General features: G+C 63.2%; 121 protein-coding genes (2 of these 121 running past the window's edge). 80 read left to right on the forward strand and 41 right to left on the reverse strand.

The annotated features are described in order from the left end of the window. Together AOT83_RS15420 and AOT83_RS15425 are read right to left on the reverse strand one after the other, a co-directional pair. On the reverse strand, positions 1-547 hold the start of the coding sequence (locus AOT83_RS15420; protein ID WP_109394684.1) for an RND family transporter. Its footprint begins 2,282 nt before the window's first position; the window shows 547 of its 2,829 coding nt (coding positions 1-547); the start codon lies at positions 545-547; the stop codon falls past the left edge of the window. Beyond that, on the reverse strand, positions 544-975 hold the full coding sequence (locus tag AOT83_RS15425) for an MmpS family protein (protein ID WP_030093963.1): 432 nt from the start codon (positions 973-975) through the stop codon (positions 544-546). The genes AOT83_RS15420 and AOT83_RS15425 overlap by 4 nt, the downstream gene beginning before the upstream one ends. A 779-nt stretch (positions 976-1,754) precedes the next feature. Between AOT83_RS15425 and pks2 the strand changes: the two genes are divergently transcribed. From pks2 to AOT83_RS15445, 4 genes are all read left to right on the forward strand, one after another. Further along, positions 1,755-8,027, forward strand: a complete 6,273-nt coding sequence (pks2, locus tag AOT83_RS15430) for a type I polyketide synthase (protein ID WP_057966166.1) — start codon at positions 1,755-1,757, stop codon at positions 8,025-8,027. Positions 8,028-8,037: 10 nt separating this feature from the next. Next, positions 8,038-9,453 (forward strand): condensation domain-containing protein, encoded by a 1,416-nt coding sequence (locus AOT83_RS15435; RefSeq protein ID WP_030093961.1) that lies wholly within the window; start codon positions 8,038-8,040, stop codon positions 9,451-9,453. Between the two features lie 2 nt (positions 9,454-9,455). Continuing rightward, complete coding sequence (locus AOT83_RS15440; RefSeq protein ID WP_030093960.1) at positions 9,456-10,142, forward strand: GAP family protein; 687 nt, start codon at positions 9,456-9,458, stop codon at positions 10,140-10,142. Between the two features lie 75 nt (positions 10,143-10,217). Continuing rightward, a complete protein-coding gene (locus tag AOT83_RS15445; RefSeq protein ID WP_057966165.1) occupies positions 10,218-11,444 on the forward strand; it encodes an MFS transporter in 1,227 nt (408 codons plus the stop codon). Between the two features lie 127 nt (positions 11,445-11,571). Here AOT83_RS15445 and AOT83_RS15450 read toward each other — a convergent pair whose 3' ends face one another. Together AOT83_RS15450 and AOT83_RS15455 are read right to left on the reverse strand one after the other, a co-directional pair. Then, complete coding sequence (locus AOT83_RS15450; RefSeq protein WP_057966164.1) at positions 11,572-12,348, reverse strand: energy-coupling factor transporter transmembrane protein EcfT; 777 nt, start codon at positions 12,346-12,348, stop codon at positions 11,572-11,574. Beyond that, complete coding sequence (locus AOT83_RS15455; protein WP_057966163.1) at positions 12,345-14,312, reverse strand: DUF2232 domain-containing protein; 1,968 nt, start codon at positions 14,310-14,312, stop codon at positions 12,345-12,347. Before AOT83_RS15455 ends, AOT83_RS15450 begins: the two co-directional genes overlap by 4 nt. 76 nt (positions 14,313-14,388) lie before the next feature. Between AOT83_RS15455 and cobA the strand changes: the two genes are divergently transcribed. Together cobA and AOT83_RS15465 are read left to right on the forward strand one after the other, a co-directional pair. Continuing rightward, complete coding sequence (gene cobA, locus AOT83_RS15460; RefSeq protein WP_030093956.1) at positions 14,389-15,588, forward strand: uroporphyrinogen-III C-methyltransferase; 1,200 nt, start codon at positions 14,389-14,391, stop codon at positions 15,586-15,588. Between the two features lie 37 nt (positions 15,589-15,625). Then, the gene (locus AOT83_RS15465) at positions 15,626-17,143 is read left to right on the forward strand and encodes an MFS transporter (RefSeq protein WP_030093955.1); all 1,518 of its coding nucleotides are present in this window, start codon (positions 15,626-15,628) and stop codon (positions 17,141-17,143) included. Here AOT83_RS15465 and AOT83_RS15470 read toward each other — a convergent pair. Beyond that, on the reverse strand, positions 17,140-17,499 hold the full coding sequence (locus AOT83_RS15470) for a hypothetical protein (RefSeq protein ID WP_057966162.1): 360 nt from the start codon (positions 17,497-17,499) through the stop codon (positions 17,140-17,142). The two genes, AOT83_RS15465 and AOT83_RS15470, sit on opposite strands and share 4 nt — an antisense overlap. A gap of 117 nt (positions 17,500-17,616) precedes the next feature. Between AOT83_RS15470 and AOT83_RS15475 the strand changes: the two genes are divergently transcribed. Both AOT83_RS15475 and AOT83_RS15480 read left to right on the forward strand, forming a co-directional pair. Further along, positions 17,617-19,359: a proline--tRNA ligase gene (locus AOT83_RS15475; protein WP_030093953.1), complete on the forward strand. Its 1,743-nt coding sequence runs from the start codon at positions 17,617-17,619 to the stop codon at positions 19,357-19,359. Between the two features lie 11 nt (positions 19,360-19,370). Beyond that, complete coding sequence (locus tag AOT83_RS15480; RefSeq protein WP_057966204.1) at positions 19,371-19,859, forward strand: SRPBCC family protein; 489 nt, start codon at positions 19,371-19,373, stop codon at positions 19,857-19,859. Here AOT83_RS15480 and AOT83_RS15485 read toward each other — a convergent pair. Next, entirely contained in the window at positions 19,856-20,326 is a 471-nt protein-coding gene (locus AOT83_RS15485; protein ID WP_057966161.1) for a ferritin-like domain-containing protein, read from the reverse strand. The genes AOT83_RS15480 and AOT83_RS15485 overlap by 4 nt on opposite strands. Continuing rightward, on the reverse strand, positions 20,323-20,790 hold the full coding sequence (locus AOT83_RS15490; RefSeq protein WP_057966160.1) for a hypothetical protein: 468 nt from the start codon (positions 20,788-20,790) through the stop codon (positions 20,323-20,325). The genes AOT83_RS15485 and AOT83_RS15490 overlap by 4 nt, the downstream gene beginning before the upstream one ends. A 140-nt stretch (positions 20,791-20,930) precedes the next feature. On the opposite strand from AOT83_RS15490, the gene rimP reads away from it, so the two are divergent. The 10 genes from rimP (at position 20,931) to AOT83_RS15540 (ending at position 30,586) form a co-directional block, all read left to right on the forward strand. Next, positions 20,931-21,458 carry a ribosome maturation factor RimP gene (rimP, locus tag AOT83_RS15495; RefSeq protein WP_057966159.1) on the forward strand — a complete coding sequence of 176 codons (528 nt, stop codon included), beginning with the start codon at positions 20,931-20,933 and terminating at the stop codon, positions 21,456-21,458. Continuing rightward, positions 21,455-22,450, forward strand: coding sequence for a transcription termination factor NusA (gene nusA / locus AOT83_RS15500; protein WP_030093948.1), 996 nt, complete (start codon positions 21,455-21,457; stop codon positions 22,448-22,450). The genes rimP and nusA overlap by 4 nt, the downstream gene beginning before the upstream one ends. A gap of 79 nt (positions 22,451-22,529) precedes the next feature. Continuing rightward, positions 22,530-22,943 (forward strand): Rrf2 family transcriptional regulator, encoded by a 414-nt coding sequence (locus AOT83_RS15505; protein WP_030093947.1) that lies wholly within the window; start codon positions 22,530-22,532, stop codon positions 22,941-22,943. 4 nt (positions 22,944-22,947) lie between these two features. After that, entirely contained in the window at positions 22,948-24,138 is a 1,191-nt protein-coding gene (locus tag AOT83_RS15510; protein WP_057966158.1) for a globin domain-containing protein, read from the forward strand. Continuing rightward, positions 24,135-24,569, forward strand: a complete 435-nt coding sequence (locus AOT83_RS15515; RefSeq protein WP_057966157.1) for a hypothetical protein — start codon at positions 24,135-24,137, stop codon at positions 24,567-24,569. Before AOT83_RS15510 ends, AOT83_RS15515 begins: the two co-directional genes overlap by 4 nt. A 73-nt stretch (positions 24,570-24,642) precedes the next feature. Continuing rightward, positions 24,643-24,960, forward strand: coding sequence for a YlxR family protein (locus tag AOT83_RS26910; RefSeq protein WP_075908667.1), 318 nt, complete (start codon positions 24,643-24,645; stop codon positions 24,958-24,960). Positions 24,961-25,048: 88 nt separating this feature from the next. Further along, positions 25,049-27,805, forward strand: coding sequence for a translation initiation factor IF-2 (infB, locus tag AOT83_RS15525; RefSeq protein ID WP_057966155.1), 2,757 nt, complete (start codon positions 25,049-25,051; stop codon positions 27,803-27,805). Position 27,806: 1 nt separating this feature from the next. Beyond that, complete coding sequence (gene rbfA / locus AOT83_RS15530; RefSeq protein ID WP_030093943.1) at positions 27,807-28,283, forward strand: 30S ribosome-binding factor RbfA; 477 nt, start codon at positions 27,807-27,809, stop codon at positions 28,281-28,283. Beyond that, positions 28,264-29,259 carry a bifunctional oligoribonuclease/PAP phosphatase NrnA gene (locus AOT83_RS15535; protein ID WP_030093942.1) on the forward strand — a complete coding sequence of 332 codons (996 nt, stop codon included), beginning with the start codon at positions 28,264-28,266 and terminating at the stop codon, positions 29,257-29,259. The genes rbfA and AOT83_RS15535 overlap by 20 nt, the downstream gene beginning before the upstream one ends. Beyond that, on the forward strand, positions 29,252-30,586 hold the full coding sequence (locus AOT83_RS15540) for an MATE family efflux transporter (RefSeq protein WP_057966154.1): 1,335 nt from the start codon (positions 29,252-29,254) through the stop codon (positions 30,584-30,586). Before AOT83_RS15535 ends, AOT83_RS15540 begins: the two co-directional genes overlap by 8 nt. Here AOT83_RS15540 and AOT83_RS15545 read toward each other — a convergent pair whose 3' ends face one another. Beyond that, positions 30,587-30,940: a hypothetical protein gene (locus AOT83_RS15545; protein WP_057966153.1), complete on the reverse strand. Its 354-nt coding sequence runs from the start codon at positions 30,938-30,940 to the stop codon at positions 30,587-30,589. Positions 30,941-31,061: 121 nt separating this feature from the next. Between AOT83_RS15545 and AOT83_RS15550 the strand changes: the two genes are divergently transcribed. Continuing rightward, on the forward strand, positions 31,062-31,283 hold the full coding sequence (locus tag AOT83_RS15550) for a hypothetical protein (protein ID WP_057966152.1): 222 nt from the start codon (positions 31,062-31,064) through the stop codon (positions 31,281-31,283). 87 nt (positions 31,284-31,370) lie between these two features. Next, positions 31,371-31,976, forward strand: coding sequence for a GNAT family N-acetyltransferase (locus tag AOT83_RS15555; RefSeq protein WP_057966151.1), 606 nt, complete (start codon positions 31,371-31,373; stop codon positions 31,974-31,976). On the opposite strand, the gene AOT83_RS15560 is transcribed toward AOT83_RS15555, so the two are convergent. The 3 genes from AOT83_RS15560 to AOT83_RS15570 are packed head-to-tail and all read right to left on the reverse strand — an operon-like array spanning position 31,973 to position 35,041. Beyond that, positions 31,973-32,731 carry an enoyl-CoA hydratase gene (locus tag AOT83_RS15560; protein WP_030093938.1) on the reverse strand — a complete coding sequence of 253 codons (759 nt, stop codon included), beginning with the start codon at positions 32,729-32,731 and terminating at the stop codon, positions 31,973-31,975. The two genes, AOT83_RS15555 and AOT83_RS15560, sit on opposite strands and share 4 nt — an antisense overlap. After that, on the reverse strand, positions 32,728-33,840 hold the full coding sequence (locus tag AOT83_RS15565; protein WP_109394686.1) for an acyl-CoA dehydrogenase family protein: 1,113 nt from the start codon (positions 33,838-33,840) through the stop codon (positions 32,728-32,730). Before AOT83_RS15565 ends, AOT83_RS15560 begins: the two co-directional genes overlap by 4 nt. Then, entirely contained in the window at positions 33,833-35,041 is a 1,209-nt protein-coding gene (locus tag AOT83_RS15570; RefSeq protein ID WP_057966149.1) for an acyl-CoA dehydrogenase family protein, read from the reverse strand. Before AOT83_RS15570 ends, AOT83_RS15565 begins: the two co-directional genes overlap by 8 nt. Before the next feature lie 81 nt (positions 35,042-35,122). On the opposite strand from AOT83_RS15570, the gene AOT83_RS15575 reads away from it, so the two are divergent. Continuing rightward, the gene (locus AOT83_RS15575; protein WP_057966148.1) at positions 35,123-35,392 is read left to right on the forward strand and encodes a DUF2277 domain-containing protein; all 270 of its coding nucleotides are present in this window, start codon (positions 35,123-35,125) and stop codon (positions 35,390-35,392) included. 11 nt (positions 35,393-35,403) lie between these two features. Here AOT83_RS15575 and AOT83_RS15580 read toward each other — a convergent pair whose 3' ends face one another. Next, positions 35,404-36,027 (reverse strand): DUF3558 family protein, encoded by a 624-nt coding sequence (locus AOT83_RS15580; protein ID WP_057966147.1) that lies wholly within the window; start codon positions 36,025-36,027, stop codon positions 35,404-35,406. A gap of 115 nt (positions 36,028-36,142) precedes the next feature. Here AOT83_RS15580 and AOT83_RS15585 point away from each other — a divergent pair, with 115 nt between their 5' ends. From AOT83_RS15585 to truB, 4 genes are read left to right on the forward strand one after another with little or no spacing between them, the layout of a single operon-like run. Beyond that, positions 36,143-36,619, forward strand: coding sequence for a hypothetical protein (locus AOT83_RS15585; protein WP_057966146.1), 477 nt, complete (start codon positions 36,143-36,145; stop codon positions 36,617-36,619). 13 nt (positions 36,620-36,632) lie between these two features. Beyond that, positions 36,633-37,586: a metallophosphoesterase gene (locus AOT83_RS15590; RefSeq protein WP_030093932.1), complete on the forward strand. Its 954-nt coding sequence runs from the start codon at positions 36,633-36,635 to the stop codon at positions 37,584-37,586. Positions 37,587-37,590: 4 nt separating this feature from the next. Further along, positions 37,591-38,232 (forward strand): 4'-phosphopantetheinyl transferase, encoded by a 642-nt coding sequence (locus tag AOT83_RS15595; RefSeq protein ID WP_030093931.1) that lies wholly within the window; start codon positions 37,591-37,593, stop codon positions 38,230-38,232. Then, on the forward strand, positions 38,229-39,125 hold the full coding sequence (gene truB, locus AOT83_RS15600) for a tRNA pseudouridine(55) synthase TruB (protein WP_081343755.1): 897 nt from the start codon (positions 38,229-38,231) through the stop codon (positions 39,123-39,125). The genes AOT83_RS15595 and truB overlap by 4 nt, the downstream gene beginning before the upstream one ends. A 3-nt stretch (positions 39,126-39,128) precedes the next feature. On the opposite strand, the gene AOT83_RS15605 is transcribed toward truB, so the two are convergent. The 6 genes from AOT83_RS15605 to mntR all read right to left on the reverse strand — a co-directional run bounded on the left by AOT83_RS15605 (position 39,129) and on the right by mntR (position 43,201). After that, a complete protein-coding gene (locus AOT83_RS15605) occupies positions 39,129-39,857 on the reverse strand; it encodes a hypothetical protein (protein WP_057966145.1) in 729 nt (242 codons plus the stop codon). Next, entirely contained in the window at positions 39,854-41,164 is a 1,311-nt protein-coding gene (locus AOT83_RS15610) for a polymorphic toxin type 37 domain-containing protein (protein WP_057966144.1), read from the reverse strand. The genes AOT83_RS15605 and AOT83_RS15610 overlap by 4 nt, the downstream gene beginning before the upstream one ends. A gap of 1 nt (position 41,165) precedes the next feature. Further along, positions 41,166-41,477, reverse strand: a complete 312-nt coding sequence (locus tag AOT83_RS15615) for a WXG100 family type VII secretion target (protein ID WP_030093927.1) — start codon at positions 41,475-41,477, stop codon at positions 41,166-41,168. A gap of 4 nt (positions 41,478-41,481) precedes the next feature. Beyond that, positions 41,482-41,799: a WXG100 family type VII secretion target gene (locus AOT83_RS15620; protein ID WP_057966143.1), complete on the reverse strand. Its 318-nt coding sequence runs from the start codon at positions 41,797-41,799 to the stop codon at positions 41,482-41,484. A gap of 105 nt (positions 41,800-41,904) precedes the next feature. Beyond that, entirely contained in the window at positions 41,905-42,477 is a 573-nt protein-coding gene (locus AOT83_RS15625) for a DUF4262 domain-containing protein (protein ID WP_030093925.1), read from the reverse strand. A 1-nt stretch (position 42,478) separates the two neighbouring features. Continuing rightward, entirely contained in the window at positions 42,479-43,201 is a 723-nt protein-coding gene (gene mntR, locus AOT83_RS15630) for a manganese-binding transcriptional regulator MntR (RefSeq protein WP_030093924.1), read from the reverse strand. 104 nt (positions 43,202-43,305) lie between these two features. Between mntR and AOT83_RS15635 the strand changes: the two genes are divergently transcribed. The 10 genes from AOT83_RS15635 to AOT83_RS15680 all read left to right on the forward strand — a co-directional run bounded on the left by AOT83_RS15635 (position 43,306) and on the right by AOT83_RS15680 (position 53,709). After that, positions 43,306-44,268 carry a bifunctional riboflavin kinase/FAD synthetase gene (locus tag AOT83_RS15635; protein ID WP_030093923.1) on the forward strand — a complete coding sequence of 321 codons (963 nt, stop codon included), beginning with the start codon at positions 43,306-43,308 and terminating at the stop codon, positions 44,266-44,268. A 93-nt stretch (positions 44,269-44,361) separates the two neighbouring features. After that, positions 44,362-44,631, forward strand: coding sequence for a 30S ribosomal protein S15 (gene rpsO, locus AOT83_RS15640; RefSeq protein WP_030093922.1), 270 nt, complete (start codon positions 44,362-44,364; stop codon positions 44,629-44,631). Positions 44,632-44,726: 95 nt separating this feature from the next. Then, positions 44,727-45,155, forward strand: a complete 429-nt coding sequence (locus AOT83_RS15645) for a hypothetical protein (protein WP_070921541.1) — start codon at positions 44,727-44,729, stop codon at positions 45,153-45,155. A gap of 271 nt (positions 45,156-45,426) precedes the next feature. Next, positions 45,427-47,694, forward strand: a complete 2,268-nt coding sequence (locus AOT83_RS15650) for a polyribonucleotide nucleotidyltransferase (protein ID WP_030093920.1) — start codon at positions 45,427-45,429, stop codon at positions 47,692-47,694. Beyond that, positions 47,678-48,991, forward strand: a complete 1,314-nt coding sequence (locus AOT83_RS15655; RefSeq protein ID WP_044103979.1) for a pitrilysin family protein — start codon at positions 47,678-47,680, stop codon at positions 48,989-48,991. Before AOT83_RS15650 ends, AOT83_RS15655 begins: the two co-directional genes overlap by 17 nt. A gap of 29 nt (positions 48,992-49,020) precedes the next feature. Continuing rightward, positions 49,021-49,794, forward strand: coding sequence for a DUF2182 domain-containing protein (locus AOT83_RS15660; protein ID WP_078285394.1), 774 nt, complete (start codon positions 49,021-49,023; stop codon positions 49,792-49,794). Between the two features lie 9 nt (positions 49,795-49,803). Further along, complete coding sequence (locus AOT83_RS15665) at positions 49,804-50,619, forward strand: SDR family oxidoreductase (RefSeq protein ID WP_057966142.1); 816 nt, start codon at positions 49,804-49,806, stop codon at positions 50,617-50,619. Between the two features lie 132 nt (positions 50,620-50,751). Further along, the gene (locus AOT83_RS15670) at positions 50,752-52,272 is read left to right on the forward strand and encodes an NAD(P)/FAD-dependent oxidoreductase (RefSeq protein WP_057966200.1); all 1,521 of its coding nucleotides are present in this window, start codon (positions 50,752-50,754) and stop codon (positions 52,270-52,272) included. Next, complete coding sequence (locus AOT83_RS15675; RefSeq protein ID WP_030093915.1) at positions 52,269-53,294, forward strand: hypothetical protein; 1,026 nt, start codon at positions 52,269-52,271, stop codon at positions 53,292-53,294. Before AOT83_RS15670 ends, AOT83_RS15675 begins: the two co-directional genes overlap by 4 nt. Before the next feature lie 40 nt (positions 53,295-53,334). Beyond that, on the forward strand, positions 53,335-53,709 hold the full coding sequence (locus AOT83_RS15680; protein WP_057966141.1) for a VOC family protein: 375 nt from the start codon (positions 53,335-53,337) through the stop codon (positions 53,707-53,709). 11 nt (positions 53,710-53,720) lie between these two features. Here the strand turns inward: AOT83_RS15680 and ald are convergent, their stop codons facing one another. Beyond that, a complete protein-coding gene (ald, locus tag AOT83_RS15685; RefSeq protein ID WP_030093913.1) occupies positions 53,721-54,836 on the reverse strand; it encodes an alanine dehydrogenase in 1,116 nt (371 codons plus the stop codon). 98 nt (positions 54,837-54,934) lie between these two features. Here ald and AOT83_RS15690 point away from each other — a divergent pair, with 98 nt between their 5' ends. After that, the gene (locus AOT83_RS15690; protein WP_046254118.1) at positions 54,935-55,450 is read left to right on the forward strand and encodes an Lrp/AsnC family transcriptional regulator; all 516 of its coding nucleotides are present in this window, start codon (positions 54,935-54,937) and stop codon (positions 55,448-55,450) included. A gap of 10 nt (positions 55,451-55,460) precedes the next feature. Here the strand turns inward: AOT83_RS15690 and AOT83_RS15695 are convergent, their stop codons facing one another. After that, positions 55,461-57,710, reverse strand: a complete 2,250-nt coding sequence (locus AOT83_RS15695; protein WP_030093911.1) for a SulP family inorganic anion transporter — start codon at positions 57,708-57,710, stop codon at positions 55,461-55,463. 122 nt (positions 57,711-57,832) lie between these two features. Then, positions 57,833-58,108, reverse strand: coding sequence for a hypothetical protein (locus tag AOT83_RS15700; RefSeq protein WP_044104072.1), 276 nt, complete (start codon positions 58,106-58,108; stop codon positions 57,833-57,835). 476 nt (positions 58,109-58,584) lie between these two features. Here AOT83_RS15700 and dapB point away from each other — a divergent pair, with 476 nt between their 5' ends. From dapB to AOT83_RS15745, 9 genes are all read left to right on the forward strand, one after another. After that, positions 58,585-59,313: a 4-hydroxy-tetrahydrodipicolinate reductase gene (gene dapB, locus AOT83_RS15705; protein WP_164514088.1), complete on the forward strand. Its 729-nt coding sequence runs from the start codon at positions 58,585-58,587 to the stop codon at positions 59,311-59,313. Continuing rightward, positions 59,313-59,774 (forward strand): hypothetical protein, encoded by a 462-nt coding sequence (locus tag AOT83_RS15710; RefSeq protein WP_030093908.1) that lies wholly within the window; start codon positions 59,313-59,315, stop codon positions 59,772-59,774. The genes dapB and AOT83_RS15710 overlap by 1 nt, the downstream gene beginning before the upstream one ends. Beyond that, complete coding sequence (locus AOT83_RS15715; RefSeq protein WP_057966140.1) at positions 59,771-60,223, forward strand: flavodoxin family protein; 453 nt, start codon at positions 59,771-59,773, stop codon at positions 60,221-60,223. Before AOT83_RS15710 ends, AOT83_RS15715 begins: the two co-directional genes overlap by 4 nt. Before the next feature lie 10 nt (positions 60,224-60,233). Continuing rightward, complete coding sequence (locus AOT83_RS15720; RefSeq protein WP_030093887.1) at positions 60,234-60,704, forward strand: hypothetical protein; 471 nt, start codon at positions 60,234-60,236, stop codon at positions 60,702-60,704. 177 nt (positions 60,705-60,881) lie between these two features. Continuing rightward, complete coding sequence (locus tag AOT83_RS15725) at positions 60,882-62,159, forward strand: acyltransferase (RefSeq protein ID WP_057966199.1); 1,278 nt, start codon at positions 60,882-60,884, stop codon at positions 62,157-62,159. Between the two features lie 74 nt (positions 62,160-62,233). Then, positions 62,234-63,034, forward strand: a complete 801-nt coding sequence (locus AOT83_RS15730) for a thymidylate synthase (protein ID WP_030093885.1) — start codon at positions 62,234-62,236, stop codon at positions 63,032-63,034. Beyond that, positions 63,031-63,522 (forward strand): dihydrofolate reductase, encoded by a 492-nt coding sequence (locus AOT83_RS15735; protein WP_030093884.1) that lies wholly within the window; start codon positions 63,031-63,033, stop codon positions 63,520-63,522. Before AOT83_RS15730 ends, AOT83_RS15735 begins: the two co-directional genes overlap by 4 nt. 29 nt (positions 63,523-63,551) lie before the next feature. Then, entirely contained in the window at positions 63,552-64,196 is a 645-nt protein-coding gene (locus tag AOT83_RS15740; protein ID WP_057966198.1) for a thioredoxin domain-containing protein, read from the forward strand. Then, complete coding sequence (locus AOT83_RS15745) at positions 64,193-65,416, forward strand: crosslink repair DNA glycosylase YcaQ family protein (protein ID WP_109394688.1); 1,224 nt, start codon at positions 64,193-64,195, stop codon at positions 65,414-65,416. The genes AOT83_RS15740 and AOT83_RS15745 overlap by 4 nt, the downstream gene beginning before the upstream one ends. Here AOT83_RS15745 and AOT83_RS15750 read toward each other — a convergent pair. Then, on the reverse strand, positions 65,379-65,921 hold the full coding sequence (locus tag AOT83_RS15750; protein WP_057966196.1) for a YceI family protein: 543 nt from the start codon (positions 65,919-65,921) through the stop codon (positions 65,379-65,381). The two genes, AOT83_RS15745 and AOT83_RS15750, sit on opposite strands and share 38 nt — an antisense overlap. Positions 65,922-65,944: 23 nt before the next feature. Next, entirely contained in the window at positions 65,945-66,637 is a 693-nt protein-coding gene (locus tag AOT83_RS15755; RefSeq protein WP_057966139.1) for a hypothetical protein, read from the reverse strand. Between the two features lie 99 nt (positions 66,638-66,736). Here AOT83_RS15755 and thyX point away from each other — a divergent pair, with 99 nt between their 5' ends. The 3 genes from thyX (at position 66,737) to AOT83_RS15770 (ending at position 70,139) form a co-directional block, all read left to right on the forward strand. Next, positions 66,737-67,489: an FAD-dependent thymidylate synthase gene (thyX, locus tag AOT83_RS15760; RefSeq protein WP_030093879.1), complete on the forward strand. Its 753-nt coding sequence runs from the start codon at positions 66,737-66,739 to the stop codon at positions 67,487-67,489. Between the two features lie 82 nt (positions 67,490-67,571). Further along, positions 67,572-68,447, forward strand: coding sequence for a 4-hydroxy-tetrahydrodipicolinate synthase (gene dapA / locus AOT83_RS15765; RefSeq protein WP_075874262.1), 876 nt, complete (start codon positions 67,572-67,574; stop codon positions 68,445-68,447). Then, positions 68,448-70,139 (forward strand): ribonuclease J, encoded by a 1,692-nt coding sequence (locus tag AOT83_RS15770; protein WP_030093877.1) that lies wholly within the window; start codon positions 68,448-68,450, stop codon positions 70,137-70,139. On the opposite strand, the gene AOT83_RS15775 is transcribed toward AOT83_RS15770, so the two are convergent. Genes AOT83_RS15775 through AOT83_RS15785 form a run of 3 tightly spaced genes read right to left on the reverse strand, consistent with a single transcriptional unit; the run spans position 70,136 to position 72,145 of the window. Then, positions 70,136-71,011, reverse strand: a complete 876-nt coding sequence (locus tag AOT83_RS15775) for an SAM-dependent methyltransferase (protein ID WP_057966138.1) — start codon at positions 71,009-71,011, stop codon at positions 70,136-70,138. The two genes, AOT83_RS15770 and AOT83_RS15775, sit on opposite strands and share 4 nt — an antisense overlap. A 2-nt stretch (positions 71,012-71,013) precedes the next feature. Further along, complete coding sequence (locus AOT83_RS15780) at positions 71,014-71,832, reverse strand: mycofactocin-coupled SDR family oxidoreductase (RefSeq protein WP_030093875.1); 819 nt, start codon at positions 71,830-71,832, stop codon at positions 71,014-71,016. Between the two features lies 1 nt (position 71,833). Next, positions 71,834-72,145 (reverse strand): putative quinol monooxygenase, encoded by a 312-nt coding sequence (locus tag AOT83_RS15785; protein WP_030093874.1) that lies wholly within the window; start codon positions 72,143-72,145, stop codon positions 71,834-71,836. 101 nt (positions 72,146-72,246) lie between these two features. Here AOT83_RS15785 and AOT83_RS15790 point away from each other — a divergent pair, with 101 nt between their 5' ends. Further along, entirely contained in the window at positions 72,247-72,828 is a 582-nt protein-coding gene (locus tag AOT83_RS15790; protein WP_030093873.1) for a hypothetical protein, read from the forward strand. Here the strand turns inward: AOT83_RS15790 and AOT83_RS15795 are convergent. After that, positions 72,788-73,354, reverse strand: coding sequence for a TetR/AcrR family transcriptional regulator (locus AOT83_RS15795; RefSeq protein WP_030093872.1), 567 nt, complete (start codon positions 73,352-73,354; stop codon positions 72,788-72,790). The two genes, AOT83_RS15790 and AOT83_RS15795, sit on opposite strands and share 41 nt — an antisense overlap. 166 nt (positions 73,355-73,520) lie before the next feature. Between AOT83_RS15795 and AOT83_RS15800 the strand changes: the two genes are divergently transcribed. Continuing rightward, positions 73,521-74,024 (forward strand): hypothetical protein, encoded by a 504-nt coding sequence (locus tag AOT83_RS15800; protein ID WP_057966137.1) that lies wholly within the window; start codon positions 73,521-73,523, stop codon positions 74,022-74,024. Here AOT83_RS15800 and AOT83_RS15805 read toward each other — a convergent pair. After that, positions 74,021-75,385: an oxygenase MpaB family protein gene (locus AOT83_RS15805; protein ID WP_057966136.1), complete on the reverse strand. Its 1,365-nt coding sequence runs from the start codon at positions 75,383-75,385 to the stop codon at positions 74,021-74,023. The genes AOT83_RS15800 and AOT83_RS15805 overlap by 4 nt on opposite strands. 147 nt (positions 75,386-75,532) lie before the next feature. On the opposite strand from AOT83_RS15805, the gene AOT83_RS15810 reads away from it, so the two are divergent. Both AOT83_RS15810 and AOT83_RS15815 read left to right on the forward strand, forming a co-directional pair. Continuing rightward, complete coding sequence (locus tag AOT83_RS15810) at positions 75,533-76,075, forward strand: hypothetical protein (RefSeq protein ID WP_030093869.1); 543 nt, start codon at positions 75,533-75,535, stop codon at positions 76,073-76,075. A 127-nt stretch (positions 76,076-76,202) separates the two neighbouring features. Further along, positions 76,203-78,692 carry a DNA translocase FtsK gene (locus AOT83_RS15815; RefSeq protein WP_030093868.1) on the forward strand — a complete coding sequence of 830 codons (2,490 nt, stop codon included), beginning with the start codon at positions 76,203-76,205 and terminating at the stop codon, positions 78,690-78,692. On the opposite strand, the gene AOT83_RS15820 is transcribed toward AOT83_RS15815, so the two are convergent. Together AOT83_RS15820 and AOT83_RS15825 are read right to left on the reverse strand one after the other, a co-directional pair. Then, positions 78,689-79,345: a carboxymuconolactone decarboxylase family protein gene (locus AOT83_RS15820; protein WP_030093867.1), complete on the reverse strand. Its 657-nt coding sequence runs from the start codon at positions 79,343-79,345 to the stop codon at positions 78,689-78,691. The genes AOT83_RS15815 and AOT83_RS15820 overlap by 4 nt on opposite strands. 49 nt (positions 79,346-79,394) lie before the next feature. Continuing rightward, complete coding sequence (locus AOT83_RS15825; RefSeq protein ID WP_044103976.1) at positions 79,395-79,931, reverse strand: amino-acid N-acetyltransferase; 537 nt, start codon at positions 79,929-79,931, stop codon at positions 79,395-79,397. Between the two features lie 42 nt (positions 79,932-79,973). On the opposite strand from AOT83_RS15825, the gene pgsA reads away from it, so the two are divergent. Next, entirely contained in the window at positions 79,974-80,579 is a 606-nt protein-coding gene (pgsA, locus tag AOT83_RS15830) for a CDP-diacylglycerol--glycerol-3-phosphate 3-phosphatidyltransferase (RefSeq protein ID WP_030093865.1), read from the forward strand. 176 nt (positions 80,580-80,755) lie between these two features. Here pgsA and AOT83_RS28190 read toward each other — a convergent pair whose 3' ends face one another. After that, the gene (locus AOT83_RS28190) at positions 80,756-80,950 is read right to left on the reverse strand and encodes a hypothetical protein (protein WP_044103974.1); all 195 of its coding nucleotides are present in this window, start codon (positions 80,948-80,950) and stop codon (positions 80,756-80,758) included. A gap of 267 nt (positions 80,951-81,217) precedes the next feature. On the opposite strand from AOT83_RS28190, the gene AOT83_RS28195 reads away from it, so the two are divergent. The 16 genes from AOT83_RS28195 to AOT83_RS15910 all read left to right on the forward strand — a co-directional run bounded on the left by AOT83_RS28195 (position 81,218) and on the right by AOT83_RS15910 (position 95,373). Beyond that, positions 81,218-81,532 (forward strand): hypothetical protein, encoded by a 315-nt coding sequence (locus AOT83_RS28195; RefSeq protein ID WP_227465393.1) that lies wholly within the window; start codon positions 81,218-81,220, stop codon positions 81,530-81,532. A 38-nt stretch (positions 81,533-81,570) separates the two neighbouring features. After that, positions 81,571-82,404: an ABC transporter permease gene (locus tag AOT83_RS15840; RefSeq protein WP_078313544.1), complete on the forward strand. Its 834-nt coding sequence runs from the start codon at positions 81,571-81,573 to the stop codon at positions 82,402-82,404. Between the two features lie 72 nt (positions 82,405-82,476). Continuing rightward, positions 82,477-83,280, forward strand: a complete 804-nt coding sequence (locus tag AOT83_RS15845) for an ABC transporter permease (protein ID WP_044104053.1) — start codon at positions 82,477-82,479, stop codon at positions 83,278-83,280. A 20-nt stretch (positions 83,281-83,300) separates the two neighbouring features. Beyond that, a complete protein-coding gene (locus tag AOT83_RS15850) occupies positions 83,301-84,386 on the forward strand; it encodes a hypothetical protein (RefSeq protein WP_057966135.1) in 1,086 nt (361 codons plus the stop codon). Continuing rightward, positions 84,383-85,390, forward strand: coding sequence for an MlaD family protein (locus AOT83_RS15855; protein WP_057966134.1), 1,008 nt, complete (start codon positions 84,383-84,385; stop codon positions 85,388-85,390). The genes AOT83_RS15850 and AOT83_RS15855 overlap by 4 nt, the downstream gene beginning before the upstream one ends. Before the next feature lie 20 nt (positions 85,391-85,410). Then, on the forward strand, positions 85,411-86,349 hold the full coding sequence (locus AOT83_RS15860) for an MlaD family protein (RefSeq protein WP_109394718.1): 939 nt from the start codon (positions 85,411-85,413) through the stop codon (positions 86,347-86,349). 50 nt (positions 86,350-86,399) lie between these two features. Continuing rightward, the gene (locus AOT83_RS15865) at positions 86,400-87,464 is read left to right on the forward strand and encodes an MlaD family protein (protein ID WP_234797668.1); all 1,065 of its coding nucleotides are present in this window, start codon (positions 86,400-86,402) and stop codon (positions 87,462-87,464) included. Between the two features lie 44 nt (positions 87,465-87,508). Continuing rightward, positions 87,509-88,459, forward strand: coding sequence for an MlaD family protein (locus AOT83_RS15870; RefSeq protein WP_057966133.1), 951 nt, complete (start codon positions 87,509-87,511; stop codon positions 88,457-88,459). Beyond that, positions 88,456-89,412 (forward strand): MlaD family protein, encoded by a 957-nt coding sequence (locus tag AOT83_RS15875; RefSeq protein WP_057966132.1) that lies wholly within the window; start codon positions 88,456-88,458, stop codon positions 89,410-89,412. Before AOT83_RS15870 ends, AOT83_RS15875 begins: the two co-directional genes overlap by 4 nt. Positions 89,413-89,447: 35 nt before the next feature. Next, positions 89,448-90,095 (forward strand): hypothetical protein, encoded by a 648-nt coding sequence (locus AOT83_RS15880; RefSeq protein ID WP_109394690.1) that lies wholly within the window; start codon positions 89,448-89,450, stop codon positions 90,093-90,095. A 40-nt stretch (positions 90,096-90,135) separates the two neighbouring features. Next, positions 90,136-90,732: a hypothetical protein gene (locus AOT83_RS15885; RefSeq protein ID WP_057966131.1), complete on the forward strand. Its 597-nt coding sequence runs from the start codon at positions 90,136-90,138 to the stop codon at positions 90,730-90,732. Between the two features lie 141 nt (positions 90,733-90,873). Continuing rightward, the gene (locus AOT83_RS15890; RefSeq protein WP_227457769.1) at positions 90,874-91,269 is read left to right on the forward strand and encodes a hypothetical protein; all 396 of its coding nucleotides are present in this window, start codon (positions 90,874-90,876) and stop codon (positions 91,267-91,269) included. 59 nt (positions 91,270-91,328) lie between these two features. Beyond that, positions 91,329-91,661 carry a hypothetical protein gene (locus AOT83_RS15895; RefSeq protein ID WP_044104048.1) on the forward strand — a complete coding sequence of 111 codons (333 nt, stop codon included), beginning with the start codon at positions 91,329-91,331 and terminating at the stop codon, positions 91,659-91,661. 74 nt (positions 91,662-91,735) lie between these two features. Continuing rightward, on the forward strand, positions 91,736-92,296 hold the full coding sequence (locus AOT83_RS15900) for a hypothetical protein (protein ID WP_030093851.1): 561 nt from the start codon (positions 91,736-91,738) through the stop codon (positions 92,294-92,296). A 398-nt stretch (positions 92,297-92,694) separates the two neighbouring features. Beyond that, positions 92,695-93,909 carry a helix-turn-helix domain-containing protein gene (locus tag AOT83_RS15905; protein ID WP_057966130.1) on the forward strand — a complete coding sequence of 405 codons (1,215 nt, stop codon included), beginning with the start codon at positions 92,695-92,697 and terminating at the stop codon, positions 93,907-93,909. A 162-nt stretch (positions 93,910-94,071) separates the two neighbouring features. Then, positions 94,072-95,373, forward strand: coding sequence for an FAD-dependent oxidoreductase (locus AOT83_RS15910; RefSeq protein WP_057966129.1), 1,302 nt, complete (start codon positions 94,072-94,074; stop codon positions 95,371-95,373). A gap of 258 nt (positions 95,374-95,631) precedes the next feature. Here the strand turns inward: AOT83_RS15910 and AOT83_RS15915 are convergent, their stop codons facing one another. Genes AOT83_RS15915 through AOT83_RS15935 form a run of 5 tightly spaced genes read right to left on the reverse strand, consistent with a single transcriptional unit; the run spans position 95,632 to position 101,025 of the window. Next, positions 95,632-95,856, reverse strand: coding sequence for a hypothetical protein (locus AOT83_RS15915; RefSeq protein ID WP_131726951.1), 225 nt, complete (start codon positions 95,854-95,856; stop codon positions 95,632-95,634). 4 nt (positions 95,857-95,860) lie between these two features. After that, the gene (locus tag AOT83_RS15920; protein ID WP_057966127.1) at positions 95,861-97,108 is read right to left on the reverse strand and encodes a helix-turn-helix domain-containing protein; all 1,248 of its coding nucleotides are present in this window, start codon (positions 97,106-97,108) and stop codon (positions 95,861-95,863) included. A 39-nt stretch (positions 97,109-97,147) separates the two neighbouring features. Continuing rightward, entirely contained in the window at positions 97,148-98,536 is a 1,389-nt protein-coding gene (locus AOT83_RS15925) for a flavin monoamine oxidase family protein (RefSeq protein ID WP_057966126.1), read from the reverse strand. After that, the gene (locus AOT83_RS15930; RefSeq protein ID WP_057966125.1) at positions 98,520-99,497 is read right to left on the reverse strand and encodes an alpha/beta fold hydrolase; all 978 of its coding nucleotides are present in this window, start codon (positions 99,495-99,497) and stop codon (positions 98,520-98,522) included. Before AOT83_RS15930 ends, AOT83_RS15925 begins: the two co-directional genes overlap by 17 nt. Beyond that, positions 99,490-101,025 (reverse strand): NAD(P)/FAD-dependent oxidoreductase, encoded by a 1,536-nt coding sequence (locus AOT83_RS15935; RefSeq protein ID WP_057966124.1) that lies wholly within the window; start codon positions 101,023-101,025, stop codon positions 99,490-99,492. The genes AOT83_RS15930 and AOT83_RS15935 overlap by 8 nt, the downstream gene beginning before the upstream one ends. Before the next feature lie 475 nt (positions 101,026-101,500). On the opposite strand from AOT83_RS15935, the gene AOT83_RS15940 reads away from it, so the two are divergent. After that, positions 101,501-102,196, forward strand: a complete 696-nt coding sequence (locus tag AOT83_RS15940; RefSeq protein ID WP_057966123.1) for a hypothetical protein — start codon at positions 101,501-101,503, stop codon at positions 102,194-102,196. A 312-nt stretch (positions 102,197-102,508) separates the two neighbouring features. Here AOT83_RS15940 and AOT83_RS27875 read toward each other — a convergent pair whose 3' ends face one another. Together AOT83_RS27875 and AOT83_RS15950 are read right to left on the reverse strand one after the other, a co-directional pair. Beyond that, a complete protein-coding gene (locus AOT83_RS27875) occupies positions 102,509-102,679 on the reverse strand; it encodes a hypothetical protein (RefSeq protein ID WP_157858388.1) in 171 nt (56 codons plus the stop codon). A 110-nt stretch (positions 102,680-102,789) separates the two neighbouring features. Beyond that, positions 102,790-103,014, reverse strand: a complete 225-nt coding sequence (locus AOT83_RS15950) for a hypothetical protein (protein ID WP_057979784.1) — start codon at positions 103,012-103,014, stop codon at positions 102,790-102,792. Positions 103,015-103,539: 525 nt separating this feature from the next. On the opposite strand from AOT83_RS15950, the gene clgR reads away from it, so the two are divergent. The 4 genes from clgR (at position 103,540) to AOT83_RS27410 (ending at position 106,043) form a co-directional block, all read left to right on the forward strand. Further along, the gene (clgR, locus tag AOT83_RS15955) at positions 103,540-103,890 is read left to right on the forward strand and encodes a transcriptional regulator ClgR (RefSeq protein ID WP_030093850.1); all 351 of its coding nucleotides are present in this window, start codon (positions 103,540-103,542) and stop codon (positions 103,888-103,890) included. A 132-nt stretch (positions 103,891-104,022) separates the two neighbouring features. Beyond that, complete coding sequence (gene pspA, locus AOT83_RS15960) at positions 104,023-104,832, forward strand: phage shock protein PspA (RefSeq protein ID WP_030093849.1); 810 nt, start codon at positions 104,023-104,025, stop codon at positions 104,830-104,832. A 117-nt stretch (positions 104,833-104,949) separates the two neighbouring features. Beyond that, entirely contained in the window at positions 104,950-105,777 is an 828-nt protein-coding gene (locus AOT83_RS15965) for a hypothetical protein (protein ID WP_057966120.1), read from the forward strand. A gap of 98 nt (positions 105,778-105,875) precedes the next feature. Further along, entirely contained in the window at positions 105,876-106,043 is a 168-nt protein-coding gene (locus AOT83_RS27410; protein WP_165592883.1) for a hypothetical protein, read from the forward strand. Here AOT83_RS27410 and AOT83_RS15970 read toward each other — a convergent pair. The 3 genes from AOT83_RS15970 to AOT83_RS15980 are packed head-to-tail and all read right to left on the reverse strand — an operon-like array spanning position 106,040 to position 107,440. Continuing rightward, on the reverse strand, positions 106,040-106,480 hold the full coding sequence (locus AOT83_RS15970; protein ID WP_057966119.1) for a limonene-1,2-epoxide hydrolase family protein: 441 nt from the start codon (positions 106,478-106,480) through the stop codon (positions 106,040-106,042). The two genes, AOT83_RS27410 and AOT83_RS15970, sit on opposite strands and share 4 nt — an antisense overlap. Before the next feature lie 23 nt (positions 106,481-106,503). Beyond that, entirely contained in the window at positions 106,504-106,944 is a 441-nt protein-coding gene (locus AOT83_RS15975) for a limonene-1,2-epoxide hydrolase family protein (protein WP_046254092.1), read from the reverse strand. Between the two features lie 52 nt (positions 106,945-106,996). Then, entirely contained in the window at positions 106,997-107,440 is a 444-nt protein-coding gene (locus tag AOT83_RS15980; RefSeq protein ID WP_030093844.1) for a limonene-1,2-epoxide hydrolase family protein, read from the reverse strand. Between the two features lie 41 nt (positions 107,441-107,481). On the opposite strand from AOT83_RS15980, the gene AOT83_RS15985 reads away from it, so the two are divergent. The 6 genes from AOT83_RS15985 to recA all read left to right on the forward strand — a co-directional run. Then, a complete protein-coding gene (locus AOT83_RS15985) occupies positions 107,482-108,639 on the forward strand; it encodes a nucleotide disphospho-sugar-binding domain-containing protein (protein WP_057966118.1) in 1,158 nt (385 codons plus the stop codon). A gap of 4 nt (positions 108,640-108,643) precedes the next feature. After that, positions 108,644-108,838, forward strand: a complete 195-nt coding sequence (locus AOT83_RS15990; protein ID WP_030093842.1) for a DUF3046 domain-containing protein — start codon at positions 108,644-108,646, stop codon at positions 108,836-108,838. 171 nt (positions 108,839-109,009) lie between these two features. Then, positions 109,010-109,882, forward strand: coding sequence for an alpha/beta hydrolase (locus tag AOT83_RS15995; protein ID WP_057966117.1), 873 nt, complete (start codon positions 109,010-109,012; stop codon positions 109,880-109,882). Continuing rightward, positions 109,879-110,586: a haloacid dehalogenase type II gene (locus AOT83_RS16000; RefSeq protein WP_081343754.1), complete on the forward strand. Its 708-nt coding sequence runs from the start codon at positions 109,879-109,881 to the stop codon at positions 110,584-110,586. The genes AOT83_RS15995 and AOT83_RS16000 overlap by 4 nt, the downstream gene beginning before the upstream one ends. 44 nt (positions 110,587-110,630) lie before the next feature. Further along, positions 110,631-111,659 (forward strand): zinc-binding dehydrogenase, encoded by a 1,029-nt coding sequence (locus AOT83_RS16005; protein WP_057966116.1) that lies wholly within the window; start codon positions 110,631-110,633, stop codon positions 111,657-111,659. Positions 111,660-111,868: 209 nt separating this feature from the next. Then, a protein-coding gene (gene recA, locus AOT83_RS16010; RefSeq protein ID WP_030093838.1) for a recombinase RecA crosses the window boundary here: on the forward strand, positions 111,869-112,520 show its 5' portion. 389 nt of this gene lie beyond the right edge of the window; the window shows 652 of its 1,041 coding nt (coding positions 1-652); it begins with the start codon at positions 111,869-111,871; the stop codon falls past the right edge of the window.

The raw sequence follows: 112,520 nt of genomic DNA on the forward strand, positions 1-112,520 counted from the left end.
CGGCGGTTCCTCCGGTGACGTAGGCCTGCACACCGTCGGGGCCGGGGGTCTCGGCGATGATCTTGCGAACGGCATCTACGGATTCATTCGCCAAGGTGGTTCCCTGGTCCCCGGCCAGGTTGACCTGGACATAGGCGGCCTTCCCGTCGGCGCTCTGAGCGCCCGATGCGGTGAGCGGATCTCCCCAGTAGTCGGAGATGTGTTGGACGTGGGTCGGATCGGCCTTGAGTTTCTTGATGATCTCGTCGTAGAAGCGGTGCGCCTCGTCGGCCAGTTCTTGCTTCCCCTCCAACACGATCATGACGGAGCTGTCGGAGTCGAACTCCCCGAAGACTTTTCCGGTGTGCATCATCGCGATCATCGAGGGAGCGTCTTTGGGGGACATCGACACCGAATGTGCCTTGCCCACTTCATCAAGGGAGGGCGTGACGACATTGAGGATGATGGCGATACCCAGCCAGAAGAGGATGATCGGGATCGACAGGACCCGGATGATCCGTGCGATCCGTGGGGGCCGCGCCGCGTGGTCGCCGCTACCGTGCCTCATGCGGACTTCACCAGGCAGTAGATGTAGGCGTTGTGTTCGTTGGAAACTCGCTCCACCTTGACTTCGCCGTTGACGATGATCCGGCAACCGATTGTGTCGCCGTTGCCTTGGGCCACGATGTTCCCACTCAACGACGGCAAGATCGAGACGATCTTGAACGACCATGGCAGCTGCACGGCGTCGACGCGCGTCGGCTGCGCATCCTCGTTGAAGTAGTTCACATCTGCCATGGCCCCGGGTTCTCCAAATACTTCGTATACGAGTGTCTTTGGGTTGTAGGGGACGGCGTCTTTGGCGTTGTTGTCGGCAGAGGAGGCGAAGGAATCCGCACCGAAAATCCCGCGTACCCGTAGCACTGCGAATCCGCCGACCGCGAGTACCGCGGCGATGAGCAGTGGCATCCACACCCGTCTTATGACGCGAAGCATCCCAAACCCCTTTGTGTTCAATGGAATTAGCAGATGACTGGCGGGCTTATGTTACGAAACTGCCGCAGTTGGTCGAGACGGGCATCTTTGCCCTACACGGAACTGGAGTTCCGCATGATGGTCGGGACGGTACCGCAGTTCCGTTCGGGGCGCGACACGAGTGAGCTAACTATGAGGACCTTTGGGGTGCCATGATTTGCCGTTGCCCGCTCGGACCTCGCGTCGCGACCGGGTTGCGCCTTGTCACGAGCGTTTCTGTGCGACGCCGGTGGATGCCCGGCCATCTCACCAGTCACAAAACTAATGGCAAGTATGCACCGATTTCCGTCCAAAGCCCGCCTGGATCTTGATTGATAGGGGAAGCGATGAATTTAGGCTCACGGTGAGTAAATTGCATAAATATTTCATAGAGAAGGTCGGGTTAAATGTTCTCGAAATGCTGGCACATGGCAACACTTGATAGCCTCTATGTTGTGGCATTTAAGCAGCGTGATGGAGTGTTAACCGGCTCCAATGGCAAACAATTATGAGCATGAAAATATTTGTGAATTTCTTGTTTCCCGGCTATCAATGGGCTGTTAATGGGGAACGGGGTAGGGGTCTAAAAGTAGTCAATGTGCGATGCCTTCTCACAGTTTCAGCCGAGGCGCTGTGATCCTGATCTCCCGAGTCGCGAATTCCTTTCGCGCACCCTATCTTTAGCCTTGTCGGGTTCTACTGCTAGTTGTCTCCGGTTCTACCAACAGGCAGATTGTCGTGCGCGAGGAGGACGTAGCAAGATGAAAAACGCGTCTGTGACCCCAGTTGCAGTTATCGGGTTGGGGTGCCGGCTTCCGGGTGGGATCGAGTCGCCCGAACAGTTCTGGGAGGCGCTGCTGCGCGGTGAGGACTTCGTTACTGAGGTGCCCCCTGCGCGCTGGGACTTGAGTGAGTACTACGACCCCGAGTCCGGCGTGCCCGGCAAGTCGCCTTCCAAGTGGGGGGCCTTCCTGGATGACGTTGGCGGCTTCGATGCGGACTTTTTCAGCATCAACGAGCGTGAGGCCGTCTCGATCGATCCTCAGCATCGTGTTTTGCTCGAAACATCTTGGCAGGCAGTGGAACATGCGGGCCTCAATCCGCGGACCCTTGCTGGCTCGCAGACCGGAGTGTTCGTGGGAGTGACCCACAACGACTATCAGTTGGTGGCCGCGGACGCGGCGGATCTCGGAGGTCCCTACGGATTCGCGGGTACAAACTTCTGCATGGCGTCGGGGCGCATCTCTTACGCCCTGGGTGTGCATGGGCCGTCATTGACGGTCGACGCCGGGTGTGCAGCGGGGTTGGCGACTGTGCATATGGGATGTCAGAGCCTGGCGGCAGGCGAAAGTGATCTCGTGCTCGCAGGCGGTGTCAACCTCGTCTTGGAACCCCGCAGGTATGTCGGTGCCTCGCAGCAGCGCATGCTCTCTCCGACCGGGCGCTGCCACACATTCACCGGCGAGGCGGACGGTTTCGTGATGTCTGAGGGCTGCGTCATGATTCTGCTGAAGCGGCTGGACGATGCGGTGCGAGACGGGGACCGGATTCTGGCGATCGTGCGGGGCACGGCGTCGAATCAGGACGGGCGCACAGTGAATCAGTCAACTCCGTCCTCGGACGCGCAGGCGGCCGCATGCCGTACTGCACTGGCGGCTGCCGGTGTGGACGCCAGCACCGTCGGACTCATCGAGGCACACGGTACGGGCACACCGGTGGGTGATCCCATCGAGTACACGGGTCTGGCGCAGGTCTATGGAGTCGAGGGACCCTGCGCCGTGGGGTCGGTGAAGACCAACTTTGGGCACACGATGTCGGCGGCCGGTGCGCTGGGACTGATGAAGATCATTCTCGCGGTGGAGCATGGCGTGATTCCGCCAAACCTGCATTTCACCGGGATTCCCGACAAGCTTGCCGGCGTCACAACGAACCTTTTTGTGCCGCAATCGGTTATCCCATGGCCCGAGAACATCGAGGGCCCGCGGCGCGCCGGGGTATCGGCATACGGAATGTCAGGTTCCAACGTCCACGCGGTGGTGGAACAGGCTCCGCCCGCCGTGTCTGCGGAAAGCAGCGTGGAATCGCCTCTGGGATCGCAGCTGATTTTCCCGGTGTCTTCGACGTCTGCCGACGAGTTGCGCCGGACTGCGGGCAGATTGGCCGACTGGCTCTCTGAAGGTGCCGATGTCCCGGTCGGGGACGTGGGATACACCCTGGCACGTCGCAGGGCGCACCGGCCGGTGCGCACCACCGTGGTGGCCAACGACGTCAACGAACTGGTGGCCGGGCTCCGCGAGGTTGCCGGCGATGAGGCCCCATATCAGGCGGCGGTTGCCGAGGACGACCGCGGCCCGGTCTGGCTCTTCTCCGGTCAAGGTTCGCAATGGGCGGCCATGGGTGCCGAATTGCTTGCTAAGGAACCGGTATTCGCCGCGACCATCGCCCGCCTCGAGCCACTGATCCAGGCGGAGTCCGGATTCTCGGTTAGCGAGGCGATCTCGGCGCCGGAGACGGTCACGGGTATCGACCGGGTTCAGCCGACGTTGTTCGCCATGCAGGTGTCATTAGCTGCCGCCATGGCTTCGTACGGGGTGAAGCCCGGAGCGGTCATCGGGCATTCGATGGGCGAGGCGGCAGCCGCGGTTGTCTCCGAGGCCCTGTCGTTGGAAGACGGCGTCAAGGTGATCTGCCGCCGTTCGAAGTTGATGCTGCGTATCTCGGGAGCTGGCGCCATGGCTTCCGTCGACCTGCCGGCTCAGCAGGTGGTCGCGGAACTGGCCGATCGGGAGATCGACGATGTGGTCCTGGCGGTGGTCGCGTCGCCGCAGTCGACGGTTGTCGGTGGTGCCACCGAGACAGTGCGGCAGCTCATCGCGGAGTGGTCGGACCGCGGATTGATGGCCCGTGAGGTGGCCGTCGACGTTGCGTCGCATTCACCGCAGGTGGACCCGATTCTGGACGATCTTGCCGACGCCCTCGAAGATCTGTCACCGCGGACACCGGTTGTGCCGCTGTACTCTTCGGTCTCGTTCGATCCGCGCGAAAAGCCCGTGATGGATGCCGATTACTGGGTGGACAACCTGCGTCACACGGTACGGTTCGCGGCGGCAGTGCAAGCGGCACTGGACGACGGGTACCGCGTTTTCGGTGAGCTGGCACCACACCCGTTGCTGGTGTACCCCGCAGAACAGACCGCACGCAGCCTCGACATTCCCATGGTGGCCCTCGCCGGTATGCGCCGCGAGCAGGAGCTGCCGCATGGGCTTCGCGATTTTGTGGGAGACGTCTATACGGCCGGTGGTGCGGTGGACTTCTCGGTGCTCTACCCAGCGGGCGCCCTTGTGGATGTGCCGTTGCCGAGCTGGACCCGCCAGTCGTACCTGTTGGATCTGTCCGCGCAGGCGCAGGGCCAGAGCAGCCATACCGTTGCCGTCCACCCGCTGCTCGGCGCATATGTGCGACTGACCGAGGAGCCTGTGCGCCACATCTGGCAGGCCGATGTCGGCACCGAGGCACAGCCCTGGATCGCGGACCATCAGGTTCGTCATGTGGCGGTGTATCCGGGCGCCGCATACTGTGAGATGGCGCTGTCGGCCTCTGCCGCCGTATTCGGTGAAGGCTCAGTGGTACAGGATATTTCGTTCGAACAGCTGCTGACCTTGGGTGAGGCGACGCCGATATCGGCTACGGCCACGGCGAAGTCTGCGGATGTACTCGAGTTTGTGGTGGATACCCACGACGAAGGCGAGACAGTCAAGCGCGCCACAGCGGTCTTGGGTAGTGGTGACGAGGCCGATGTTCCCGTGGCCTACGACCTAGCCGCGCTACGGGCGGAGCACCCGCACAGCGCGACGGGCGACGAGCTACGAGAGTCGTTCGACGAGCGGGGAGTGCAGTACGGCCCGGCCTTCCAGGGCATGGTCTCCGCGTACCACGGCGACGAGTCTGTCAGGTCGGTGCTTGCGGAAGTGGCACTGCCTCGGGATGTTCGGGCGCAGCAGGGCAGTTACATCGTCCACCCCGCGCTCCTGGACGCTTGCTTCCAGTCCGTCATCGCGCTGCCGGATGTTCAGGCGGCCAGCAAGAACGCGCTACCGCTTCCCAAGGGTGTGCGCAGCCTGCACGCCTACGAATCCGCACGTTCCACGCAGTACTGCTACACCCGGGTGACCAAGGTGATTGGCAACGAGGTGGAAGCCGATATCGATCTGCTGGACGAGAACGGCACCGTGTTGGTTGCGGTGCGGGGCTTCCGATTCGGTACCGGCGCCTCGGACGACGAGCAGCGCGATCAGCTGCTCAACAACCGCCTGCTTGCCATCGAATGGCAGCAGCAGCGGTTGCCCGAGGAGGTATCGGGCGGGCCGCGCCGGTGGCTGCTGGTCAGCACGGGTGAGACCGTGGACCCGTGGGCATCGGAGCTGATCGATGCGCTGAAACTGCGCAACAGTGAGGTGGCGCTGATTCAGTGGCGGCCAGACACCGATCGTGTTGCGGCACTGAAGCTTCTGTACGACCAGCTGGAGGCCGGCGGATTTGACGGTGTGCTCGTCGTCACCGCCCCCGGGGCCGCCGCAGGTGCGGACAGGGTGGCCCTGCAGGGGGCCGATCAGGTTCGGCATCTGGTGCGGATCACCCGCGAATTGGTGGACCTGCCGGGCGAGCCGCCGCGGCTGTACGTGGTGACTCGCAACGCTCAGACGGTTGTCGACGGCGACATCACCAATCTGGAACAGGCCGGATTGCGGGGGCTGGTGCGCGTTATCGGCGCCGAATATCCGCACCTGCGTGTCACGCACATCGATGTCGACGGCCACACCGCCGCCCAGAACGTGGCGGGCGAGTTGGCTTCCGGGTCGGAAGAGGACGAGACCGCATGGCGTGACGACCACTGGTACCGGGCACGCCTGAACCTGGGTCCGCTCGGACCCGACGACTGGCGCAGTACCGTTGCGACACCGGACAATGAGGGAGTTCGGTTCGAGGTCCGCACGCCGGGCGACCTGCAGTCACTCGGGTTCGTCGCGTTTGATCGGGTGGCCCCCGGGCCGGGACAGATCGAAGTCTCGGTCACGGCCACCAGCATCAACTTCGCCGACGTGCTGAACGTGTACGGCCGGTACTCGAGTTTCGAAGGCCGGCAGGAGCTCGGCGTCGACTTCGCGGGCGTGGTGACGGCCGTCGGTGAGGGCGTCACCCAGCATCAGGTGGGTGACCGCGTGGGCGGCATGACGCCGACCGGCGCCTGGAGAAGCTTCGTCGTGGTCGATGCCAACCTTGCCGCGACGCTCCCGGCCGAGGTGCCCGATAGAGAGGCAGCAGCCGTCCCGGGCGCTCATGTCACCGCCTGGTACGGGCTCCATGAACTCGCCAGGATCTCCGCGGAGGACAAGGTGTTGATCCATTCCGGTACCGGTGGTGTGGGACAGGCAGCGATTGCCATCGCCCGTGCCGCTGGGGCCGAGATTTACGCCACCGCGGGCAGCGAAGAGCGGCGAGAATTGTTGCGCAGCTGGGGTATCAAGCACGTATACGACTCGCGCAGTACAGAATTCGCAGACCTGATCCGTCGTGACACCGACGGCTACGGCGTGGACATCGTGCTCAACTCGCTCACCGGTGCCGCGCAACGGGCCGGAGTGGAACTGCTGACCTTCGGTGGCCGCTTCATCGAAATCGGCAAGCGTGACATCTACGGCGACACCCGGCTGGGGCTGTTTCCCTTCCGGCGGAACCTGTCGTTCCACGCCGTCGACCTTGTCCTGGTATCGAAGACACGGCCACAAGCGATCTACCGCACCCTGACAGCGCTGTACGGGCAGATGGCAGAGGGCGTGCTGCCGTTGCCGGAGATCTCGTCCTCTCCATTACAAGAGGCGGCGGAGTCGATCCGTGTGATGGGTGCTGCGGGGCATACCGGAAAGCTCGTTCTGGACCTGCCTAAGGCGGGCGAGGTCGACGCGGTGATCCCGGCGTCGCATGCGCCAGCGTTCCGGCGAGAGGGTGCGTACGTGATCACCGGTGGCCTCGGCGGGCTGGGCTTGTTCCTGGCGAAGAAGCTGGCGGCTGCCGGGGTCGGCCGGATCATCCTGAACGGTCGCAGCGCTCCGAAGCCCGAGGCCGTAGAGGCCATTGAGCAGATCCGGCACGCCGGCATCGAAATCGATGTGGTGCTCGGCGATATCGCCGAACCGGAGACGTCACAACGTCTGGTGGCGGCAGCCACGGAGACTGGGAAGCCTGTGCGCGGCGTGCTGCATGCCGCCGCCCTGGTGCACGATGCCACGCTCGCCAACATCACCGACGAACTGATCGACCGTGGAGACTGGCGGCCCAAGGTGCATGGCGCCTGGAATCTGCACGAGGCCACCGCGGAGCAACCGCTGGACTGGTTCTGCTCGTTCTCGTCGATTGCGGCGCTGGTGGGCTCTCCGGGGCAGGGTGCCTACGCGGCGGCCAACAGCTGGCTGGACGGATTCACGCACTGGCGGCGTGCCCAGGGTTTACCGGCAACCGTCATCGCCTGGGGTGCCTGGTCGGAGATCGGGCAGGGCACGCATCTGGCGAACGCGGACGCGGCAATCCTCCCGGACGAGGGTGCCTACGCCTTCGACACCGTGCTTCGGCACAACCGGGCATACACCGCCTATGCGCCGATGGCAGGCATATCGTGGCTGGCCGACTTCGTCGAGCGCAGTCCGTTTGCCCAGGCATTCCGTGATGCGGGTCAATCTCAAACGGAGACAAACAAGTTCCTCGATGAGCTCAACGCGCTGCCGCGTGAGGAGTGGCCGACCCGACTCCGGAAACTGGTCGCCGAGCAGGTAGGCCTGGTGCTCCGGCGATCGATCGATCCCGACCGATCCCTCCCGGATTATGGCCTGGACTCGTTGGGCAACCTCGAAATTCGTACCCGTATCCAAGCGGACACCGGCGTCCGTATCGGTCCGGCTGATGTATCGACAGTGCGGTCTTTGGCGTCGCATCTGTACGACAAGCTGGCCGATCAGGAATCCGAAGTCGCTTCGTCTTAAGGGGATTGAAATGCGTGGTGGACCAGTAACGGTGTCGTTGACCGACAAGTGGGAGCCGTCTGCAGGATCGGTGATCACCTGGCAGCCTTCACCGGCCTCGTACGCGAAGGCCCTTGAAGCGCCGGTGAGTGAGGTTCCCCCGAGCTTCATGCAGGTGCAGCATCTCCGCACATATCTGCGGCAGGCCGCCAAGGGTCTGGACTTCTCGCGCGTGCTCGTCTTCACCTTGGATATGCCGGGGCGGTGCGACAAGCGGGCCATGGGTCATGTGATCAATGCCCACCTGAGGAGACACGACACGTATCGGAGCTGGTTCTCGCTCGACGATGATCAGAACATCGTTCGGCGCACCATCGCCGACCCCGCCGACGTGGAGTTCGTCCAGGTCAAGTTAGGCGAGATGACCTCCGATGAGGTGCGGGAGATGGTGGTCTCGGAGACCCCGGACCCCTTCCGATGGGACTGCTTCCGATTCGGAATCGTCCAGAGCTCGGGGCATTTCACCTTCTATTTCAGTGTCGACCACCTGCACCTGGATGCGACTTTTGCGCGCTTGCTGATCATGGAAATCCTCATGGGATACAAGGCGCTGGTTCAGGGCGGCGCCCCGATCGAGCTTCCGCCGGCGGGCAGTTACGGCGACTACTGCATCAGGCAGCATGAGTTCCTTTCCGGGCTGACCCCTGATTCCGAACCGGTGCGCGAGTGGACTCAGTTCGCCGAGAACAACCGCGGCAGCCTCCCGGATTTCCCGCTGCCGCTGGGCGATCACGGTGTGCCCTGCGGTACCGCGATCGTCACCGAGCAGCTGCTCGATGAGCAGCAGGCACTGAAGTTCGAGTCGCGCTGCATCGATGCGGGGGCGCGATTCATCGGTGGCGTGATGGCCGCTCTCGGATTCGCCGAACGTGAATTGACCGGTACCGACACCTATTACGGCATCACCCCGAGCGACGCCCGCGACGAGGCGGATATGTTCACGACGGGATGGTTCACAGGGCTGGTGCCGATAACAGCCCCCGTTGACGGGACCTTTGGTGCGGCAGCCGTCGCGGCGCAGGAATCGTTTGACCGTGGCAGGCAGCTGGTGAATGTCCCCTTCTACCGGGTCCTGGAATTGGTGCCGGAGCTGAACTGGCCACGGCCGTACCACCCCATGATCAACTTCTTCGACGGTGGTGCTCCGCCACTTTCGCAGTTGTTCACCAACCCGCTGCTGGTGAGCAATCCCATCGGTCTGTATGCCGAAAGCAAGTCGGTGTACCAGCTGACGATCTTCATCTCGCGATTCCCGACGGAGACGACGCTGATGATCGCGTACCCGGACAATCCCATCGCGCGAGAGTCGATCACCCGCTACGTAGACCTCGTGAAGTCCACGTTCGCAGGGGTTTGCGAGCAGAATGACGCTGTGCACGCGCGGTAGTCATGTGGACCATCGTGTTATTGATGGCACTTGGTGTGAGCGTTGAGCCCACCCGACTGGGACTGACAGTCCTGATGTTGAACAGGCCGCGACCGCTGCTGCAGCTGTTCGTGTTCCTGTGCGGTGCATTCGTCATGGGGTTGAGCCTCGGACTGACGCTGTTGTTTGTCCTTCGGGTGTCTCCGATGGGACAGGCCGATGTTTCGGGGCCCTACATCCAAGTCGCGCTTGGCGTTCTGGCCCTGTTGGTAGCGGCGGTGCTGGCCATCACGGCCTCGATCCGTCGACCTGCCGCCGCTCCGCGCGCACCGCGGGCGGGCTTGGCCGACAAGGTCGCGAGGCGAGTGCGAGGGTTCATGCAGAACAACTCGTTGTGGGTGGCGGGGGTCAGTGGACTGGGAATTGCCTTGCCGTCGGCGGACTTCCTTGCGGTTATCGCCCTCATCCACGCCTCAGGTGCCACACAGCCCATTCAGTCCATGGCGCTGCTCTTCTTCAACGCGGTGGCTTTCTCGATGGTGGCGCTGCCGTTGTTGAGTTACGCGGCCATGCCGGCGCGGACGTACGAGATGGTGTCGGCCTTGCACACCTGGGTTCGGTCCCGCCGGCGGATCGATGTCGCGCTGATCGTCGCAATCCTCGGCCTGATCATTCTCAGTCTGGGGACCATCGGCATTCTGCGGGCGTGATGCCGCCGTGGTGGTCCGTGACCTCATTGGCGCGCTTGCGCTACGCCGGAGTGGGCATCGGGGCACAATCGCTGGGTGACTCACAAGTCGGCCGTATCGCCGGGGGACCGTAAGGCTTTGGCGGTGGCCAACTTCTTTGTGGCAGACGTCCAGGCAGGTGTTGGCCCGTTCCTGGGGGTGTTACTGGCCAGCCGTGGCTGGGGAACAGCTGCCATCGGGGCGGTCACCGCACTGGGCAATGCCGTCGGACTGGCATCGACCACACCGGCGGGCGCTCTCATTGATGCCACCCGCCGAAAACGGTTCTGGGTTGCCGCGGCGGCGATATGCACGGTTGCGGCCTCCGCCTTGGTCTTGGTTTCCCGAGATTTCTGGGTGGTTGCCGCTGCCCAAGCAGCCGCCGCAGTCGCTGCCGCTGTCCTTGGTCCCGCAATCATCGGGATCACCCTCGGCGTGGTACGCCAGTCCGGCTTCGTAGCCCAGAACGGCCGTAACCAAGCCTATAACCACGCCGGCAACATGGTGGGTGCTGCTCTCTCAGGTTGTCTTGGTTGGTATTTCGGATTCGCTGCAGTCTTTGTGCTGGCTGCGGCGTTCGCGATCGTCGCGGTAGTGGCCACCCTGTCGATACCTGCTCGCCATATCGACGACCAAGCAGCACGCGGGGCCGCCGATGTGCATGACTGTGTCGCCGCAAGTGGACTGCAGATCCTGGCGCGCTCTCCTGCGCTTCGGGCTCTGGCCGCGGCGGTCCTGCTCTTCCACCTGGGAAACGCGGCAATGCTGCCGCTTTACGGACTGGCCGTAGTCGCCCACAAGGCTGATCCATTCATCACCGTTGCTGCCACTGTCGTCGTTGCCCAAGCGGTGATGGTGATCGCCTCACTGGCCGCCACCCGCATTGCCCGCAGACGCGGCTACTGGACGGTTTTCACCATCGCGTTCATCGCGCTGCCGGTGCGTGGCCTCGTTGCCGCGAGCATCATCACCACATGGGGCATAGTGCCCGTACAGATCCTCGACGGCATAGGTGCAGGCATGCTCTCCGTGGCCGTTCCCGGGCTGGTGGCACAGCTTCTGGAAGGCACCGGGCACATCAATATTGGGCAGGGGGCGCTAATGACCGCCCAAAGTTTGGGGGCATGCCTAAGTCCCCTGCTCGGCGGATACATCGCCCAGGAGTTCGGGTTCCGGGTTGCCTTCGCATGCCTCGGTGCGCTCTCCGTCGGATCGCTTCTCATCTGGCACAAATGCGCATCAGCAATACGCGCCGCAGAAGCCCCTGCAGCACAGGAACATTAGAAAGCACTCAGCGGGCGCTTTCCTAGCTCGGCCTCATTCTCCCTTCGGGCAGCGCAGTGACGACAGCGGCGCAGTAGGTTATCGCCGTGACAGAAGCCACTGTGACAATAGGGTTTTTGAGCCCGTCTCACCCGAACAGCAGTGCGAGCACGACAACGCCGACAAGCACGGCCGCGGCAAGAGCATCACGCCATCCCGGATAGATGGGGTGTGCCGAGATCCGTCCGGCGCCGCCTCGTGCGGTGATGGCATCGCCCATCTCGGTGGCGCGCCGCAGCGAGACGACCATCGCGGCGGTACATAGATCGACGACTTCCGCACGCCGCGAGGGCTTCTCCGGTTGCGGCGGTTGAAGCCTGCGCGCGGCCGCCAACAACCGGAATTCCTCGGAGAGCATGGGAAACATCCGGAACGCCAGCGAGATGGTGATTGCCCAATCGTCGACGGGCGCCCGCAGGATGCGCAGGGGGCGACACAAAAGTGCTACTGCGGGAGCGATATCGGCGACCTGCGTCGTCCATGAGATCACCGCGCCGAGCCCGATCAGAACCAGCCCCAGCGACGTGACGCGCAGGAAATCCAGGAAGCCGCCGACGCCGATGGTGACCGGTCCGAATGTCAGCTCGGGCGCGCCACCATTCACGATGGTGAACAAGCTGCCCGCTACCACAAGCAGCCCCACCCACCGCGGCACGGACGGGATACATCTGGGGGAGATGCCGGCAAGACCCGCGGTCACGAAAATCAACAGAGCGACAAGCCCGATGGCGGTCCACGACGGCATGACGGTCAGCAACACCGATATTGCCAGCGCGGCCAGGAGTTTGGTGCCGGCCCACAGCGCGTGGATGGGTGACGGCCCGGGAACGGGCCGCATCAGCATCAATGGACGTCGTTGACTCATCCGGCGTTCACCAACTCACCCTGTTCCAGACGGATGGTGCGGGGACACAACGGAGCGAGGCTGTCGGTGTCGTGGGAGATCACGACGACGGCTTGACCACCGCCACGGATGCGTACCAGCAGATCGATGAGATCGGTTTGGGCATCAACGTCCAGACCCGCCAGCGGCTCATCAAGAATCAGCAGGCGCGGCGAGCGGGCGAGCAGTCCAGCCAGGGCGACTCGCCGCAGCTGCCCGCCACTGAGCCGATCGATAAGCACCCCACCGATACTCGGGTCCAGGCTGACCGAGGTTAGCGCGCGATCAATACTCTCGGTATCGGCGACCGAGTACCCGGCGAGTGCGGCCACCGCGGCACCGGCGTGCCCCCGCAGCAGCTGTAGTCGCGCGGCCTGGAAGCACAACGCAACCGCGCCAACCTGTTCGGCGGTGGGGCGGCCATCGAGAAGGCATTGGCCCGCTGACGGTTCCAGGAGGCCCGCCATGATCCACGCCAGGGTGGATTTGCCGGAACCGTTGCCGCCGCAGAGCAGTATTCCGTCGCCGGAACGAACCTGCAGTGACACATCACGCAGCACCGGTTGTGACCACGGCGTGCCGACCGCATAGTCGAACGAGACTCCTTGCACGTCGAGAATCGTTTCCCCACCAAGAGATTCGGTAGGGGATGGGCGTTCGGCGCCTTCCCGATCTTCTCGTACCTCAATACCGCCCAACGCCACCACACGATCGGCGGCGTCGGCCTCCTGCGGGTAGTGGGTGATGTGCACCAGCCCTAGACGGTGATGGGTGGTGAGTCCGTCGAGCACGTTGATGAGCGTCTGCCGGCCGTCGTGGTCGACCATGGTGGTCACCTCATCGGCGATGAGCAGCGCGGGTTCGCGCGCGAGCGCCGACGCGACCGCCAGCCGCTGCAGTTCTCCGCCGGACAGACCCGCGGTGTCCCGGTCGCTCATCTCACCCAGACCCACTTCGGCGAGCAGACCGTCGATATCGATCTCGCGGTCGTGCGGCAGCCCCCACACGATGTCGTCGGCCACACGCAAACCCAGCACCTGGCTTTCCGGATGCTGCAAGACCAGCGCGGTCCCACCCACCTGGCCCAGGCCCACGCCGCCGGGGCGCTCGATGGTGCCGGCAGTCGGAGGAACACCCGCGAGAAGACGCATGAGGGTGGACTTGCCGGAGCCGTTGGCGCCGGTCACCGCGATGTGCTCGCCGACGTCGACGCGCATGGTTACCGCGGTCAGGGCATCCCGGTCGGCTCCGGCGTACCGGTAACCGGCGCCGGTGAGAACGGTTGGCAGTGGGCCGGGCGGGGTGGTGTCGTGCCCCGCGGGCAGCGTCCCCACCGAGGACAGGTCGGTGACTTCCTCCAGTCTGCGCAGCACCGGCGTCAGCACCCGCCAACCGAAGGAGGTGCCGAAGATGACGATGAGCCACACCGAGACCCCGAAGAACCAGGGCCAGTGCACGATCCAGCCCTGCACGGCGTGATCCAATCCCGCTGCGGCGCGGCCGAGTAGCGGCACGCCGCTCAACAGCGTCGCGAACCCGCCGACGTTGGCGGACACCGCGCCCAGGACAACCTCGCGCAGATTCCGCAAAGCCGCGAACACCCCGACGCAGAAGGACGAGACCAGCACGCCCCACAGCGCGGCGACAGCCAACATTGTTGCCGCGCCGCGATTCCGGCGCCGCACCTGACCGGCGATCGCACCCATGTACGCACATGTGAGCGCCGAGACCAGCCCCCCGAATCCGGCGATCAGAAAGCTGATGAGGCCGGCGGCGACACAGGCGGCCAACGCCACCCGGATGCGATGCCGGTAACACAGCACTCCCATCGGGACCGCTCCCAACCAGGCGAACACCACTGCGCCGGGCAGCACGATAGAGACCACAGCGATCGCCCCCATGAGGGCAGCAGTCATCGCGGCCTGGGCCAACTCCGCTGGTTGCATACGATTCGGTTGCACTGGGACCGATTAGAGCACGGCTAACCCAGCCGCGTGATTCACGTCCACGTAAACTCGCGCGGTGACTCATGACGCCTACCTCGTCGGCCTCCGCCTCACCGGACGCAAGGTCGTGGTCGTCGGCGCCGGATCCGTCGCGCAGCGGCGTCTCGGGCTGCTGATCGCCAGCGGTGCCGATGTCCACGTGATCGCGCCCAGCGCGACACCGGCCGTTGAAGGCATGGCCTCGATCACCCTCAGTCTGAGGCCGTACCAGGACGGCGACCTCGAAGACGCGTGGTACGCCATCGCCTGCACCGATGACCCAGCCGTCAACGCCGCGGTGGTGTCGGAAGCCGAACGGCGTCACATCTTCTGCGTCCGGGCCGATTCCGCCCGGGAGGGCACCGCGGTCACCCCCGCGTCCTTCAATCACGACGGCATCGCTGTCGGTGTCCTGACCGGTGGACAGCACAAGCGCTCGGCGGCGCTGCGATCAGCCATCCACGAGGCGCTGCAGCGTGGGCTCATCACCGAGACCGCGGAGGTGAAGCCCGAAGGCGTCGCGCTTGTCGGCGGGGGACCGGGTGACCCTGATCTCATTACCGTTCGCGGACGCAGGCTCCTCGCGCAGGCCGATGTGGTCGTCGCCGACCGGCTCGCGCCCGCCGAGCTTCTTGCCGATCTGGGCCCCCATGTCGAGGTCATCGATGCCGCCAAGATCCCGTACGGCCGCGCGATGGCCCAGCAGGAGATCAACCGGGTGCTCATCGAACGGGCGCAGGAAGGCAAGTTCGTCGTCCGCCTCAAGGGCGGTGACCCCTTTGTCTTCGCCCGTGGCTACGAGGAAGTCCTGGCCTGCGCCGAAGCAGGTGTGCAGGTGACCGTCGTACCAGGTGTGACCAGCGCGATCTCCGTTCCTGCGGCGGCCGGAGTGCCGGTCACGCATCGTGCGGTCAACCATGAGTTCGTGGTCGTCAGCGGACACGTCGCACCCGGACATCCGGAATCGTTAGTGAATTGGGACGCGCTTGCCGCCTTGAAGGGGACCATCGTGTTGCTGATGGCCGTCGAGCGCATCGAGCAGTTTGCGAAGGTCCTCATCGAGGGTGGCCGACCTGCGGATACTCCCGTCCTGGTGGTGCAACATGGCACCACTGACGAGCAACGCGTGCTGCGCGCGGACCTTGCTACTGCGCCTGAGCGGATTCGCTCGCAGGGCATCAGGCCGCCCGCGATCATCGTGATCGGCCCCGTTGCTGCGTATGGCGCCTCTTCGTGACCTAAGGGCACGTTAAGAGGACGGTAAGGTGTCCTGCATGCCTGCCCTCAGCGTCGAGCAGCTCACTCAAAAGGCGCGAGAACTCCTGCCGTCCCGGCACTACTTGTATGCCGTCATCGCGATCGCCGGTATGCAGTTTCTGGCCACCATGGACGGCACCATAGCGGTGGTCACGCTGCCCAAGATCCAGGCCGAGCTGCACCTCAACGATGCCACCCGCAGCTGGGTCATCACCGCGTACATGCTGTCCTTCGGTGGACTGATGTTGCTCGGTGGACGCCTCGGTGACACCTTCGGCCGTAAGCGCGTCTTCATCGGCGGCATCGCGTTGTTCACCCTCGCCTCCATCGGGGTGGGCCTCGCGCAAGAGGACATCGGTCTGGCTGTTTTCCGTCTCATCCAGGGAGTCGGCGCGGCTGTCGCCTCGCCGACAGCGCTGGCGTTGGTGGCCACCACCTTCCCCAAGGGGCCGCTGCGTACCGCAGCCGTCGCGGTGTTCGGTGCCATGACCGGGGTGGGCTCCATCGCCGGACTGATTGTCGGCGGTGCCCTGGCCGAGGTGTCCTGGCGTCTGGCCTTCCTTATCAATGTGCCCGCCGGTGCGCTGATGATCTACCTGGCCGTGCGGTCACTGACCGAGACCGAACGCGAACCGATGAAGCTGGACGTCACGGGATCGGTGTTGGCGACCGTCGGCTGTACCGCTGCGGTGTTCGGCTTCACCCAGGGGCCAGACCGCGGATGGGACTCGCCCTACACGATCGTGTCGCTGGTCGTCGCCGCCGTGCTCCTGATCGCCTTCCTGCTCGTGGAACGCACCGCGGAAAACCCGGTGCTGCCGCTCAGCCTGTTTAAGGACCGCAACAGGGTCGCCACCTTCGCGGCGATCTTCCTGGCCGGCGGCGTGCTGTTCACGCTGACCATCACCATCGGCCTGTACATGCAGGATCTGATGAAATACAGCCCGCTGCGAACCGGAATCTCTGCCATTCCATTCGTTGTCGGCATGGGAATCGGCTTGGCTCTGTCGTCCCAACTTGTCACGCGAATGGCGCCCCGGGTGCTGATCCTGTGCGGTGGAGTCGTGGTGTTCGCCGCGATGCTCTACGGCTCAACGATCGACCGGACCATCGCCTACTTCCCGAACTTCTCCATGGCCATCTTCGTGGGCGGACTCGGCATCGGCACCATCGTGGTGCCGGTGATCCTTTCGGCCATCACCGGGGTGGATGCCGACCGCATCGGGCCGCTATCGGCGATCTCCCTCATGCTGCAAAACCTCGGCGGCCCAATCGTTCTGGTGATCATTCAGGCCATCATCACCTCGCGCACGCTGTACCTGGGCGGCGCCAAGGGGCCGGTGCAGAACATGAACCAGGCGCAGCTGCACGCCCTCGATCACGGTTACACCTACGGGCTGCTGTGGATCGCCGGAACCGCTGTGCTGGTCGGGGTGGCGGCGCTGTTCATCAGCTACACCGCCGCCGACGTCGCGCACGCACAGAAGGCGCAGACCGCGCACGACCAGGGTCTGGACGAAGAAGAGCTGGCTTAGCAGTCTTGCGGGGTGTAGTCCCCGGCGCGGAACAGCAGTCCGTTGGTGATGGGGATGCCGTCATTGACGGTGATGTGACACGACATGCGGAAGACACTCGGAGGTCCGGCCGCGGTCACCCGAAGAACCGGGGGTGCCCCGTTGAGATTGACCGTGCGTTCCCAGTAGTACCCGGCGAACGTGTGCCCCGACTCTTCCCGGAGCTGATTGCCGTCTTGATAGGAGACGGTGAAATCGGCATTGCCGATTCCGATCGCCGACAACGAGTACTTGACCGTGGCCGGGGCGGCATCGGCCGGTGCCGCGACTCCCAAACCGAACACCGCCACCGCCGGAATGATCGCCCACGCACGCATGCGCTCGATGCTAGCCGGAGGCCGCAACGGCGCGCCGATATGCTGTGCAACCGTAACTGACGGTCTTCGCCCGAGAGGCTCAACGAAAAACATGGTCTTCGCCCGAGAGGCTCATCAATGATCACCCGGCTCTCCGAGCTATTCGTACGCACCCTGCGCGACGACCCGGCGGATGCCGAGGTCCCCAGCCACAAGCTGCTCATCCGCGCGGGCTATGTGCGCCCTATTGCCCCGGGTGTCTATAGCTGGCTGCCGCTCGGTCTTCGGGTCCTTCGCAAGATCGAGAACATCGTCCGTGAAGAGATGAATGCCATTGGTGGTCAGGAGATCCTGCTGCCCGCTTTGCTTCCGCGCGCACCGTACGAGACCACCAACCGGTGGACCGAGTACGGCGACTCGCTGTTCCGGCTCAAGGACCGCCGCGATAACGACATGATGCTCGGCCCTACCCACGAGGAGTTGTTCGCGCTCACCGTGAAGGGGGAGTACAGCTCCTACAAGGATTTTCCGGTCATCCTCTACCAGGTTCAGACCAAGTATCGCGACGAGGCGCGTCCCCGCGCGGGCATTCTGCGCGGTCGCGAATTCGTCATGAAGGACTCGTACTCCTTTGATACCTCCGACGACGGCCTCAAGACGGCCTACCACGCACACCGCGAGGCTTACCAACGGATCTTCGGCAGGCTGGGCCTGGACTACGTGATTGTCGCGGCCACCTCGGGAGCGATGGGTGGTAGCGCGTCCGAGGAGTTCCTGGCTGAAAGCCCCACCGGGGAAGACACTTTCGTGCGGTGCGTGGAATCCGGCTATGCCGCCAACGTAGAGGCCGTCATCACTCCGGCACCGCCTGCGCGGTCTGTGGACGGACTCCCTGCGGCCGTCGTGCACGAGACGGGCGATACCCCGACCATCGCGACGCTGGTGGACTGGGCGAATTCGGCTGATCTCGGCGCGACCGTCACGGCGGCCGACACCCTCAAGAACATTCTGCTGAAGGTGCGCCAGCCCGGCGGCGAGTGGGAGCTGCTGGCTGTCGGAGTGCCCGGGGACCGCGAGGTCGACGACAAGCGACTCGGTGCCGCGCTGGAGCCTGCCGAATACGAGCTGCTCGGTGATGCGGACTTCGCCAAACACCCGTTCCTGGTGCGCGGCTACATCGGGCCGAAGGGGTTGATCGCCAACGGTGTTCGCTACCTCGTCGATCCACGGGTCGTGGAGGGCACCAGCTGGATCACCGGCGCCGACGAACCCGGAAAACATGTGGTCAACCTCGTCGCGGGGCGTGACTTCACCCCCGACGGCACCATCGAGGCCGCCGAGGTTCGCGATGGCGATCCGTCACCCGATGGCGCAGGTCAGCTGGTGTCGGCACGCGGAATCGAAATCGGCCACATCTTCCAGTTGGGCCGCAAGTACACCGACGCGTTCACCGTGGATGTGCTCGGAGAGAACGGCAAGCCCGTGCGGCTCACCCAGGGTTCCTACGGCATCGGTGTCTCGCGGCTGGTGGCCGTCGTCGCCGAGCAGCAGCACGACGAGCTTGGACTGCGGTGGCCGGCCGCGGTATCGCCATTCGACGTGCACGTGGTTATCGCGAACAAGGACGAGGCCGCGCGAGCCGGTGCCGAAGCGCTGGCCGCCGATCTGGACCGGCTGGGTCACGAGGTGCTGCTCGACGATCGGACGGCCTCGCCGGGCGTGAAATTCAAGGACGCCGAGCTGCTCGGTGTGCCCTGGATTGTGGTGATCGGCCGCGGCTGGGCCGACGGCACCATCGAGCTGCGCAACCGATTCACGGGGGAGGCGCAGTCCATTGCGGTGGCCGATGCAGTGACGTCCGTCACGGCGGCGATTCGGTAGGCGATATTGTAATAGTCATGCCGTCCTTCAAGCTCGCCCCGCTGGTTGAAAGTGATTTCAACACAAGCGATTTCGTGTACACGTTCTCCACGCCCCTGCCCAAGGATGCGGCAACGGTGTGGGCCGAACTCAATGGCGAAAGCCCGCTGCATTGGTGCAAGGCGATCAACAAGATCAGCTGGACTTCACCGGAGCCGCGTGGCGTGGGTTCCACCCGCACCGCCAAGCTCGCGCTTCCCGGTGCGGCAGTGCACGAGCGGTTCATTGTGTGGGAGGAGAGCCCCGAGCGATATCGCAACGCGTTCACGGTCGAGACGGCGACCTTTCCGGGCACCAAGCGTTTCGGCGAGCTTTATGAGGTGGTGGGCACCGCGACGGGATCGTTGTTTACCTGGAGCTTCTTCATCGAGCCCTCGCTCGGGTTCACCCGCTACCTCAAGCCGGTGATCCGTCGTGGGTTGTCCGGACTGATCAGCGACACCCAGAAGCACTTCGCTTAGTTTTCGTTCCCTCCCGGGAACGCCACACTGGCAGGCGTGATGCCGGAAGCCACTCGCCACCGCGCCGCGCGAATCGCGCTCTCGGTGAGCATTCGCACCGCGAATCCACGATCGTCACTGTTGTCGGCCTGCTCGGCGACGGCCCGCCAGCGCGCCGCGGTGTCCGCCTCGAGCTGCAGCGCCAGCTTCGTGGCATCGGCGGGGTTTGTCACCGGGAACGGCACCTTGTAACCGGCGGCAGCTACCGGTGCGGCCACCGAACGGGCGCGCAATTTGGCGATGCACTCCTCACGGCACTGTCGATGCTCGATCAGGCACTCGGTGACCAGCCAATTGTTGTCGGGCACCGAGTGCGCGGACACCAGTCCGTACGCGTAGATGGCCGCGTGCTCGTTGGCCAGGGCGTCGGCCAGCGCAGTGTCGTCGGAGGAGGAGGCCGGCTGCGGGGTGGGCTCGGTCGTGGTCATGGCAGATCGACCTCGGCTGCCGAGGCGCATGCCGCGCTGATCGAGGCCAGCAGGCCGGCGCGGTATCCGCTGTGTTTGGTGGCCAGGTCCATCGCCGATCGCGATGAGTCCTTGAGTTGGGTCTTGACCTGATCGACCTGCGGAGGTGATACCGGTGCGGTGGTGGTGCTGGAAGTCGGTGTGTTCGTGGTCGCGCCTGGGACGCGCGCGAGCTCCTTGGTCAGCGCGACGCCGTGCGCGCGGCGGATTGTCGCCACAGCCATCAATGCGGCTGCCGCATCTGGATTGGCGGTGGCCGCCGCGGACGCCGATGCCGCATCACGCTGCGCAAGGTCGATCTGGGTGAGCAGGTCGTCCACCTCGGGTTTGGTGTCGGGTGCCTGCTGGCACGCGGCGGCCACGACGGCGATGCCGAGTGCGGCCCCCCCGATCAACAGGTCGCGGCGCGACAGGCTTCTGGGCATTCGCCCATCCTGCCAGTGCGCGCGGTTGGCGCATGACAGCCCTCGCCGGGCGTAAGGTGGAGTGCTGGTCAGGACGAGAGTCCGACTAGTGTGTGCAAGCTGAACCGCCCGACAACTCAAGATGAGGAGCCACAATCGCCATGGGGCTGCCATCCGATGACCAGGTGATCGAGCTGCTGGGTCCCGAGTTCTCCCGGTCAGCGGTCGAGATCGAGAGCGTTGTCGTCAACGAAGCCACGGTTCCCGCCCGCATCACGGTGGTGGTCGACTCGGATTCTCCCGTGGACTTGGACGCGGTCGCCGCACTGAGCCGGACCGCATCGGGATTGTTGGACGAGGCGGACACCGGCTGGGAGGCGTACGACCTGGAGATCACTACGCCCGGCGTCGACCGGCCGCTGACCACTCCCACGCATTTTCGGCGTGCACATGGTCGGCTGGCGCAGATTCGCCTCACCGATGGCGAAGACTTACTCGGCCGCATCGGCATCGCGAACGATGACGGGATACAGGTGGTGCTGCGTAAGCCCGTCAAGGGCACCGGCTGGACCGTGCGTGATCTTGCGTTCTCCGACATCGAGAGCGCGGTTGTGCAGGTGGAGTTCACAACACCCAACCCGCAGGAACTCAATCTGGCTGGGGCAGCCGAAACTGGAGGTGGCGCATGAATATCGATCCCGCGGCGGTAAACCTGATGGCTGCCGATAAGGGCATCACGGTTGACGAGGCGATTGACATCATCAAGTCGGCGCTCCTGACGGCCTACCGGCATACCGACGGCCACGAACCCAATGCGCGTATCGAACTCGATCGCAAGACGGGTGTGGTCCGCGTGCTGGCTCGCGAGACCGACGAGGACGGCAATCTCATCACCGAATGGGATGCCACGCCAGAAGGATTCGGCCGCATCGCGGCCACCACCGCCCGGCAGGTGTTCCAGCAGGGTGTGCGCGATGCGGAGAACGAGCACAAGTTCGGCGAGTTCTCCACGCGTGAGGGCGAGATTGTCGGCGGTGTGATCCAGCGCGACGCCCGGGCCAACGCGCGTGGTCTTGTCGTGGTTCGCATGGGCAGTGAGACGAAGGGCTCCGAAGGTGTGATCCCGGCGGCCGAACAAGTGCCGGGCGAGGAGTACCGCCACGGAGATCGGTTGCGCTGCTACGTCGTCGGGGTGTCTCGCGGTGCGCGTGAGCCGTTGATCACCTTGTCCAGGACACACCCGAATCTGGTGCGTAAGCTGTTCTCGCTCGAGGTCCCGGAGATCAGCGACGGTTCCGTGGAGATCGTCGCGGTGGCCCGCGAGGCGGGGCACCGGTCCAAGATCGCGGTGGCTTCGAAGGTATCCGGGCTCAACGCTAAGGGGGCCTGCATCGGCCCCATGGGCCAGCGCGTGCGCAATGTGATGAGCGAGCTTGCTGGCGAGAAGATCGACATCATCGATTACGACCCGGATCCCGCGCGGTTCGTCGCGAATGCGCTCTCGCCCGCCAAGGTGGTGTCGGTCTCGGTCATCGATGAGGCGGGTAAGGCTGCGCGCGTGATCGTCCCCGACTTCCAGCTTTCTTTGGCCATCGGTAAAGAAGGGCAGAACGCAAGGCTCGCTGCGCGTCTGACCGGGTGGCGTATCGACATCAGAAGCGACGCAGACGCCGAAAACTAGCGCCAGTAGTACTCAGTAGCCCGTAGGTACTGACCAAAGTCCCTATCGGCACATAACTTGCATCTCATATACAAGTTATGTGCAACTAACGCGGTTCACCGACCTGGGTCTGCGCATCGTGATGCGGCTGGCCAATGCAGGGCCGGGCGTTCAATTGCGCACCGATGATCTTGCCGCCCAACTCTGTGTGTCCTATACGCACGCCACGAAAGTTGTTGCCCGACTTTCGGAAATGGGCGCGATCGAGTCCACGCGTGGCCGCCATGGGGGAGTCTGCATCACGCAGGGCGGGCTCGACCGTCGAGTCGGATCATTGGCCCGGAAGTTGGAGCGCGAGGGCGAGGTCATCGACTGCGAGGGAGGGGTGCCCTGCCCCCTTCGGCACAACTGTCGCCTGCGCGACGCGCTTCGCTCGGCGCAAGAGGCATTCTTCGCCGAGCTCGATCAGTGGACTGTGGCCGAAATCGCCCGTCCAACAATGGAAAGGAAGTAGTCACGTGCTATCAGCAGAGTCGCTGGCAGTCATCCGTCAAACTCTCCCCGCGGTTGCCGGGGCCATTGACGAGATCACACCGTTGTTCTACTCCAAGATGTTCGCGGCGCACCCCGAATTGCTTCGCGATCTGTTCAACCGCGGCAACCAGGCGGCGGGGGAGCAGCCGAAGGCGCTGGCCGCGTCGATCGCGTCGTTCGCCGGCATGGTATTGGAAGGCAATGGTGCCCAATATGATTCGGTGCTAGACAGGATCGCGCACAAGCATGCCTCGCTGGGAATTGTCGCCGAGCAGTATCCGATCGTCTACGAGCACCTGTTCGCCGCGATAGCCGAAGTGTTGGGGGACGCGGTGACCGCAGAGGTCGCGGCGGCCTGGAGCGAGTTCTACTGGCTCATGGCCAATGAGTTGATCGCGCGGGAGAAGGCCCTGTACGGCGCTGCCGGGGTCGCGCCGGGCGATGTGTGGCGGCAGGTTGTGGTGGTACGCCGCCAGCTGGAATCGGCGGATGTGGCTGGATTCGAGTTACGCGCGGTATTCGGCGAACTGCCGAGCTTCCTGCCAGGGCAGTACATATCGGTGCAAGTTACCTTGCCGGACGGGGCCAGGCAGATTCGTCAATACAGTTTGTCCCGGGGCGCTCATGAGGGTGGCTGGCGTATTGCCGTCAAGCGAATCAGCGCCGGTGGCACCCCTGCTGGTGAGGTGTCGAACTTCATCTACGACAACATCTTCGAGGGGCAACAGCTGCGGGTCTCGGTGCCCATGGGCGAATTCACCCTGGACGATTCGGCCGATCCGCTGGTCCTGGTATCCGCCGGTATCGGCTGCACGCCCATCATGGGGATGCTGCAGGAGCTCGTGGCCACGCAATCGCCGCGAGAGGTTGTGGTCCTGCACGCCGATCAGTCGGCGGCCGCCCACGCCTACCGGCACGAGTTGGCGGATCTAGTCGGCCGACTGCCCGCCGGCCAGCTGCACACGTGGTACGAACGGGCACATGTGGAGCACCCCGAGCACGGTGTCGGCCGCATGAGCCTGCACCGACTGCCACTCAATCGACTGTCCACGGTGTTCGTCTGCGGCCCGCGGCCGTTCATGTCGGCCATCAACGAAGACCTGGTGTCTTTGGGGATTCCGCAGGAGCAGATCAACCACGAATTGTTTGGGCCCTTGGCGTCGGCCATGGCATGACACGCATCGACGTCGCGGTGGCCGCATTGGCCGCATTCTGGTTGGGCTTGGTGGTGGCGATCTCGTTCATCGAGGCGCCACTGAAATTCCGGGCCCCAGGCGTCACCGTTCAGATAGGGCTCGGGATAGGCCGCCTGGTGTTCGGTGCGCTGAACGCGGTGGAGGGTGTGGTGGCCTTGGCCCTGGTGTTACTGGTGGTGGCGGGCGACCTCTCCTCGGCCGCGGTCGCCGCGGTCCTTGCGACATGCGGCTGTCTTCCGGTTCAGCTGGTGGTTGTGCGGCCAGCCATGATGAGGCGAACCAACGCGATTCGCGACGGGGGCGAGTATGCCGGGCGCAGTCGCCTGCACCTGGCATACGTCGCGGTCGAGTGCATCAAGGCGGTGGCGTTAATCGGTGTCGTGATGCTCATCGTGGCAGGGGTTCGGTGACCGGAATACACCCGTGTCATTCGAGGCTGTAGCCCGATTCATAAATAAGGTGTCGCGGACGGTAGACTAAGCCGTGATCCAGCGCGAGACTTCGGCGTTCGCACATGCCCCGACCGGTGAACCGGTACGGACATGCATCGGATGCCGGGGGCGAGAGTTGGCTGCAGATCTGCTTCGTGTGGTTGCTGCGGATGATCGGCATGTTGTTGTCGATACCCGCCGCAGACTGCCCGGCCGAGGTGCGTGGTTGCACAGGTCGGCGCAGTGTTACCACCTGGCGGTGAAGCGGCGGGCTTTCGCTCGAGCGCTCCGGATCGGCGGAACCCCGGATACCTCCGTGGTCTTCGAACATGTTGAGCAATACCAAGAGATTGGCAACGACAAACAATGAGCACACCGTGAAGCGTCGATGATGATCGTCCATCACAGCTAACACGAGGCACGGCGCCTGAAGCCGCTGCCTCGCAGACAGGAGAGCAGTGGCAGGCAAGGCCCGGGTACACGAGTTAGCTAAAGAGCTCGGTGTGACCAGTAAAGAAGTTCTCGCCCGACTGAGTGATCAGGGCGAATTTGTGAAGTCCGCGTCCTCGACGGTGGAGGCCCCCGTCGCGCGGCGTCTTCGTGAGGCATTCGGCGGTGGCGATAAGCCCGCCGCGTCCAATGGCGCGCCCGCTGAGGCGGCGGCTCCACCCAAGAAGGCCGGTCCTAAGCCGGGAGCTCCCAAGCCGGCGCCGAAGAAGGTTGCTGAGCCAGTTGTCGAGGCCCCCCCTGCGCCGCAGCCCGCGGCCGCACCGGTGCCCGCACCCACACCCGCTGCGCCCGCGGCTCCCAAGCCGAACGCTGCGCCGGCGCCCGCTGCGGAAGCAGCCGCACCCGCGCCTGCCACGCCGGCACCCCGTCCGGGCGCCACGCCCGGCCCCAAGCCCGGTGCTCCCCGAGTACCGCGCGTGGGTAACAACCCGTTCTCGTCGGCACAGCCGGTCGAACGTCCCGCTGTGCCGCGGCCGCAAGCGCCGCGTCCCGGAGCTCCTCGCCCCGGGGGAGCTTCCCCGAGCAATATGCCTCCGCGACCGTCGCCCGGATCCATGGGCCCGCGTCCGCCGCGTCCCGGCGGTGGCCCGCGTCCCGGTGGCGGACGTCCCGGTGGTCCCGGTGGCGGACGTCCGGGCGGTCCCGGTGGTGGCGGCGGCGGTAACTACCGCGGTGGCGGTGCCGGTGGCGGCGCTCCCGCTGGTGGTCCCCCCGGCGCTGGTGCCGGCGGTTTCCGCGGTCGCCCCGGTGGCGGCGGCGGAGGTGGCCGTCCCGGTCAGCGCGGTGGCGCGGCCGGTGCCTTCGGCCGTCCCGGCGGTGCCCCGAAGCGCGGTCGCAAGTCGAAGCGGGCAAAACGCGCCGAGTACGAGAACATGCAGGCGCCGGTCGTCGGTGGCGTGCGGTTGCCGCATGGCAACGGTGAGGTCATCCGGCTCGCTCGCGGTGCTTCGCTGAGCGACTTCGCGGAGAAGATCGATGCCAACCCGGCCTCGCTGGTGCAGGCGCTGTTCAACCTCGGCGAGATGGTGACCGCCACCCAGTCTGTGGGTGACGAGACCCTCGAGCTGCTGGGCAGCGAGATGAACTACAACGTTCAGGTCGTCAGCCCCGAGGACGAAGACCGCGAACTGCTGCAGTCCTTCGACCTCACCTACGGCGAGGACGAGGGCGGCGAAGACGATCTGGAGGTCCGCCCGCCGGTCGTCACCGTTATGGGTCACGTCGACCACGGCAAGACCCGCCTGCTCGACACCATCCGGCAGGCCAACGTCCGTGAGGGCGAGGCCGGTGGCATCACCCAGCACATCGGTGCCTACCAGGTCCTCACTCAGCTGGACGGCAACGAGCGACTGGTCACCTTCATCGACACCCCGGGTCACGAGGCGTTCACCGCCATGCGTGCGCGTGGTGCCAAGGCCACCGATATCGCGATCCTGGTGGTCGCCGCCGATGACGGCGTCATGCCGCAGACGGTGGAAGCCATCAACCACGCCCAGGCAGCCGACGTGCCGATCGTGGTCGCGGTCAACAAGATCGACAAGGAAGGTGCCGACCCGGCCAAGATCCGGGCGCAGCTCACCGAGTACAACCTGGTGGCCGAGGACTTCGGTGGCGACACCATGTTCGTCGACATCTCCGCCAAGCAGGGCACCAACATCGACGCGCTGCTGGAGGCGGTCCTGCTGACCGCCGACGCAGCGCTGGACCTGCGGGCCAACCCCGATATGGAGGCCCAGGGTGTGGCTATCGAGGCGCACCTGGACCGCGGTCGCGGTCCGGTGGCCACGGTGCTCATCCAGCGCGGCACCCTGCGGGTCGGCGACTCGATCGTCGCCGGAGACGCATACGGCCGTGTGCGCCGCATGGTGGACGAGCATGGCGAAGACGTCGAAGAGGCACTGCCATCACGTCCGGTTCAGGTCATCGGTTTCACCTCGGTGCCCGGCGCCGGCGACAACCTGCTTGTCGTCGACGAAGACCGCATCGCCCGGCAGATCGCCGACCGTCGCAGCGCGCGCAAGCGCAACGCGCTGGCTGCTCGTAGCCGCAAGCGGATCAGCCTGGACGACCTGGATGCCGCGCTGAAGGAAACCAGCCAGCTGAACCTGATCCTGAAGGGCGACAACGCAGGTACGGTCGAAGCCCTGGAAGAGGCGCTGCTCGGTATCGCGATCGACGACGAGGTGCAGCTGCGGGTCATCGACCGCGGTGTCGGTGGTGTCACCGAAACCAACGTCAACCTGGCGTCGGCCTCGGATGCCATCATCATCGGCTTCAATGTGCGGGCCGAGGGCAAGGCGACAGAGCTGGCCAACCGCGAGGGTGTCGACATTCGGTACTACTCGGTGATCTACCAGGCCATCGACGAGATCGAGAGCGCGCTCAAGGGCATGCTCAAGCCGGTCTACGAAGAGGTCGAGCTGGGTCGCGCCGAGATTCGTGCCATGTTCCGGTCTTCCAAGGTCGGCAATATCGCCGGTTGCCTGGTCACCTCGGGCATCATCCGTCGCAACGCCAAGGCACGACTGTTGCGCGACAACATCGTGGTCGCCGAGACGGTCACCATCTCATCGCTGCGGCGTGAGAAGGATGACGTCGTCGAGGTCCGCGACGGTTACGAGTGCGGTCTGACGCTGACCTATAACGACATCAAGGAAGGCGACGTCATCGAGGCGTACGAACTCCGCGAGAAGGAACGGGTCTAACGTGGCCGATCCGGCTCGCGCGCGGCGACTGGCCAAGAGGATCGGAGCCATCGTCGCCTCGGCGATCGAGTACGAAATCAAGGACCCGAGGCTGACGATGGTCACGGTCACCGATACCCGGGTGACCAACGATCTTCACGATGCGACCGTGTACTACACCGTGATGGGGCAGACTCTGTCCGACGAGCCGGATCTCGCCGGCGCGGCGGCTGCGCTAGAAAAGGCAAAGGGTGTGCTTCGAACCAAGGTGGGTGCCGGGACCGGAGTGAGGTTCACGCCCACCCTGACCTTCGTGCTCGACACGATGGCCGATTCCGCCCGGCACATGGAGGAACTGCTGGACCGGACGCGCGCGGCAGATGCCGCGCTCGCCGAGGTCCGCCAGGGAGCCGTCCATGCCGGTGACGCCGATCCCTACAAGGCGTCTCCCGACGAGGAATCTGCACCCGACGAGGACGATGAGCGCCGTCCCGATTGAGACGGGTGCCGTGGGGGCACGCGTAGACGTAGAGGGTGCGGTGGAGCTCCTGGCCAAGGCCAGGAGAGTGGTGATCATCTGCCATGTGCATCCCGACGCCGACACCGTGGGCAGCGGGTTGGCCCTTGGCCAGGTGCTGGTGGCCAAGGGCGTCGATGTTCAGGTGAGTTTTGGGGCACCGGCAACGCCTCCGGAGTCGGTGGGAACGCTGCCGGGCGCGGAGCTACTGGTCCCACCGCATGAGCTGCGTCGCGACCCCGATCTGGTGGTCACGGTCGACAGCCCGAGCGTGCGGCGGCTTGGTCAACTCGGCGAGCTGGTCGAGGGCTCCGCACCGGTGTTGGTGATCGATCACCACGTGTCCAATGAGCTCTTCGGTACGGCGAATTACGTTGACATCGAAGCTGATTCGACCACGATGATGGTGGCGCGGCTGCTCGACGCGTGGCGGGTGGACATCACCCCCGAGATGGCCCATTGTCTGTACGCCGGTTTGGTCACCGACAGTGGATCGTTCCGTTGGGCCACCGCGCAGGGGCACCGGTTGGCCGCGCGGTTGTTGGACTTGGGTGCCGACGGTGTGAACATCACCCGTACGTTCATGGATTCACATCCGTTTGTGTGGCTGCCGATCTTGTCGCGTGTGCTGGGCACCGCGGAGCTGATTCCCGATGCGGTCGGGGGTGCCGGATTGGTGTATGCCGTTGTCACCCACGATGTCTGGTCTTGCGCGCGCACCGAGGAAGTCGAGTCGATCGTCGATATCGTCCGCACCACCACCGAGGCCGAGGTTGCGGTGGTGTTCAAGGAGATCGAGCCCGACCATTGGTCGATATCGATGCGGGCCCGCTCTGCGGTGGACCTTTCCGCGGTAGCGGGCACCTTCGGCGGCGGTGGACATCGGCTGGCCGCCGGGTTCTCGGCGACCGGCCCGGTCGACGAGGTGGTGGCGGCGCTGGTCCGCGCCCTTGACTGACGCCACCGGCACGACCGGCCTGTCCGGGCTGGCCCGCCGGATCATCGCTTTGGCGGTGCCCGCGCTGGGAGTGCTGGCGGCCGAACCGCTGTATTTGCTGTTCGATATCGCCATGGTGGGTCGGCTGGGCGCGGTGCCGCTGGCGGGCTTGGCCGTCGGGGGACTGGTGCTTTCGCTTGTCGGGACGCAACTGACTTTCCTGTCGTACGGCACCACGGCCCGTGCCGCACGGCGTTTCGGCTCCGGTGATCGTCCTGGGGCGGTTCATGAGGGAGTGCAGGCGACCTGGCTGGCGCTCATCATCGGGGCCGCCGTGGTGCTCGTGGTTAATGTGGTGGCCTCGCCGGTGGTCCGGGTTATCGCTGCATCGCCCGATGTCGCCGCTCAAGGCCTCACGTGGGTGCGTATCGCGATCTTCGCGGCGCCCGCGATCCTGATCTCACTCGCAGGCAATGGGTGGATGCGGGGAGTGCAGAACACAGTCAGGCCGTTGCGGTATGTGATTGTCGGCTTTGCGGTTTCGGCAGTGCTGTGTCCGGTACTGATCTACGGGTTGCTGAGTGCGCCCCGGATGGGTTTGGCGGGGTCCGCCATCGCCAATCTGGTGGGGCAGTGGCTGGCCGCGATCCTCTTCTTACGGGCCCTGCACGCCGAGCAGGTTCGACTTCGGATGGATCCGCCGGTGTTGCGTGCGCAGCTGGTGCTGGCGCGTGATCTGCTGGTGCGCAGTCTGGCGTTTCAGGCCTGCTTCATCAGTGCCGCGGCGGTGGCCGCGCGGTTCGGGGCGGCAGCACTGGCGGCGCACCAGGTGGTCCTGCAGATGTGGAGTTTTCTTGCGCTGGTTCTTGATTCGCTTGCCATCGCGGCGCAAACCCTTGTTGGCGCCGCGCTGGGAGCCGGCCGGGTGCCGCAGGCCAAGTCTGTGGCGCGAAGGGTGACGGTGTTCTCACTGGGCTTCGCGGTGGTGTTGGCGGCGCTTCTGGCGCTCGGTGCGCCGGTGTTGCCTGGGCTGTTCACCTCCGATGTCGCGGTGCTGCATCAGATGCGGGTGCCGTGGTGGTTCCTGGTGTGCCAGTTGCCGATTTCGGGTGTGGTGTTCGCGCTGGACGGAGTGCTGCTGGGTGCCGCCGACGCCCGGTTCATGCGCAACGCCACCATGATCAGCGCATTGTGTGGATTCCTGCCGCTGGTGTGGTTATCGCTGGCGTACGGATGGGGACTGGCCGGAATCTGGTCCGGCCTTACCCTTTTCCTGGTGCTGCGGCTGATGTTGGTTGGTTGGCGCGCGTTGTCCGGACGCTGGGCGGTGCCGGGGTCCGGCTCGTGATCACTGCGCAGGTGGGTACTGCGGATACGGATATCCGGCCGGTGGCGGTGGGTATCCCGACGGCGGGTAGCTCTGGTAGACCGGTGGCTGTGCGGCCAAATGCCGAATCTGCCTGATCTGCCCCATGTTTCCGAAGATCGCGATCCAGTTCATGACCAGGATGGACAGAAAGCTCCACCACCCGGCTGCCAGATTGTGGGTCTGTGCGTCGCGGTAGGCGGCCTCGCACTGCTCAAGTGTGCCGGTGATGGTGTAGGACCGGGTGCTGAACATGATCAGCATCCCGGTGTGTTTGGTGAGCCGCACCTGGAAGTACCTGGGTGCTGCTGTCGGATAGTGCTGCGGGTACGACATGAACTCTCCCCCTGATCGTGTAGCTCACTTGATGATATCGGGGGTTTGCCAGGCTGCACCTATGTGATCCAGGTCACTTGCGGGGTATTCTGGGAAACGCTGGATGAGGAGGTGTTTCGAAATGAACCTTGATCGATTTGCCGTGTGGACCGGCTACTTCCTCGGGCTGGTGTCGGTCACGATCACCGCGCTGGGGCTGGCGGCGTTGGCCTCCGGGCATCACGGCTGGGGAATGGTCGCGGCCATTGCGTTACTGGTCGCCGCAGGGCTCGGATTCGCGGTAGTCGGCGGCACGGTGCACCACGACCACAAAGTCCACAAGGACACGCCGCACCTGATGTAGGGGTTTGAAAGATTGCCTCGATAGATGCTCCTAGAATGTAGCCTTACCTAAGTTAGGTCCATCGATCGAACGGAGCCACTCGCGCCGATGAACAGTTCCACCGGTTATCGAATCGGGCGAGAGATCACCGACGTGGCTACTGAGGTCGTCGATGCGGGTCCTCCGCCATTGCCCTTATTTGAGGGCACCCGCTACGGACTGCGGCCGGTGGATCCGGAAAGTGCGGACCCGGACATGCTCAGCGAGTGGTTTGCTCGTCCACATCTGCTCGAGACGTGGGAGCAGCCCTGGTCGGCTGTGCGATGGCGCGAAGATTCCTCGTATCGACTGGCCGGGCATTACTCGCTGCCTTGCATCCTCTCGGTAGATGGCGTCGAGGCAGGCTATGTGGAGATGTATCGATCTGCCCGGGATGAGATCGCCCGGATCTACGACGTTCATCCGCACGACACGGGGTTTCACATAGCGACTGCTGCCACCGAGCATCTGGGCCGGGGGGTCATTTCCGAGTGGATCCGGTTACTCCCGTTCGCCGTGTTCGAGGCCGACCCTGCATGTCGCCGGATGATGGGTGATCCAGCGGTCGACAATCCGTCGATCCTGAAGGTGCTCGCCCGCCTCGGTTGGACCGCGATGGGTGAGTTCGATGTTCGGCCGGACCGCCGGATTGCCCTGTACCGGTTCGACCGCTAGGAGTTCTGGCTACGCCCGCGCGCCATGATCGCGGCGCGGCGTTCCTCGACACCCTCGGCGATGGAATTCTGCTCGATCCACCGATGCGCGTCGTCCAGGGCCACCTGCAGGCCGTTGCCGACAAGCTCGGACTCGATGCGCCGGTAGGAGGCCAGGAGCTCACGTACCGCGGGCTGGTTGTTCCCGGCGATGGTCGCCGCGAGCCGCTTGGCCGCCGGCAGCAGGTCCTCGTGGGCAACCACCTCGGTGACCAGGCCGGCTCGTAACGCGTCCTCGGCCGAGAGGTAGTCGCCGGTGAGGCTCATGCGCCGCGCCAGGCCACGTCCGACCGACAGCGGCAGCAGCGTGGTCAGCCCCCAGGTGGGCAGGATGCCAACGCGCGCATGGGTATCGGCGAAACGAGCCTTTTCGGAGGCGATCAGGATGTCGCAGGCCAACGCCAGCTCCAGGCCGCCGGTAACGGCGGCGCCGTTGATGGCACCGATGACCGGCTTGGACAGCTCCGGCCACCACGGGTCCAGGGTGTCGGCCCGATCGCCGCTGCCCAACTCCTTGAGGTCGACGCCTGCACAGAACACCGGGTCGGCGGCGGTCAGGATCATCACGTCGACGTTATCGTCAGCGTCGGCAGCGGTGACGGCCTTGACGATCTCGTCGCCGAGCGCCTTGCTCAGCGCATTGCGGGCCTGCGGACGGTTGAGCGTGATGGTGCAGATCCGGTCTTCGGTCTGCGTCAAGAGAATTTGTTCGGTCATGCGTCGATAACCTCCTTGGCGATACGTTCGGCGTGGACGGCGCGGCCTCCGAAGAGTGCCGAATTGCTGACTGCCCGTTTGTAATACAGGTGGGCCGGGTGTTCCCAGGTAAATCCGATGCCGCCATGGCTCTGAATGGCCTTGGCGGTTACCTCTACCGCTCCCGCGGACGCTACCTGCTGGGCGATGCTCGTGGCCAGCGCAGGGTCGTCAAGGCTTGGGTCGTCATGTGACCATGCCGCATGATAGGCGGCGCCACGCACATTCCCGGCGGCCGCGGCCATGTCGGCAAGGCGGTGCTTGACGGCCTGGAACGACCCGATGATCCGTCCGAACTGAATTCGGGACTTGGCGTATTCGGTTGTCACGTCCAGCATGTGGGCAGCGATACCGGCCTGTTCGGCCGCCAGCGCGGTGGCGGCAACGTCCAGCGCATGCGATACGGCCGAGGCGCCGTTTCCGGCTTCGCCGATCACCCGTGCGGGAGTCGAGTCGAAGTGGATGTTGGCCTGGCGCCGGGTCAGATCCAGGGTGGCCAGGGCATGCCGATCAACGCCAGGCGCGTTCCCGTCGACCGCGAAAAGTGTTGGGCCAGAGTCGGCATCGGCCAGCACCAGAATCACGTCCGCGGTGGCGCCGTCTGGAACGTGCTCGGCGTCGCCGGTGAGCTTCCATCCGTCGTCGTCGAATTCAGCGGACACTGTGATGGCGTCGGCGAGCCGGGTTCGCCCTCCGGCCAGCGTGATCGTCTTGGCGCCGGAGGCCAATGCGGGTACCCATTCGGTAAGGGCGTCGCCGTCGCCGCTGGCCACCAGCGCGGCGGCGCCGAGTGCTGCGCTCGATATCCACGGTAGACACGCCAGCGCTCGCCCCAATTCCTCTGCGACGATGGCTAATTCGATTACGCCCAGGCCTCCGCCGCCATATTCTTCGGGCAGGCTCAGTCCCACGACACCCAGCTCGGACCCGAGGGCGTGCCAGGCCTCCAGGTCGATGGTTCCGGCATCGGCGATCTGGCGTACATGCTCGGGTGTCCAGACCCGTTCGCACCAACTACGCACCAGCGAACGCAGGTCGCCGTGCTCTTCGGTGAACTCGAATTCAGCCACGGGGCACCTCTTTCCATGCTTTGTCGGTGTCGACCCGGATATCGCCCGGTAACCCGAGAACGCGCTCCCCGATGATGTTGCGCATCACGTCGGAGGTGCCGCCCTCGATGGTGTTGGCTTTGGACCGCAGGAAGGCCCACATGGTGTCGGCGCGGCGGTCATCCTCGACGACGCGCCGCATATCGTAAGAGGCGTACAGAGTCGCCTCGATGCCTAGCAGTTCGACACAGAAGTCGTAGATCTGCTGGTTGAGCTCCGCGCCCATCAGCTTGCCGATCGACCCCTCCGGACCCATGGGCGCATCGCCCTGGGCGGCGATCCTCATCTGGGTGCCATAGCGGTTTCCCTCTGAGCGCACGAACAGGTTGGTCAGCTTGGCCCGCAGCTCGGGGGTGTGTAGGTCGGGGCGTTGCTTCCACAGATTCAGTGCGTTGCCGATCGATCCGCCGGCGCGACCGTGGTCGAACGCACCGCCCAGCGCGCTGCGCTCGTTCATCAGCGTTGTCATCGAGACTCGCCAGCCGTCGCCCTCATTGCCCAGCCGATGTGCATCCGGGATGCGGACATCGGTGAGGTACACCTCGTTGAACTCGGCATCTCCGGTCATTTGGCGCAGCGGACGGACCTCGACGCCCGGATCGGTCATATCGACCACGAAATAAGTCAGGCCGCGGTGCTTGGGCACGTCGGGATTGCTGCGGGCCACCAACAGTGCCCAGCGTGCCTGATGGGCGCCAGAGGTCCACACCTTCTGGCCGTTGATGACCCATTCGTCGCCGTCGCGTATCGCGCGGGTGGCCAGGCCCGCGAGGTCGGAACCGGCCCCGGGCTCACTGAACAGCTGACACCAGAGCTCCTCACCGGTGAACAGCGGACGCAGAATCCGCTGGGTGAGCTCGGGTTGCCCGTGCGCGAGCACCGTGGGTGCCGCCATGCCGTAGCCGATCACGTTGATAAACAACGGGTCTGGCATGCCCGCCGCGCGCAGGATGGTGTCGGAAACGGACTGGAGCGCAGGAGGCGCGTCGAGGCCGCCGAGGCCGACCGGGAACTGAACCCAGGCCAGGCCCGCGTCATAGACGGCGCCCAGCAGCTCGGTAACAGGGGTGGAAGTGGGGGGATGGCTGGCGAGAACCTCGTGCGCGGCGGCCGCGATGCGTTCGCGTAGCGCGCTAGACGGCTCCGATGACGTCACTGGCATGACTTACGTATACACGCGCATGTGAACTAACCGGTGGGTGGGGCATGGCGTCATCGGAATTGTCTTTCTACTGTCGTAGGTATGTGCAGGAACATCACCGAACTACGCGGGTTGGAACCTGCCGCGACCGACCAGGAGATCGAGGCGGCGGCGCGGCAGTACATCCGCAAGATCAGCGGGATTCAGAAGACCTCCGATGCCAACCGGGAAGCGTTCGAGCATGCGGTGGCGGAGGTGACGGCCACGACGATGCGGCTGCTCGCCGTGCTGCCTGCGCGGCGTCAGCCACCCAAGACGGTGCCCCCGTTGCGGCGACCCGAGGTACAGGCGCGCATCGCGGCTCGCGGCTGACCGATCTGATCTCAGAACTTGTAGGCGGGCGCGAGAATGTTTGCGACCCGGCGATTTTCCACGAGGCAACCGGGGCCGTCGGGGGAGTACTTCTGCGATGCGTAGTACAGCGACTGCTGGACCACGCCATAGCTGGTCTTGAAGGTGATCATGCAGGACACCCACCACTGGTTGTTCCAGTCTGTGGGTTTCATGATGTTGTACTCGGCAGCGCGGTGACCCTGAATGGTTGTCTCCACGCCGTCGGCCGGCAGTGAGTCCTCATATGTGCGCCACACGACCGCCTCGACGGCCAATTGATAGTTGTTGCGCGAGTCGTACCGGCAGCGCAGTCCCTCTTCGGGCGCGGGTGGCGTCTGGTCAAGGCCCGCGGCCGCGATGACCGAGCTGGGGATCTCGTAACAGGGATCAAAGGGGCGCGGATCGGTGACCGGGACAACCGGCCATTTGATCGTGGTGGTAGCGGCCCCCGTGCTCGCGGGTCCGGTCATCGGTGCCGTGGAGAACCGCAGCTGGAAGGGTGCGCTGGTGGTGTGCTCTGACGGTGCGGTACGCCAGACCACGAAGCCGCCCAGCGTCAGCGCCATCAGGGCAACGCAGAATCCAGCTCGGACTACGCCTGCCCGTTGGGCCATGCGAATTCACCTCAATCTGATCGGCCGCGGTGCGCCGAAGTCTAGCCGCGTGTCTATCTCATACGGAACATCGAAAACACTAGAACACGTTCTAGTCCGGGAGTATCGTGACGCCATGGCACGAATTGGGAATTACGCGGACGACGATGTGGCCGGCTGGTTGATGGGTTCGCCCGAGATGGCGCCCGGCTTCGCCGGATTTTCGGATGCGGTCTACAACCGCAGCCGGCTTCCGATCGGGGTACGAGAACTCGCACGTATGGCTGTGGCCTTTGCGAACGAATGCTCCGTCTGCCAGAACACCCGTTTCGTTCAGAGCGGAGAGTTGGACGCCGACTTCTATGCGGACGCCGACCAGTGGCGCACTTCGCCGCGATACAGCGACGCCGAGCGGATCGCGGCCGAATTCGCGCATCGCTTCGCGACCGATCATGTCGGATTACGGGAGGACGACGAGTTCTGGGCGCGAGCCCACGAGCACCTCGATGACGGGCTCTTGACGGACCTGGCGCTGTCCTGCGCATTCTGGGTGGGAAGCGGACGTGCGTTGCGAGTTCTCGACGTGGGACAGAGTTGCAAGATAAACCTGTAGGTACATTGGCCGGATGACGCAGGAACGGGAGCCCAGGCTGTGGGCGATCAGCGACCTGCATGTCGGGCAGTCGGCCAACAAGTCTGTTCTCGAGGAACTGCATCCGGCCTCGCCTGAGGACTGGCTGATCGTCGCCGGTGATGTGGCCGAGCGTAGTGATGACATCCGGGGCGCGCTGGATCTGTTGCGGCGCAGGTTCGCCAAGGTGATCTGGGTGCCGGGTAACCATGAACTATGGACGACTGCGCGTGATCCCATGCAGATCTTCGGGCAGTCTCGCTATGACTATCTGGTCAATATGTGCGATGAGATGGGTGTCGTCACCCCCGAGCATCCGTATCCGGTGTGGGTGGAACAAGGTGGTCCCGCGACCATCGTGCCGATGTTCGTGTTGTACGACTACACGTTTCTGCCGGAGGGGGCCAACTCCAAGGCCGAGGGTCTCAAGATCGCCCGCGATCGCAATGTCGTGGCGACCGACGAGTTCCTGCTCTCCAGTGAGCCTTTCGCGACGCGCGATGCATGGTGCCGGGATCGGTTGCGGTACACCAGGAAGCGACTGGAAGATCTGGACTGGATGACGCCGACAGTCTTGGTGAACCATTTTCCTCTGGTGCGTGAACCCTGTGATGCACTGTTCTATCCGGAGTTTTCGTTGTGGTGCGGAACCACCGAGACCGCGGACTGGCATACCCGCTACAACGCGGTGTGCTCGGTGTACGGACATCTGCACATCCCGCGGACCACCTGGTATGACGATGTCCGGTTCGAGGAGGTATCGGTTGGCTATCCGCGGGAATGGGCGCAGCGCAAACCGTATTCGTGGCTCAGGCAGATTCTTCCCGCCCCGCACTATCCACCCGGATACCTCAACGAGTTCGGCGGTCATTTTGAGATCACCGAACAGATGAGGGTGTCGGCCAAGCGATTCCGTGAACGGCTTGCCAAGGAGCGCGCCAGTGACTGATGAGTTGATCGCCTCGGTGGTTCCCGATGTGCTGTCCTCGGCCGAGTTGTACGAGGATCCACCGGGGTTGACACCGCTGCCGGAGGAGGAACCGCTGATCGCCAAGTCGGTGGCCAAGCGGCGCAATGAATTCATCACCGTGCGGTACTGCGCGCGGCAGGCCCTGTCCGTCCTTGGCGTACCCGAGGTCCCGATCCTCAAGGGGGACAAGGGGCAGCCATTGTGGCCCCACGGTGTGGTGGGCAGCATGACGCACACCGAGGGATTTCGCGGCGCGGTAGTGGGCCGCGTAGGCGAAGTGCGTTCGGTGGGGATCGATGCCGAACCGCATGACGTCTTGCCTAACGGAGTGCTCAAATCGATCACCCTTCCGGTCGAACGCGATGAACTCGCTGCCTTGCCTGGGGGCACGCATTGGGATCGATTGCTGTTCTGCGCCAAGGAGACGACGTATAAGGCGTGGTTCCCGCTGACAACGCGGTGGCTCGGTTTCGAGGACGCCCACATCACGCTCGACCCGGACGGGACCTTCACCTCACGAATCCTGGTGGACGGCAAGGCTAACGACGGCAGCGTGCTCTCGACGTTCGACGGCCGGTGGATCATCGACAAGGGTCTGATCTTGACCGCCATCGTGGTGCCGTGACCGATCCCTTGAGTCGTGCGGGCCTCGTAATTGTCGATAAGCCCGCCGGGATGACGAGCCATGACGTGGTTTCCCGCTGCCGAAGGCTGTTTTCCACGCGCAAGGTCGGGCATGCGGGCACTCTCGATCCGATGGCCACTGGGGTCCTCGTGATCGGTATCGAACGAGCCACCAAGATCATGGGACTGCTGACGCTGACCACCAAGTCGTACGCGGCCACCATCCGTTTTGGGCAGGGCACCAGCACCGATGACGCCGAAGGTGAGGTGCTGCAAACGGTATCGGCTTCTCATCTGACCGATGGGGATATCGAGGCGGCCGTTGCCCGGCTGCGCGGGGATATCGAACAGGTGCCGTCCTCGGTGAGCGCTATCAAAGTGGATGGGCAACGCGCGTACAAGCTCGCGCGGGAGGGGCAGTCGGTCGAGCTGGCGGCGCGTCCCGTGAGCATCTCGCGGTTCGAGGTACTGGCGGTGCGGCGCCCGGGCGATGGCTATGTCGATGTGGACGTGGAAGTCGACTGCTCCTCGGGGACCTACATTCGGGCGCTGGCCCGTGACGCGGGGGCCGCGCTGGGTGTTGGTGGGCATCTGACGGCGTTGCGGCGCACCAGGGTTGGTGATTTCTCGCTCGAGAGGGCGCGCACACTCGACGAACTCGCCGACGATGCGACGTTGACACTGGATCTGGACACCGCTTGCCGGGATGGATTCCCCCGACGTGACTTGGATGCGGCGGAGGTTGATTCGGTGCGCAATGGGCGTCCGTTAGCGGCGGCCGGCATCGAGGGGACCTACGCGGCGGTGGATGCCGATAATCGCGTCATCGCGTTGCTGGCCGATAAGGGTTCTCGCACCACGTCGGTGGTGGTGCTGCGTCCGGCGAATTTGTAACGACTATCCGAAAACCGCCTTGTGCCACCACCATTTGGGATCGCTGAACCACGAGCCGAACCTGACGGCGGTCAACACCCGGAGTTTCGTCATGTCGATGTCGTAACGTGCGTAGAGCGCGGCGAGTTCGGCTAGGTCCCATTCGTCGCCGTCACTGTTGATGTCCACATTGATATAGAGGGTCTCTAGTTGTCCCTGGTATGACGAGACGACGGGAATTTTGTCCAACCTTTCGAAGAAAGCGTTTTCGTCGAAGGTTGAGTAGTAGAGAACACCGGTGGCCTCGAGAACGACGTGATCAGGAGCCTCGATCACGTCGACGTCTGCGGGCCAGACGTTCCTATGTGTGCCGACTGTGGGCTTGATGCTCCAGATGTGCTCGCCCGAGAACAGCGGGCCCTTCCGACGGTCCTCAGCTGGTGGTGGGCGGTCGAAAATTTCCTTATGCCAGAATCGATCTGGGGCGCTGAACCAAGAACCCAGGCGATGGTCTGCGAAGACTTGCAATTCTGCCGGATCCATGTGATATCTGCGATAAAGCGCAACAAATTCAGATAGTGCATCTTCATCAATAGCGGAAGGGGCGATCGCTATCTCCAGAGTTCTGTCGTAGCCACTGTACGACAGGACTGCAGGTATCTTATCGAGCCACTCAAAGAACGCCGCTTCGTCTAAAGGTAGTTGGTACTGAACTCCGGTCGCCTCCAGTATTAGCGCCTTGTCGTCACTCACTCACCTTCTCCTTCGGTACGAGGCGGGAATACATTTTCGTGTCTACCTGTTTTGGGATTCTGAACGTCCCATTGCGGGCCTCCGTGCGCGCCTCCTGGTCGCGCTGGCGAACCGGGCCCAGTAGGAACCCAGACCTTGCCGTCGGCAGCTTCCCAGCCGAATCCTCTACCGTTTGGGTTCGGTACCCATCTGGGGCCGCCCTTTGGTGGCACATATTCTTGTGACAACGATCCCGCTGGATAGTCACCCGGATAACCAGGTGCCTTTGCGCCGGTCTTGTCGAACGCGTCACCAGGTGGTTTGTAGTTCGAGTAGACGACTGTTTCCCCGGTAATCGTTGCGATCGACAACCCTATGATCGCGCCGAGGCCCGCAGCGGTGACCGCTTCTGCGCTAAAAGTGATACCGCCCAACGTCGTAAGGAATGGGCGGATGCATGCCGCAAGCGATGACGCGCAGGCGTCCACCGCCGTGGCTGCAATCTCGGCGCCACCTGCGGTAGCACGGCCACGAGTGATAACAGCGATCGCGGCGATGGCGGCCAGTCCAACACCGAGAGTGGTGGCGATGGCGAACTGCATATCTGAGCGCAGCTGATTGAGCGCCGCGTGGTGGGCGGTTGTCGAGGTCGCGAGATCGCTTGCCGCCAGCTTGATTCTGCCCGCACTTGTCGAGAGCGTCGTGAGGTGCTCGCTGAGGTTCGGGATATCCGGAGCATGAAAATTGCTCAATGCACTAGCCGCGAGCCTCAGATCGGATTCGCCCCGTGAGATCGCGTCATTATCGGCAAAGGTCTTCCACGCCTTGGCCGCACTGTCGAGCTTGTCGGTATCACCGTCCGGGATCTCACCGCCCGCCACCTGAGCAACGACCTTCTTGTACAGGTCGGGCACATCCGACTCGAGACCCGGGCCGTTGTGTTTTGACGATGCCACACCGACGACGACGTCTGCCCCATAAGGCAATTCGGACGGGATCGTCCGGGGGCAAGCCGGGCCCGTTCCCTTGTTGGGATCGCGGTTCGCTCTCCAATCGGCGATGGCCCAGTTGTAGCCCGCCGCTGTCAGGATGTCGCCCAGGCGTTGCAGCGCTCGTGCATATTCGGTGCTCGCCGTGGTGAGAGCAGCGGCACGATTGTCGTACCCCGAAGACCAGGCTTTGACGGCTTGATAGCCGCCGGCCATTCCGCTGGTTTCCAGGGTGAGAGCACGGGAAAGAGGTTTGAACGCGGCTTGGACGTCGCTCGAGAGTTTGTAGCAGGTGTTGGCGGCCGCGTAGTACGCCGCTGATTCGACGACAACGGGCATATCAACCCCGCGTCATTCGAAGATTGGCTTCTTGTGCCTCCGAGTAGGCGCCGTGAGCGGTTCGCGCGGCCTCTTCCATCTGGTTCAGCCCCTCGACAAGCTCACGCGCCGCATCCATCCATTCCTTGTGGGCTTCGGAGTAGGCGGCAGCAGCGGCACCGGTCCACTGCCCGCTTTGCACAAGTGTCTGAGCGCGCGACTCCAGCTGGTCGAGGTTCTCGGTGACAAACTCCTTGAAACCCCGAGCGCGCGACGTCACCTGCTCGATGTGGTCAAGATCGAAGGAGAACTCCGATTCCACGTGAGCGGCCATTCCCTCAGCCCGCCTGTGTCGACGTGATGGACGAGGCGGTGGAGGTCTCCTGCGCGTGGAATGCCGCAGCATTTGAGTCCAGCGTAGAGGCGATATCCGTCAGCGCGTTCCATACTTTCGTTGCGCCCTCCTGCATTTCGTCCCATCCGGACCGGTAGGCATCGGCGGCGCTGCCCTTCCAGACACCGAACAACGACTGGACGTCGCGATCCAGTGAACTTGACCCCGCTCTCATTTGGTCGGCAAGGCCCGCGGCGAACTTACTGAGCGCACCGACCTCGTCGATTACCACCTGCAGCGGCGGATTGCCGGCTGATGTCATTGCCTCGCCCTCCCTGGGTTCGATGCGGTCTTTTATGGGTCTGACGCGGCCGGCGGCGATTCGGTTCCGCCTTTTTCACGGATGTTCATACCCCCAAAAGACAGGTCAGTCGGGCGGGCGGATCCACCGGCTTGGCGGGTGCAACTCCCTGGGCATCCACATCAGCGGCTGCCGGTCGGCGAAATGCGGGTCGAGCTCGGGGTTCCCGGGGAACCGGCCCTCGCCATCGGGCCAGAGGATCTGCAGGTACCGCACGCGGTTCGTCCGGTTGAACCACAGCCCGAACCCGAACTCGTTGTCATACCAACTCGGATCGATGGGCGAGAGCTTGACCTGGTAGTCGTCCACGGCGGGCAGGGCGAGCACATCCTCGAACGTCTCGCCGACCTGCAGCACCCGGCCTTCCTGTGCCTGCTTGGCGACTGCGTTGAGAGCACGCTGCATCATGGTGATGTCGTTGACGCCGTAGATTGCCAGCTCGGGCAGGCGCATGGTGTGCCACAGTCCCACGGTGTAGGCGAACGGTGGGCTTTCCTCCGCCGAGGTGGGGCCGATTCCCAGTGCGCTCCAACCGTATTCGGTGACGCTGCCGATGATGTCGCGATCGCTGTCGTTGTAGTCGTGGCGGTCGCCGTAGTCGACACACAGGAGGCACTCACACGCCGCGTGGTCGGTCATTTCAGTCGAGTACGACCCAAATCGATTGAGCTGCAGGGTTTCCCAGCTCCAGCTTCTTCTCGCCGCTGTCTGGTCCGGCGCTGTCAATCGACACCGAGATGGTTCCGGCGAAGTCCCGTCGTTCGTCGACCGTCACCCGGGCGTCCAATGCCACGCCGACCGTGTCGAAGTAGCGCAGCATTTCAGGATCTGAGTCGGAGATCCGGGCCACTACGCCGGTGTCACCGTTGGCGCAGTCCGACAGCTGGCGAGCCGGGGGAGTGGGCACCTGCCCGTCGGGGCCGGGAATCGGGTCGCCGTGCGGATCGCGCTGCGGGTGACCGAGCTTCGCGTCGATCTTGGCCAGCAGCAGATCCGAGACGGCGTGCTCGAGCACCTCAGCCTCGTCGTGTACCTCGTCCCACCCGTAGCCGAGTTCGTTGACCAGATAGGTCTCCAGCAGCCGATGCCTGCGGACCATGAGTACCGCGGCCTTGCGGCCCTGGCTCGTCAACGTCACGGCGCCGTACTTCTCGTGATCCACCAGACCTTGGTCGGCGAGCTTGCGGATCGACTCGGAGGCGGTGCTCGCCGACACGCCCATGCGTTCGGCCAGCATCTTGGTGCTTACCTTCTCGCGCGACCACTCCTGCGCGGTCCAGATCACCTTGAGGTAATCCTGGGCAACCGTCGTCAGGTCGGTGTCGGCGGATCCGGCGGGTCGGTCGGATCGAGTGGGGCTCACGATGCTTAGCCTAACCAGGCGCCAAGGGATGCTCAGCCTAACCAGCCGCCGCGTCCCGAAAGTCAAGTCGGCCTTCTCGCATCTTCCGAAGTAGGCTTTATGCCGTGCAACGCTGGCGCGGGCAAGACGAAATCCCGTCCGATTGGGGTCGGTGCGTTCTGACGATCGGCGTATTCGATGGTGTACACCGAGGTCACGCCGAGCTGATCGGGCGTGCGGTGAAGGCGGCGCGCGAGCTCAATCTCAAGAGCGTCCTGATGACCTTCGATCCCCACCCGATGGAAGTGGTGTTCCCGGGAACCCATCCGGCCCAGCTCACAACCCTGACCCGGCGCGCCGAACTGGCCGAGGAACTGGGTGTCGATGTCTTCCTGGTGGTGCCGTTCACCCCTGAATTCATGAAGCTCTCGCCCGAGCGATACGTGCACGAGCTGCTGGTCGAGCGTCTGCACGTGGCCGAGGTGGTGGTCGGGGAGAACTTCACCTTCGGCAAGAAGGCCGCCGGGAATGTCCACATGCTCAAGAAGGCGGGCGAGCGATTCGGCTTCAAGGTCGACGCTGTCTCTCTTGTCACCGAGCATGCGGTCACGTTCTCCTCGACGTACATCAGATCCTGCGTCGATGCCGGAGACATGGTGGCGGCCACCGAAGCATTGGGCCGTCCACACCGCGTCGAGGGCGTCGTGGTCCGAGGTGACGGTCGTGGGCGGGAACTGGGCTTCCCGACGGCCAACGTGGCGCCGCCGATGTTCGCCGCCATTCCCGCCGACGGGGTGTATGCGGCCTGGTTCACGCTGCTCGGGCATGGTCCCACCATGGGAACCGTCGTGCCGGGTGAGCGCTATCAGGCGGCCGTCTCGGTGGGCAGCAACCCCACGTTCTCCGGCAAGGCGCGCACCGTCGAGGCGTTCATCATGGACACCGCAGCGGATCTCTATGGCCAGCATGTCGCCGTGGATTTCGTGGCGCGGGTCCGCAGCATGGAGAAGTTCGATTCGGTCGACGCACTCGTGGACGAGATGGGGCGCGATGCCCAGAAAGCTCGCACGATTTTGGCGCGAGGCTAGCCCGCCGGTACACTCCAACACCGGTGTGAGCTGCAGTTCGCGGTGGCCCGCCAGAAACATTCGACGCGAACCCCAGTGATGGAGAAGCTTGCCGTGGCATTGACTACCGAGCAGAAGAAAGAAATCCTCACCCAGTACGGGCTGCACGAGACCGACACCGGTTCTCCCGAGGCCCAGGTCGCGATGCTGACCAAGCGCATCGTCGATCTGACTGAGCACCTCAAGACTCATAAGCACGATCACCACAGCCGTCGTGGTCTGCTGCTGCTGGTCGGCCGTCGCCGCCGGCTGCTCAAGTACATCGCCAAGGTCGATGTCGCGCGTTACCGCTCGCTGATCGAGCGCCTGGGTCTGCGCCGCTGACTTTGTCTTCTCCTCGGCTGGGTCGTTCTGGAATCCGAGGCGCGGTTTCTGTCGCTCTTGTCGTTGCCGGTGCGGTCGTGTTGTCGGCGTGTTCGATGGCATCGGCCACCGATGGCCTGGCCGTTGGTGACTGCGTCAATCTCAGCGGCACCGATCAGCACGCCAAGCTGGTCAAGGAACCGTGCGGTAGTCCTCAGTCCAATTTCAAGGTCTTCGCGAAGGCGGCGACCGATGCGGACTGTCCACGCGACGCCGACTCCTCCTACTACGCCAAGCGCGGATTCGGTCGCAAGAGTCAGGCTCTGTGCCTGGACATCGACTGGGTGGTCGGCAGCTGCATGAGCGTCCCCGACAAATGGGACGGTGACCCGGTGCGGGTCGACTGCAACGACGTCAACGCTCAGAACAAGAAACGCGTCACCCAAGTCCTGCAGGAAGTCTCGACCGCCGACGAATGCATCACCGGGCTCGGCTATCCGTATGTCGATCGCAACTTCACCGTATGCGTGGAGGAACTGCCCTGATCAAGGTGCATGGCCGCAAACGCCGCAGGTGATAGGGTGTCTGGGTTGTCATGCTGGTCCCGCCGGGTAACGGGCGGTCTTCGGTAGTGGCTGCCGGGTTCGACGCTTGTACTCATCGATTCCCCGGCGGCTTCGATCGAACGGCCGTGGCCGATCACCTTCCGGGTCCACTTCGCGCTGGTACGTCCGCGCGCTGACCGCGTGATGGCACGCATGCCCAATGCAGCCACGTGCTGCTCACTTAGAATGTATGAGAGGTATTCCAGAACTTATGTCTGTTACAGAAATTGAAGAAGGCGTTTTCGAGTCCACCGCGACCATCGACAACGGGACCTTCGGCACCCGCACCATCCGGTTCGAGACCGGGCGACTGGCCCAGCAGGCCGCCGGCTCTGTCGTCGCCTACCTGGATGACGAGACCATGCTGCTGTCGGCCACGACCGCCAGCAAGAGCCCCAAGGATCATTTCGATTTCTTCCCGCTGACCATTGACGTCGAGGAGCGGATGTATGCCGCGGGCCGGATTCCCGGATCCTTCTTCCGCCGTGAGGGACGTCCCTCCACCGACGCCATCCTGACCTGTCGTCTCATCGACCGGCCGCTGCGCCCGACCTTCGTCAGCGGGCTGCGCAACGAAATCCAGGTCGTGGTGACGGTGCTGAGCCTGAACCCCGCCGACCTGTACGACGTGCTGGCCATCAACGCCGCGTCGGCGTCCACGCAGATCGCCGGGCTGCCCTTCACCGGCCCCGTCGGCGGTGTCCGGGTGGCCCTGATCGAGGGCCAGTGGGTCGCGTTCCCGACGATCGAGCAGCTGGAGACGGCCGTGTTCGACATGGTCGTCGCCGGCCGCAAGACCGCCGACGATGTGGCCATCATGATGGTCGAGGCCGAGGCCACCGACAACGTCATCGCGCTTGTAGAAGGCGGCGCCGGCGCTCCCACGGAAGCCGTCGTCGCCGAAGGCCTTGAGGCCGCCAAGCCGTTCATCGCCGCGCTGTGCACCGCGCAGCAGGAGCTGGCCGAGAAGGCCGCCAAGCCCGTCGGCGAGTACCCCTTGTTCCCCGACTACCAGGACGACGCATTCGCCGCCGTCGCTGCCGTGGCCACCGAGCCGCTGTCGCAGGCGCTGTCCATCGCGGGCAAGGCCGAGCGCGACGAGAAGACCGATGAAATCAAGGTCGAGGTTCTGGGTCGTCTGCAGGAGGGCTTCGATGGCCGCGAGAAGGAGATCGGCGCGGCATTCCGTTCGCTCACCAAGAAGCTGGTGCGCCAGCGCATCCTGAAGGACCAGTTCCGTATCGACGGCCGCGGTGTCACCGACATCCGCGCACTGTCGGCCGAGGTCGCTGTGATCCCGCGGGCACACGGCAGCGCGCTCTTCGAGCGTGGCGAGACTCAGATCATGGGCGTCACCACCCTCGACATGGTCAAGATGGCGCAGCAGATCGACTCGCTGGGGCCGGAGACCTCGAAGCGCTACATGCACCACTACAACTTCCCGCCGTTCTCGACCGGTGAGACCGGTCGCGTCGGCTCGCCCAAGCGTCGCGAGATCGGTCACGGCGCTCTGGCCGAGCGTGCGCTCATGCCGGTGCTGCCGAGCGTCGAGGAGTTCCCGTACGCCATCCGTCAGGTCTCCGAAGCGTTGGGCTCCAACGGATCCACCTCGATGGGTTCGGTCTGTGCCTCGACACTGTCGCTGCTGAACGCCGGTGTGCCGCTGAAGGCTCCCGTCGCCGGTATCGCCATGGGCCTGGTGTCCGATGACATCGAACTGGCCGACGGCACCACCGAGCGTCGCTTCGTTGCGCTCACCGACATCCTGGGCGCCGAAGATGCCTTCGGTGACATGGACTTCAAGGTCGCCGGCACCAAGGACTTCGTCACGGCGCTGCAGCTCGACACCAAGCTCGACGGCATCCCGTCGCAGGTGCTGGCCGCGGCCCTGTCGCAGGCCAAGGACGCCCGCGCCACCATCCTCGAGGTGATGGCAGAAGCCATCGACGCGCCCGACGAGATGAGCCCGTACGCGCCGCGCATCACGACCATCAAGGTGCCGGTCGACAAGATCGGTGAGGTGATCGGGCCCAAGGGCAAGATGATCAACTCGATCACCGAGGAGACCGGCGCCAGCATCTCCATCGAGGATGACGGCACCGTCTTCGTGGGTGCCTCCAACGGTGAGGCGGCGCAGGCCGCGATCGACAAGATCAACGCCATTGCCAACCCGCAGCTGCCCAAGATCGGTGAGCGTTTCCTCGGAACCGTGGTCAAGACAACTGATTTCGGTGCGTTCGTGTCGCTGCTTCCGGGCCGCGACGGACTGGTGCACATCAGCAAGCTCGGCAAGGGCAAGCGGATCGCCAAGGTCGAGGACGTGGTCAAGGTCGGCGACAAGATTCAGGTCGAGATCGCCGACATCGACAACCGCGGCAAGATCTCGCTGGTCCCCGTCGGCGACGACGAGGCCGCGGATGCTTCCGCCGACAGTAACGGCGCGGCCGAGGCCAAGCCGGCAGATGCCGTCGCGGAGTAGCGTTCCGAGCGCCGTACGTCGCACGGTCCTTCCAGGTGGTCTCCGAGTAGTCACCGAGGCTATGCCCTCGGTGCGCTCGGCGTCCGTCGGCGTGTGGGTCGACGTCGGCTCGCGCGATGAGGGGCGCAGTGTCGCCGGTGCGGCACACTTCCTCGAACACCTGCTGTTCAAGTCGACGCCCACGCGGTCGGCGGCCGATATCGCACAGTCGATTGACGCGGTCGGCGGTGAGCTGAACGCATTCACCGCACGCGAGCAGACCTGCTACTACGCACACGTGCTGGACTCCGATCTGGAGCTGGCGATCGACCTGGTGGCCGATGTGGTGCTGCGCGGACGATGCGCCCGTGAGGATGTCGAGGTCGAGCGCGATGTCGTGCTCGAAGAAATCGCGATGCGTGACGACGACCCCGAGGACCTGTTGGGGGAGGCATTCCTCGGGGCTCTGTTCGGAGATCATCCGATAGGCCGCAGTGTGCTCGGCAGCTCGGAATCCATATCGACGATGACGCGGTCCCAGCTGCATTCGTTTCACGTCCGCCGGTATCGGCCCGAGCGCATGGTGTTGGCCGTGGCCGGGAACATCGAGCACGATCGCGTAGTGCGCTTGGCGCGCAAGTACTTCAAGTCGCATCTGGATTCTTCGGTGAAGACGGTGGCGCCCCGTAAGGGGAGCGGTCGAGTCACCGCGACACCGGGGCTGGAGTTGGTGTCGCGGGACGGCGAGCAGGTACACCTGTCGCTGGGCGTGCGTACCCCCGGACGTGGCTGGCAGTACCGCTGGGCGTTGTCGGTGCTCAACAGTGCGTTGGGTGGCGGGCTCAGTTCCCGCCTGTTCCAAGAGATTCGCGAGCAGCGTGGACTGGTGTACGCGGTCTATTCGACGGTGGACACCTTCTCCGATACCGGAGCGTTGTCGGTGTACGCGGGCTGCTCACCGGAGCGTTTCGACGAGGTGGCCAAGGTGACCTCGCAAGTACTGGGGTCGGTCGTCGAGGGCGGATTCACCGCGGCGGAGATCGAACGGGCCAAGGGTGCGCTCTCTGGCGGACTTGTTCTAGGGCTTGAGGATTCGGCGTCTCGTATGAACAGAATGGGTCGCAGCGAACTGAACAACGGTAAGCACCGCACGATTTCGGCGACCCTGGACAAGATCGAGGCGGTGACGGTCGACGAAGTCAATGGCATCGCCCGGCAGTTGCTCAGCGGTCGAGCCGGTGCGGCCGTAGTCGGTCCGTACCGGTCCAAGCGGACGCTGCCGCGCGCACTGCGAACGATGATCGAATCCCCGAGCTAGGTGCGCGTCGGCAAGATATTCTCTTACTGATGGCCGCCAACGCGATCCAGCGCGTCAGAGAACTGGCGGCTGGCAGATACACCGGGATCGCGACCGCGATAATTCTGTTGTCGTGGTTGGGTTTCGCGTTCCTCCCGCAGCACGCCACCGCCCACGAGCGAGCGCCCATGGCCGAGCATATGCACGGCATGAATCACGCGAACATGGCGCCGATGGCCACGCCGGTGGTGCATCAGCCCGCGTTGTGGATCGCCATCGTCTCCTGGATTGTCATGACCATCGCGATGATGGGACCGGCCACACTTCCCGCGGTCCGGTACGTCGAGCAGAACGTGCCACGGGACCGCGGGCGTGCGCTGATTCTCTATGCGGCGGTCTGGCTCGCAATGTGGACGGTAGTTGGGCTGATCATCACCCTGGCGCTCCCTGCCGCCGGCAACGTCAGCCGGTGGTGGTTGTTCGCGGGCGTGCTCCTGCTGACGGCGATGTGGCAGCTCACTCCGATGAAGTGCCGGGCGCTCGGTGAATGCCACCGCTCGCTACCGCTGCCCCCGGATGGCTGGCCGGCGGCCAAGGGCCTCATGCGATTCGGAGCAATCAGCGGGTGGGCGTGCATCCGCTCCTGCTGGGCGATGATGCTGACGATGGCCGTCGCGCCCTCGGCGCACCTGGCGTGGATGGTGGGATTGACCGCCGCGGTCACCTGGGAGCGATTCACCCGGTATCCGCGCCGAACGGCATGGCTTCTCGCGGGCCTGTTCGTCGTCGCGGCTGCTGCGGTCGGGGTTTTCGCCATCCAATAGGGTTCGGGCATGGACATCAACGGCAGCGTCGCCATCGTCACGGGAGCCGGTTCGGGAATTGGACAGGCTCTCGCCTGGGGTCTGGCGGATGACGGAGCCCGGGTCGTGGCCGCGGACATCGATGCCGATGCTGTGGCGGCCACTGCCGCGGCGCGGGCGGGCCGCATCATCGGACAGCGTGCCGATGCCAGCTCGAGCACCGATATCGAGGCCCTCATCGCCTTGGCGGAGAAGGAATTTGGCCCCGTCGATCTCTACGCGGCCAACGCGGGCATTGGCTGTGGGCTGGGACTGGATATCGGCGAGGCCGCTTGGGACCTCGCCTTCGATGTGAATCTGCGCGCACATATCCGGGCGGCAACCTTGCTGACGCCGAAATGGGTGGAGCGCGGGCGCGGCTATTTTGTGTCGGTCGCTTCTGCTGCCGGGCTGCTCACCCAGCTCGGTTCGCCGGCCTATTCGGTGACCAAGCACGCGGCCGTCGGTTTTGCCGAATGGCTGTCGATCACATATGGCGACAAGGGGATCGGGGTGAGCTGTCTATGCCCGATGGGGGTGAAGACCCCCTTGCTTGACGGTCTCACGCAATCCGATGATCCCGCGACCAAGGTGGCCGGTAGCTCGATCACGGCCGCCGGGGCGGTACTGCAACCCGAGGCCGTCGCGAGGATCACGCTGGATGCGATACGTGCCGAGACCTTCCTGGTGCTACCGCACCCGCAGGTGCTCGACATGTACCGGCAGAAGGGCGCCGATTACGACCGGTGGATTGCCGGTATGCGTCGCTACCAGGGCGTACTCGAAGAGCAGGTCAAGTCCTCGTAGCCGGTGCGCCCACATGAATGTGTGACACAAATCACACATTCACGATTTGTGTGACTAACTCAGCTCTTGTCGTATCGCACCCTCGACCTGCTAGCGTTGACGTAAGTTAGCGATTCGTCAACGAAGATGAGGGTGGTAACCGCGCACATGGCAGTCGATAACCCTGTTGACGTAGTGGTCATCGGAGCCGGCATGGCCGGACTCGGGATGGCGGCTCGATTGCGCCAGGCCCGGGCGGAAAGCCTGCTGGTTCTTGAGCAGGCGTCCGAGGTGGGCGGCTACTGGAGGCGCAACACCTTCGCTTCCGTTGCCGGCGATGAGTTGGCGGTGCAGCAGTCGTATGCGTTTTCGCCCAACACATCCGCTCGTTCGGTGTGGGCCACCCGTGACAATGTCCTGTCCTATCACCGTGACCTCATCGCGCGGCATAACCTCGAGCCGGTGCTGCGACTGCGGCATCGGGTGACGGCGCTTGCGTACGAACCCGCGAAGGCCACCTGGCGGATCACGGTGGCGGGTAAGAAATCGATCTTCGCGCGACGCGTCATCGTGGCGGTTGGCGCTGGAACATCGCCGGTGCCACCACAACTCGACGGTATCGAGCAGTTCGAGGGCCCCGTGCTCAGCACGGCGGACTGGGACCCGGACTTCGATTTCACCGGCCGTAATGTGGCGGTGATCGCGGCGGGCGCCAGCACCGTGCATGTGGTGCCCGAACTGGTCAAGAAGGCGGCACGGGTGCGGGTGTTTCAGCGCACTCCGGACTGGGTGCTGCCACGCTGGGGCGGAGAATCGTCGAGCACGGCCGGGCGGCTGCTTTCGCGTGCATCGGGATCCATTGCGGGACGGGTGGCCGGCCGTTCGCATGAGGCGCTGCGCCGTGGTTTGGTGTGGCGGGGAGTGGGCACCCGGTTCGTCGAGGCGGTGGCCGAGAATAACCTCAACCGTAATGTGAAGGATCCTTGGTTACGTCGCAACCTGCTTCCGGCCTATCGTGCGGGCAGCCGCCGGATTCTGTTCTCCGATGAGTTCTATTCGGCTCTGCAGCAAGACAATTGCAAGCTCGTTCCGTGGCCCGTCACCGGAGTGAGCGCCATTGGAGTGCGATCGGCCGATGCCATGACTCACAAGGCCGACTGTCTGGTCTTCGCGCTCGATACTCCCGAGGTGCTGATCGAAGCGCCGTTCTCCATCAAGGGGGTGGACGGCTCCACGCTGGACGAGCAATGGGGTTCCCAGCCGAAGGCCTTCCGCGGCGTGAACGTGCCCGGGTTCCCCAATCTGTTTCTGCTCACCGGTCCGGGTTCCGGCTCCAACGCGCTGGCGGGCCTGTCGCATATCGAGGCGCAAATCGATTATGTGACAGCGTCACTGGCTCTGGTTGATTCGTTGGCTTTCGTCTCCATCGAGGTGCGCCGCGAGCCCCTGGAGCGTGAGCAGGCGCGCGCGATACGGCGATTCGATCGAACCACCTGGCGCGATGGTGCGTTCCGCTGGTACAAGCCAACTGAGACCGTCGGTAGTGAGCTTTTCCCTGGTACGACAAGCGAATTCCGGCGTGCGCTGGCCGATCTGGATGCCGCCGACTACAAGATTCTTACCCAGCAGGAACTCATTTCCGCCAATTCGACGAAGTTAGGGGTAGCCCAATGACCGCAGTGCTCCCGGACGAGCTGACCAGAGAGAACACCAAGGACATCTCGAAGAACGACGAGTTCTTTGAGAATGTCCTGGTCAAGATCAAGGCCAGGCAGTGGACTCTGGCGGACTTCGACTGGGACAAGCCTGGGGCCGAGACCATCAACCCGGAGCAGTTCGACGACCTCAAGCAGTTCATGTCGGATCTGGTGTGGATCGAGCACATCGGTGGCCGGATGATGGGCACGCTGGGTATTACCGCGCCCAGCGACACGTTGCGGGAGATCTACAGCTACTTTCATGCCGAGGAGCAGCGGCACGCCAATGCCGAGATCGCGCTGATGCGCCGGTGGGGCATGCTCGAGGAGGGCGAAGTTCCGCCGCAGTCCGGCGATATCAAGGCCCTGTTGCAGGCGCTGCGCGGGTTCGACAACCTCGGTGACCGCCGACTGCCATTCGTCTACATGGCCACTGTCATCCCGTTCTTCGAGGTCGGGCTCGACGGCGCCGTCCTGAAATTCTTGTCCGGCGAGGTCGAGGATCCGCTGTTCCATGAGGTGTTCGCCAAGATCAACTCCGACGAATCACGGCATTTGGCAATTGGTTTCGCGGTGATGGACATGCTGGGCACCCGCAAGTTCTCCCGGATGCTGGTGGAGGATGTGGCGCCGCTACTCAAGCCGGTGACGATCGTGCGTGCGGTTGGCTTGGCCAATCCTCACGTCATCCGCTTCGCGGGCTTTCTGACCCGCGTGGGTGACGCGATGCGAAACATGGGTATCGACACGATTCTGATTCAGCGTGCGTTCGATCGCTATGCCGAATCAGGCGGTCGTAAGAGCAGCAATGCCAGCCGGTTGCCTGTCTTCCGGGTGCTGCGTTACCCCATCGTCAACAGCACCTACTTCACCGACTTCGATCATCCTCTGCATAAGGTGGGGCGTGCGGTGAACAAGTTCAACGACAAAGTGCCGTACCGCAAGAAGATCAAGACACCGACGTGGACCAACGACCTCACCGCGGAGACCGCGGTGTAGGACGGACCCGACCGGCAGAGGAGGGGTTCTGAAGGACCAGATGAATCTGAAGTCCTTTGTTCCGGTCTTGTTCGTCCGCGACGTCTCTGCGAGTGCGGAGTACTTCGGAACGGCACTCGGATTCGCCGTCGACTTCCTGCACGGGACGCCGCCGTTCTATGGCGGTGTGTCGCGAGACCAGGTGTGCCTGCACCTACGTTTTGTTCGCCGACCGAACTTCGCCGAGCTTGCGGCCTCGGAAAACTCCTTGATCCTGGGTGGGATCGAAGTGCCAGACGTCTGGCCGCTCTTCGACGAATTCAGCAGCCGTGGTGCGCTGGTCGTCCAGGCCCCGGCCAAACAACCCTGGGGTGGAACGGATTTTCATGTTCGTGACCTGGACGGCAACGTTATCTCGTTTGTCAGCTACGAATAGGGCGAGCTGCGCTAGGCGAGGACCTCTGCGGGATCGGTGAAGGGCAGCTCGAGATCCTCGGCGACGTGGGCGTTGAGCAGGGCACCCTCGTGTGTCGAGAGCCCCTTGGCCAGTGCGGCATCCTGTCGGCAGGCCTGCTGCCAGCCCTTGTCCGCCAACGCCAAGACGTACGGCATGGTGGCGTTGGTCAAGGCGAAGGTGGATGTGCGGGGTACGGCGCCGGGCATGTTCGCCACGCAGTAGAACACGCTGTCATGCACGGAGTAGGTCGGCTCGTCGTGGGTGGTGGGCCGCGAGTCGGCGAAGCAACCGCCCTGGTCGATGGCGATGTCGACGAGTACCGAGCCGGGCTTCATCTGGGCTACAAGTGAATTCGACACGAGCTTGGGCGCCTTGGCGCCGGGGATGAGCACCGCGCCGATCACGAGGTCGGCCCGCTTGACGGCCCCCTCGAGGTCCATGGTGGACGAGTAGCGGGTCCGGATTGTGCCACCGAATTCGGCATCCAGCTCGCGCAGCTTGTTGAGGTTGACATCGAAAACCGTGACATGGGCGCCCATTCCGGCGGCAATCCGCGCGGCGTTGTACCCAGCGACACCTCCACCGATGACGACCACATCGGCGGGGCCGACGCCCGGAACGCCTCCCATCACCACGCCGCGGCCGCCCACCGGGGTCATCAGGTGGTAGGCACCGACCTGTGCGGAGAGCCGCCCCGCCACCTCACTCATCGGGGCCAACAGGGGGAGTGCGCCGTCGGCGGTCTGCACGGTCTCGTAGGCGATCGACGTGGTTTCCGACTTCAGCAGCGCCTCGGTGCAGGGCAGGGATGCGGCCAGGTGCAGGTAGGTGAAGAGAGTCTGGCCGCGACGCATCAGGGCGTACTCGGGCTCGATCGGTTCCTTGACCTTGAGGAGCAGATCGGCTTCGGCCCAGACCTGTTCGGCACCGTTGATAACCTGCGCGCCCGCGGCTTTGAAGTCCACATCGGATATCGAAGAGCCCTCACCCGCGCCGGCCTGGATGATCACCTCGTGGCCACGGCGGGTCAGCTCGGCCACACCGGCAGGGGTGGTGGCTACGCGGTACTCGTTGTTCTTGATCTCGGTAGGGATACCTACACGCATGATGCTTCTCCTGTTTCGGAACTAAGTCTCGTGTTCAAGTGTGAAGAAGCGTCGGGAAAGACGCAATAATTATGTGGAAGATTCGGTACATTCCATCAATGACCGCGAAATCACCGGAATCTCGGTACGACATGCCAACCGCGCCGAATGATGTTCGGCGCGTGGATCTTGATGACGTCGACCGCCGCATTCTGAGGGAACTGCATGACGACGCACGTATACCCAACAGTGCGCTTGCCGAGGCCGTGGGGATCGCGGCGTCGACGTGTCACGGGCGGGTCCGGCGCCTGCAGGAAACCGGGGTGATCCGTGGATTCTTCACCGATGTCGACCCGGCCGCCGTCGGACGGCCTCTGCAAGCGATGATTTCGGTCAGTCTGCAGGCCAACGCGCGCGGAAAGATCCGTACCTTCATCCGGGACATACGTCAGCTGCCACAGGTCATCGACGTGTACTTCCTGGCGGGCGCCGACGACTACATCCTGCACGTGGCGGCCCGCGACACCGAGGACCTCAGGTCCTTCGTGGTTGAGAAACTCAACGCACAGCCCGATGTCGCGGGCACGCAGACGTCATTGATCTTCGAGCACCTACGTGGGGGAGCCCCTTTGTAGGCGTCGCCGCTCAGCTGGTTGCCGGCGCAGGGTCCTCCACGATGTCGTTCGTGTTGCCGTCCTGGCCCACGATCCCGTTCTCGTCCACCTCGTAGACGTGCGCTTCGGCGATGTTGAAGAACGTGCCGACCACGCGAACCCGTCCGGACACCACGGCCCCGGCCAGAATCGGGTGGTGGATAAGGCGTTCCACCTGGATCGCCACATTCACGACACCGAGCTGGTCGACTTCGTTGAACCCGTGTGCCTCCGCGCTGGCGCGCGCGGGGTGGTGTTCTTGGAAGGCGATGAGGCTGTCGCGGGCATAGTCGAGCCAGCGTCCCACCGGAGTGGTCGGCGCATCGGTCGACTCGGACAGCAGTGCCTTCATCGCGCCACATGAGGAATGTCCGCACACCACAACCGAACTCACATTGAGTTGGTTGATAGCGAAGTCCAGCGATGCGTCTACCGAGCCATCGGCGGGATCGGTGGGCACCACATTTCCGACATTGCGGATCGTGAACAGGTCGCCCGGTCCACTGGCCGTAATGACATTGGGCAGGATGCGCGAATCACCGCAGGTGAGGAACAGTGCATCGGGATCCTGGTAGTCGGCCAGTTCCGATACGTGCGGTCGCAGCGCACCCGAGCCGCGGCTGTTGTACTCGTTGATGCCATCGATGATCGATGCGCCCACGCCGTCGTTGTCGCTGCGTCGCCACGACCGCCACGGCACCAGACCGACAGCGCGCGAAACGAAATGCCGCTGCGGCCGGGTGGTGTGGGCGTGGTGCAACTTGGCGTGGGAAGACTCCACGATCATGACGGTGCCGCCGGCAGCCTCATGGGCACGCTTCCAGTCGGAGATGGCCTCCGAGATTGCGTGGTCGACGTAGTCGGCGTTGATCGCGAGCGTGACGTGCGCGCCGGGGGGAACCGTGCTGAGCGTCTTGGTCAGTCGGGGCAGCGACAAGAAGCTCAGGGTGCCGTCGAGCTCGACATGCCACTGTCGCGATCCCTCGGTGCCGAACGGACGTGCGTCCATGTGTGCCCGCATGACCCGGCCCACCAGGATGCCGATGGCCACGACGAGTCCGATGCCCACGCCTTCGAGCAGGTTGAGGAACACGACGGACACGATGGTCACCGCGTAGACCGCCAGATCGCCTGTGCGCCAGGCCAGTTTCATGTGGGCCAACTTGACCAACTGGACGCCGATGATGATCAGCAGACCGGCCAGAGCGGCCTTCGGAATGAGCTGCACCACGCTGCTGAACAGCGAGGCGAACAGCAGTACCCATACGCCGTGCAGGATGGATGAGGCGCGAGTCTTGGCGCCCGCGGCCACGTTGGTCGAGCTGCGCACGATCACACCGGTGACAGGCAGTCCGCCCAGGAAGCCCGAGGCCACGTTGGCGCTGCCCTGGCCGATCATCTCGCGATCGAAGTTGGTGCGCGGACCGGTGTGCAGTTTGTCGACGGCGACCGCGGACAACAGCGACTCGACACTGGCGATCAAGGCGATGGTCAGCACGCCCAAAAGCACTCCGGCCCAGTCTCCGTCGGCCGGACCGATCAGCGTCGGGAAGCTGATCGCGTCAAAGAAGTCGCCCGACAGGGAGATCCGCTCGGCCGGAGAGTTGGTCAGGACCGCGAAGGCGGTCGCGGCCACGATCGCCACCAGGGCGCCGGGGATCATCCGAACCTTGGGCGGCAGCTTGGGCCAGAGCAACAGGATCGCAATGACCATGACGCCGATGATCACATCGGGGAGATGGTGATTGATGATCCCCTGGGGCAGCGCCTTCAGGTTCTGCCACGCGGAGCTGCGCGATGAGCCGCCCATGAGAACGTGGACCTGTTGCAAAGCGATGGTCACACCGATGCCGGCGAGCATGGCGTGCACCACGACCGGCGCGATGGCCAGGGCGGCGCGGGCGATCCGGCTCAGCCCGAACAGGATCTGCAGCAAGCCCGCACCAATGGTGATCAGGCAGGTCATCTGCCAGCCGAACTTGTTGATGATCTCGGCCACCACCACGGTCAGGCCGGCGGCCGGACCGCTGACCTGCAGTGGTGATCCGCCAATGGCACCGGCGACAATGCCACCGACCACGGCAGCGATCAGACCCGCCATCAGCGGGGCACCGGAGGCGATCGCAATGCCCAGAGAAAGTGGCAGCGCGACGAGGAAAACGACGAGGGAGGCGGGGAGGTCGTGCCGCAGATTCTGCAGTAACGACGGCTTCGAAGCCTGCTCGGTGACGGAAGTCGTCATGACAGTAAGCCCTATCGGGAAGAGGGGTCGCTGCAGCTGCGGCTAGATGCGCGTGCGCGACAGAGTGGATAGATGGGTGGGTGAGACGCGTATGGCGGCTTCTTTGCCGTCACGGCGACTGCTCAGCGTCGATCTATTCCAATGGTGATAAGGCGTTGTCGTCCCAAATTGTCGGGTGCGCGTGAGAACACGAAGCCTCGCGACACCAAGAGCGCCAGCAGAGTGGCGCCCAACAGTGCTGTCATCACGAACGCGGCCGGAACGGGTATCGAGCCAGGTTGCTGGCGGATCCGTGTAGCGGTCGCGCTGACAGGACTCTTGACGTGCTCGTGGACTTCCTCGGGCAGCAGGTTCGATGCTGGCGAAGTTCCGATGATGGCTGCTCGCCATCCGAACATCTGCCCGTGTGTGGCAGGGCCAAGGAAGCACAGGGCCGCAAGAAGAGCGATCGCGACGCCCCCTGCGCGCATGTATCGCTTGCGGCCCGACATGGGCTTCAGAGTACCAGTGCGGGCCTCAAACTGGAGGTATCGCAGCTAGAGATATGTTTCTGAGAGGAACCTGAGAGCGTCGCGTGACCCCGGCAAATGGTTGCCAGAGTCGTGACCACCGTCACAGTTGGTTGCTCGACCGAGGAAAATTACAGTCGATTACCCGATCAAAAAAAGGCTCAACCAGGAGTTGACATCATCGCCTGGCAAATCGATCGACTGATAGACGTAGCGTAGCTCGGGTAGACGCCCGGTGTCGTCCTGGTGAACTTTCCTTGGTGCGGCAACATCGCCATTGCCCGGGCGGGTGACTACGCCTCTCTTAGTCGGGCGTCATCTGTGCCCTCTCGGCACCGGGGATTAGGGTGACCGGCGTGACTAATATCGCGACCGGAGTGCTCGGAGCGCAGGGCAAGGTTGGCCAGGCCATGTGTCAGGCCGTTGAGGCCGCCGGGGATCTTGACCTGGTGGCTGCCGTCGACAAAGACGACCCGCTGGAGGCGCTTACCGCGGCCCGCGTCGTCATCGACTTCACCCATCCCGAAGTCGTCATGGACAATCTGAAGTTCTTGATAAGCAACGGTATTCATGCCGTTGTCGGTACCACGGGTTTCACCGACGAACGCTTGGATCAGGTGCGGGCCTGGCTGGCCGACAGCCCGGGCACGGCGGTGCTCATCGCTCCGAACTTCGCGATCGGCGCCGTTCTGTCGATGAAGTTCGCTCAGCAGGCCGCCCGATTCTTCGAGTCGGTCGAGGTCATCGAGCTGCACCACCCCAACAAGGCAGACGCCCCCTCCGGGACAGCCACGCGCACCGCACGACTGATTGCCGAGGCCCGCAAGGGATTGCCGCCGAGCCCCGATGCCACCAGCACGGGGATCGAGGGGGCGCGTGGCGCCGATGTCGATGGGGTGCGGGTGCATGCGGTGCGTGTCGCCGGACTCGTCGCCCATCAGGAAGTGTTGTTCGGAACCACCGGCGAGACGTTGACCATCCGCCACGACAGCATCGACCGGTCGTCGTTCGCGCCGGGTGTGCTGCTGGCCGTGCGCAATGTCGCCGCCCGGCCTGGCCTCACGATCGGCATCGAGCCCCTGCTGGAGCTGTAGTGTCCGCCGCAGCCCGGGTCAAGATCCTCATCGCGTTCATGTGCGCGGCGATGGTCGGGTACTTCCTGATCCTGGGCCGGATGGGCGTCACATTGATCGGCACCGGGAAACCGGCGGCGATCGGCCTGGGTCTTGCCGTGCTCATCCTTCCGTTCATCGGCCTATGGGCGATGGTCGCCACCCTTCGCGCGGGCTTCGCGCATCAACGGCTCGCGGGTCTGGCCTCGGAGTTGGGGCGCGATCTCGATGTGAGTGCCCTGCGTAGGACTCCGTCAGGGCGCGTCAATCGCGAGGACGCCGACGCCCTCTTCGCGACGGTCAAAGCAGAAGTTGAGGCCGAACCCGACGATTGGGTGGGGTGGTATCGGCTGGCGCGCGCATATGACTATGCGGGGGATCGGGGCCGCGCCCGCGAGACGATGCGCACCGCCGTGCAGATACAGCAGGACGGGCCAGTATGAGTCGTCTGCTGATCGTTCATCACACGCCGTCGCCCGCCACGCGAGAACTGCTGGAAGCGGTGTTGGCGGGCGTGAAGGACCCTGACATCTCCGGAGTTGAGGTCGTGATCAGGCCCGCTCTTGCCGCCACGATTACCGACATGTTGGATGCTGACGGTTACCTGTTCGGCACCACCGCGAATTTCGGATACATGTCCGGTGCCCTCAAACATTTCTTCGACACCGTCTACTACCCGAGCCTGGATCATGTCGCTACACGTCCCTACGGACTATGGGTGCACGGCAACAACGACACAGTCGGTGCGGTGTCGGCGGTGGACAAGATCGCGACCGGGCTCGCACTGGAGGAAGCGGCAGATGCGCTTGAGGTGGTCGGGCCGATCGACGCATCCGTGCGCGAGCAGGCCTATAACCTTGGCGGCACGCTCGCCGCGATCTTGATGCATTGAGGAGACTGGCATGCCCGGACTTGCCGAACTTGCCCTGGGAGCCGCGCCTATTGCCGGGGGTGCCCTGCTGGGTGCTGTCGCAGGCAATCTCAAGCCCCCGGATTTCCGCGCGTTGATCGCCAAGGATTTCGATCTACTCGACCGCATCCCGCAAGAGCAGACGGAGCGTCGCGCCGCGTTTCAACGCACGATCGATCAGCGCATCGACGATCTGATCGCCAGCACCGATCGCGGCCGTTCACTGCGTGCCGCGGCGCTCTCCTACGGCGGTGGTTGGCGCGACGTTTTGGTGTTCATCGGTGCTGTTCTGTTCACCGTGATCTGGTGGAACGTCGAACACACCCGGAGCAACTGGCTGGTCATGTTCCTGGTCATGCTGGCGTTGACGCTGGTGGCCGGTTTCTACGCGCTGCGCTCGATATTGCGTTCGCTGCACGGGCTGAGCGGCAGGTTGAGTCTCCGGTCCCGGGGTTCGTCATAACGCGCTCTAATAATTCCGTGGCAAATTCGAATCTGTCATATTCGATATAGTCTGTTATCTCGGGTTTCAGAGATTACGCGATGTTAATCGAATGGAATCTCCGGTGGTGCCGCGCATCCACGCAATGGACATAGATTGTCGCTTATCAATTCAGTCCACATGAAATCGGAAACAGCCTTGAACACCACGATGCGCGCAACCGACACTGTAGATATTCACCGGATGCTCTCGGTGGCGGAATCGGAATTGAACCATCTGCGCAAGTACACGACCATTTGGTATGTGGCCTGGCTGCGGGGCGATCTGGATATATCCGCACTGCGCGCGGCGGCAACGGCTTTGCAGCACAAGCATCCGTTTCTCGCGGCCCGAGTCGACCCGGTCGGCCGCCGTTTTCGGGTAACCACCGAGCCCGTGCGTGATGCCGTGGTGGCCCTGCGGACTGAGCCGCTGGACGATGTCGCGACACTTCCGGTGTTGTCGCTCGACGACGGAACCTTCGCGGTCCTGGTGCATCCCAGGGAAGCGGGTCACGCCGTCGCGGTAGGAGTCGATCATTCGATCGCCGATGCGCGCCTGAGCTATGTCTACTTCTACGAACTGTGGGAGCTCTATACCCAGATCGTCACGACAGGTGAGATTCCACATCCACCGCGCCAACCGATTCCTGTGGCGCCGGAGTCCGCGATGGAGAGTCGGGGGCTCATGCGCACCGCTCTCCCGGACAAACATTGGTTCGGTGCTACGTCCTGGGGTGGCCGGCAGCAAGAATCTTCCGCCGCCTCAGCCCCCGTGCTGGGATGGAAGCAGCGCTTCGATCCGGAGACCTCCGCCGCATTGCGGACCGCGGCGCGGCAACGTCAGACCACCGTGAACACACTGATTACCGGTGTGATCGCGCTCGCGGAGCGCGCGCTGATCTTCGTGGACACCGACGAGCCGGTGAACCTGGGCTTCGAATCGCTCGTCGACTATCGCCGCCATCTGACGCCGCCCGCCGAGCTCGGTGAGATCGCCAACGGAATCATGATCGCGCGAAGCCAAGTCTTGGTCCGCGGGAATGACGATCCCGTGCAGATCGGCGCTGAGGTGGCGCGTCAAATTCATGAGGACATTGACACGGGTTTTCTTGTGCAAAGCGTGCACCACATCGCTGACGGCGTTTTGGCGGGCGGTTTTGGACCGTTCATCCGGATTACCAACCCCGGTGTGCTGCCCATCCCGCCCTTGCCGCAGGACGTGATCCTGGAAGACTTCGACGCCCAGCTGACCACGCCACCGGCCACCATCGCGGGCGGAGTGCTTGCGCCGCAGGCGTCCCGCTATGAGGTCTACTCGATCGGCGATGAGTTCACCATCGTGTGCAAATTTCCCGAGGCGTCGCTCACCGACGACCAGGCGGCCGCGCTGCGCACAGATATCGTCGCACGGGTCCACGGGCTCGCGAACCGGTGAAGGGCGCTACGCAGGCGGCGCTCTCCGTGCGTCGGAGGCCGGGGATCGTCATGGCCGCACCGTAAGCTAGCTCCGTGCCCGTTCCCACTCCTTACGAGGATCTGTTGCGTCTCGTGCTCGACCAGGGCACGCCGAAGTCGGATCGCACCGGCACCGGCACCCGCAGCGTCTTCGGCCACCAGCTGCGCTACCGCCTGGACGAGGGCTTCCCCTTGATCACCACCAAGCGAGTCCATCTGAAGTCGGTGATCTACGAGCTGCTGTGGTTCCTGCGCGGCGAATCCAACGTCCGCTGGCTCCAAGAGCGCGGGGTCACCATCTGGGATGAGTGGGCATCGGAGACGGGGGAGCTGGGTCCGGTGTACGGGGTGCAGTGGCGATCGTGGCCCACCCCCTCGGGTGAGCACATCGACCAGATCAGTGCCGCGCTCGACCTGCTGCGCACTGACCCCGATTCGCGCCGCAACATCGTCTCGGCCTGGAACGTGGGCGAGATCCCGCAGATGGCGTTGCCGCCGTGTCACGCGTTCTTTCAGTTCTATGTTGCCGACGGCAAGCTGAGCTGTCAGCTGTATCAGCGCAGTGCCGACCTGTTTCTCGGCGTTCCGTTCAACATCGCCAGCTATGCACTGCTCACCCATATGATGGCGGCGCAAGCAGGGCTGGGCGTGGGCGATTTCGTGTGGACCGGTGGCGACTGCCATATCTACGACAATCACATCGAGCAGGTCACCGAGCAGCTCAGTCGCGATCCGTATCCGTATCCCCGGCTTGTTCTGGCGCAGCGTGATTCGATATTCGACTACGAATACGAAGATGTCACGGTCGAGAACTATCAGCACCATCCGGCCATCAAGGCGCCTGTCGCGGTATGACGGGGACCATCGGTCTGATCTGGGCACAATCCCGCGACGGCGTCATCGGTGCGGATGGCGCCATCCCGTGGCGGCTGCCGGAGGATCAAGCACGCTTCAAGCGAATCACTATGGGGCACACGGTGATCATGGGCCGCAAGACCTGGGAGTCGCTGCCCTCCAGTGTCCGGCCGTTGCCGGGGCGGCCCAACATCGTGTTGACCCGGGATGCGTTGTTCGAACCGGACGGAGCGTTGGCCGTCGGGTGTGCCGACGCCGCGCTGGCCGCCTCCGATGAGGCGCCGTGGGTCATCGGAGGCGGCGAGATCTACCGGCTGTTCCTGCCCTTGGCGCAGCGATGCGAGGTGACGGTGGTGGACGCCGATGTTCCGGGTGATGCCCTCGCTCCGGAGCTCGACGAGAGCTGGTTGGCAGAGGGAAATGATTGGCAGACAAGTGAATCCGGGTTGCGATACCAGTTCCTGAGTTACCGGAAGGTCGACGTGTGAGGCCTGCGCTCCTCCGAGTGGTCATCGTGATGGCCGCCGCGGTGCTGGCACTTACCGGCTGTACCCGCGTCGTTGACGGAACCGCGTCGGCCCCCGCTGCCGCCGCAGGCTGGGGAAGTAGCCAAGGTGCCGGTGTGACGGTGGGCGGCGCGGGCGATGTCGCAGCCGGGATCACGGTGTTCGTAGACTTCCAATGCCCGTTCTGTCAGCGATTCGAAGCCGAGTACGGCGAGGAGATCACGAAGTACGTCACCGAGGGGCGCTTGCAGGTGACCTATAGGCCGGTGAGCTTTCTGGACCCGATCTCGGCCAGCGGTGACTACTCATCGCGGGCGTCGGCCGCGCTGTTCCTGATCGACAAGGCGGGTGCGGCCGATGCCGTGATCCTGGGCTTCATCGGGGAGATGTTCCGAAGACAACCGGTCGAAGGCGTGGGGAACCTCACCAATCTGCAGATCAGCGAGATCGCCGCCGGTGCCGGAGTGACGGGCGATGTCTTGCACGAGATTTCGTCTCTTCAGGTCACCGATGCCGATCGGCAGCGGACGGCGGGCAATGAGCAGCAGCTGACGGACCACGGCCTGGGCGGTGTCCCCGGCGTCATTGACAGTTCGGGGGAGATGATCGACCCGTCCGACTCCGATTGGTTGGCCCGCCTCGTGGGAGCACGGTGAGCCGGGCGGGGTTGAGCATCGTGCAGGCGCGTCGCATCGCGATTGCGGCGCAGGGCTTCACCGACGCACCCGCGACTTCGGTCACCCGTGCTCACTTGCGTAAACTCATCTCCAGAATTCAGGTACTACAACTGGATTCGGTATCCGTGGCGGTGCGTGCCCACTATGCCCCGGTGTTCAGCAGGCTTGGGCCCTACGACCGCTCACTTCTTGATGACGCCGCCTGGAGCCACAGCACGCGTACGCCTCGGCTGCTCATTGAGTATTGGGCGCACGAGGCGGCGCTGATGTCCATCCAGGACTGGCCACTGATGCGCTGGCGCATGCGCGAGTACCGGCACGGGCGATGGGCGCGAAAGTTCGTCGAGGAGAACCCGGGCCTTGTTGATGAGGTGCTGGCTGCCGTCGCCGAACTCGGGCCGTGCACCGCCGGGCAGATCGAGGCATACCTGGAAAAGGAAGCGCCGGGCCGCAAGGGCCCATGGTGGGATCGCAGTGAGACCAAGTGGATCGCGGAAGCCCTGTTCTCTTCGGGCGAGCTGACCACCGACAAGCGCGTCGGGTTCTCGAGGCATTATCAGCTGGCGCACAAAGTGATTCCTGCCGACATCTACCAACGCGAAATCTCCGATGAGGAGGCCGTACTGGAACTGGCACGCCGCGCGGTGCGTGCGCTGGGCATGGGAACCGAGGCCGATATCCGTGACTACTTCCGGCTCTCGGCGGGGCAGATCAAACCGGCACTGGCCGCGCTCACGGATGCGGGGGAAGTCGAGAGGGTAACCGTCGAGGGCTGGAGCGCACCAGCGTATCTGGCTGCCGGGCAGACGATTCCACGTGCCGACCGGGGCACGGCGTTGTTGTGCCCGTTCGATCCGCTGATCTTCTTCCGTCCCAGGGTCGAGCGGCTCTTCGACTTTCACTATCGCATCGAGATCTACACGCCGGCACCCAAGCGGCAGTACGGCTACTACGTCTGGCCGTTTCTGCTCGACGGGCGTCTGGTCGGCAGGGTCGATCTGAAGGCCGACCGTGCGGCCGGGACACTCAATGTCATCGGTGCGTTTGCCGAGCAGGGACAGGACCCGGCGCGCATCGCGGGGCCGCTTGCCGCACAGCTGACCGGCATGGCGTCGTGGTTGGGTCTGGATTCGGTCGCTGTCGGCAGGCGCGGCGACTTGGTCAGAGCGCTGGGCGGCGCGCTTCGAACGACACGGTGACGAGGTCGGTGACCTTCAGAGATCCCATCGCCATCGAGAACGGTTTCACCTGGTACGCCCGCTGCGATATCTCCGTGGTGAGGTGCAGCAGCTGGTCGTCGCCGTCCTCGGTCACCGCGAGGTCCAGCTCGACACTCTGTGTCACTCCATGGATCGTCAGCGGACCATGCATGCGGTAGTTCGCGGCCTTTTTGGTGATCGTCTCCGCGTGGAACTCGATGAGGGGAAAACGTTTGGCGTTCAGAGTCTTCAGCGCATTGGATCGCACGATGATCTTCTCGGGTGCCGAAAGTGGTGTCAGTCCACCTTCGCCGCTTTCGACCTGCAGTGAGTCCACCTCGACGACGACACTGGCCGACGACGGCTGGTCATCGGGTCCGTCGACCGTGACGGTCCACGTCCTCATGGTGAGCGTCAATCGATGCCCCATCCGTGCCGCGGGTCCGGTGACGCCGGTGCGCAGGATCAGGGTGCCGTTCTCGGGTCCAAGCGTCCAGGAGCTCACCGGGCCGATCGTAAGGGTGTCATCTATCGCGCTGGCTGGGAACCGGTCGGCAACGGTTTGCGCCACTGATCGGCGTGCACCTCGATCCTGGTCTTTCCCGAGCCCGACCACGATGTGTTCAGCCCGAAATGCTCCGCTAGCTGCACAATTCGTCGGCCGACGAACGTGTCGGTGCGTGCGTGTACCTCGGCCTGCGCGTCCGGGTCGTTCCGGTGGTACGCCTCCAGTAGCGCTGCCGGTAACTCGGGGTGAGCACGAAACGCGCTGAACCCCAAGTAAAGAGTCGGATTATCCGAGGCAAGGCGCAGCGCATCTTGTTCGTGGAAGTAGGTGTACGCCCACTGGTGGTAGCGGTACCAATCGGGTGAGTTGGGATTGACGGTGCGCTCGAAGTCGATCTCGGAGGTGGCGCAGGTTGTGCAGCAGGCGAAGCACATACGCGCGAGGATGCCCTCGGATTCCAGCTGAGTGAAGGTGTAGTGAAGTCGGCCATAGTCGCCGGTGTCGGCCCATGCCGTCTGCTCGGCCAGCCGTTCGTTCCACATCCCGTGGACCAGTGCGGCGGCCTCCTCGGGATCGATCTGGCCGGAATCGTCTACCCATTCGGCGACGGATTCTTCGACCTCGTCCCGCGACCAGAACCCGGCTACGAGGTATGGGCGGATGAACGCCCGCAGCTCAGCCCGATCTCCGGTTTGCCATTCAAGGATGCGCACATGTCAAAGGTAGCGGTGGGAGTTGCGGAACGCATGCCGAGATGATGGCGGGAGTGCTCTGGTGACTGACCGGCCGCGACCGCCGATAGGGTGTTGCGCGTGGCTGAGATCGTGCCGCTGCGCGTGCAGCTGATAGCTAAGACCGACTTCATCGCGCCGGAAGACATCGACTGGAGCACCGATGCCGATGGTGGCCCGGCACTCGTCGAATTCGCCGGCCGGGCCTGCTACCAGAGCTGGTCCAAGCCCAATCCACGCACGGCCACCAATGAGAGCTACCTGCGTCACGTCATCGAGGTGGGGCATCTGTCGCTGCTGGAGCACGCGACGGTCACGTTCTACATCACCGGTATCTCCCGGTCCTGCACGCACGAGCTGATCCGGCACCGGCACTTCTCGTACTCGCAGCTTTCCCAGCGTTTCGTGCCCGAAGCGGACTCCAATGTGGTGCTGCCGCCCGCGGTCGCGGACGACCCGGAGCTGGTCGAGCTGGTTCGCAAGGCCACCGACGCGAGCCGTGCTGCCTATGTCGAACTGCTGGACAAGCTGGAATCCAAGCTCGCCGACGTTCCCAATGCCGTGTTGCGGCGTAAGCAGGCGCGACAGGCTGCCCGGTCTGTGCTGCCCAACGCCACCGAGACTCGCATTGTCGTCACCGGCAATTACCGGGCGTGGCGCCACTTCATCGCGATGCGCGCCAGCGAGCATGCCGACGTGGAGATTCGCCGGCTCGCGATTGCTTGTCTGCGCCAGCTCACCGACCTGGCGCCGTCGATCTTTGGTGACTTCGACATCGCGACCCTGGCCGACGGCACGGAGGTCGCGATCTCTCCGCTGGTCTACGAGGGATAGAACCGAGGGATACAACACAGCCGCCGGGGGATAACCGCTTGGTCGCGGCGGGTATTCTCGTGCCGTGACAGCAGGTGAAACAGTGGCGCGGCTCGGCACCGTGCTCACCGCGATGGTGACTCCTTTCGATGCCGATGGCGCCCTTGATGTCGACACCGCGGTCCGGTTGGCCGCGCACCTGGTCGACGCCGGGTGCGATGGCCTCGTGCTCTCCGGTACCACCGGAGAGTCTCCCGTGACGTCCGACGCCGAAAAGCTGACCCTGCTGCGTGAGGTGGTGGCCGCGGTGGGCGACCGCGCGCGCATCATCGCCGGGTCCGGCACCTACGACACCGCGCACAGCATCAAGCTCTCCCGTGAGTGCGAGGCTGCCGGAGCCGATGGCCTGCTCGTCGTCACCCCTTACTACTCGCGGCCCTCGCAGGCAGGGCTGCTTGCCCACTTCACCGCGGTCGCGGATGCGGTGAACGTCCCCGTCATCTTGTACGACATTCCGCCGCGCTCGGTTATCCCCATCGACTTCCACGTCATCCGCGAGCTGGCGGCACACCCGAACATCGTGGCTGTCAAGGATGCCAAGGGGGACCTGCATGGCGGTGCCCAGATCATCGCGGGCACCGATCTCGTCTACTACTCGGGCGACGACCCGCTGAACCTGCCCTGGTTGTCGGTGGGAGCGGTCGGATTCGTCAGCGTCATATCGCATTTCGTCGCCGGACCGTTGCGTGAGCTGCTGGTTGCCTACAACGCCGGCGACGTGGAAACGGCCCGCAAGCTCAATGCGCAGATCGCGCCCGTGACAGAGGCGTGCCGGCGGCTGGGAGCGGTGGGAGCAGTGAAGGCCGGGCTTCGGTTGCAGGGCATCGATGTTGGCGACCCCCGCCTGCCCAACGTTCCGCCGAGCCCGGAGCAGATCGAGGGATTGGCCGCGGATATGCGCGCCGCCGGGGTGCTGTAGGTGCCGATAACGCCACCCGAAGATCTGCGTGCGCCCGGTCCGCTCGCCGATGGCGCATTGCGCGTCACCGCACTCGGCGGTATCAGCGAGATCGGCCGCAACATGACGGTTTTCGAACTGCGTGGGCGCCTCCTGATCATCGACTGCGGAGTGCTCTTCCCTGGTCATGACGAGCCCGGCGTGGACCTGATCCTTCCGGATATCCGCCACATCGAGGATCGTCTCGACGATGTCGAGGCGCTGGTCTTGACGCATGCGCACGAGGATCACATCGGAGCCATCCCCTTCCTGCTCAAGATGCGCCCCGATATCCCAGTGGTGGGTTCGGCTTTCACCCTCGCGTTGGTCGAGGCCAAGTGCCGCGAGCACCGCATCACCCCCCGGTTCATCAAGGTGAAGGAGGGCGAGCGGTCCACTCACGGCGCCTTTGAATGCGAGTACTTCGCGGTCAACCACTCCATTCCCGATGCACTCGCCATCGCCGTACACACCGAGGCCGGGACCATCCTGCATACCGGCGATATCAAGCTTGATCCGCTGCCTCCAGACCGGCGTCCCACCGACTTGCCCGGGCTGTCCGGACTGGGTGATCGGGGTGTCGATCTGTTCCTCGTCGACTCCACGAACTCCGAGGTGCCGGGAGTAGGTCCATCGGAGAGTGAGATCGCTCCCACCCTGAACCGGCTCATCGAGACCGCGCGCGGCCGGGTCATCATTGCGTGTTTCGCCAGCAATGTGGCACGGGTGCAACAGATCATCGATGCCTCGGTCGCGCACGGACGCCGTGTCGCGCTCGTGGGCCGATCGATGGTGCGCAACATGGGTATCGCACGCGATCTGGGCTTTCTCGACGTCGAGGACCGCGACCTGATCAACGTGGAGGCCGCGAACGAGCTGGCACCGCAACGCGTTGTGATGGTTACCACCGGCACACAGGGCGAGCCGATGGCTGCGCTATCACGCATGGCCCGTGGCGATCATCGTCAAATCACCCTGACTCCTGACGATTTGGTCATCTTGTCGTCATCGCTGGTGCCGGGCAATGAGGAAGCCGTCTACGGCATTATCGACTCGCTTGCGAAGGTGGGCACCCGGGTTGTGACAAACACCCATGCGCGGGTGCATGTTTCAGGACATGCCTATGCCGGGGAGCTGCTTTACCTCTACAACGCGGTACGCCCGCGCAATGTCATGCCGGTGCACGGCACCTGGCGGCATCTGCGTGCCAACGCCGAACTTGCGGTCAAGACCGGTGTCGATGAAGACCGGATCGTATTGGCGGAGAACGGCGTGAGTGTCGATCTGCACAACGAGCGGGCGCGCATTGCGGGACGGGTTCCGGTGGGCAAGATGTTTGTCCATGGCCTGGTCGATGGCGACGTATCCGATGCCACCGTCGGCGAGCGCCTGGTCTTGAGCAATGGCGGATTCATCGCGGTCACCGTCGTGGTGCGTAGCAACGGACGCCCGGTCGGCAGGCCGGAGCTGTTCTCGCGCGGCTTCTCCGATGACGCCAAGGCCCTGGACCCGGTCACCGAGATGGTGATTGCCGAGTTGAATTCACTTGCCGAACAGTCGGTCAGCGATACCGGCCGCATCGCGCAGTCGGTGCGGCGCGTGGTGGGCAAATGGGTTGGCGAGACCTACCGCCGCCAGCCCATGATCGTGCCGACCGTGCTGACGGTCGACTAAGACTTCTCCGCGAGCACGGTCCGTTCGAGCTCGGTGGTCGAGAGCCTGCGTTCAGCGGGTGCCAGATAACGCGTCTGGAATTCGGGGCCGCTGACATCCTCGAGCACCCGCCAGCCGTACTCGGCGAGCAGTGGCGCCACCGCGGCAGGGGAGAGACCGAACATCCATACCTGGCGGCGCATCCGAAAACGTTTGTACAGCATGGTGTTCCCGTACAGGTTCGAACCGTCTATGAAATCGCGTTGCACGTAGGTGAAGGCGAGGCGACTGCCTGGTGCAGCGGTGCTCAGATAGTCCAGCGTCGCCCGAACCGCGGGCTCGGAAAGGTACTGCGTGACGCCCTCCCAGATGAAGAAGGTGCGTGAGGTGCGATCGTGCCCGGCCCGCAGCAGTGCGTCGGACAGATTGTCATGCTGGAAGTGGACGGCCACCAGGTGCACCGACGGCGGTAGAACGCCCACCGCCTGGTGGATCGCACGTCGTTTGGCCGAGATGTTCACCGGCTGATCGACTTCGAAGACCGGTATCGATGAGGTTCGGGACAGTCGGCATCCCCGGCTGTCCATTCCCGCACCCAAATTGACGACCGCTTCCGCGATGTCTGCCCACGAGGCCAACTGATCATCGATGTAACGCTTACGGCACACAAAGATGGACCAGGCGCCTTGGCCGCTTCTCTCCGCCAGCGTGATCAACAGGTTCCGCAGCGTCGTCCACGCGGTGAGGCGGACAAACCACCGTGACGCGGTGGGCAGGATTCGGGCCGCCAGGTCGTCGTCGACGATCCGGGACCCGGGCGGCTCATGCTGCTCGATGGCTGCGATGGCCATGGGGCCGTACGCAGTCTGTGCGGCAGGATTTTTCCGTGACATGTCTAGCGCCTGTTGGTGAACCCGGCATCGACGGGGAGTGCGACGCCGGTGACGTACCGCGCATCCTCGGACACCAGCCAGGCCACGGCGTTGGCCATGTCCTCGGCGGGCATGAGAACCACCGGCAAGGCATGGCCGGTATCGGACATGCCTTCGGGCGCGCCGTTGGCGAACAGCTCTTCTGTCACCGGGTTCACCAGCATGGGGGTCGCGACACCGCCCGGGTGAATCGTGTTCACCCGGATACTGTGTGGCGCAAGCATGTTGGCATAGGACCGCATGAGCCCGACCAGCCCGTGTTTAGCGGCGGTATAGGCCAGTCCACCTGGGGTGTTCATCACCATGCCGGTCAGGCCGGCCACCGAGCTGGTCAGCACGATCGATCCGCCCGCGCCGCGCTCGACCATCGACGGCCGGGCCACCTCGATCGTGTGATACACCCCGGTGAGATTGACATCGAGCACATCGGTCCAGCCATCCTCGCCGCTTTCGGGAGTGAGGGTGGCGATACCGGCGTTCGCAATCACGATGTCAACCGGCCCAAGGGCTTGGACACCGGCGTCGAAGGCGCTTTGCAATGCCTGCCGGTCGCGCACATCGGCTTCGTGTGCCGAGATGGCACGCCCCAGGGCATCGACCTCCTTGACCGTGAGATCGAGATCCTCCGCGGTGGCCATCGGGTACTCCACGGAGGGTATCTGTGCGCAGATGTCCACCGCGATGACGTTGGCTCCCTCGGACGCCAGCTTGATGGCGTGGGCACGGCCCTGGCCGCGGGCCGCGCCGGTGATAAACGCGACCTTGCCATCCAGCTTGCCCATGTCAGTGGGTCAGATCGCCCTTGGCCGGATCACCTGCGGGAAGCGCTTCGGCGACAACGATTTCCGGCGCCTGACTGAGTAGCGGTCCTACCTTGCCGAACATCGCGGTGACGGCCGGCGCTTTCCCATGCTCTGCGAGTGCTTCGTTGCTCGCCCACGACTCGACGAAGACGAAGCGATCGTGTGCCTCGTGCAGGGAGTAGAGATTGCAGCCCGCCTCGTCGTGGACCTGGGGGATGGTCTCCAGGAGTGCGGCACGAACCTCGTCGCGCTTGTCGGGCTGGGGATACAGGAACGCCACCACAGTGGGCATGGAACACCTCTCGTCGTTGGGAGTGGATCGAATTCCACCGTACCGAAGCCAGCTGGGGCGCCTTGCGGTCGATACGCTGTGGGGGATATCGAGGGAGGGATATGACCGATCACGACCTGGCGAGCGGGCCGCCCATCCGAACCGAGGTTGTCCTCACCGAAGAGGGACGGGGCAAACTTGCAAAGGGCGCGCTTCAGACGGTTGCACGTTCCCGGGGCGTCTGGATTCTGCTCGTCGGGGCCGTGTTGTACGTCGCGTTCTTCTTCGTGTTTGTGGCGGCTGGCGCCGGTGTGGTGATCCTGATCGTTGTGATTGCGGCGGCGGCGCTGATCGCGTCGAGAATCCGTTCTCGTACCCAGCTGTCCATGCAGGCGATACCTGTCGGGACGGTGCAGCGTGCCGAGTTCGGGGCGTCAGAGTTCACGTTCTGGGTACTGCGCCCAACGACGAATGCCTTACTCGGGCAATCATTTCTGACCACTCGGCTGATGGTTTTGCGGGACTACGCCGAGATTAAGAACGTTGTGGTGAACGACAACGCCGTGGGGATCTTGTTTTCCGCGCGGCCGGGAATGCGTGAAGCCTTCCCCCGTGAACTCTTTCCCGACCAGGCCCTGGCGCTGATGTCTCGCTACACCAAGGTCAGCGGGACGTGGTCGCTTCCGCAGGCACCAGCGAGTTGATCCAGACGGAGTATTCATCGAGTGCGGCATTGAGACGCTTGCGGTCTACCTGGGTGCCGAACTGCTGAGCGCCAATCAAGATGCTGAAACCAATGCGTGCCATCGTGTCCGCCCGATCCGGAGCGAAGCCGGCTTCGATGTAGTGCTTGGTGAGATGTTGATGCCGTACCTGGTCCACGCGGTGCTGCGCCGCCGTCACGTAGCGGTCCGCCATCGCCCAGGCGCGAATGGCCTTCTCCACCTCATGGTCTGCCTCACGCGCTGCTTGCTCCAGCACGACCAGCCGTTCCTGCGGATCGGATACTTCGTCCACGCGGCGGCGCTGCGCGGTAGTGATGTCGTTCTCCCAGTAATCGATGACTGCTCGGTAGAAGCCCGCCCCACTGCCGAAGTGGTGGTACAGCGAGCCCGTGGTCACGCCGATTCGGCGGCATACCGCCGTCGTGGTGAGTGCGGGCTTGCCGCCAGCCGCCAGTAGTTCAAACGCGGCAGTGAAGTAGTCGTGGCGAGAGACCTTCTCGGTCATGCTCTCACCATAGATGAATCTATGTATGAGCGGAAGGGGAAATGCGAAGGTAACTGCATCTGCCCGCATGATCTCTCCAGTTAACAATTTGTGTATGATTTCAAGTGCAGTTCTGCACGCGGGATGCGTAGTGCAGCAATACTGGGAAACAGGGGAGATGCAAGTTATGTCGCAGAAATGGTTTGCGATGATGGGTGCGGTGGCAGGCTTGGCGATGTCGGTGGGTGCAGCGTTGCCCGCTGCGGCGGACCCTCCGAAGAATCCGTACCCGGACACCAGCAAGTACGCCAAGCTGGATTTCGAGGGATTCCGTATCGCCGACAAGCCCGGCCTGTGGTTTTCGACGCCGTTTGGCCTGGACTGCGGGATATGGGAGGACAGCAGCTTCGGATGCACCGGTGTCATTCCGGGTGCGCCCGGCGGCGCCAACCAGGTTGGCTGGTTTAAGGGAGAGTCGGCGGCGCACTTCGATAACACTGGGCAGCCGAGGTTCTCGTCGGGACAGGCGCAGCGAGTGTTGCCGGCCAACAACTACATCGAACTCGGTAGTACCCGCTGTGCCACGACGCCGGAGAACAATGTGTACTGCACCGGCGGAGGCAACTACGCGAGTTACTCCAACCAGTTCATGGTGTCGCCGGGCAAGACCTGGCTGGGGGCCCAGGGCTAGACACCGACGCGCGGGGCGTGCGGCACCGGGCATCCGGCCGGTGTTGCCGCCGTCGCGTCGTGATGGGTGTAGGACGTATCCCGCATTCCGCCGAGCCTGGCCAGTGCCTGATTGATCACCGTCGCGGACCACCACAGCAGTTCACCATTGCGTTGTTGTGCACGGCGTTTGGCGCCCGGCAGCCTGTCCGTGAGCCGCCGCATCTGGACATTGGCGTGCACCGCGACGCCGGTTATCGTGGTCCACGGCTGGAGGCGCACGTCGCGTAGGGGAGTTGCGCGCACAAGTGCGCGGACAAGGTCCTCGCCGCCGTAATAGGCGGCGACACCCAGAACCGGGGTGAACACCAGTCGGCCGATCCGCCCGGCAATTCCCTTGTCCACGAAGCCGAATGCCGCGGTCATCATGACGTCGGTCCATTCCGAGGGGCCGCCGGCGTAGGCGACCATGTAGTCCATCGTCTCCATGCCCTCGGCCACGGATTTCGGGATCAGCTCCTCGGCGACGCCGAATACGTAGGCGATGTATGCCCAGTACATCACTGCTGCTTCAAGATCGGCCATGCTGCGGGTGCGCCCGTGCTGATGGTCGATCAGTGGCGGGATGAGCCCGAAGGTCATCGCTGCACCCATCATCATCGAATTGGAGATCGGGTTGCCGTGGTGAGCGAACTGTTCGTCGCCCCAGGAGCGCCGGAGCCCGGCGCGCACTTGTGCGTGCATCAGCCGAACTAGCACGGTGTCCTTGAAAGGTTGTGAAAAGCGTTCCAGGGCTCCGCGATAGGTCATCTTGCGGAACCACGCGGTGGTCTCCAGATTTCTCCGCAGGGTGTCGTTGACGAATCTTCCGGTGGCCCCGGTTGCATAGGCGACTTCATCGCCCACAAAGGTGCCGAAGGTGTCGCCGAACCCCATGCCGAACTTCGCCGCCAACGACGAGTTGTTCCATAGCTGGCGGCCCCGCTCCCAGAGCGCGGGGTCGTACCACGGGGGCGGATTATCGAGCTGCGCGAACAGCGCGACAAACTCTGCCGGCGGGTTCTCTATCGATTCGATGCCGTGGTCAAGGGCCCGGGTGAGCATCGCCCGTCCCTGGCGCGCAGGCATCTTTCGGATGCGGTCCACGACCGCATCCATCAGCTCGTCGCCCTGCCAGAGGTGATCGGCGAGCAGCTGGGTACGCGCCGTTTCCCTGGGAATCTCCTGGAAGTCCATCCACGGCGCGAGGATGTCCCTGCGGGATTGGGTCCACATCGCGTCGAAGCGCAGCCGGGCAGGTGCGGGGCGCAGGTTCATACCTGCCCGCCAGTAGTAGTCGTTGGGATGCGTGCTGACCGTCGATAGGGCGCCGTTGCCACTCATGGGGAAAGGCTAGCGAGCACACAGGCATGTTGGCAACACTCATTGTCAAGTGTCTGGCCGGTTTTCCCGCGCCGGATCGGCGGCGTCAATACAATCGGCCTCGCTATTTTGCTGACTCAGTAACCACGAATATCGGGAGGGCTTGGAATGCGGCTGCTGGCTCGGATAGTGGCACCTATCGCGCTGATGCTGGGACTAACTGCCGGATCGCTGGCCTTCGCGATGGCGGACCCAGACATTCCCGGGGACCCGAATCCCTATCCCGACGTCAATAACGCCACCAAGTTCAAGCAGGCCGACTTCGAGCAGTTCTTGCGTGACGACACCGATGGGGCATGGTTTTCGACGCCGCGCGGGTTGACCTGTGCGATCTGGATCGACGGAAGCTTCGGCTGTAACGGCTCGTTCCCTGGGGCGCCTGCCGGTACGAACCAAGTAGCCTGGTTCCCGGGTGATTGGCGTGCTCATTTCGACACCACCAATGACGCGCTGTTCACGCCGGCGACGCGTCCGCCGGTGCTCACACCCGGTAACTACTTCAACTACCGCGCCGTCAAATGCGCAGTCACCAAGGATCAGGGCGTCTACTGTTTCCGGGGTCATTCCGCGAGCAGCTTCAACGGCGATCAGTTCTATATCGCGGCGAATCAGTCCTGGCTGGGTGAGACGAAGCCGCGCCCCGAACGCTGAGCCGGGTTTCGCAGGTCACGAGACTGTCTCGGGGCGGCCTCGCGTAGGTGACAAAACATTTGCTTACTAGCGGTTTTAGCCGTGTTGCAGATGGTGCAGATGTGACTGTTGCGACTAGGCTGTCGCCATGGCGAGTAAGACTGTCAGCCGTTCGCGTGGCCGGAACACCAAATCGGGACCCCGGTCGCGCAACACCGCGCCGACCCGTCGTCCGGCACCGCGCCGGCGTAATCAGCGTCGTAACCAGCATTGGACGACGCCGCTGGTGGCATTGGGCCGAGGGGCGCGTAGCGGGTGGCACGCGTGCGCCCACGGCGTGGGGTCGTTGTTCCGGTCGGTGGGCAGGGCTCACGACATCGAGCACGGTCACCGGCGCGACGGTGTAGCGCTGGCGTTGCTGGGCCTGGCCTTCGTGGTTGGCGCGAGCTCATGGTTCCACGCCGCCAAACCGGTAGGCGGCTGGATCGACGATGTCTTCCGCGCGGTCGTGGGATCCGGTGTCGCACTGGTGCCGATCATCGCCGTCGTCATCGCGGTGTTCTTGATGCGCACCGAGCCGAACCCGGAGGAGCGTCCGCGCCTACTGCTCGGCTTCGCCATGGTTGCGCTGCCGATCCTGGGGCTGTGGCATCTGTTCGCGGGTTCCCCCGATTCCCCAGAAGGGCGAGCGGACGCGGGAGGATTCGTCGGCTTCGTGATCGGCGGGCCGCTCGCACAAGGCCTCACCGCGTGGATCGCCGCGCCGCTACTCGTGATGGCGATCGTTTTCGGGGTGCTGCTACTGACCGGCACCACGATCCGAGACATCCCGGACACCCTTCGGAACATGTTCTCGCCCAGGGACTACGACGAATGGGATGAGGAGTGGGACGACGAGGACTACGTAGAGGACTACGAGCCCGAGGACGACTACGAGGCGACGCGTGAATTCACGCGCGGCGCCACTCCGATGGACAACTACCCGCTTGAGGAAGACGCGGCGGCGCCAGAGCCGCCCGCTGCACCGGCTCCCAAGCCGGCGCCCGTGGTCAAGTCGACCAAGAAGTCCAAGCCGAAACCGCAGATGCCCGTTGTCGATCGGGTGGTCGAGGGCCCCTACGTGCTGCCCTCGCTGGATCTGCTCATCGCGGGAGATCCCCCGAAGGAAAGCAGCGCGGCGAACGACGACATGATCGCCGCGATCACCGGAGTGCTCGAACAGTTCAAGGTCGATGCGGCGGTCACCGGCTTCAACCGTGGTCCCACCGTCACCCGCTACGAGGTTGAGCTCGGCCCCGGCGTCAAGGTGGAGAAAATCACCGCCCTGCAACGCAATATCGCGTACGCGGTGGCTACCGACAGCGTGCGTCTGCTCGCGCCGATCCCCGGCAAGTCAGCGGTCGGCATTGAGGTGCCGAACACCGATCGAGAGATGGTGCGGCTGGCCGACGTGCTGACCGCACCCGAAACCCGCACCGATCACCATCCGTTGTTGATCGGCCTGGGCAAGGACATCGAGGGCGACTTCATCTCCGCCAACCTGGCCAAGATGCCGCACTTGCTGGTTGCCGGTTCCACCGGTTCGGGCAAGTCGAGCTTCGTCAACTCGATGCTCGTTTCGCTGCTGGCCCGCGCCACCCCGGAGGAGGTCAGGATGATCCTGATCGACCCCAAGATGGTGGAACTGACACCCTACGAAGGTATTCCGCACCTGATCACCCCGATCATCACCTCGCCGAAGAAGGCTGCGGCCGCCCTGGCCTGGCTGGTGGAAGAGATGGAGCAGCGATACCAGGACATGCAGGCCAGCCGGGTCCGGCACATCAACGACTTCAACGCGAAGGTGCGCTCCGGCGAGATCACCACCCCGCTGGGCAGCCAGCGTGAGTACCGTCCGTACCCCTTCATTCTCGCCGTCGTCGACGAGTTGGCTGACCTCATGATGACCGCGCCTCGTGACGTCGAGGACGCCATCGTGCGCATCACCCAGAAGGCGCGAGCGGCCGGTATCCACCTGGTGCTCGCCACCCAGCGTCCGTCGGTGGACGTGGTCACCGGCCTCATCAAGACGAATGTGCCTTCGCGTCTTGCCTTTGCGACCTCGTCGCTGACCGACAGCCGCGTCATCCTGGACCAACCCGGCGCCGAGAAGCTCATCGGCATGGGTGACGGACTGTTCCTGCCGATGGGCGCCGGGCGGCCGATTCGCATGCAGGGCGCCTTCATCACCGACGAGGAGATCAGCGCCGTGGTGGCGGCGGCCAAGGAACAGGCCGAGCCCGACTACACCGAGGGTGTCACCGCGACCAAGGTCGGCGGCGGTCCCGGTAAAGAAGACGTCGATCCCGACATCGGTGACGACATGGACGCCTTCTTACAGGCCGTCGAGCTCGTGGTGTCGAGTCAATTCGGCTCGACCTCAATGCTGCAGCGCAAGCTGCGGGTCGGTTTCGCCAAGGCGGGTCGCCTCATGGACCTGATGGAGACGCGCGGAATCGTCGGCCCCAGTGAGGGATCCAAGGCGCGCGAGGTCATGGTGAAGCCCGAGGACCTCGGCAGTGTGATGGCATCGATCCGCGGCGGCGGGGGAGCCGACGAGGAAGACGAAGACGACGGCGCAGTGCCCGAAGACTTCTAAGCGTTCTCGTCGCGCCGCAGTGCGATGGCGTCGCCCACATCGAAGGATGTGAATCCCTCGGGCGCGGCGATCTCCACGATCGGCTCGTCGCGGTTGTCCCACTCCAGACGTAAGGCCGTGCTCATCACGGCATGCATTTCATACATCGCGGTGATGTAGGTGAGTTCCAGGATCTCTTCGTCGGAGAGGTGGGCTTTCAACGCGGCGAAGATCCCGTCGGGCACCCGGCCCCCGTCGAGAACCAGGCAGTCCGTGTAGGCGAGTACGGCTCGCTGCGCCGCGGTGAAGCAATCAGCGGTACTCCATGACGGGATCGCGGCGATCATTTCCTCGGACATACCCACCATGCGGCACGACTTGCAATGCTGGGAGAACACGAACTGGCTGCGGCGAGCCCAACCGGCGCGGGTTTGGCCAAGCTCCCGCAGGACGGGGTCCAGCTTGCGATCGGGACTGCGGTAGAACGCGAAACCCTGAACCGAATGCTTCAGCGCCTCGGGTACGAGCGCGAAGACCGTCCACCAGTCACCCGGTGTGCCCGTGGTGGTCCCGGGATCGGAGACCGGATCGCGATCACCGAAGATCTGGTCGTACATGCGATGGACAAGGCGGTCGTCGGTTTCGGCGCGGGACACCTGGCGCAGTCTTGGCATGCCTCGATCATGGCCGACGATCGCGCCCAGAATGCCCGATGCGCAGAAATCAGAGGTGGGCGAGCATGCGGGTGTTGCCCAGGGTGTTCGGCTTCACGTAGCTCAAGTCGAGGAACTCGGCCACGCCGGTGTCGTAGGACCGGCACATCTCCTCGTAGACCTCGGCCGTCACCGGGGTGCCATCGATCTCGCGGAATCCGTGTTTGGTGAAGAAGTCGACCTCGAAGGTCAGTACGAAGACTCTTTTGAGTTCAAGTTCCCTGGCGACATCGAGCAGGCGGCTGACAATCGCGTGCCCAACCCCCGAGCCCTTGAGCCGGGGGTGCACCGCGATGGTGCGTACCTCGCCGAGATCGGACCACAGCACATGCAGGGCGCCGCAGCCCACGACGTCCCCGTCGAGCTCGGCCACCCAGAACTCCTGAACCGCCTCGTACAGCGTCACAAGGTTCTTTTCCAGCAGGATGCGCCCGGCATAGACGTCGACGAGCGCCTTGATAGCGGGCACATCGGAGGTACGGGCACGACGAACGGTCACCGCGGGAGCCGTGTTAGTCGAGATGCCGGATGTACCTTCAGCGCTCATGCGTGAACAGTAGCTAGCTCTAGAACAGATAGGGTGTTTGACGTGCCGATGCCACCGGAAACCCAGCCTGATTCCGAGGCTTCGGCTGCGCCGGTGCCGGTGGTGAACATTGCCAACATCCTGACGGTGCTGCGCATCGTGCTCGTACCGGTGTTCATCGCTGTCCTGTTCACCGCGGGCGGGCACCAATCCTCGTGGCGCATTGCCGCTTTCGGGGTGTTCGCATTAGCCATCGCCACCGACCGCTACGACGGCGTGCTGGCCCGCCGGTATGGCCTGGTCACCCCGTTCGGCCAGCTTGCCGACCCGATTGCCGACAAGGCACTCGTCGGTGCGGCACTGGTGGGGCTCAGCGTGCTCGGAGATCTCGCGTGGTGGGTTACCGCGGTCATCCTCGTGCGCGAGATCGGGATCACCGTGCTGCGTTTCTCGGTGCTCCGCCATGGTGTGATCCCGGCCAATCGTGGCGGCAAGCTCAAGACCATGGTGCAGTCCCTGGCGATCGCTGGGTATCTGCTGCCGCTGACCGGTCATTGGCACACCGCCGCTGCGGTCCTGATGGGGCTCGCGGTGGCTCTCACCCTCATAACCGGCATCGACTACCTGGTGCAGGCGCTGCGGCCTCGGCCCAAATCCGCATCGTCGTAGCCCGCGCGCTGTAAATAGTAGAAATTTTCTGCTATTAACCATCCGGGCAACATTGCAGATCTTGATTGCAGGGTGTGTGGAGAATTGTGTGTCACGATAGATCCTGAGGACAGTTCAGCTCTCTGCAGATCGTGTCTCCATGTCGAGGTACAGACAACCCATCTGGAGGCACCCGGTCAGGCAGCGGGCACACCGATGAGTTTGACTGGTAAATGATGGAATCGGACACTGAGCGCGATATAGAAGAAGTCATCCCGGCCCGGGCTGCTTATGCCGGTGAACATGTCCGACGCAACGTCATCCTTGATGCCCTGCTTGAAGCGCCGGCGCCGATGAGCGTCCAGATGCTTGCCGAGCAGGTAGGCCTGCATGTTACGACCGTGCGTTTTCACCTCGCGAAGCTGATCTCGTCGGGTGCCGTCAATGTCGTACCTGGCAGCAGCTCGGGGCGAGGCCGACCACCGGCACACTACGAGGCGGCCCCCCGCTCGCGGCTTTTCACCTTCCTACCTCTCCTTCTTGATCAGTTCGGTAGTACAGAGGCTGCACGCGAACAACTCGCAGCAAATGCCGGGAGAATCTGGGCGCGGAACCATTCCGCCCACATCCTTCAGATTGACGTACCGGACCCGGCCAGCGTGGCGCTCGAGATCCTCAGCCAGCTCGGATTCCGCGTATCCACGGTCACCAGCATCTTCGGCGAGCACGAGCTAAAGATCTGCTCGTGCCCGCTGCGCGAGATTGCTCTCACACATCCGGAAATTGCCAGCGGAATACAGCGAGGTGCCATCGAGGAGGCACTCGCCCTGACCTCACCGGCGCTCGCGTCCCAGTACTCGGTGTCAATCGTGCCCGATGCGCTTAACGGTGAGTGCGAAGTGATGGTGCGTCTGGTACCCGCATCCCGGAATGGCGGTGGGGGCGCCGGCCCCCATCGACAGAGTGTCAGGTAAGGCTTCCCTTAATTAATTAATAGCATTATATTGCTCCAATGGGCCTCGCCTCGGTGGAGCAATTGGTTAGGAGCGGGGCCGCGAAGGTCGGCTCTGTGCCGATACGTAGCGCCACAACGACCGGTCGCAGTGTGATCCTGGCCGCCCAGGTGCTCAGGTACACCGCGACCGATGCACTGTCAGGGCGGCTGCCGTTCAGCGAACTCATCGTTCAGGCCTGGCTTTTGTTGAAGGTGACGGCCGTGCCGGCGATATTGATGGCGATCCCTTTCGGCGGCATGGTGGCTGTGCAGATCTCCGGCCTCGTCAACCAAGTCGGAGCCAATTCATTGGTGGGGTCGGTCACGGGTGTGGCCGTGCTACGGCAGGGGGCGCCACTGACAGCCGGTCTGCTGATGGGCGGTGCTGCCGCCGCCGCGATCGCCTCTGACTTCGGGGCCAGAGCGATTCGCGAGGAACTCGATGCCTTGCGGTCGCTGGGAATTGACCCTGTGCAACGACTTGTGGTGCCGCGCGTTCTGGCGTTGCTGCTGGTCACGCCGATTCTGGTCGTGATCATCATCGCGATGGGTGTCGGGGCGGCATTCGTGATTGCGACCGCGTTCAATGGCGTGACACCAGGAAGTTTTTGGTTGTCCTTCGGGTCGTTTACCAAGGTGATCGATCTTTGGTTCACCCTCGGCAAGGGCTTCATTTTTGCCGCGATTGTGGGGGTGGTCTCCTGCCAGCGAGGCATGGAGGCCAAGGGCGGTCCGCGGGGTGTTGCCGATGCCGTGAACGCCGCGGTGGTCCTGAATGTGATCTGCATTGTGGCGGTCAATCTTGCGATCACTCAGTTGCAGACGATGTTCTTCCCGATGGTGGTGGCGTAGATGGCCGGCCAGCCGCAGCATCGTCTCGACGCGCTACCCGCGCGACGTGTCGGCATCGGACACAAAATCCCGATGGCGCTGCGCGAGCCTTTCCGCGCCACCGGGCAGTGGGTGACGTTTATTGCACAGACGGTGTGGTTGCTTCCGGTTACGGTGCGTTTGTACCGGCGTGAGACGTTACGGGTGATGAACAACCTGGCGTGGGGCCGGGGTTCGGTCATTGTCGATGGCGGCGTGATCAGTGTGCTTGCGGTACTTGGCATCGCGGTCGGTGGCATGGCAGCGATCGAGGCATTCTCCATCATGAATCTGATGGGGCTTGGGGCACTCGCCGGCATCATCGGCGGGTGGGGGAATGTCCGTGAGATGGCTCCGCTGGTCGCTGGAGTGGCGTTCGCTTCTCAGGCGGGTTGCCGGATGACCGCGGAGATCGGCTCCATGCGGATCGCCGAGGAAATCGACGCCACCGAAGCCATGGGACTGAGGTCGATCCCGTTTGTGGTCGGTACCCGCCTCATTGGTGGATTGATGTGTGTCGTACCGGGATATCTGCTGGCGCTGGTGGTCAGTTTCGTGACGTGTGACACCGTGATTCGCGTTTTCTACGGCCAGCCGGGCGGCACCTACAATCACTACTTCGTCGAGTTTCTCACCCCGCATGATATCGGTGCCTCGCTGATAAAAGCGGCCACCTACTGCACCGCGGTGACGATAATTCATTGCTACTACGGCTATTTCGCCTCCGGAGGGCCCGTAGGTGTCGGGGAGTCATCGGGCCGGGCTATCCGCGCCAGCCTGGTGACCATCTTGGTGTTAGATCTGGCGACCACCATCATGCTGTGGGGCCTGCGACCCGAATTCGTGTTCAAGGCGTAGGGGGCACCGTGTTGTTTCGCATGTCAGCAGAGGCTGAAGCGCGCAGGCTGAGCATCATCGGTCTTGCGGTCGCCTTGTGTATTGCCGCACTGGCGCTGTGTGTTGCCTTCAACCCGTGGGCAGATCGGTCGGCGAACCGCCTATCTATCGTGATTGACCTGCCGTACGTCGGCGAGGGGGTGACGGCGGGGGCCCCCATGATGATGCACGGCGTAACTGTCGGAAATGTCACCGGCGTATCGACTGTCGTCAATGGCAGGGTCCGGCTCGATGTCGACCTGGAGGCCGGCCCCACCGCGGGATTGACGGACACGATGGGCGTGGACTTCCGTCCCGCCAACTACTTTGGCGTAACCGGTATCAATTTGATTGCGGGCCAAGGTGGTAATCCATTGCGCAACGGGGTGCACATCACCGCCACGCCGCAAGGAAACTTCACGCTACAGGCGCTGCTGTACCGAGCGGGCGAGATCACCAACGGTCTGGTGAGCCCGCAGCTTGTTGACGTGATTAACCGGGCCACGCGCTACACCGATGGGCTCAATCCTCTGATCGAGTCTGTGATCACCGCGGCCCGTGCGGTCGCGGCAGTCCAGACAGTCAGCACCGAGCAGCTGCTGAGAAACACCGCGGGAATCAGTGTGGCATTCCCAGGGTTCGTGGACGCGGCAACCGTTGCAGGCTACGGCTTCAATCAGCGCTCGGGTTTTGTGAAGTTCAATGTTTCCGCGGCGAACGCGATGCCCGGGCAAGATGTTGTCCCGGTCGTGGCCGAACCCGGAATGCCTGTCACCGAAGAATTTTGGAATAAACGAGCCCTGCCGTCCATTGATCTACTCGCAAAGGGGTTCTTCGGGGCTGTCGGAAAGCTGTTGTCATCACACACCGGCGAGTTGCTTCCGGTGGTCAACGTGATCCGGACTCTCACTGACACGGTTCCCGGTTTGGTGACACCCGCGGGCCTCAGCGACACCTTGGTGGAACTGCGGACACGTTTCGAGAAGCTGTACGGGGGATCACCGGAACAGCGTGCGTTGCAGGTTCATATCGTGCTCGATCAGATACCTGGTGTGCAGGCTCCGATTAGTGCGATGGGTGGCCCATGATCAAACCCAGGGCTGCACTGTGGCGTTTCATGGTCAGCGGTGCCATTGGGGCCGTGCTGCTGATCTTGATCATCAACGTGCTGCGGCAACCTGTTTCCAGTGAAACACGCTCCTATACAGCAGAATTCACTGATGCGTCCGGCCTGCGTCTGGATGCGGATGTTCGCTTTCGTGGGGTGCGTGTGGGCAAGGTCAAGGACATACGGCTGGCGCGCAAGCAGGGGCAGAGCATTGCTGAGGTAGAGCTGAGCCTGGACAAGCGCTATGCCGTGGTGTCCAAGACTCGGCTGGCGATCAAGTTCCAATCACTCACCGGGCTGCGCTATCTCGATCTCGCTGATCCCGTCGAGGAGGGTCCCGATGAGAGCGTGGTGACGCGAATTCCGTTGAGCATGACTCATTCTTCGTTCGACGTCACCACCTTGTTCAACGGGTTGCAACCGGTATTGGCGACCTTGAGCCCCAGCGATATCGACAACTTTACGGACAATGTCGCTTCGTTTATGGAAGGCAACGGTACTGGTCTTGGACCGATGCTGGACAGCGTCCGAAAACTGACCCAGTTCGTGGCCGATCGACAGCAGGTCATCGCAACTTTGATGCGCAACCTGAGCGCGATCGCGGAAACGTTTGGTGGGCATTCCAGAGATCTGCTACAGATCCTGGACTGGGTAAATCGGCCGGTGGACAACGCACTCGCGGTGATCGACGAGTTCCGAAAGTCGGAGTTGTACGGGCCGGAGTTCACGTCCGTGACCGTTCAGCTGCTGGCCAATGCCGGTTTCACCCCAGGCAAAGCAGACATGGACAAGGGGATTGACCGGGCGATCACGGTGTTTGACGACTACAGCGATGCGTTCAAACGCGTACCGGTGATCTGGGACAACGTCGAGCCGCCCGCGCCTCCCGGGACCCCGGTGCCGTGCTCACATGGACGGGCGCAATTACCTGAATCGATGGACGTACTACTGAACGGTCAACGGGTGGTCCTGTGCAATCGCTGAAGAAGCTCACAAATCCGACGATGGTCGGCCTGCTTGCGCTAGGCATGGTCGCGATGGTGGCACTGGCCGCCGGCATCATCTATGTCAACCCAATCAATCATCGGCCGGTGGTTTTCTACACAGACGACGCCGCATCGGTGCGGCTAGGCGACAGTGTGCGCATCGCCGGCATCACCGTCGGAAAGGTGGACAGCCTCGCGATTGAGCCGAACCAGGTTCAGGTACGCCTGAGCGTGTCGAAGGACGCCTTTGTCGGCGATCAGTCTCAAGTTCAGGTTCGGATGCTTACGGTGATCGGTGGCTACTACGTGAACCTGGTGTCGCTGGGCGACAAACCGCTGGGGCAGAAGGCTATTCCGCTGGAACGGGTGACCATGCCCTACAACCTGATGAAAGCACTGGCCGGTGCCACCAAGATCACCGAAAACGTCAATCCGACGCCGATCCGTGAATCACTGGACAAGATTCAGGCCGGCCTGAACGGAACCAACGTGGAGACGCTAACGGCGGTTGTCAACGCAGGCAATGCTCTGACAGAGACGATCGATAAGCAGCGGGGGCAGATCTCACAGATCCTCGATCTGTCGGACGAATACATCGAGTCACTGTCCGGCTACCGCGACAAGCTCAAGGATCTCATCCTGAAAATTTCGATCATGGAGCAGACACTTGTGCTGTACGGCAAGGGATTCGCTGGCGCCCTGAAAGGCATGGGCGACATCTCGGATGCGATTATGGCTCCCACCGGCAAATTCTGGGTCAACCACCGTGAGGAGTTCATCCAGAAAGTTCGCGAATGGCAGAACCGGGTTCGGCGGTGGGTCGATAACAACAGCAGACTCGTCCCTCGACTGCGCCGGGTGCGTGACAAGCTCGAGCGCGTCCTGGACGCGCAGAACGCTCGTCCAGAGCTGCTTGCCACCGATTTGTGCATACCGATGTCCGGAAGCAGCTGCTGATGAATGCGATCGCGGTTCGTCGAACTCTCCGTTGCGTGGTGGCCACCACGATGGCGGTCGTGGCCATCGGAGCCAACTCGTCATGCGCACCGCTAGCTCGGCATGAAGCCTCCTACTGTGCGTTCATGCCTGACGCGATCGGGCTCTATGTAGGTAACCCCGTCACTCAGATGGGTTACCGCATAGGCAAAATCGTCTCGATCCAGCCAGGTCCCAGCCATGTCCGCGTCGGCTTCTCCGTAACCGGAGAACGCGAATTCCCCGGCGACGTCAAGGCGATCATCCGGTCCACCTCAATCCTCGCGGATCGCTCCCTGGAACTGGTCGGCAACTACGCCGGAGGGTCCCGGCTCAACGCCGCCAGTTGTATCCCGCTCAATCGGTCTGTGTCACCGAAGTCGTTGTCGGAGATCATTGGGTCGGCGGACAGCTTCCTCAGCGCCATCAACTCCAGCGGCTCGGAGAACATCGCAGACACAGTTCGTGGGTTAGATCAATTGGCACACAACAATGGAGCAGAGTTCGGCCACTTGCTGACCGTGTCATCCGAATTGCTCGATGGTCCCGATCGACAGATCAGCAACATTGGCTCAATCGTTCGGAACACTGCGCAGCTGACATCAGCGCTGGAAGACATCACAGGGCCGATGAAGGAGATTCTGCTGGATGCGCCAACCACGACCGTAGACATCGTGACTGCGCTGGACGGCGCGACTCGGCTGGTCGGTGCGGACTCCATCGGAAAGGTTGGTCCACTTATGGAGTTGGTCGCCACACTGGAATCCAGACTCGGGGACGAAACGCAGATCACATTGGACAGAGTGAGCAACGCCCTCCGAAAAATCAGCCCGCATGCCAACGCCCTTGCCGGCTTGTTCAATGGGGTGCCCTGGTGGATCAACACCGCGGCAAATCACTTTAACGCCAAACAGTTCGGCACGTTCAACATCGCTTACCGACCCCCGCTGTTCCGCGTTGCCACCCACGACAAGCTGGCGCTCTGCGGCGCGATGAATGCGTCGATGCCCGGCAGCTGTGCGGACGTCAACGGCCAGCCCTACGCCGTTGACGTTGCGCTGCTGCAGTACGTGCTGCAGCAGGCGAGCCACTCATGAGCCGCCGTCAAATCCGGACAGTGGTTACCGGAGCCGCGACAGCCATGCTGGTCGTTTCTTGTTCGTCGTTATCGGTGAATGCGATACCCCAGCCAGGTGGTAACCATCGCGGCGGCTATGACATCGTTCTGGAATTTGCCAGTGTCCTGAATCTGCCGAATCGTGCGAAAGTGGTCCAAGACGGCGCCACGGTGGGGGTGGTCACCAGGGTCGATCTCAGAAGCAATCACGTTGATGTGACATCGCAGATCGATCCCGGCATCAACATACCGGCGAATGTTAGTGCCACACTGCAGCAATCAACGGTGCTCGGTGATACCTATGTTGCGCTCGAACGTCCCCGGTCAGGTGAGGGGGCGCCACCGGTCACCGCTGGCGGACGAATCCCTTTGGCGCAAACAGTGTCTCCGCCGCAGCTTGAAGACACATTGGCGAACATGGCGAACTTCGTTGGCAGTGGAGCGATCCAGCGGGTGCAGGACACGATCATCGGCATCAACCGTGTGACCCCGTCGAATCGACAAGACCTTCGCAACCTGGTGAGCCGGGTTGCGGTGGACCTGGCGGACCTTTCCAACAACGTGGATATGGTCGACAAATGGCTTGACGGCGTATCGAGAACTACCGATGTGATGAGCCGCAACCTGCCTACATACAGGTACTGGTTCTCGCCGGAAGGCATGCTGGGATTCGACCGGTCGACAGTGGTTGCAAGCTACATCGGCACCGTACTTCCGTCGGTCGGGAGTATTTACAGCGGAGGGTTCTGGCTGGTTCCGTTACTTAGGTCGCTGAGCAATGCGGTTGGGGCGGTTCAACAGAGCAAATGGAGCTTCGAAGACGAAGCGCCTAAATGGCGAAAGTTGTTCATCGAGGACTTCTTTCCCGTCGATAAGTACCCCGCAATCAACATCACCTCGATATCCGGGCCCGACGGGCGCGAAATGATTGGCAACGTACAGGATGTGCTGCGCATACTGGGAGCAGCGCCATGAGAGTCGCCAAGAACATACTGTCCTTCGCAATGTTCGCGATGATTATCGCGGTCGCGCTTACATACATCGGGTCGTTCGGTATCCGGCTGGGGTTACCGAAGAATCGCATCAATCTCACGATGGACGTACCGGATAGCGAAGGTGTGGTGGTTGGCTCCAGCGTGCTGCTGCGCGGTGTGGCCATTGGCAAGGTGACCGGTGTTTCGACCTCGGTGAGCAATGCCACCATCGATTTCTATCTCGACCCCGGGCAGCGCGTTCCCGTCGACAGTGATGTGCGTCTGGATAATTTTTCTGCGCTCGGTGAAGCCTACGTCGGCTTTCGGCCGCGGTCCGATGACGGCCCTGTGCTGACGGACGGTCAGCGCATCGCGGCGCAGGCGGTAACCGTGCCGCCCTCGATCTCACAACTTGCCGCCACGGTGGTCCGCATACTCAACCAGATGGATCCTGTGCAGCTCAAAGGGATCCTGAATGAAGCGGACTCTTCCTTGCCGGATCCAGGCCGCGTGCTACCCAACCTATCGCGCGCGAGTTTGCTTACCCGAAACATGATGATGAGCATGGACGGAAAAGGGCAGGAACTTCTTGGCAATCTTCAAAATCTGCTGCGTAATGCCGACTGGGTTGGCCCCACGTTGGCAGAAATCGGGCCGCCGTTGCGGGCTGTAGGGGATGGAATATCGGGCGCATTTACCGCCATGATGAATGTTGTCGCCTGGAACAATCCGCACAACGTTCAGCTGTTTCAAAAGTTCCTCGCGCGCCTCCAAAACTTTCTGGACACGCGGGCGCCTGATCTCAAAGTTATTGGTAATGCGCTACTTCCGCAGTTCCAGGGAATCGGGGGAGCGTTGATGAACTTCGACACGGCACAAATCCTGAGTAACGCATTATCAGGCATACCCGAAGACGGCGCGATCACCCTTCGTGTATCCATGCCCGACCGCTAGGCCGAGGCCACTCCCATAACCCGAGAGGAAGTTTCATGTCAGTTGTCGATACCGAACCCGAAAGCACACCTGTGACGGAGAGTCATGACCGGGCTCAGCCAGACGATCCGCCTGCCGATGTGACTGTCGCAGACGGTCGTGCGAGTCTGTCGGCTAAGCGGCCACGACAGGTGTCCTTCACACTGCGCAGCGTGATCATCGCGGTCGTGATCTTCCTGCTGACCGGCGTTGCGGTTGCGCTTGGCTGGCTGTATGCCGGTGCGCAGCAGAAGTTGGACGAGCAGGCCGTGGGTGCCGGCAATAGAGTGCGGGCCGAAGAGATCGCTACTGGCTATGCCACGAATGCCGCAGATATGGATTACCAGGACTTCAAGGCGTGGAAAGTCAAGCTGGTCAACGGAACTTCCCCGTATCTGAAGGAGAAGCTGACAAAGGCTGCTGACTCGATGGAGCAGATTCTGGCGCCTTTACATTGGAAGTCGACGGCCAAGCCATTGGCTGCAAAGGTTCGCTCGGACGCCGGTGGCATATTCACCGTCGATGCGTTCGTCAGCGTGCTCACCAAGACGATGCAGGCGCCCGAGGGGCTGCAGTCCACTGCTACGTACAGCATCACGATCGACAGCAACAACGACTGGCAGATCACCGACGTTGGTGGTATCGACTCTGCTCTTGGCAAATAGCCTCGGTAGCATGATGATTCGCATCTGCAGTAGCCGGTTGATGGCCGTTGTGGTCGCGTCACTGATTTGTTCGGGGGAGGTTCTGACGGCGGCAGCCAGTGCTGATCCGGGTGGCGGCTACGACCCAGTTGCCCACTTCGACCAGCCGCAGCGGCTGCCGGTGATCACTCCGGTGGCCAGCAATTGGCAACCGCAGTTTCCGTTTCCGTTCGATCAGACGAGGCGATACGTGACGTCTGTGGATATCAACGCGGTACGAGAGATGTGTCAGTGGTTCGACGCTCAATACGATGCCGTGAAACATCAAATCGAGGGACTCAACGACAGTTTGGTCCGCAACAACGGCCACTACGATGCTCCCGGGGTCCAGGAGCAGGCGGATATCGTCATCGCCAACATCGACCAGTCAGTGGATTTCCTGGCTCCGCGGGCACAGGCACTCACTCAGAGCTATGACCACGCGGGTGATATGTATTTCCCTATATACCAAGGGGATAGCTTCTTCGGTCTGTGGCAGCAATTGTCCAATGTCGGTAACGGTATCAAGGCACGTCAACCGACCTGGTTCACGGGACCGTCGTACCACCGGGTCATGCACTGGGGGAGCAAGATCCATCGTTCCCATGCCTGCAGCTGAGTATCACCATCGCACGCGAACGACGAGGAGATGCGTATGTCGACAGTGGAGCCCGGTAGCGGGCGCCGTGACCCAAGACAGGGGCCCGTCATCGTAGTTGTCGCTTCGTTAATGGTCTGTAGTGCCGTAACTATTTTCGCTGTGCCGGCCATCGCAGAACCCGGAGCCGAAGTGACGCAGGCTGTCGTCGATGCGCGCGGCGGCACCTCGTGTGCACCGCTGCGCCACAACCCGGCCGTAGAGCACGCCGCCGACATCATCAACCGGTCCACCCACTCGTATCTCAACCACACCGCCGAGAATGTTCCGGCCGACGAACCGCACCAGAAGGCGATTGTGAGGGACCTTGGTATCGAGGCGACCAGGACGGCATCGTTTCAGGGCGCGGGTCACAATGTGGCCGATGCCACCAAGGGGATGTTGTTGGAAGGACGTGACGCGTTCCCCGATTGCGCCTACACCGATTTCGGCGTCAGCAGCCTCTATGAAGAACAGTCGGACTTCACCCTTGTCGCGGTTGTTTTGGTAGCGACATGAACCCCGCGAGGACCATGACACGTTTCCTCGTGGCGGCGGTGTGTGGCGTAACAGTGTTCATGCCGATGGCTCCGCCTGAGGCCTGGGCAGATGATCCCGTCGTCTATGAAGTTCTGTCCGACAGCGTTCAGGTTGCGAACATCGAGTATCAGGCCGTAACCGGTCGGGCAGCTGTCGTGAGCGTGGCGCTGCCCTGGCGCACTGACGCAATGGTGCGCTCCGTTCGTGGCGCGCCACCGGACGGCAGCCAGCTACGGGCGGATTGGCGACCCACCGCCGCGGTTGGCCGGTGGGTGACGGTACGGATCGTCTACCAGGGAAAGGTCATCTGCCAGAACACGATGGACGTTGGGAATGCCGCATGTTACGGCATCACTCCGCGGATCACGTAGGACGCCATGATGATTCGGGACCGAGATATTGAGAACGATGTCGTGATAGACGATCCGCGTACGGAGTGTGGGCTATGAGACATCGCCGTGCTGCAGTGGCCGCTCTGAGTTTGATTCTTTTCGCGGCAGGTCCGGTCGCGACGGCTCGCTCCGAGCCACCGCCACCGGAGGCCACCTCAGATCCATTCCCCGATATTCGGTACTACGACGAGCTCAACGCCAACGATTTCGCTCAGCCTGGTGGGGTGTGGTTCATCGGGCCGGCCGGACAGAACTGCGGGATTTGGGGCCGTGGCAGCTTCGGCTGCTCCGGCGTGATTCCGGGAGCCCCTGCGGGGACCAACCACATCGGCTGGATCGATGGTGACCGGGCGGTGCACTACGACGGGTCCATGGCCGTCAGATTCCCTGCTGTGGAGGCAGGACAGCCGCTGCCAGCGCGCAGCAAGATCAGCCATCAGGGCACAACCTGCGCAGCAACCCCGGATAACCGAACCTACTGCGAGCGTGGTCCGATGCGTTTCGTCATAGAGCCCACCAGGACCTGGCTGTCGGCCGCATGGACGGATTTGAGCTGGATGGAACTGGGACCGGCTTCGTGTAGCCCACCCGGTGGTGGGCGCTGTTACCGGTGAATCAGGACCGCATAAAGGGCGGCGTTGTAGGTTCTCATGGCAGTTGTGACTTGCAACCTAGGATTCTCACAAACTTGTTACACAAGGATTCTCAATAACTTGTGACAATCCTCGGCCGTGTAGGTTCTCAATTCTTTCGGCCAGTGCCGATTTCCTGACCTGTTGGTTTGAAAATTTCTCGATCAGTGGCCACTCGCCTTCGTCTCAGTTTCGTGGCTATTTTTCACCGCCCTGAAATCTGCGCAGGGTGATCAGTGACGGGACACGTGTGGTGGCGGATTTCCGCGCCTTATTAATGTCAGGCACATGTTGGCAACGTGTCGAGCGTGAGGCGCGTTTGTACAGCGTGCAAGTGCACAGTCACCGTCGATTCTGGCTTGGCGGGCTAGCATGACAGAGTGGCACGCGACAGTGCGGGAGACACGTCAGTTGATGCCAAAACTTTGCTCGCCGACATCATCTCGGATGGGCAAGCGCAGCGCATTGCCGAAGTTGCCGAGCAGGCACGAAGTTCGATCGGCGGGTTCTCCGAGAAGCCGGAGGGAATGTCGTTTTCGGAGGTTTTGGACTGGATCTCGCAGATAAACGCCGACGCGATTGCCTCCCTGCAGGACGACCGGCCCCCGGACCTCGCACTGGCCCGGGGGCTTGGAGCACGCTGCTGCGAGGCTCAGGTTGCCCTTGCTGACGCGCAAACACTCCAGCGTATGGTCTTCGACTCGGACTGGCGCCACCTGTTCCTTAGCCTGCGACGGCGCGCGGTATCGATGGAGACAGCCGTTGACGTGACCGCCGCGCACTGGGAGCTGATGAGCCAGATCGGCGACGCAATAGTCGAGGTGTATCGGGAGGCGGAGACCAATCGAAAGATGCGCCGGGCGGAGCGCAACGCCGTACTTGTCGATGCGCTCCTGACCGGTGCGATGCCCGATCCAGACACCACTTTTGCCAGGCTCAACGAACTGATGATCGCGCAGGCTCCGTTCTACTGTGTTGTCGTCATACTCGTGGCAAGACTCGGCGAGGCGCCGCTGCCGAATATTGAAAATTCGCTCCGCCGGGAGTCCTTCGATTCGGCGTGGCGGTTGGGTGCCGAATCTCAGGTCGGGATCGTTGCAGTTCAGAGCCACAGCAGTCTGCGGCGATTGAAAGATGTGCTCATCCGTCTGAAAGCTGTCGGCACAGGACTCAGTGGCCCGGTCTCTGCGCTGGAAATTCCGAAGGGATGGCGACTGGCCGAACTTGCATCCGCCACAACGAACGAGTACGAGCAAGTAGTTGTGTTCGGCGACGACGTGACCAACACAATGGTGGCTGCTGCATCTCCAGAGGTACTGCGGCTACTCGGCGATCACGGACTGAGTGAAATCTTGCCGTTGCCCCAGGTAACTCGCGAGCACCTCCTGGAAACATTCGAACGCTGGCTCGATTGCAAGGGGTCAGTACGGCTGACAGCGATCGCGCTCGATCGGCATCCCAACACAGTGCGCCAGAGGCTCAACAAAATTCAGGAACTCACCGGAAAGTCGCTTGAAAATCCCCGGGATCTCGCGGATCTGGTGGTCCTTATACGTTTTGCGCGCTCGAACTTTTCCTCGACGGGTGCGCGCTGAATTTGCTGATGTGCAACATCACGGGGAGAGGTCACCGGGCCTGGCCAGTGTGGCCTAGACACTGTTTTCTTACCTGAAAGATGGTCTCGACGACGGTGACGTGGCTGTCGACCTTCCCTAATCTCGGGGCTTCACGGTGAAGGCTCGCAGAAAGGGACTGGCATGGAATACCTCTTTGATACGGGATGGGTGGCTCGACCGGAAGTAACCGCTCCTGCCCTCCAAGGTGAAATCCGTTGTGATGTAGCGGTTATCGGTGGCGGCGTGGGAGGTATGGCCGCAGGTCTTCGTCTGGCCGAACGCGGCGTGGACGTTGTGGTGCTTGAGGCCGGAATTTGCGGTTGGGGAGCAAGCTCGCGCAACGGTGGGTACTTGTGTGACGCGCTCAGTGGTGATCCGCGAATGCTGTCCGCGCTGCACCGACGTCGGTTGCCGGGAGTCGCCCGATTCGCCAGATCAGCGCTGAGTTTCGTGAATGACCTGATCGAACGCCATCAGATTGAGTGTGACTACAACCGCGTCGGCTGGGTCAGCATGGCCAGCACGACACGCCACCGGGCGAAGAATGCTGAGCGGGCCGCTGAGGTCCTTCGGTCCCTCGGGAGTGAAGCCGAGTATGTGGACGGGCGCGAGTTCGGGTTGCCGCATGCGTATGTCGGCGGGGTCTTTGAACCGGCCGGCGGCCTATGTAATGCGGGCAAGTATGCGCTCGGTTTACGGGATGTGCTCTTGGCTTCCGGTGCAAGGGTTTACGAGCAGACTCCGGTGCAGGATCTGGAATCCAGTGGGTCCTCGGTCGTCATCAGCGTGCCAGGGGGAAAGGTGCGTGCCGACCGGGCGCTGCTGGCCACCAACGGCTACTCGGCCGACCTTCCGTTCGCGCCGCCCCGCCTGGCCGCCCCAGTGTGGGTTTCGTTGCTGGAGACTGAGCCGATTGATCCAGAGCGTTTGGATAGCACCGGCTGGACGAACCCGGCAGGTTTCGTCTCGAATAACCTTATAGTCTCGAATTTTCGGAAGACTCCACATAACACCATCGTCTTCGGCACCCGCAATGTCCAGGCACCACAAGGCCCGCTGGGTGCGAGGACCACCGACCCAGCAGTCGCCAAGGATCTGCTGCGTGGTTTTCGCGAGACGTTCCCGTCATTGCGCGATGTCGCACCGAAAAAGACCTGGGGCGGTTGGATCGGGATGTCACCAACACTGCTTCCCGTCGCCGGTGAATCCAACTCTCGGGTGCTCTACACCAACGGGTGCAACGGATATGGCATGACCCAGGCACCCTATCTCGGCACACTGTTGGCTGATCGGTTGGCGGGCAGCGAGATGCACGAAGACTTGCGAGCCGTCTGGTACGACCGCAGCCACTTCCCGCCCAACCCGCAATTCAGCCCGCTTGGCGCACGCACTCTGTGGGCGGTGGATCGAATCTCGGACGAGATCGACAAATTGCGGTCGTGAGACAGACGGCAGTCTAATGTTGTAATAGGTTCCACCCCAATATGTCTGGGGCGGTTCAGGGTGCAACAACCGAGCCGCCCCAAGGCGTGGGGATTGGGCAACGTGCACCGCGTCCTCGCATGTTGGCTACGTGATGCCCATGGCGCGCACCCGCCGAGGAAGCAATCGGAAGACGCATCGAAGTGTCATCCATGCCGCTTTCCTTCAAAACCCCAACCAGCAGGAAGAAACCACTGTGACAGCCATTGATCCGGCTATTCAAAGGACCAGCAGCACCGTGGATATCGCGACATCCTCGCCATCGTCAATCTCGACGACGGCGTGATCATCTAAGGACTGCTTTCCCCTAACGAGATTGTAAGGTTCAATGCCGACGCCGATACGGCGCCGTTCACGCTCGCGCCTGGTGGCAGGCACGAGTCCGAGGTCGTCAACGAGCTCCACGGTGGGTGAAATTGCAGCGGTCGTTGCACTGAGGCTCACCCTGTTACGGCGCTGTGGCGCTGTTTAGGTGCGCGGCGATGTTGGGCGCAATATCGAGCACCAGCAGCGCGGCGGCGACGTGTGTGGGATTGTCTTCTACTTTCACCACGGAAAGTTCGTTGGCGCGCGAGACTCGGCGCTCAACGGTGTTTCGGTGTGCGTAGAGGCTGTTCGCTGCCCGTGTCGTGTTGAAGCCGCACTGTACATAGGTCAAGAGTGCCTGCCGCAACGTTTCGTCGGCTTCGGCCAGCGGGCCGAGCGTCTTAGTGACGAACCGTCGTGCGCTGGCGCGGTCTTTGGTCAGGCTGTCGATGAGTTCAACGTCCGCGTATGCGGTGAAGTGCTGTGTGGATCCGAGCCGGATCACCAAAGCCTGTGCCGCAAGAGCGTCTTGGTGGCTGGATCTGAACCCTTCGAGTCCGTCTCCGGGCCGCCCGACGCCCGCTCGGATGTCTGTTGTCTTCGCCACGGCCTTCTCGACGTGGTGCAGGTCCGCCGCCGCGGCCCCCGATAACCAGATCCAGCGCGAGGTGGCGCTTGCCCGAGCCACCAGGGAGTTTCGCGCCTCCGCGGCCGAACGCACGGTCGCTACCATCTCGTCCAATAGGCCTGCTTGTTCAGGGTCGTCGACCCACAAGACGAGACTTGCGTGCGCGCGCGCTATCCGGTACCGCAGGCGCCCCTCCGCTAGATCCTCGGTTATGGGTGCTCCACTGGCGATGAGTTGAATGAAGGCCATCGCGTCGGCATCCGCGTTACCCGTCGCAGCAGAAAGGCTGGCTTCGCGTAAGGCTGCCACCGCATCGAGGGCGTACTGCGCCAGCGACTTTGCCGACACATCAAGAACCTCAACGAGAAGATCACGGTCTGCGCAGTGGGTGACACATTCTTCAAGCCACCGCCGCCAGCCGACCCCGAGTGCCGCCCGCCACCCTCCAGCGAAATCAGGGGTGATACCGCGGGAAACGAGCGCACCCAAGTACTCCGTTGTCCTTAGGCTGACGTAGGGCTGGACCCTTCGCCCCGGCTGCTGGACGTTCGCGGTGAGCCATTGCACGAGTTCGGAGCGGTCGAGGTGGCGGTCCTCTTCGACCAGCGATGCATCCGAGACCAAGACGGGGCTGTTCTGTGCCGTGAGACCAGGTTCGGCAAGCACATCGATTATGGCATCAGTGTCGGTCAGGAGCCGTTGGCACAGTGACCGGATCGCCTCGGCGACCTCGGGGGCGGGCAGGGGCCACAGTTCCTCCATAGTGGCCAGTCTGCCCTGACCCCCGAGGGACGGGGCGTCTTAGGCCGACGCTTCTGAGTCGACGCCGAGGAGTTGGGCGATCTGATCGGCAGTGTGCAGGCCGGTCAGGATGGCGCCATTCATGGTTCCGACCCACTCGCCGGCCGTCTCGGTCCCCGCCCAGTGGATACGCCCGTGCGGCTCGGCAAGGGCAGCGCCGTAGCTCACCGTCGCGTAGGGCGGCGCGGCGGGATGCGGACCACCCGGCGCGAACGGTTCGGTGCCCCAACAGTGGTCGATGTAATCGATCGGGGTGTTGGCCTGCTCGCCATACAGGTCGGCCAATTGCTTGAGAACCAGTTTCCGGCGAACCTCCGGGCCGAAGCCGTCATACACGCGCGCGGTGCAGAAGACCATCAGGATGCCCGGTCCATCATCACTGGGGGAGACATCGAAGGTGATGAACACCGGCACGGTGTCGGTCAGCGCCTCACCTGAAAGCCCTTCAGCTCGCCAGAAGGGCTTGTCGTACGCGACGAACGCCTTGCTCAGCGCGCCCATCGGGAAGCTCGTCGTGAGCCCCTCGATCTTGTTCGGCAGGGCGGGTTGGTACTCGATACAAGCGCGGTGCTGGGGGGCCGCAGTGACGATGGCGTACTTGGCGTTGATTGTCGCTGAGTCGGTGTAAACCGTCACGCCATTCTCGTCTTGGGAGATCCGGCGAACACGAGTATCCAGGACAACTCTGTCGCCGAGTTGCTCGGCGAGCCGCTTGGCGATCTCCTGAGTGGTTTCGGTGACGCGGTACTCCTGCTGTCCGCCTTCGACGGCGAGCATGTGATCGAGCCCACCCACGGCCTGGATGTAACGCAACACGTGCAGCAGTGACACGTCGAGCGGGCTGCAGCCCCACTGCACCCTGGTGATGATGTACATCAGCGCACGTGTGCTGGTCGCAGCCTGCTGCTGGTCGAGCCATTCACCGAACGAGACCGCGTCGAGTTCGGCGGCGTTGGGAGAATTCCACGCCGCATTGACGTCGATGGTCTCCAGCAGTGTGTTTAGCGCAATTTGGATGCGGCCCAGATCCTCCACGTCCACGGGTCCGACCGTCGGCAAGGTGCCCGTGTAAGTCTGGCGCTGCCCGGCCATCCACAGCACGTTGGATCCTTCATCGAACTGAGGGTTCAACGAACACCCCAATCGCGCCATGAGATCGCGGACCGCGCTGTGCCGCTCGGCCACCCACGTGGCCCCCAGATCAACCTTGACACCGGCCACCTCGCCGGTGAACGATCGGCCTCCGACCCTTTCTCGTGCGTCCACCACCAAGACCGACACGCCCATACGCGCGAGTCGATCCGCGGCGCTCAACCCGGCGAAGCCCGCACCGATGATCACGACATCGACTGCCGCGATCTTGGCATCGCCCTCACTTGACTTCGACATGGTGTCCTCTTTCATAGCTTCCTCCTTTTTCATGGTTTCCTTCTTCACACGCGTTGTAGACGTGCTGCGAGATGAGCTGGGTGATCGGGTCGACCAACGCGTCTGGAATGTGATGGCCCATACCGGGAATCACGATGTGGCGCGCTGAGCGGATTGCGTTGACCGTCGCGGCGCCGCCGCTGGGGTTCACCAACAGATCCCGGTCGCCGTTGATAACTAAGGTCGGTGCTGAGATGTTGCGGAGCTGGGCCGTGCGGTCCCCGGAGCGCTGGATCGCTTGAATCTGGCGAGCCGCTCCCGCCGCCGAGTTACCGGTGCCCCGATCCCATCCGCGCGCGGCGGTAGCGGCTTCTTGAGCATCATCGATGGGATACGCCCTTCCGGCAATGTGCTCGGTGATACGTAGGTGAGTGCGCACCGCTGCGGTTCTGGTTCTTGCTGGAGGTCCGACGAGCAATCGGATCGTTGACAGCGCCGGCTGACCGACCTTACGGGCCCCGGTAGTCGAGAAAATAGAGGTCAATGATGCAACGCGCCGAGGCTCTGTCGCCGCAATCGTCTGAGCGATCATCCCGCCCATCGACCGTCCCACCAGGTGAACCTGCGCGATCTCGAGATGATCGAGCACGCCGACACAATCGGTGGCCATATCCGCCAACGAATAGGCGTCGCTGCGGGGACGCCCGATCACTTGGCGCCACAGTGCCGGGACTGGGGCAGCCGAGAAGGTGGACTGGCCCACGTCCCGGTTATCCATAGCGATGACCCGAAAGCCTTGAGCGACAAGTGCTCCAACGAAAGAGCCCGTCCAGAACGTGAGATCCTCACCCAGTCCGGCGATAAGCAAAATGGTGGGCTCGGCTTTATCACCGAAACCTCGGAAGTCTCGGAAGCAGATCGTCGTCCCAGATGGGACGGTTGCGTATTTGTCGGCGCCCCCGACACCGCTGTTATCAAGCATAAATCTGAGACCTGTCAACTCGCGGCTGCGAAATCGGCTGCCGTGCACCGAACTCAAGACTTTTATCGGCCACCGGACCACGCAGTGCCTTGGCGTCCTCCTGGTAAGCCATCGCCATCCGCCACGGCGCCTCCTGGCCCTGCTTGGGCAAGACCTTTGCGCCGCGCTTGGCATATCCGGACTGAAGGTCCATGACAGGTCTGGGCGTCATGCCGGGCACCGGGATCGGCACTGCCCAGTCATATCCGTGAGTGTCCATGTGTTTGACTAGGCCGATGAAGTAGCGACACATGAGGCTCACTTTGAGTGTCCAGGAAGACGTCGTATAGCCGATGGCCATCGCCCAGTTCGGGATTCCGCTCAGCAGCATCCCGCGATAGCAGAACGATTGTGCGATGTCGACAGTGTGCCCATCGATCACGATCGGCATTCCGTCGAACAGTTGCAAGTTCAGACCGGTGGCGGTCACGATGATGTCGGCTTCTAGCTCCTCGCCCGAATTCAGTACGATGCCGCACTTGCTGAACCGCGCGATCGTGTCGGTGACGACGGAGGCGTTGCCCGACTTGATCGCCTCGAAGAAGTCGCCATCAGGTGCCGCGCACAGCCGCTGGTCCCAGGGGTCGTACGGCGGGTTGAAGTGCTTGTCGACGTCGAACCCCTGGGGTAGCCGTTTGATGTTCGCCCGGCGGATCAGCCGACGACCGGCCTTAGGGAAAGCTCGAAGACCCATGACGATCGCGCGTTCGAGCCAGATGTTCTTGAACCTCGTCGCGGCGTACCCGCGCTTGGCTCCCAAAAGCTTCGTGAGTGCGACAGCGACGCGGTCGACGCGAGGAATCGCCGCGATGTAGGTCGGAGTGCGTTGCAGCATCGTCACGTGCTGGGCCGCGCCGGCCCCGGTCAACATCGCCGGCACCATGGTGACCGCGGTTGCGCCACTGCCGATGATGACAACCTTTTTGCCGCGGTAGTCGAGGGCCTCGGGCCAGTGCTGAGGATGCACCACCACACCGTCAAAGTCGCCGCGCCCTGCAAACTCCGGAGTGAATCCTTCGTCATACCGGTAGTAGCCGGTAGCGGCGAACACCCACCCGGCACGGATCGACTTGGTATGGATTGCACCCGTGGCAGGGTCAGTTGTCTCGACACTGAGAGTCCACCGCGAGTCCGCCGAGGACCATTCCGATTTCACGACTCGGTGCCCGAACCTGATGAGGTGGATCAGATCGTTCTCCTCGACCGTTTCCTGCAGGTACTCCCGAATCAAGGGCGCGTCTGCGATCGCCGTCTCGTGACGCCACGGCTTGAACTCGTAGCCGAAAGTGTGCAGGTCAGAATCTGAGCGGATGCCCGGATAACGGAACAGATCCCAGGTGCCGCCGATATTGTCGCGGCCCTCGAGCACGATGAGCGACTTTTTGGGCAGTTCCCGGGTGAAGTAGGCGGCTGCACCAATCCCTGAAATTCCGGCGCCGATGATGACGATGTCGAAATCCTCTGCCGCGCTGGGCACCTCAGTTGTCATGGCTGTCGACTCCTCGCTGATCCGATCTGGTCAGCTCTACTGTCGCCAGCCACTCGCATCGGTCGCAACGACAGCGCGCACCAACTTGGGCCGCAACCAGTGCACGACGCACCATTGACGATCAAACTTGCGGTGTTTCGCCGCGCGGCACCACGCGTTCGGTCATGCCGGGGCGGGCGCGGTGCATGACGAGGCCAACGTGTTCGATTGCGCCGCTTGAGATCTCCCGAAGGTAATCAGTCATCTCGGACTGGTTGCATCGGCCGCCTGGTAGAGGTCGGCGGTCGCGAGACCCTAACTGCCCAGAACTGCCAGGCAGGCCGGCGTCGTCCTACTCGATCAGTCATCGAACGGAATTCCGCACGGTGCACGGTGCACCGATAGCGGCCCAAGTTGGTGCGCGCTGTCGTGGCGACCAGCGTCCAGCGCGGGACACAGTAGACCGAACCAAGATCAGATCAGTAAGGAGTCGGCGGTGAAGGATCTCGCGTTCCTAATCGCCGATGTCTGGATGATCTTTGTCGGCTACTACTTCGGATTGAAGCTCATTCGAGGCTACGGAAACTACCTACTCGGCATCGAATGGATGATCGTCGCAACCTCAGGCAGCAACTTTCTTCTCTGGTCCCTACTAGGTGGCGACACGGACAGCGTGCTCTACGACTTCGCCTATTTTTTCGATGCGTTCTCACGATCGGTCGGCATCACGCTCATCCTCATCTTGGGCCTCATGGCGGTCACCCATCGATACAAGCCGACCGTGGCAGTTGACATCGGCGTGTTCGGGCTCGCGGTCGCAGGTGGAATCTACCTGCGACAATTCCACGACGGAACACTCCACATCGTTCCTGCCACGTTCTATGTCGTGGCCAACCTTCTCACAGCGTTGTTCCTGATGTACTTCACCAAGAGGCTCTGGGGCATCGGCTCGAAACAGCTGGCCGCATGGACCGTCGTGGTCACAGTCGCAGCATCCACCGTTGCGATCACCTACGACTTCTTCCCACTTCCGTTCGACGACGAGAACCGCACCATCTTCTACACCGCCGCGCTGGCCACATGGGGCGCTCAGGGATTCATCTACTACGTCGCATACCGTGCAATGCACAACCACAACATGGCGGCTGTCGGTACGAATGAGGAACCCAGCGCAACTATTCGCACATCTTGAAATATGTAGCGGTACCAGTTACCTGCTCCAGAAGATGCAGCTCCGGGCGGTTCAGTGATCCGTTCATCCAGATCACTGCACAACCTCTCGGGTTCAGTATCAAGCTGACTAGCTACCCGGTTCGGGCGCCACTCGGGTGTGGGTCGGCGACCAAAACGACTGCATATTCAGGCGCCCATCGCGCGGTCGGTCGGTGCACGAGCAGCTAAACGGTTGCCCAATTCACTATGGGGCATTTTCACCGTTGCCGCCTGAAATTCTCCGCTGCCTTTCTTGATCAACGCGCCGCGAACTGTGGTGTGCCGCTGGTGATCAGCTGTTCCAGGAGTTTATGGATGCAGCCTGCCCCGCGTGGAGCGTGGCTGTGCGCCGTTGCCGGATCTGTTCAAGGCGGCTGCGGTTGGTGTGCGCGGGTTTGAGGGCAGCGGCGTCGAGGTCCTCAAAGATCTGCGCATACGGCAATCGCTGCGTTGCGTCGGTCACGCTGTCGGGCAGTCCGAGTTCTTTGGCCCTGTGCGGCTTAGGCTTTGATGAGATGATTGCTGATGGGGCGAAATGAATGTCGCCACCGGTACATGCCGCCCACATCGCCGCTATCGAATCTTGCGGAATATCCTGAGGCGAATGTTGGCCAGCAGCACCGGGTCTACGCCGCCCCAAACCTCATACCACCAGCCCTTGGCGGAGCAGGCCCGCGATGTCCAGTTCAACACGGCGGCGACTTTGGGCTCAGACTGGAACTTGATGGGCTTGACCTCCACCACCATGAACTCGCCGGAAGTCAACTGAAGTAGCACATCCGGTACGTGACGCCGCACGTTACAGCCGTCATTGCTGCGTATCCAAAACGGCTGAGTCGGCATCCAAGACCACCGACGATTCAAAATCGGCCAGCCACGGCCGATCAAGCTCTAGCCGACTCTCATATGACAGATGCCTACCTGTCGTCGCCGACCAAACTCGCCGACGTAGTTCTTCCTGCCAGCAGCAGTGTGTACGCATCGAACAGCTATCCCCCGAACCACGGCAGCGGCGCTCACCGATCGAAGATCAGTATCAGCCCGGACTGCGTCCCCCGGTAAGTAGGTCACATCGAGGTCTAGAAGTGCCGCCGTTCGCTCCGACGTACAGTCACGTTCCCGCAGAAACAAGAGAGTGAGAAAACAACACGCTGGTCAGAAAAATATGAGAAAAGAACGAGATAAATGAGAACCTACAGGCGGCGTTGAGGCGTCTGTCACTCAAACTTCCGGGAACCTCCGCGTGCGCGGCAACGTTGAGCAAGGCAGACTCAACTGCTACGCGGTATGGACGCCGACGTTCAGGACGCAAAGGAGAGACACATGGCGTTGTTGCTTCGAGAGGCCATCGGCGACACCCTGCGGAACGCTCGATCCGGGCAGGGGAGAACGTTGCGTGAGGTATCGGACTCGGCACGCGTCAGCCTGGGATATCTGTCCGAGGTGGAACGTGGCCGTAAGGAAGCCTCCAGTGAGCTGCTGGCCGCGATCTGCGGCGCGCTCGATGTCCCGCTGTCGGAGGTGTTGTCCGAGGTCAGCGCTAGACTGGCGCATCGCGAGGCTGCCGTCGCGGCTTCGCAGCCCGCAGTGACGACAGCGGCCAGCTCACTCAGTGGGATCGATGTCGCGACCAAGGTTGTCATTCCGCAGGTTCGCGCAATGGCGGCCGCCTAACTTACTGTGGCGGTCGCATTGTTTTGCGCCCCGTAGGGGGTGTGGGGATCGGCATGCAACAGATAAGTTGGGACCCACGCAGTCGTAGGTGGCGACGACTACCGGCATCCAAGCAGAAGGCGGATCGATCTCATGGCTAACCCGTTCGTCAAGGCGTGGAAGTACCTGATGGCACTGTTCAACGCGAAGATTGACGAGAACGCAGACCCCAAGGTGCAGATTCAGCAGGCCATCGAGGAGGCCCAGCGGAACCACCAGGCGCTCTCGCAGCAGGCCGCGTCGGTGATCGGGAATCAGCGCCAGCTGGAGATGCGCCTCAACCGTCAGCTGGCCGATGTCGAGAAACTTCAGGTCAATGTTCGTCAGGCGCTGACCTTGGCCGATCAGGCCACTGGTTCGGGAGATGCATCTAAGGCGACCGAGTACAACAACGCGGCCGAGGCGTTCGCCGCCCAGTTGGTTACCGCCGAGCAGAGCGTCGAGGACCTCAAGGCGCTGCACGATCAGGCGCTTGCCGCCGCGGCCCAGGCCAAGAAGGCCGTCGAGCAGAACGCGATGATGCTGCAGCAGCGGATCGCCGAGCGGACCAAGCTGCTGAGCCAGCTGGAGCAGGCCAAGATGCAGGAGCAGGTCTCCGCCTCGCTTCGGTCGATGAGCGAGCTTGCCGCCCCCGGCAACACCCCGAGCCTGGACGAGGTGCGCGACAAGATCGAGCGCCGCTACGCCAACGCCCTTGGTCAGGCCGAGCTGGCGCAGAACTCGGTACAAGGCCGCATGATCGAGGTACAGCAGGCCAGCGTGCAGATGGCCGGACATTCGCGTCTGGAGCAGATCCGCGCCTCCATGAAGGGTGAGGCCCTGCCCACCGGTGGCACGGCGACCCCGGCGCCGGCGACGGCACCAGAGCAGGCTAATCCCGCTAACCCGCTGGGCCAGCAGTAGTTTTCTCTCTTCTTTCGCTTCAATCCGCCGAGTGGACGCAGCCGCGCCCGCTCGGCGGATTTGTCGCATGGACAATTCGTCCTCGGCGACCGCCGAATTTTCGGGCACAATGTGAACATGACACCCCAGCCACCCCGTCGCACCGCGGTGCAAGGAGGCTGGGAGCAGCTGCTGCGCCGTGTGGTCAACAACGTCAACGATCTGGGCGAGGAACTCGCTGCACGCATGCGGGTGATGTCTGACAAACGCGAGAAACTGCTGCGGAAGCGTCTACGAGCCAAGCGGTGGAGTATCCGCTGGGCGCTGGCCTGCGCTGCCGGGCTGCTTGTCACGACGGTGCTCGCGACGACCGGCGCACCCCCCTGGCTGCTGATCATCCCGGCGCTGCTCACCGCCGGTTGTGCGATTCCGGCCACGTATCTGTTTGTGCGGTATCGGTACCTCAAAGCTGAGCCGTTGCCGCCGCCGCGGCCCGGAGTGGAACGACGGCTGCCGCCAATAGGTTCGATGGCGCGTCCGCCCATGGCGGCGCTGGATGCCGCCGAGCGCTCGCTATTCTCTCTTCTCGGAGTGGTGGAGCGCGGCAACATGATTCCCGACAGCGAGGGGCGGCAGATTCTTGCTGCGGCCAATCAGGCTGCGTATGTGATGGCCGCGACCGCCAAGGAAGTGGTGTCCATGGAGCGCGCCGCTGTCGCGGCACCACACACCCGTGAGTATCTGCAACCGACCATTAGTGCGTTCACTGCGCAACTCGACACTGGTGTGCGTCAATACAACGAGTTGGTCACCGCGGCAGCGCAGTTGGTGTCGGCCGGAAATAGCGGGCCGGTCCTCGCCTCGCCGATGTCACGCGGTCCGCTTCTCGATGACCTGGTGTCGGCAACCGACCGGCTCACCGGTTGGGCGGGTGCCCTCGACGAACTCGGCCAGCTGTCAGGGTAATCCCCGATCTTTCCCTGATCTTCGCGTTCCGGGGTTCCTCAGGTGCCGATCCGACTGCCAGGCTTGCTCTATCGCAGTCGAGAGAACGGTGGGTACCGGTGTTGTGGAAGATCATTGGCGTGCTGCTTGTCGTGTGGCTGGCGTTTGTGGTCGTGGGTGCCATCTTCAAGCTCGTGGTACCGATGCTGGTGGCCGGTGTGGTGATTCTCGGGGGTGTCATGCTGTATCGCGCGGTCGCCGATGCGGATAAATCCCGGCTGCCCTAGAACCGCGCCCGCAGCGACGGCACCACGATGCCGATGAGGCCCCGCAGGAAAGCGCGAGATACCGCCGCGAAGTCGAAGTAATCGCGCCACAGGGTGATGGTGCCGCGCTCGCTCACCTCGAAGACACCGCACACCCAGAACTGTGTGCGTAAGGGGCCGAAGCTGAGGGCGTCGTAGCGCTCGTTCATCACGGTGTAGCCGTTGGTGGTGGTGCGCTGAACATCGACCTCGAAACCGAACGACGCGTTCTCCAGCGCCCCGAACAATCGAAGTACAGCCTGTTTGCCGCGGATGGTGGGAAGCCCGACATTCTGATAGACGATGTTCTCGTCCAATACGTCTCGTGCGAAGTCGATGTCGTCGTTCTGTACGGCTTCGAGAAATCGGGTGACAATCGCTCCGGCGTCCAGTCTGGTGGGCGATCCCGCGGTAACCATGAGACTAATTATGTTAGATAATCTCAGTGCGCCAGAGTCGGTCGCAGTGCGGGAATGGCGATACCGAGCAGGCCGCGCGCGAAGCCGACCGTGATGTTCAGGACATCCGCGTAGTCGCGCCACAGAGCTATGGTGCCGCGCGGCGTCACTTCGAACACTCCGCAGACCCAGAATCCGACGTGCAGGCGGCCGACGATGAGGACGTCGGTGCGCTCGGTCATCACCGTATTGCCGGTGGCGGTGATCCGGTGAATCTTCACATCGAAACCAACGCCGGGGAGGTTGAGCCCGGATAAGGCACGCATCACCGAAGACCGCCCGCGAATCGCAGGCAAGCCGACATTTTCCCAGCTGACGTTCTCATCCAGGACGGTGTCGATGGACGCCAGATCGCCGAGCCGCATGGCGTCCCAGAGACCCTCGACGATCTCCGTGGGGTTGATGGTGGTGAGAGTGTCCGTCATGCGCCCGACGCTAGCGGCTGTCGAAGGCTTTGGATAGGGGGCTGAACCAGACTTAGAAGCGCGGCCGCAGGGCGGGGATGGCGATGCCGACCAGGCCGCGCACCGTGGCCTTGAACATGTCGAACATGTCGAAGTAGTCGCGCCACAGGGTGATCTTTCCGTCGTCCGACACCTCGAAGACTCCGCATACCCAGAACTGCAGACGAAGTGGTCCGATGACGATGGCGTCGTGGCGCTCGTTCATCACACTGTTCCCGTTGGTGGTGGTGCGGTGGATTTGTACTTCGAATCCGAACTGCGGCTTGGTGAGTGGTTCGAAGACCTTAAGAGTCGCGCGCCGGCCATAGATGGTCGGCAGACCTACGTTCTGATAGACGAGGTCCTCGGCCAGCACCGATCCCGCGAAGTCGATGTCCTCGGTTTGCAAGGATTCCAGGAATCGGGTGACGGTCTCGGCTGGAGTCAACGTGGAAGGAGCCAGCGTGGCGTCAGTCATGCGTTTCAACCTAGCCCGAATCGCTGTGGCAGGGTAGGGCGGTGCGTGTTGCCGTGGTCGCCGGTCCGGATCCCGGGCATGCCTTTCCCGCCATCGCGTTGTGCCTGAAATTCGCGGCGGCCGGGCATGACCCCGTGTTGTTGACGGGAACGCGCTGGCTCGATCAGGCCCGTGCCGCCGGACTCGAGTCGGTAGAGCTTCTGGGACTGCAGCCCCGGGTTGCCGATGACGACGCAGACGCGGGCGCCAAGATCCATCAGCGGGCGGCCCATATGGCGTTGGCCAATCTCGATCAGTTGGGGCAACTGGCGCCGGATCTCATCGTTTCCGATGTGATCACCGCCTGCGGAGGCATGGCCGGTGAGTTGCTCGGTGTGCCGTGGGTGGAACTCAACCCGCATCCGCTGTACCTGCCGTCAAAAGGATTGCCGCCATTGGGAAGTGGGCTGGCTCCTGGTGAGGGCTTGCGTGGCAGGCTGCGTGACGGGTTGATGCGTCGGTTGACGCAAAGGTCGATCGATGAAGGCTTGCGGCAGCGCTCGCAGGCGCGGGTAGAGATCGGATTGCCCGCCCGCGACCCCGGACCCGTCCGACGGCTGATCGCGACATTGCCCGCGCTGGAAGTGCCGCGTCCTGATTGGCCGGATGAAGCGGTCCTGGTGGGCCCCCTGCACTGGGAGCCCACCGACGCTGCGCTGCAGCCGCCGTTGGGTACGGGACCGGTGGTGGTGATCGCACCGTCGACGGCCTTCACCGGAGCTGAAGGGATGACCGAACTGGCGATACGGGCTTTGGATTCAGTGGGTGCGCGCGTGGTTGTGTCCGCGCTGGATCCGCCTGCGTCGGGCCTGCCTTCGTGGGCGATTGCCGGGCTGGCGCGTCAGGATCTTTTGCTCGCCGGTGCCGATTTGGCCATTTGCGGTGGGGGACACGGCTTTCTGAGCAAGGCATTGCTGGCCGGGGTGCCTGCGGTGGTTGTTCCTGGCGGCGGCGACCAGTGGGAGTTGGCGAATCGTGTTGTGCGGCAAGGTAGTGCTGAGCTGGTGCGACCGCTGACCTGCGAGGCTATGTCGGCGGCGATCGGCAAGGTGCTGGGTGAGCAGCGCTACACCGAGGCGGCACGCCGGGCTGCTGCCGGTGCCGCGGACGTCACAGATCCGGTACGGGTGTGCCAGGACGTGGTGGCGGCCCTAAGGTGACCGTGTGCGTCTGACGGAGTTTCATGAGCTTGTCACCGGTCGATTCGGTCGGGTCTACGGCTCGTCGGTACTGGTCGACCATGTGTTGACCGCCCTCGGTGGACGGACGGCGTCCCAGGCAGTCGAAGACGGGGTGGAGCCGCGGGATGTGTGGCGGGCGCTATGTGCCGATTTCGATGTCCCACGCGATCAGTGGTGAGTTCCGCACCTCTTCTTCAGGCCCCGCTTCGTGGCGGGTTTGTCTCGCATATCTCCATCACCACCTCGGTGTCGCAGGACGCGCGGCGTATATAACCCTTAAAAATATGTTGACAGGTTAGTTGACGGGTGTTTGACTCCTAACTATCAAAGTCTATTTAAGGAGTTAGTCATGGGTGTCGCCGTGATGCACCGTTATGCCACCGTCGATGGGCAACGGCTGTTCTATCGCGAGGCGGGAGGACCGGAGGCTCCGGCGATTGTGCTACTGCACGGGTTCCCGACGAGTTCTTATATGTTCCGTAACCTGATCGAAAGTCTGGCCGACGACTATCGCATCATCGCCCCCGATCACCTTGGCTTCGGTTACTCCGATATGCCGCTGGTGACGGAGTTCGACTACACCTTCGACGCGCTCGCGGATCTCACTCAGGGGCTCGTGGACCAGCTGGGTCTGACTCGCTATGCGATCTACGTTCAGGACTACGGCGCTCCGATCGGTTGGCGGCTCGCACTGAACCGCCCGCATGCCATCAGCGCGATTGTCACGCAGAATGGCAACGGATACGACGAAGGATTCGTTGAGGACTTCTGGGCCACCGTATGGGACTACCAGCGTGAACAGACCGCGGAGTCCGAAGCGGCCATCCGCACGGCGCTGGACGTCGAGTCGATCAAATGGCAGTACCTGACGGGAGCTCCGGACGAATCGCTCGTCAGCCCCGATACCTGGACCCTGGACAGCGCACTTCTGTCCCGGCCGGGCAACGACCAGATTCAGCTCAAGCTCTTCCGGGACTACGCCACGAACGCACCGATGTATCCCGCGCTGCACGACTATCTGCGCAACAGTGGGGTGCCGGTTCTGGCGGTGTGGGGGCGCAATGATCCGATCTTTGGGCCCGCAGGCGCACAGGCCTTCGGCAGGGATGCGCGCGATGCGGAGATTCATCTTCTTGACGGCGGGCATTTCCTGTTGGAGACGGCGGGGGAGCAGGTGGCGGATTTGATCAGGGCGTTTTTGCGTCGCGTCGAAGCAGAATGAGCGTCATGGCTGGTACCGACCGTCCCGATGTGCTTGTTTTCGACGTCAACGAGACCCTTCTCGATATCGAGTCGCTGAAGCCCTATTTCACAAGGTTTTTCGGAGATGCTGAGGTGCTTCGGGAATGGTTCGGTCAGCTGGTCATCTATTCGATGACCGTCACATTGTCGAAACGCTACGTCGACTTCTTTTCCCTTGGCCAGTCCGTGCTGCGCATGATCGCCGAGTACCGGGGCATCGAACTCACCGACGGCGACGCGGCGACGCTCGCCGCGGCGATGGCCGTCATGCCGGCACATCCGGATGCGGCGCGGGGTCTTTCGCGGCTGCAGGACGATGGTTACCGATTAGTGGCGCTCACGAACTCGCCGGGTCGCGAAGGCCGACCGACCCCGTTGGAGAACGCGGGCTTGGGTGAGTACTTCGAACGACAGTTCAGCGTCGAGGAACTGCGCGTGTTCAAACCTGCGCCGGCGCTGTATCGGCACACGGCAGCCGAACTCGGCGTGACGCCGTCGGTATGCATGATGGTCGCGGCGCACGCCTGGGACACCGTCGGCGCGCAGGCTGCCGGGTTCAGCGGTGCTCTCATCACCCGGTCCGGTAACGCGCCGTTGCGCGCCGCAGGGCTGCCACAACCGAAATTTGTGGCGCCCGACCTTGTCAACTTCGCGCAGCAACTGGCCGAAGTATCCGAGAAATAAAGCACAGCAAGAGAATTGAAGGAGATGGTCACGTGCCTATCTCGATGAACACACTCGTCGGTCCCGCCGTGGTACGAGAACAATCCGGCGGTCCAACCATGCGGGCAATCGTTCTCGACGGCTTCGGTGGGTTGGACGTCCTGACCCATGTGGAGATCCCGAAACCTCTGCCCGTGATTGGCGAGGTTGTGATCCGTGTCAAGGGATTTGGGATCAATCACGCAGAGATGCATATGCGCCGCGGTGAGTGGGCGGAGGCCGCGGAGGTCAGTGGTATCGAATGCGTCGGCGTGGTCGATGCCTGCCCGGGAGGCGAATTCCCCATCGGTGCCAAGGTGGCGGCGCTCATGGGCGGGCTCGGACGCACAGTCAACGGGAGTTATGCGGAGTTCACCCGTGTACGGGCCGAAAATGTTGCGCTCGTCGAATCGGATCTGTCGTGGGGCCAACTGGCCACACTTCCGGAGACGTATGCCACCGCCTGGACCTGTCTGTTTCGCAATCTCAAGGTTTCCGCGGGGCAGACGGTCGTAATACGGGGGGCGACATCATCATTCGGCCAGGCGGCGGTGAAATTGGCTGTGGACGCGGATGCGCGGGTGATCGCGACGACGCGCAGCCGGAGCCGCTTCGGGATGCTGACGGATCTCGGCGCCGTACGCGCCGAACTGGAGGTTCCCGATCTGGGTGTTCGTATCGCCGAGACCAAACAGGTCGATGGTGTCCTCGATTTGGTAGGCAATAGCACGATCCTGGACTCACTGGACATGTTGCGTCGCGGGGGAACGGCGTGCTTGGCCGGCTGGCTCGGCGGGCTCGATCCGATCCCCGATTTCAACCCGCTTCTGCGGATGGCCAGTGGTGTGAATCTGAACTTCTTCGGCAGCTTTGTCTTCGGCAACCCCGGATTCCCGCTGTCGGATGTTCCACTCCAGGACATCGCCGACAAGGTGCATGACGGTCGTCTCGATGCCCGGCCATCGCACGTCTTCTCATTCGACGAGATCCGTGAGGCGCATCGAGTGATGGAGGCGGGGACGGCGGGGGGAAAGATGGTCGTGGTTCTTGACTGATCTTCGGAGCGGGGCGCGACACGCATCCGGCGCGCCTCCTTGAATCGAACAGGTGTTCGCTTTACGGTAGTCATGTTCGAGCACGATGGTTATGCAAATCAAAGCAGGGTTTAGGCAGGTCAAGAGCACTTGTCGGACCCCTTGCCTAGCGTCTGCGTCAACCGATCGGAACGCCGATCATCGAACACCGATACGAAACGGAGAACACCATGGCGCAGGCACCGGATCGCGAGAAGGCCCTCGAGCTCGCGCTCGCACAAATCGACAAGAGCTTCGGTAAGGGCTCGGTCATGCGGTTGGGCGACGAGGTGCGCCAGCCCATCTCCGTGATTCCAACCGGATCCATCGCGCTGGACGTGGCGCTCGGCATCGGCGGCCTGCCCCGGGGACGCGTTGTGGAGATCTACGGCCCGGAATCCTCGGGTAAGACCACCGTGGCGCTGCATGCGGTAGCCAACGCGCAAGCGGCCGGCGGTATCGCCGCGTTCATCGACGCCGAGCATGCGCTGGACCCGGATTACGCCAAGAAGCTCGGTGTCGACACCGACTCGCTGCTGGTGTCCCAGCCGGACACTGGTGAACAGGCTCTGGAGATCGCCGACATGCTGGTGCGCTCCGGCGCCATCTCCCTTCTTGTCATCGACTCGGTGGCCGCCCTGGTGCCACGGGCCGAGATCGAGGGTGAGATGGGTGATAGCCACGTCGGTCTGCAGGCCCGTCTGATGAGCCAGGCGCTGCGCAAGATGACCGGTGCGCTCAACAATTCGGGCACCACCGCGATCTTCATCAACCAGCTGCGCGAGAAGATCGGCGTCATGTTCGGCTCGCCCGAAACCACCACGGGTGGTAAGGCTTTGAAGT

This window comes from Mycobacteroides sp. H001, from assembly GCF_001440005.1.
Lineage (GTDB): Bacteria > Actinomycetota > Actinomycetes > Mycobacteriales > Mycobacteriaceae > Mycobacterium > Mycobacterium gwanakae.

Bases quoted from the DNA above. Each gene is read 5' to 3' on its own strand.
- AOT83_RS15425 (WP_030093963.1), bottom strand. From the start codon at position 975: ATGCTTCGCGTCATAAGACGGGTGTGGATGCCACTGCTCATCGCCGCG.
- pks2 (WP_057966166.1), top strand. From the start codon at position 1,755: ATGAAAAACGCGTCTGTGACCCCAGTTGCAGTTATCGGGTTGGGGTGC.
- AOT83_RS15435 (WP_030093961.1), top strand. From the start codon at position 8,038: ATGCGTGGTGGACCAGTAACGGTGTCGTTGACCGACAAGTGGGAGCCG.
- AOT83_RS15440 (WP_030093960.1), top strand. From the start codon at position 9,456: ATGTGGACCATCGTGTTATTGATGGCACTTGGTGTGAGCGTTGAGCCC.
- AOT83_RS15450 (WP_057966164.1), bottom strand. From the start codon at position 12,348: ATGAGTCAACGACGTCCATTGATGCTGATGCGGCCCGTTCCCGGGCCG.
- AOT83_RS15455 (WP_057966163.1), bottom strand. From the start codon at position 14,312: ATGCAACCAGCGGAGTTGGCCCAGGCCGCGATGACTGCTGCCCTCATG.
- AOT83_RS15465 (WP_030093955.1), top strand. From the start codon at position 15,626: ATGCCTGCCCTCAGCGTCGAGCAGCTCACTCAAAAGGCGCGAGAACTC.
- AOT83_RS15470 (WP_057966162.1), bottom strand. From the start codon at position 17,499: ATGCGTGCGTGGGCGATCATTCCGGCGGTGGCGGTGTTCGGTTTGGGA.
- AOT83_RS15475 (WP_030093953.1), top strand. From the start codon at position 17,617: ATGATCACCCGGCTCTCCGAGCTATTCGTACGCACCCTGCGCGACGAC.
- AOT83_RS15485 (WP_057966161.1), bottom strand. From the start codon at position 20,326: ATGACCACGACCGAGCCCACCCCGCAGCCGGCCTCCTCCTCCGACGAC.
- AOT83_RS15490 (WP_057966160.1), bottom strand. From the start codon at position 20,790: ATGCCCAGAAGCCTGTCGCGCCGCGACCTGTTGATCGGGGGGGCCGCA.
- rimP (WP_057966159.1), top strand. From the start codon at position 20,931: ATGGGGCTGCCATCCGATGACCAGGTGATCGAGCTGCTGGGTCCCGAG.
- nusA (WP_030093948.1), top strand. From the start codon at position 21,455: ATGAATATCGATCCCGCGGCGGTAAACCTGATGGCTGCCGATAAGGGC.
- AOT83_RS15515 (WP_057966157.1), top strand. From the start codon at position 24,135: ATGACACGCATCGACGTCGCGGTGGCCGCATTGGCCGCATTCTGGTTG.
- AOT83_RS15535 (WP_030093942.1), top strand. From the start codon at position 28,264: ATGAGCGCCGTCCCGATTGAGACGGGTGCCGTGGGGGCACGCGTAGAC.
- AOT83_RS15545 (WP_057966153.1), bottom strand. From the start codon at position 30,940: ATGTCGTACCCGCAGCACTATCCGACAGCAGCACCCAGGTACTTCCAG.
- AOT83_RS15550 (WP_057966152.1), top strand. From the start codon at position 31,062: ATGAACCTTGATCGATTTGCCGTGTGGACCGGCTACTTCCTCGGGCTG.
- AOT83_RS15555 (WP_057966151.1), top strand. From the start codon at position 31,371: ATGAACAGTTCCACCGGTTATCGAATCGGGCGAGAGATCACCGACGTG.
- AOT83_RS15560 (WP_030093938.1), bottom strand. From the start codon at position 32,731: ATGACCGAACAAATTCTCTTGACGCAGACCGAAGACCGGATCTGCACC.
- AOT83_RS15570 (WP_057966149.1), bottom strand. From the start codon at position 35,041: ATGCCAGTGACGTCATCGGAGCCGTCTAGCGCGCTACGCGAACGCATC.
- AOT83_RS15575 (WP_057966148.1), top strand. From the start codon at position 35,123: ATGTGCAGGAACATCACCGAACTACGCGGGTTGGAACCTGCCGCGACC.
- AOT83_RS15580 (WP_057966147.1), bottom strand. From the start codon at position 36,027: ATGGCCCAACGGGCAGGCGTAGTCCGAGCTGGATTCTGCGTTGCCCTG.
- AOT83_RS15585 (WP_057966146.1), top strand. From the start codon at position 36,143: ATGGCACGAATTGGGAATTACGCGGACGACGATGTGGCCGGCTGGTTG.
- AOT83_RS15590 (WP_030093932.1), top strand. From the start codon at position 36,633: ATGACGCAGGAACGGGAGCCCAGGCTGTGGGCGATCAGCGACCTGCAT.
- AOT83_RS15610 (WP_057966144.1), bottom strand. From the start codon at position 41,164: ATGCCCGTTGTCGTCGAATCAGCGGCGTACTACGCGGCCGCCAACACC.
- AOT83_RS15615 (WP_030093927.1), bottom strand. From the start codon at position 41,477: ATGGCCGCTCACGTGGAATCGGAGTTCTCCTTCGATCTTGACCACATC.
- AOT83_RS15620 (WP_057966143.1), bottom strand. From the start codon at position 41,799: ATGACATCAGCCGGCAATCCGCCGCTGCAGGTGGTAATCGACGAGGTC.
- AOT83_RS15625 (WP_030093925.1), bottom strand. From the start codon at position 42,477: ATGACCGACCACGCGGCGTGTGAGTGCCTCCTGTGTGTCGACTACGGC.
- AOT83_RS15645 (WP_070921541.1), top strand. From the start codon at position 44,727: ATGGCATCGGCCACCGATGGCCTGGCCGTTGGTGACTGCGTCAATCTC.
- AOT83_RS15650 (WP_030093920.1), top strand. From the start codon at position 45,427: ATGTCTGTTACAGAAATTGAAGAAGGCGTTTTCGAGTCCACCGCGACC.
- AOT83_RS15655 (WP_044103979.1), top strand. From the start codon at position 47,678: ATGCCGTCGCGGAGTAGCGTTCCGAGCGCCGTACGTCGCACGGTCCTT.
- AOT83_RS15660 (WP_078285394.1), top strand. From the start codon at position 49,021: ATGGCCGCCAACGCGATCCAGCGCGTCAGAGAACTGGCGGCTGGCAGA.
- AOT83_RS15665 (WP_057966142.1), top strand. From the start codon at position 49,804: ATGGACATCAACGGCAGCGTCGCCATCGTCACGGGAGCCGGTTCGGGA.
- AOT83_RS15675 (WP_030093915.1), top strand. From the start codon at position 52,269: ATGACCGCAGTGCTCCCGGACGAGCTGACCAGAGAGAACACCAAGGAC.
- AOT83_RS15680 (WP_057966141.1), top strand. From the start codon at position 53,335: ATGAATCTGAAGTCCTTTGTTCCGGTCTTGTTCGTCCGCGACGTCTCT.
- ald (WP_030093913.1), bottom strand. From the start codon at position 54,836: ATGCGTGTAGGTATCCCTACCGAGATCAAGAACAACGAGTACCGCGTA.
- AOT83_RS15690 (WP_046254118.1), top strand. From the start codon at position 54,935: ATGACCGCGAAATCACCGGAATCTCGGTACGACATGCCAACCGCGCCG.
- AOT83_RS15695 (WP_030093911.1), bottom strand. From the start codon at position 57,710: ATGACGACTTCCGTCACCGAGCAGGCTTCGAAGCCGTCGTTACTGCAG.
- AOT83_RS15700 (WP_044104072.1), bottom strand. From the start codon at position 58,108: ATGTTCGGATGGCGAGCAGCCATCATCGGAACTTCGCCAGCATCGAAC.
- AOT83_RS15715 (WP_057966140.1), top strand. From the start codon at position 59,771: ATGAGTCGTCTGCTGATCGTTCATCACACGCCGTCGCCCGCCACGCGA.
- AOT83_RS15720 (WP_030093887.1), top strand. From the start codon at position 60,234: ATGCCCGGACTTGCCGAACTTGCCCTGGGAGCCGCGCCTATTGCCGGG.
- AOT83_RS15735 (WP_030093884.1), top strand. From the start codon at position 63,031: ATGACGGGGACCATCGGTCTGATCTGGGCACAATCCCGCGACGGCGTC.
- AOT83_RS15740 (WP_057966198.1), top strand. From the start codon at position 63,552: ATGGCCGCCGCGGTGCTGGCACTTACCGGCTGTACCCGCGTCGTTGAC.
- AOT83_RS15775 (WP_057966138.1), bottom strand. From the start codon at position 71,011: ATGTCACGGAAAAATCCTGCCGCACAGACTGCGTACGGCCCCATGGCC.
- AOT83_RS15780 (WP_030093875.1), bottom strand. From the start codon at position 71,832: ATGGGCAAGCTGGATGGCAAGGTCGCGTTTATCACCGGCGCGGCCCGC.
- AOT83_RS15785 (WP_030093874.1), bottom strand. From the start codon at position 72,145: ATGCCCACTGTGGTGGCGTTCCTGTATCCCCAGCCCGACAAGCGCGAC.
- AOT83_RS15790 (WP_030093873.1), top strand. From the start codon at position 72,247: ATGACCGATCACGACCTGGCGAGCGGGCCGCCCATCCGAACCGAGGTT.
- AOT83_RS15795 (WP_030093872.1), bottom strand. From the start codon at position 73,354: ATGACCGAGAAGGTCTCTCGCCACGACTACTTCACTGCCGCGTTTGAA.
- AOT83_RS15800 (WP_057966137.1), top strand. From the start codon at position 73,521: ATGTCGCAGAAATGGTTTGCGATGATGGGTGCGGTGGCAGGCTTGGCG.
- AOT83_RS15805 (WP_057966136.1), bottom strand. From the start codon at position 75,385: ATGAGTGGCAACGGCGCCCTATCGACGGTCAGCACGCATCCCAACGAC.
- AOT83_RS15810 (WP_030093869.1), top strand. From the start codon at position 75,533: ATGCGGCTGCTGGCTCGGATAGTGGCACCTATCGCGCTGATGCTGGGA.
- AOT83_RS15815 (WP_030093868.1), top strand. From the start codon at position 76,203: ATGGCGAGTAAGACTGTCAGCCGTTCGCGTGGCCGGAACACCAAATCG.
- AOT83_RS15820 (WP_030093867.1), bottom strand. From the start codon at position 79,345: ATGCCAAGACTGCGCCAGGTGTCCCGCGCCGAAACCGACGACCGCCTT.
- AOT83_RS15825 (WP_044103976.1), bottom strand. From the start codon at position 79,931: ATGAGCGCTGAAGGTACATCCGGCATCTCGACTAACACGGCTCCCGCG.
- AOT83_RS28190 (WP_044103974.1), bottom strand. From the start codon at position 80,950: ATGCAGGCCTACCTGCTCGGCAAGCATCTGGACGCTCATCGGCGCCGG.
- AOT83_RS15840 (WP_078313544.1), top strand. From the start codon at position 81,571: ATGGGCCTCGCCTCGGTGGAGCAATTGGTTAGGAGCGGGGCCGCGAAG.
- AOT83_RS15845 (WP_044104053.1), top strand. From the start codon at position 82,477: ATGGCGCTGCGCGAGCCTTTCCGCGCCACCGGGCAGTGGGTGACGTTT.
- AOT83_RS15850 (WP_057966135.1), top strand. From the start codon at position 83,301: ATGTCAGCAGAGGCTGAAGCGCGCAGGCTGAGCATCATCGGTCTTGCG.
- AOT83_RS15855 (WP_057966134.1), top strand. From the start codon at position 84,383: ATGATCAAACCCAGGGCTGCACTGTGGCGTTTCATGGTCAGCGGTGCC.
- AOT83_RS15860 (WP_109394718.1), top strand. From the start codon at position 85,411: ATGGTCGGCCTGCTTGCGCTAGGCATGGTCGCGATGGTGGCACTGGCC.
- AOT83_RS15865 (WP_234797668.1), top strand. From the start codon at position 86,400: ATGGCGGTCGTGGCCATCGGAGCCAACTCGTCATGCGCACCGCTAGCT.
- AOT83_RS15870 (WP_057966133.1), top strand. From the start codon at position 87,509: ATGCTGGTCGTTTCTTGTTCGTCGTTATCGGTGAATGCGATACCCCAG.
- AOT83_RS15875 (WP_057966132.1), top strand. From the start codon at position 88,456: ATGAGAGTCGCCAAGAACATACTGTCCTTCGCAATGTTCGCGATGATT.
- AOT83_RS15880 (WP_109394690.1), top strand. From the start codon at position 89,448: ATGTCAGTTGTCGATACCGAACCCGAAAGCACACCTGTGACGGAGAGT.
- AOT83_RS15885 (WP_057966131.1), top strand. From the start codon at position 90,136: ATGGCCGTTGTGGTCGCGTCACTGATTTGTTCGGGGGAGGTTCTGACG.
- AOT83_RS15895 (WP_044104048.1), top strand. From the start codon at position 91,329: ATGCCGATGGCTCCGCCTGAGGCCTGGGCAGATGATCCCGTCGTCTAT.
- AOT83_RS15900 (WP_030093851.1), top strand. From the start codon at position 91,736: ATGAGACATCGCCGTGCTGCAGTGGCCGCTCTGAGTTTGATTCTTTTC.
- AOT83_RS15910 (WP_057966129.1), top strand. From the start codon at position 94,072: ATGGAATACCTCTTTGATACGGGATGGGTGGCTCGACCGGAAGTAACC.
- AOT83_RS15920 (WP_057966127.1), bottom strand. From the start codon at position 97,108: ATGGAGGAACTGTGGCCCCTGCCCGCCCCCGAGGTCGCCGAGGCGATC.
- AOT83_RS15925 (WP_057966126.1), bottom strand. From the start codon at position 98,536: ATGTCGAAGTCAAGTGAGGGCGATGCCAAGATCGCGGCAGTCGATGTC.
- AOT83_RS15930 (WP_057966125.1), bottom strand. From the start codon at position 99,497: ATGCTTGATAACAGCGGTGTCGGGGGCGCCGACAAATACGCAACCGTC.
- AOT83_RS15935 (WP_057966124.1), bottom strand. From the start codon at position 101,025: ATGACAACTGAGGTGCCCAGCGCGGCAGAGGATTTCGACATCGTCATC.
- clgR (WP_030093850.1), top strand. From the start codon at position 103,540: ATGGCGTTGTTGCTTCGAGAGGCCATCGGCGACACCCTGCGGAACGCT.
- pspA (WP_030093849.1), top strand. From the start codon at position 104,023: ATGGCTAACCCGTTCGTCAAGGCGTGGAAGTACCTGATGGCACTGTTC.
- AOT83_RS15965 (WP_057966120.1), top strand. From the start codon at position 104,950: ATGACACCCCAGCCACCCCGTCGCACCGCGGTGCAAGGAGGCTGGGAG.
- AOT83_RS15970 (WP_057966119.1), bottom strand. From the start codon at position 106,480: ATGGTTACCGCGGGATCGCCCACCAGACTGGACGCCGGAGCGATTGTC.
- AOT83_RS15975 (WP_046254092.1), bottom strand. From the start codon at position 106,944: ATGACGGACACTCTCACCACCATCAACCCCACGGAGATCGTCGAGGGT.
- AOT83_RS15980 (WP_030093844.1), bottom strand. From the start codon at position 107,440: ATGACTGACGCCACGCTGGCTCCTTCCACGTTGACTCCAGCCGAGACC.
- AOT83_RS15995 (WP_057966117.1), top strand. From the start codon at position 109,010: ATGGGTGTCGCCGTGATGCACCGTTATGCCACCGTCGATGGGCAACGG.
- AOT83_RS16000 (WP_081343754.1), top strand. From the start codon at position 109,879: ATGAGCGTCATGGCTGGTACCGACCGTCCCGATGTGCTTGTTTTCGAC.
- AOT83_RS16005 (WP_057966116.1), top strand. From the start codon at position 110,631: ATGAACACACTCGTCGGTCCCGCCGTGGTACGAGAACAATCCGGCGGT.